Annotated in this window: 105 protein-coding genes and 1 tRNA gene (2 of these 106 cut by a window edge); 43 read left to right on the top strand and 63 right to left on the bottom strand. The window is 71.0% G+C overall.

Annotation, left to right across the window (positions count from 1 at the left end):
- On the bottom strand, positions 1–2769 hold the 5' portion of the coding sequence (gene eccCa / locus AB0I28_RS16630; RefSeq protein ID WP_357494014.1) for a type VII secretion protein EccCa. 1239 nt of this gene lie to the left of the window's left edge; 2769 of the gene's 4008 nt are visible here — the first part of the coding sequence; its start codon is at positions 2767–2769; its stop codon lies beyond the left edge, outside the window.
- A gap of 128 nt (positions 2770–2897) precedes the next feature.
- Here eccCa and eccD point away from each other — a divergent pair, with 128 nt between their 5' ends.
- Positions 2898–4238: a type VII secretion integral membrane protein EccD gene (gene eccD / locus AB0I28_RS16625; protein ID WP_357494012.1), complete on the top strand. Its 1341-nt coding sequence runs from the start codon at positions 2898–2900 to the stop codon at positions 4236–4238.
- A gap of 59 nt (positions 4239–4297) precedes the next feature.
- Here the strand turns inward: eccD and AB0I28_RS16620 are convergent, their stop codons facing one another.
- Positions 4298–6700, bottom strand: a complete 2403-nt coding sequence (locus AB0I28_RS16620) for a hypothetical protein (protein WP_357494010.1) — start codon at positions 6698–6700, stop codon at positions 4298–4300.
- A gap of 16 nt (positions 6701–6716) precedes the next feature.
- The gene (locus tag AB0I28_RS16615; protein WP_357494009.1) at positions 6717–7049 is read right to left on the bottom strand and encodes a hypothetical protein; all 333 of its coding nucleotides are present in this window, start codon (positions 7047–7049) and stop codon (positions 6717–6719) included.
- A 269-nt stretch (positions 7050–7318) separates the two neighbouring features.
- Between AB0I28_RS16615 and AB0I28_RS16610 the strand changes: the two genes are divergently transcribed.
- The 6 genes from AB0I28_RS16610 to AB0I28_RS16585 are packed head-to-tail and all read left to right on the top strand — an operon-like array spanning position 7319 to position 9913.
- On the top strand, positions 7319–7654 hold the full coding sequence (locus AB0I28_RS16610; RefSeq protein ID WP_357494007.1) for a hypothetical protein: 336 nt from the start codon (positions 7319–7321) through the stop codon (positions 7652–7654).
- Between the two features lie 14 nt (positions 7655–7668).
- Positions 7669–7968 (top strand): WXG100 family type VII secretion target, encoded by a 300-nt coding sequence (locus AB0I28_RS16605; RefSeq protein WP_357494005.1) that lies wholly within the window; start codon positions 7669–7671, stop codon positions 7966–7968.
- Complete coding sequence (locus AB0I28_RS16600; RefSeq protein ID WP_357494003.1) at positions 7965–8306, top strand: hypothetical protein; 342 nt, start codon at positions 7965–7967, stop codon at positions 8304–8306. Before AB0I28_RS16605 ends, AB0I28_RS16600 begins: the two co-directional genes overlap by 4 nt.
- Positions 8307–8346: 40 nt before the next feature.
- Positions 8347–9045, top strand: a complete 699-nt coding sequence (locus tag AB0I28_RS16595; protein WP_357494001.1) for a hypothetical protein — start codon at positions 8347–8349, stop codon at positions 9043–9045.
- Complete coding sequence (locus AB0I28_RS16590) at positions 9045–9176, top strand: hypothetical protein (RefSeq protein ID WP_357493999.1); 132 nt, start codon at positions 9045–9047, stop codon at positions 9174–9176. The genes AB0I28_RS16595 and AB0I28_RS16590 overlap by 1 nt, the downstream gene beginning before the upstream one ends.
- Before the next feature lie 26 nt (positions 9177–9202).
- On the top strand, positions 9203–9913 hold the full coding sequence (locus AB0I28_RS16585; protein WP_357493997.1) for a hypothetical protein: 711 nt from the start codon (positions 9203–9205) through the stop codon (positions 9911–9913).
- A 153-nt stretch (positions 9914–10066) separates the two neighbouring features.
- On the opposite strand, the gene AB0I28_RS16580 is transcribed toward AB0I28_RS16585, so the two are convergent.
- A complete protein-coding gene (locus tag AB0I28_RS16580) occupies positions 10067–10369 on the bottom strand; it encodes a hypothetical protein (protein WP_357493996.1) in 303 nt (100 codons plus the stop codon).
- A 4-nt stretch (positions 10370–10373) separates the two neighbouring features.
- Between AB0I28_RS16580 and AB0I28_RS16575 the strand changes: the two genes are divergently transcribed.
- From AB0I28_RS16575 to AB0I28_RS16560, 4 genes are all read left to right on the top strand, one after another.
- Positions 10374–10817 carry an RICIN domain-containing protein gene (locus AB0I28_RS16575; protein WP_357493994.1) on the top strand — a complete coding sequence of 148 codons (444 nt, stop codon included), beginning with the start codon at positions 10374–10376 and terminating at the stop codon, positions 10815–10817.
- Positions 10818–10869: 52 nt separating this feature from the next.
- On the top strand, positions 10870–11523 hold the full coding sequence (locus AB0I28_RS16570) for a hypothetical protein (RefSeq protein ID WP_357493992.1): 654 nt from the start codon (positions 10870–10872) through the stop codon (positions 11521–11523).
- Between the two features lie 34 nt (positions 11524–11557).
- Positions 11558–12262: a hypothetical protein gene (locus AB0I28_RS16565; protein WP_357493991.1), complete on the top strand. Its 705-nt coding sequence runs from the start codon at positions 11558–11560 to the stop codon at positions 12260–12262.
- Positions 12263–12368: 106 nt separating this feature from the next.
- Positions 12369–13586 (top strand): NADP-dependent isocitrate dehydrogenase, encoded by a 1218-nt coding sequence (locus AB0I28_RS16560; protein ID WP_357493989.1) that lies wholly within the window; start codon positions 12369–12371, stop codon positions 13584–13586.
- Positions 13587–13741: 155 nt separating this feature from the next.
- On the opposite strand, the gene AB0I28_RS16555 is transcribed toward AB0I28_RS16560, so the two are convergent.
- From AB0I28_RS16555 to AB0I28_RS16530, 6 genes are all read right to left on the bottom strand, one after another.
- Positions 13742–14731 (bottom strand): 1-acyl-sn-glycerol-3-phosphate acyltransferase, encoded by a 990-nt coding sequence (locus AB0I28_RS16555; RefSeq protein ID WP_357493987.1) that lies wholly within the window; start codon positions 14729–14731, stop codon positions 13742–13744.
- A gap of 11 nt (positions 14732–14742) precedes the next feature.
- The gene (locus tag AB0I28_RS16550; protein ID WP_357493986.1) at positions 14743–15582 is read right to left on the bottom strand and encodes a patatin-like phospholipase family protein; all 840 of its coding nucleotides are present in this window, start codon (positions 15580–15582) and stop codon (positions 14743–14745) included.
- 48 nt (positions 15583–15630) lie between these two features.
- Complete coding sequence (locus AB0I28_RS16545) at positions 15631–16245, bottom strand: hypothetical protein (RefSeq protein WP_357493984.1); 615 nt, start codon at positions 16243–16245, stop codon at positions 15631–15633.
- 492 nt (positions 16246–16737) lie between these two features.
- Entirely contained in the window at positions 16738–17922 is a 1185-nt protein-coding gene (locus tag AB0I28_RS16540; protein ID WP_357493982.1) for a thioester domain-containing protein, read from the bottom strand.
- 143 nt (positions 17923–18065) lie between these two features.
- Positions 18066–18710 carry a response regulator transcription factor gene (locus AB0I28_RS16535; protein ID WP_357493981.1) on the bottom strand — a complete coding sequence of 215 codons (645 nt, stop codon included), beginning with the start codon at positions 18708–18710 and terminating at the stop codon, positions 18066–18068.
- A 49-nt stretch (positions 18711–18759) separates the two neighbouring features.
- Positions 18760–20010 (bottom strand): PspC domain-containing protein, encoded by a 1251-nt coding sequence (locus AB0I28_RS16530; RefSeq protein ID WP_357494283.1) that lies wholly within the window; start codon positions 20008–20010, stop codon positions 18760–18762.
- A 207-nt stretch (positions 20011–20217) separates the two neighbouring features.
- Here AB0I28_RS16530 and AB0I28_RS16525 point away from each other — a divergent pair, with 207 nt between their 5' ends.
- The 3 genes from AB0I28_RS16525 to AB0I28_RS16515 are packed head-to-tail and all read left to right on the top strand — an operon-like array spanning position 20218 to position 23345.
- Complete coding sequence (locus AB0I28_RS16525) at positions 20218–21564, top strand: PspC domain-containing protein (protein ID WP_357493979.1); 1347 nt, start codon at positions 20218–20220, stop codon at positions 21562–21564.
- On the top strand, positions 21561–22064 hold the full coding sequence (locus AB0I28_RS16520) for a hypothetical protein (protein ID WP_357493977.1): 504 nt from the start codon (positions 21561–21563) through the stop codon (positions 22062–22064). Before AB0I28_RS16525 ends, AB0I28_RS16520 begins: the two co-directional genes overlap by 4 nt.
- A gap of 48 nt (positions 22065–22112) precedes the next feature.
- Positions 22113–23345 carry a phosphatidylserine decarboxylase gene (locus AB0I28_RS16515; RefSeq protein WP_357493975.1) on the top strand — a complete coding sequence of 411 codons (1233 nt, stop codon included), beginning with the start codon at positions 22113–22115 and terminating at the stop codon, positions 23343–23345.
- 57 nt (positions 23346–23402) lie between these two features.
- Here AB0I28_RS16515 and AB0I28_RS16510 read toward each other — a convergent pair whose 3' ends face one another.
- Positions 23403–25226: a BTAD domain-containing putative transcriptional regulator gene (locus AB0I28_RS16510; RefSeq protein WP_357493973.1), complete on the bottom strand. Its 1824-nt coding sequence runs from the start codon at positions 25224–25226 to the stop codon at positions 23403–23405.
- A gap of 474 nt (positions 25227–25700) precedes the next feature.
- Between AB0I28_RS16510 and AB0I28_RS16505 the strand changes: the two genes are divergently transcribed.
- Complete coding sequence (locus tag AB0I28_RS16505; RefSeq protein WP_357493971.1) at positions 25701–26231, top strand: transglutaminase domain-containing protein; 531 nt, start codon at positions 25701–25703, stop codon at positions 26229–26231.
- 8 nt (positions 26232–26239) lie between these two features.
- Positions 26240–26644 (top strand): hypothetical protein, encoded by a 405-nt coding sequence (locus AB0I28_RS16500; RefSeq protein WP_357493969.1) that lies wholly within the window; start codon positions 26240–26242, stop codon positions 26642–26644.
- Positions 26645–26710: 66 nt separating this feature from the next.
- Here AB0I28_RS16500 and AB0I28_RS16495 read toward each other — a convergent pair whose 3' ends face one another.
- Positions 26711–27958 carry a M64 family metallopeptidase gene (locus AB0I28_RS16495; RefSeq protein WP_357493967.1) on the bottom strand — a complete coding sequence of 416 codons (1248 nt, stop codon included), beginning with the start codon at positions 27956–27958 and terminating at the stop codon, positions 26711–26713.
- 62 nt (positions 27959–28020) lie between these two features.
- On the opposite strand from AB0I28_RS16495, the gene AB0I28_RS16490 reads away from it, so the two are divergent.
- Positions 28021–28971: a LysR family transcriptional regulator gene (locus tag AB0I28_RS16490; protein ID WP_357493965.1), complete on the top strand. Its 951-nt coding sequence runs from the start codon at positions 28021–28023 to the stop codon at positions 28969–28971.
- Here the strand turns inward: AB0I28_RS16490 and AB0I28_RS16485 are convergent.
- The 3 genes from AB0I28_RS16485 to guaA all read right to left on the bottom strand — a co-directional run bounded on the left by AB0I28_RS16485 (position 28925) and on the right by guaA (position 32685).
- A complete protein-coding gene (locus tag AB0I28_RS16485) occupies positions 28925–29902 on the bottom strand; it encodes a CDP-alcohol phosphatidyltransferase family protein (RefSeq protein ID WP_357493963.1) in 978 nt (325 codons plus the stop codon). The two genes, AB0I28_RS16490 and AB0I28_RS16485, sit on opposite strands and share 47 nt — an antisense overlap.
- A gap of 227 nt (positions 29903–30129) precedes the next feature.
- On the bottom strand, positions 30130–31035 hold the full coding sequence (locus AB0I28_RS16480) for an NUDIX domain-containing protein (RefSeq protein WP_357493961.1): 906 nt from the start codon (positions 31033–31035) through the stop codon (positions 30130–30132).
- A gap of 99 nt (positions 31036–31134) precedes the next feature.
- On the bottom strand, positions 31135–32685 hold the full coding sequence (gene guaA, locus AB0I28_RS16475) for a glutamine-hydrolyzing GMP synthase (protein WP_357493959.1): 1551 nt from the start codon (positions 32683–32685) through the stop codon (positions 31135–31137).
- Positions 32686–32985: 300 nt separating this feature from the next.
- Between guaA and AB0I28_RS16470 the strand changes: the two genes are divergently transcribed.
- Entirely contained in the window at positions 32986–35115 is a 2130-nt protein-coding gene (locus AB0I28_RS16470) for an FUSC family protein (RefSeq protein WP_357493957.1), read from the top strand.
- A 35-nt stretch (positions 35116–35150) separates the two neighbouring features.
- Positions 35151–36317, top strand: a complete 1167-nt coding sequence (locus AB0I28_RS16465) for a glycosyltransferase family A protein (RefSeq protein ID WP_357493956.1) — start codon at positions 35151–35153, stop codon at positions 36315–36317.
- 9 nt (positions 36318–36326) lie between these two features.
- On the opposite strand, the gene AB0I28_RS16460 is transcribed toward AB0I28_RS16465, so the two are convergent.
- The 3 genes from AB0I28_RS16460 to guaB all read right to left on the bottom strand — a co-directional run bounded on the left by AB0I28_RS16460 (position 36327) and on the right by guaB (position 41243).
- Complete coding sequence (locus AB0I28_RS16460) at positions 36327–38393, bottom strand: DUF6346 domain-containing protein (protein WP_357493954.1); 2067 nt, start codon at positions 38391–38393, stop codon at positions 36327–36329.
- Positions 38394–38583: 190 nt separating this feature from the next.
- Complete coding sequence (locus tag AB0I28_RS16455) at positions 38584–39708, bottom strand: GuaB3 family IMP dehydrogenase-related protein (protein WP_357493952.1); 1125 nt, start codon at positions 39706–39708, stop codon at positions 38584–38586.
- 14 nt (positions 39709–39722) lie between these two features.
- Complete coding sequence (gene guaB, locus AB0I28_RS16450; protein WP_357493951.1) at positions 39723–41243, bottom strand: IMP dehydrogenase; 1521 nt, start codon at positions 41241–41243, stop codon at positions 39723–39725.
- Positions 41244–41359: 116 nt separating this feature from the next.
- On the opposite strand from guaB, the gene AB0I28_RS16445 reads away from it, so the two are divergent.
- Positions 41360–41734: a DUF5319 domain-containing protein gene (locus AB0I28_RS16445; RefSeq protein WP_357493949.1), complete on the top strand. Its 375-nt coding sequence runs from the start codon at positions 41360–41362 to the stop codon at positions 41732–41734.
- Positions 41735–42273: 539 nt separating this feature from the next.
- On the opposite strand, the gene AB0I28_RS16440 is transcribed toward AB0I28_RS16445, so the two are convergent.
- Together AB0I28_RS16440 and AB0I28_RS16435 are read right to left on the bottom strand one after the other, a co-directional pair.
- The gene (locus AB0I28_RS16440) at positions 42274–42918 is read right to left on the bottom strand and encodes a response regulator transcription factor (RefSeq protein ID WP_357493947.1); all 645 of its coding nucleotides are present in this window, start codon (positions 42916–42918) and stop codon (positions 42274–42276) included.
- Between the two features lie 140 nt (positions 42919–43058).
- The gene (locus tag AB0I28_RS16435) at positions 43059–43667 is read right to left on the bottom strand and encodes a TetR family transcriptional regulator C-terminal domain-containing protein (protein ID WP_357493945.1); all 609 of its coding nucleotides are present in this window, start codon (positions 43665–43667) and stop codon (positions 43059–43061) included.
- 113 nt (positions 43668–43780) lie between these two features.
- Here AB0I28_RS16435 and AB0I28_RS16430 point away from each other — a divergent pair, with 113 nt between their 5' ends.
- Entirely contained in the window at positions 43781–44134 is a 354-nt protein-coding gene (locus tag AB0I28_RS16430) for a peptidase inhibitor family I36 protein (protein WP_357493943.1), read from the top strand.
- A gap of 147 nt (positions 44135–44281) precedes the next feature.
- A complete protein-coding gene (locus AB0I28_RS16425; protein ID WP_357493941.1) occupies positions 44282–44926 on the top strand; it encodes a maleylpyruvate isomerase N-terminal domain-containing protein in 645 nt (214 codons plus the stop codon).
- Positions 44927–44985: 59 nt separating this feature from the next.
- On the opposite strand, the gene groL is transcribed toward AB0I28_RS16425, so the two are convergent.
- Complete coding sequence (gene groL, locus AB0I28_RS16420; protein ID WP_357493939.1) at positions 44986–46611, bottom strand: chaperonin GroEL; 1626 nt, start codon at positions 46609–46611, stop codon at positions 44986–44988.
- Between the two features lie 99 nt (positions 46612–46710).
- Positions 46711–47040: a co-chaperone GroES gene (groES, locus tag AB0I28_RS16415; RefSeq protein WP_184789459.1), complete on the bottom strand. Its 330-nt coding sequence runs from the start codon at positions 47038–47040 to the stop codon at positions 46711–46713.
- Positions 47041–47303: 263 nt separating this feature from the next.
- Here groES and AB0I28_RS16410 point away from each other — a divergent pair, with 263 nt between their 5' ends.
- Entirely contained in the window at positions 47304–48503 is a 1200-nt protein-coding gene (locus AB0I28_RS16410; protein ID WP_357493937.1) for a methyltransferase domain-containing protein, read from the top strand.
- On the opposite strand, the gene AB0I28_RS16405 is transcribed toward AB0I28_RS16410, so the two are convergent.
- A complete protein-coding gene (locus AB0I28_RS16405) occupies positions 48484–49347 on the bottom strand; it encodes an NAD(P)-binding domain-containing protein (RefSeq protein WP_357493935.1) in 864 nt (287 codons plus the stop codon). The genes AB0I28_RS16410 and AB0I28_RS16405 overlap by 20 nt on opposite strands.
- A 128-nt stretch (positions 49348–49475) precedes the next feature.
- On the opposite strand from AB0I28_RS16405, the gene AB0I28_RS16400 reads away from it, so the two are divergent.
- On the top strand, positions 49476–49790 hold the full coding sequence (locus AB0I28_RS16400; RefSeq protein WP_357493933.1) for a helix-turn-helix domain-containing protein: 315 nt from the start codon (positions 49476–49478) through the stop codon (positions 49788–49790).
- Here the strand turns inward: AB0I28_RS16400 and AB0I28_RS16395 are convergent.
- The gene (locus AB0I28_RS16395) at positions 49748–50479 is read right to left on the bottom strand and encodes an SDR family oxidoreductase (protein ID WP_357493931.1); all 732 of its coding nucleotides are present in this window, start codon (positions 50477–50479) and stop codon (positions 49748–49750) included. The genes AB0I28_RS16400 and AB0I28_RS16395 overlap by 43 nt on opposite strands.
- Before the next feature lie 71 nt (positions 50480–50550).
- On the opposite strand from AB0I28_RS16395, the gene AB0I28_RS16390 reads away from it, so the two are divergent.
- Positions 50551–51132 (top strand): histidine phosphatase family protein, encoded by a 582-nt coding sequence (locus AB0I28_RS16390; protein ID WP_357493929.1) that lies wholly within the window; start codon positions 50551–50553, stop codon positions 51130–51132.
- 23 nt (positions 51133–51155) lie between these two features.
- Here AB0I28_RS16390 and AB0I28_RS16385 read toward each other — a convergent pair whose 3' ends face one another.
- The 4 genes from AB0I28_RS16385 to AB0I28_RS16370 all read right to left on the bottom strand — a co-directional run bounded on the left by AB0I28_RS16385 (position 51156) and on the right by AB0I28_RS16370 (position 53721).
- A complete protein-coding gene (locus AB0I28_RS16385) occupies positions 51156–52163 on the bottom strand; it encodes an NADP-dependent oxidoreductase (protein ID WP_357493927.1) in 1008 nt (335 codons plus the stop codon).
- A 2-nt stretch (positions 52164–52165) separates the two neighbouring features.
- Complete coding sequence (locus AB0I28_RS16380; protein ID WP_357493925.1) at positions 52166–52588, bottom strand: organic hydroperoxide resistance protein; 423 nt, start codon at positions 52586–52588, stop codon at positions 52166–52168.
- Complete coding sequence (locus tag AB0I28_RS16375) at positions 52585–53019, bottom strand: MarR family transcriptional regulator (RefSeq protein WP_357493923.1); 435 nt, start codon at positions 53017–53019, stop codon at positions 52585–52587. Before AB0I28_RS16375 ends, AB0I28_RS16380 begins: the two co-directional genes overlap by 4 nt.
- Positions 53020–53100: 81 nt before the next feature.
- Positions 53101–53721: a helix-turn-helix domain-containing protein gene (locus AB0I28_RS16370; protein ID WP_357493921.1), complete on the bottom strand. Its 621-nt coding sequence runs from the start codon at positions 53719–53721 to the stop codon at positions 53101–53103.
- A gap of 99 nt (positions 53722–53820) precedes the next feature.
- Between AB0I28_RS16370 and AB0I28_RS16365 the strand changes: the two genes are divergently transcribed.
- Entirely contained in the window at positions 53821–54192 is a 372-nt protein-coding gene (locus AB0I28_RS16365) for a DoxX family protein (protein WP_357493919.1), read from the top strand.
- A 9-nt stretch (positions 54193–54201) separates the two neighbouring features.
- Here the strand turns inward: AB0I28_RS16365 and AB0I28_RS16360 are convergent, their stop codons facing one another.
- The 8 genes from AB0I28_RS16360 to AB0I28_RS16325 all read right to left on the bottom strand — a co-directional run bounded on the left by AB0I28_RS16360 (position 54202) and on the right by AB0I28_RS16325 (position 67459).
- Positions 54202–55944 (bottom strand): ABC transporter ATP-binding protein, encoded by a 1743-nt coding sequence (locus AB0I28_RS16360; protein ID WP_357493917.1) that lies wholly within the window; start codon positions 55942–55944, stop codon positions 54202–54204.
- A gap of 1756 nt (positions 55945–57700) precedes the next feature.
- Positions 57701–58915, bottom strand: a complete 1215-nt coding sequence (locus AB0I28_RS16355) for an ABC transporter permease (protein WP_357493915.1) — start codon at positions 58913–58915, stop codon at positions 57701–57703.
- Positions 58893–59561, bottom strand: a complete 669-nt coding sequence (locus tag AB0I28_RS16350) for an ABC transporter ATP-binding protein (protein ID WP_357493913.1) — start codon at positions 59559–59561, stop codon at positions 58893–58895. Before AB0I28_RS16350 ends, AB0I28_RS16355 begins: the two co-directional genes overlap by 23 nt.
- Positions 59558–60781 carry a hypothetical protein gene (locus AB0I28_RS16345; RefSeq protein WP_357493911.1) on the bottom strand — a complete coding sequence of 408 codons (1224 nt, stop codon included), beginning with the start codon at positions 60779–60781 and terminating at the stop codon, positions 59558–59560. Before AB0I28_RS16345 ends, AB0I28_RS16350 begins: the two co-directional genes overlap by 4 nt.
- Before the next feature lie 3 nt (positions 60782–60784).
- Positions 60785–61915, bottom strand: coding sequence for a hypothetical protein (locus tag AB0I28_RS16340; protein ID WP_357493909.1), 1131 nt, complete (start codon positions 61913–61915; stop codon positions 60785–60787).
- A 59-nt stretch (positions 61916–61974) separates the two neighbouring features.
- Entirely contained in the window at positions 61975–63678 is a 1704-nt protein-coding gene (locus AB0I28_RS16335; RefSeq protein ID WP_357493907.1) for an ABC transporter ATP-binding protein, read from the bottom strand.
- An 80-nt stretch (positions 63679–63758) separates the two neighbouring features.
- Entirely contained in the window at positions 63759–65432 is a 1674-nt protein-coding gene (locus AB0I28_RS16330) for a phospho-sugar mutase (protein WP_357493905.1), read from the bottom strand.
- Between the two features lie 62 nt (positions 65433–65494).
- Positions 65495–67459 (bottom strand): protein kinase, encoded by a 1965-nt coding sequence (locus AB0I28_RS16325; RefSeq protein ID WP_357493903.1) that lies wholly within the window; start codon positions 67457–67459, stop codon positions 65495–65497.
- A gap of 98 nt (positions 67460–67557) precedes the next feature.
- Between AB0I28_RS16325 and AB0I28_RS16320 the strand changes: the two genes are divergently transcribed.
- Positions 67558–69141 (top strand): methylmalonyl-CoA mutase family protein, encoded by a 1584-nt coding sequence (locus AB0I28_RS16320; RefSeq protein WP_357493901.1) that lies wholly within the window; start codon positions 67558–67560, stop codon positions 69139–69141.
- Here the strand turns inward: AB0I28_RS16320 and AB0I28_RS16315 are convergent.
- Positions 69117–70364 carry an MFS transporter gene (locus AB0I28_RS16315; RefSeq protein ID WP_357493899.1) on the bottom strand — a complete coding sequence of 416 codons (1248 nt, stop codon included), beginning with the start codon at positions 70362–70364 and terminating at the stop codon, positions 69117–69119. The two genes, AB0I28_RS16320 and AB0I28_RS16315, sit on opposite strands and share 25 nt — an antisense overlap.
- A 141-nt stretch (positions 70365–70505) precedes the next feature.
- Here AB0I28_RS16315 and AB0I28_RS16310 point away from each other — a divergent pair, with 141 nt between their 5' ends.
- From AB0I28_RS16310 to AB0I28_RS16300, 3 genes are all read left to right on the top strand, one after another.
- Positions 70506–70814, top strand: coding sequence for a hypothetical protein (locus tag AB0I28_RS16310; protein ID WP_357493897.1), 309 nt, complete (start codon positions 70506–70508; stop codon positions 70812–70814).
- Positions 70815–71375: 561 nt separating this feature from the next.
- Entirely contained in the window at positions 71376–72593 is a 1218-nt protein-coding gene (locus AB0I28_RS16305; RefSeq protein ID WP_357493895.1) for an amidohydrolase, read from the top strand.
- 155 nt (positions 72594–72748) lie between these two features.
- Positions 72749–73129 (top strand): DoxX family protein, encoded by a 381-nt coding sequence (locus AB0I28_RS16300; RefSeq protein WP_357493893.1) that lies wholly within the window; start codon positions 72749–72751, stop codon positions 73127–73129.
- Here AB0I28_RS16300 and AB0I28_RS16295 read toward each other — a convergent pair.
- Both AB0I28_RS16295 and AB0I28_RS16290 read right to left on the bottom strand, forming a co-directional pair.
- Positions 73126–74055 (bottom strand): DUF4349 domain-containing protein, encoded by a 930-nt coding sequence (locus AB0I28_RS16295; RefSeq protein WP_357493891.1) that lies wholly within the window; start codon positions 74053–74055, stop codon positions 73126–73128. The genes AB0I28_RS16300 and AB0I28_RS16295 overlap by 4 nt on opposite strands.
- 104 nt (positions 74056–74159) lie before the next feature.
- Positions 74160–74600, bottom strand: a complete 441-nt coding sequence (locus AB0I28_RS16290; RefSeq protein WP_357493889.1) for a gamma-glutamylcyclotransferase family protein — start codon at positions 74598–74600, stop codon at positions 74160–74162.
- A gap of 74 nt (positions 74601–74674) precedes the next feature.
- Between AB0I28_RS16290 and AB0I28_RS16285 the strand changes: the two genes are divergently transcribed.
- From AB0I28_RS16285 to AB0I28_RS16275, 3 genes are all read left to right on the top strand, one after another.
- Positions 74675–76066, top strand: coding sequence for an NAD(P)H-quinone dehydrogenase (locus AB0I28_RS16285; RefSeq protein WP_357493887.1), 1392 nt, complete (start codon positions 74675–74677; stop codon positions 76064–76066).
- 242 nt (positions 76067–76308) lie between these two features.
- Complete coding sequence (locus AB0I28_RS16280; protein ID WP_357493885.1) at positions 76309–77466, top strand: glutamate--cysteine ligase; 1158 nt, start codon at positions 76309–76311, stop codon at positions 77464–77466.
- An 84-nt stretch (positions 77467–77550) separates the two neighbouring features.
- Positions 77551–79662 carry an NACHT domain-containing protein gene (locus AB0I28_RS16275; protein ID WP_357493883.1) on the top strand — a complete coding sequence of 704 codons (2112 nt, stop codon included), beginning with the start codon at positions 77551–77553 and terminating at the stop codon, positions 79660–79662.
- Positions 79663–79768: 106 nt separating this feature from the next.
- Here the strand turns inward: AB0I28_RS16275 and AB0I28_RS16270 are convergent, their stop codons facing one another.
- Genes AB0I28_RS16270 through deoC form a run of 3 tightly spaced genes read right to left on the bottom strand, consistent with a single transcriptional unit; the run spans position 79769 to position 82988 of the window.
- Positions 79769–80653: an aldehyde dehydrogenase family protein gene (locus tag AB0I28_RS16270; protein ID WP_357493881.1), complete on the bottom strand. Its 885-nt coding sequence runs from the start codon at positions 80651–80653 to the stop codon at positions 79769–79771.
- A complete protein-coding gene (locus AB0I28_RS16265; protein ID WP_357494281.1) occupies positions 80646–82073 on the bottom strand; it encodes an aldehyde dehydrogenase family protein in 1428 nt (475 codons plus the stop codon). The genes AB0I28_RS16270 and AB0I28_RS16265 overlap by 8 nt, the downstream gene beginning before the upstream one ends.
- Positions 82074–82082: 9 nt before the next feature.
- Complete coding sequence (deoC, locus tag AB0I28_RS16260; RefSeq protein ID WP_357493879.1) at positions 82083–82988, bottom strand: deoxyribose-phosphate aldolase; 906 nt, start codon at positions 82986–82988, stop codon at positions 82083–82085.
- Positions 82989–83050: 62 nt separating this feature from the next.
- Between deoC and upp the strand changes: the two genes are divergently transcribed.
- Entirely contained in the window at positions 83051–83683 is a 633-nt protein-coding gene (gene upp, locus AB0I28_RS16255; RefSeq protein WP_357493877.1) for a uracil phosphoribosyltransferase, read from the top strand.
- Between the two features lie 230 nt (positions 83684–83913).
- On the opposite strand, the gene AB0I28_RS16250 is transcribed toward upp, so the two are convergent.
- The 3 genes from AB0I28_RS16250 to rimI all read right to left on the bottom strand — a co-directional run bounded on the left by AB0I28_RS16250 (position 83914) and on the right by rimI (position 88042).
- The gene (locus AB0I28_RS16250; RefSeq protein ID WP_357493875.1) at positions 83914–86406 is read right to left on the bottom strand and encodes a hypothetical protein; all 2493 of its coding nucleotides are present in this window, start codon (positions 86404–86406) and stop codon (positions 83914–83916) included.
- Positions 86407–86495: 89 nt separating this feature from the next.
- A complete protein-coding gene (gene tsaD / locus AB0I28_RS16245) occupies positions 86496–87566 on the bottom strand; it encodes a tRNA (adenosine(37)-N6)-threonylcarbamoyltransferase complex transferase subunit TsaD (protein ID WP_357493873.1) in 1071 nt (356 codons plus the stop codon).
- Positions 87563–88042 carry a ribosomal protein S18-alanine N-acetyltransferase gene (gene rimI, locus AB0I28_RS16240; RefSeq protein ID WP_357493871.1) on the bottom strand — a complete coding sequence of 160 codons (480 nt, stop codon included), beginning with the start codon at positions 88040–88042 and terminating at the stop codon, positions 87563–87565. Before rimI ends, tsaD begins: the two co-directional genes overlap by 4 nt.
- Positions 88043–88338: 296 nt before the next feature.
- Here rimI and AB0I28_RS16235 point away from each other — a divergent pair, with 296 nt between their 5' ends.
- Complete coding sequence (locus AB0I28_RS16235; protein WP_357493869.1) at positions 88339–88914, top strand: hypothetical protein; 576 nt, start codon at positions 88339–88341, stop codon at positions 88912–88914.
- Here the strand turns inward: AB0I28_RS16235 and tsaB are convergent.
- From tsaB to AB0I28_RS16205, 6 genes are all read right to left on the bottom strand, one after another.
- Entirely contained in the window at positions 88901–89557 is a 657-nt protein-coding gene (gene tsaB, locus AB0I28_RS16230) for a tRNA (adenosine(37)-N6)-threonylcarbamoyltransferase complex dimerization subunit type 1 TsaB (protein ID WP_357493867.1), read from the bottom strand. The genes AB0I28_RS16235 and tsaB overlap by 14 nt on opposite strands.
- A gap of 71 nt (positions 89558–89628) precedes the next feature.
- Entirely contained in the window at positions 89629–90099 is a 471-nt protein-coding gene (tsaE, locus tag AB0I28_RS16225; protein WP_357493865.1) for a tRNA (adenosine(37)-N6)-threonylcarbamoyltransferase complex ATPase subunit type 1 TsaE, read from the bottom strand.
- The gene (locus AB0I28_RS16220) at positions 90096–91238 is read right to left on the bottom strand and encodes an alpha/beta hydrolase (protein ID WP_357493863.1); all 1143 of its coding nucleotides are present in this window, start codon (positions 91236–91238) and stop codon (positions 90096–90098) included. The genes tsaE and AB0I28_RS16220 overlap by 4 nt, the downstream gene beginning before the upstream one ends.
- On the bottom strand, positions 91235–92344 hold the full coding sequence (gene alr, locus AB0I28_RS16215) for an alanine racemase (RefSeq protein WP_357493861.1): 1110 nt from the start codon (positions 92342–92344) through the stop codon (positions 91235–91237). Before alr ends, AB0I28_RS16220 begins: the two co-directional genes overlap by 4 nt.
- A 51-nt stretch (positions 92345–92395) precedes the next feature.
- Positions 92396–93817: an NAD(P)H-hydrate dehydratase gene (locus AB0I28_RS16210; protein WP_357493860.1), complete on the bottom strand. Its 1422-nt coding sequence runs from the start codon at positions 93815–93817 to the stop codon at positions 92396–92398.
- Positions 93818–93942: 125 nt separating this feature from the next.
- A complete protein-coding gene (locus tag AB0I28_RS16205) occupies positions 93943–94311 on the bottom strand; it encodes a holo-ACP synthase (RefSeq protein WP_357493858.1) in 369 nt (122 codons plus the stop codon).
- A gap of 98 nt (positions 94312–94409) precedes the next feature.
- On the opposite strand from AB0I28_RS16205, the gene AB0I28_RS16200 reads away from it, so the two are divergent.
- From AB0I28_RS16200 to AB0I28_RS16185, 4 genes are read left to right on the top strand one after another with little or no spacing between them, the layout of a single operon-like run.
- Entirely contained in the window at positions 94410–94883 is a 474-nt protein-coding gene (locus tag AB0I28_RS16200) for a GNAT family N-acetyltransferase (protein ID WP_357493857.1), read from the top strand.
- Positions 94884–94903: 20 nt separating this feature from the next.
- Positions 94904–95464: a hypothetical protein gene (locus AB0I28_RS16195; RefSeq protein ID WP_357493855.1), complete on the top strand. Its 561-nt coding sequence runs from the start codon at positions 94904–94906 to the stop codon at positions 95462–95464.
- Complete coding sequence (locus AB0I28_RS16190) at positions 95461–96048, top strand: hypothetical protein (protein ID WP_357493853.1); 588 nt, start codon at positions 95461–95463, stop codon at positions 96046–96048. The genes AB0I28_RS16195 and AB0I28_RS16190 overlap by 4 nt, the downstream gene beginning before the upstream one ends.
- Positions 96049–96087: 39 nt before the next feature.
- Complete coding sequence (locus tag AB0I28_RS16185; protein ID WP_357493851.1) at positions 96088–97185, top strand: crosslink repair DNA glycosylase YcaQ family protein; 1098 nt, start codon at positions 96088–96090, stop codon at positions 97183–97185.
- A gap of 54 nt (positions 97186–97239) precedes the next feature.
- On the opposite strand, the gene cysN is transcribed toward AB0I28_RS16185, so the two are convergent.
- The 3 genes from cysN to AB0I28_RS16170 are packed head-to-tail and all read right to left on the bottom strand — an operon-like array spanning position 97240 to position 100234.
- Entirely contained in the window at positions 97240–98523 is a 1284-nt protein-coding gene (cysN, locus tag AB0I28_RS16180; protein WP_357493850.1) for a sulfate adenylyltransferase subunit CysN, read from the bottom strand.
- Positions 98523–99425: a sulfate adenylyltransferase subunit CysD gene (cysD, locus tag AB0I28_RS16175; RefSeq protein ID WP_357493848.1), complete on the bottom strand. Its 903-nt coding sequence runs from the start codon at positions 99423–99425 to the stop codon at positions 98523–98525. The genes cysN and cysD overlap by 1 nt, the downstream gene beginning before the upstream one ends.
- Before the next feature lie 32 nt (positions 99426–99457).
- A complete protein-coding gene (locus AB0I28_RS16170) occupies positions 99458–100234 on the bottom strand; it encodes a 3'(2'),5'-bisphosphate nucleotidase CysQ (protein WP_357493846.1) in 777 nt (258 codons plus the stop codon).
- A 101-nt stretch (positions 100235–100335) separates the two neighbouring features.
- On the opposite strand from AB0I28_RS16170, the gene AB0I28_RS16165 reads away from it, so the two are divergent.
- A complete protein-coding gene (locus AB0I28_RS16165) occupies positions 100336–103341 on the top strand; it encodes a BTAD domain-containing putative transcriptional regulator (protein WP_357493844.1) in 3006 nt (1001 codons plus the stop codon).
- 103 nt (positions 103342–103444) lie between these two features.
- Positions 103445–103858 (top strand): hypothetical protein, encoded by a 414-nt coding sequence (locus tag AB0I28_RS16160; protein ID WP_357493842.1) that lies wholly within the window; start codon positions 103445–103447, stop codon positions 103856–103858.
- Between the two features lie 37 nt (positions 103859–103895).
- Here the strand turns inward: AB0I28_RS16160 and AB0I28_RS16155 are convergent, their stop codons facing one another.
- The 7 genes from AB0I28_RS16155 to AB0I28_RS16125 all read right to left on the bottom strand — a co-directional run bounded on the left by AB0I28_RS16155 (position 103896) and on the right by AB0I28_RS16125 (position 110623).
- Positions 103896–105374 (bottom strand): sugar transferase, encoded by a 1479-nt coding sequence (locus AB0I28_RS16155; RefSeq protein WP_357493840.1) that lies wholly within the window; start codon positions 105372–105374, stop codon positions 103896–103898.
- A 73-nt stretch (positions 105375–105447) separates the two neighbouring features.
- A complete protein-coding gene (gene pth / locus AB0I28_RS16150) occupies positions 105448–106059 on the bottom strand; it encodes an aminoacyl-tRNA hydrolase (RefSeq protein WP_357493838.1) in 612 nt (203 codons plus the stop codon).
- 2 nt (positions 106060–106061) lie between these two features.
- Entirely contained in the window at positions 106062–106706 is a 645-nt protein-coding gene (locus AB0I28_RS16145; protein ID WP_357493836.1) for a 50S ribosomal protein L25/general stress protein Ctc, read from the bottom strand.
- 180 nt (positions 106707–106886) lie between these two features.
- On the bottom strand, positions 106887–107870 hold the full coding sequence (locus AB0I28_RS16140) for a ribose-phosphate diphosphokinase (RefSeq protein ID WP_357493835.1): 984 nt from the start codon (positions 107868–107870) through the stop codon (positions 106887–106889).
- Positions 107871–108013: 143 nt separating this feature from the next.
- Positions 108014–109447 carry a bifunctional UDP-N-acetylglucosamine diphosphorylase/glucosamine-1-phosphate N-acetyltransferase GlmU gene (gene glmU / locus AB0I28_RS16135; RefSeq protein ID WP_357493833.1) on the bottom strand — a complete coding sequence of 478 codons (1434 nt, stop codon included), beginning with the start codon at positions 109445–109447 and terminating at the stop codon, positions 108014–108016.
- A 215-nt stretch (positions 109448–109662) separates the two neighbouring features.
- A tRNA-Gln gene (locus AB0I28_RS16130) sits at positions 109663–109733 on the bottom strand.
- A 56-nt stretch (positions 109734–109789) separates the two neighbouring features.
- Entirely contained in the window at positions 109790–110623 is an 834-nt protein-coding gene (locus AB0I28_RS16125; protein WP_357493831.1) for a resolvase, read from the bottom strand.
- A 580-nt stretch (positions 110624–111203) separates the two neighbouring features.
- Between AB0I28_RS16125 and AB0I28_RS16120 the strand changes: the two genes are divergently transcribed.
- The gene (locus AB0I28_RS16120; RefSeq protein WP_357493829.1) at positions 111204–112211 is read left to right on the top strand and encodes an acyl-CoA desaturase; all 1008 of its coding nucleotides are present in this window, start codon (positions 111204–111206) and stop codon (positions 112209–112211) included.
- Between the two features lie 53 nt (positions 112212–112264).
- Positions 112265–112876 (top strand): TetR/AcrR family transcriptional regulator, encoded by a 612-nt coding sequence (locus AB0I28_RS16115; RefSeq protein WP_357493827.1) that lies wholly within the window; start codon positions 112265–112267, stop codon positions 112874–112876.
- Positions 112877–112911: 35 nt separating this feature from the next.
- On the opposite strand, the gene AB0I28_RS16110 is transcribed toward AB0I28_RS16115, so the two are convergent.
- Both AB0I28_RS16110 and AB0I28_RS16105 read right to left on the bottom strand, forming a co-directional pair.
- Positions 112912–113520 carry a DUF4383 domain-containing protein gene (locus tag AB0I28_RS16110; protein ID WP_357493825.1) on the bottom strand — a complete coding sequence of 203 codons (609 nt, stop codon included), beginning with the start codon at positions 113518–113520 and terminating at the stop codon, positions 112912–112914.
- Positions 113521–113557: 37 nt separating this feature from the next.
- Positions 113558–114043, bottom strand: the 3' end of a protein-coding gene (locus tag AB0I28_RS16105; RefSeq protein ID WP_357493824.1) for an ABC-F family ATP-binding cassette domain-containing protein. Its footprint extends 1311 nt past the window's final position; only the last 486 of its 1797 coding nucleotides appear in the window; its start codon lies off the right edge, out of view — the gene reads right to left on this strand; the stop codon is at positions 113558–113560.

The raw sequence follows: 114043 nt of genomic DNA, 5'->3' as shown, positions 1-114043 counted from the left end.
CTGCATCGCCGCCTCGCGGATGTCCAGCTGCGCCCTGACGTCGGCGATGACGCGGCGCATCAGCTCCGGCTCGGAACGCCCGGCGACGGCGGCGACGTGCGGCAGTGAGGCGAGCGGGGCGAGGGCACCGCCGCCGTAGTCGACGATGTAGCAGGCGATCTGGCCCGGCTCGTAACGCAGCGCGAGTCCGGCCACGAGGGTGCGGATCAGCGTCGACTTGCCCGAGACGGGCGCGCCGTAGACGGCGAGGTTGGCGTCGGAGCCGGTCAGGTCCCATTCGAGGGGTTTCTGCGTCTGCTCGCGGGGAGCGTCGTGCAGGCCGAGGATCGCGGTGACCTTCGCGGGGTCGGTCACCGGATCGAGCGCACCCTCCACAGTGTCCAGTGTCATCATCGCCGGCAGCGGCGGCAGCCACACCGGGCGGACCGGCTCGGCTCCCGCCGAGGCGAGCCGTTCGACGAGGACCTGGAGGACCGTGCGCTCCTCGGGGGCGGCGTGTCCGCCGTGAGCGGCGGCACCGTCGGGCGCGATCGCCGCGAGGGCCTGGGAAACGCCCATCAGCGGCACGGCCGGCGGCGGCCACGGCAGGATCGGCAGCTGCTCCTCGCTGTCCTCGCGCGGGGGCTGGTAGGCGCCGGAGACCATCGCGGCCTTGAAGCGGGTGAACACCGAGGTGTCGACCTTGAGGTAGCCCGACCCGGGCTCGGGCGGCAGACGGTAGGCGTCGGGAACGCCGATCGCGTCGCGGCTCTCGCCCTCGGAGAAGGTGCGCAGGCCGATCCGGTAGGACAGATGCGACTCCAGGCCGCGGATCGCGCCGCCTTCGAGCCGCTGCGTGGCCAGCAGCAGGTGCACGCCGATCGACCGGCCGATACGGCCGACGGCGACGAAAAGCTCGGCGAAGTCGGGCTTGGCGGTGAGCAGCTCGGAGAACTCGTCGATGATGACCAGCAGGTGCGGCAGGGGATCGAGCTCGGGACGGTTCTTGCGCACCCGTGTGTAGGCGTGCACGTTCGGCAGGTTCCCGACGTCCTTGAGAAGCTGCTGCCGACGCAGCATCTCGCCGTACAGGGCCTCCCGGAAGCGGTCGACGAGCGCGAGGTCGTCGGCGAGGTTGGTGATGCTACCGGCGTTGTGCGGCAGGGGATCGAGGTCGGCGAAGGTCGCGCCGCCCTTGAAGTCGACGGTCAGCAGCGCCAGCTGCTCGGGGTTGTGCCGCACCGCGAGGGCGGCGACCAGCGTCCGCAGCGCCTCCGACTTGCCCGAACCGGTCGCACCGACGATGAGCCCGTGCGGGCCCATCCCGCCCAGCGCCGACTCCTTGAGGTCCAGGTCGACGATCTCGCCGTCCGGGCCGACGCCGATCGGCACGCGCAGCGCGTCCTCGTCTCGCCGTGACCGCCACATGTACTCCACGTCAACGGTTCCCGGGTCGGTCAGCCCGAGGATCTCGGCGAGGCCGTGGACGCTGTGCAAGGCCTCGCCGCTCTCGGTCTCGGCCAGCCGGTAAGGGCTCAGCGCCCGCGCCATCCCGGCCGCCTCGGCGATGCCGACGCCGTCCATGGCGCCGACGAGCGGCACGCGCTCCACCGGCTCCTCCCCCGCCGGGGTCTCCACCGGGACACGCAGGTCCAGGTGGGCGGTGATCTCGCCGTCGGCGCCGACCTCAAGGCGGGCCTCGACGCGCTCAGGCTCCTGGCGCTGCTCGGCGACGATGCTCACGATGTGGATGCCCATGTCGGCCGGGGAGACGTCCTCGTCCCACAGCCCGGCCATGGAGACCTGCTGCTCGCCGTCGACGACGATCAGGAGGTGCTGCGTGCCCGGTCCGGGCGGGCCGCCCCGGCGGCGGCGCCAGTCCTGGGCACGCCGGTGGACGTCCTCGGCGAGCAGTTCGGCGAGTTCGCCGGTGCTGTCGCACAGGAGGGGACGCGGAAGCGGGCCGCTGCCGGAGCCTTCGGCGAGGACGTGCGGCAGGAAAAGGGTCCAGTGCCAGCGGTCGACGAGGGTGCGGTGGCGCACGATGGCGACGCGCACGTCGTCGGGTGAGACCAGGGCGGTCAGCTGGGTGAGCATCGAGCGGGCCACGGTCCGGCCGGTCTCGTAGTCGCCGACGACCGAGACGTTGCCGTAGCGGCCGAGCGGGACGGTCAGCGGCTGCCCGCCGATGGTCGCGTAGTGCTCGACGAGCTCTTCGGCGCTGCTCTGGCAGACCGGGTCGTATGTGTTGAGGGGGTTGGGATCGACGTTGAGGGTGAGCGTGCGGGCGAGCGGGACGCGCGCGAGTCCACAGCGGACGGTGAGCAGCTCATCGTCGCCGCTGCGCCGTTCCCAGCGGCGGGACGGGCCGCTGACGATGTCGGCGAGCAGTTCGGGGTGCGGGTGGCGCAGTGCCTGCGCCTTGCGCTGCCCGCGCGCGGCTTTGCGGACGGTGACGCGCATGTCCTCCAGGTAGTCGAGGTAGCGCTCGCGCTGCTCGCGCAGTTTCCGCTTGGGCCCGCTGCGCATCGAGATCCACATGACGATGCCGAGGGCGACGCTGGCGACCAGCATCAGCAGGCCGGCGGCGGCGTAGAGGGGCCGGTTGGCGTTGGTGAGCGCCATCATCAGCGCGCCCGAGCCCGACATCATCGGCATGATGACCATGGCCATGTTCATCGCGGCGCTGCCCGGTTCGGGGAGCTGCGGCGGCGCGGCCAGTTTGATCGGAGTGGTGGAGACCTCCGGAACCGGCTGCCTGGCGGGTCTGCGCACCAGCGTCGTGCTCACCGGTTTCCTCCCATGCAGATGCTCCTCAATGGACATCCCCGGTTAACGGGGGCCAAGCGTATCGTTGTGCAGCCGACGCGATCCTGGCAAGCTGCAATGGCCGAATCTTGAACAACAGGGAGATTTCCTTGCCAGGTCAGTACAGTGCGGTGACCGTGGTGGGGCCACAGTCCACAAGGGACATCGCCTTGCCCACCAACGTCCCGCTGGCCGAGCTGCTGCCGCAACTTCTGCGCCCCGGTCTGCTGCGCGCCGAAGGCGTCGACGCCGACCCGGCCGGGTGGACGCTGACCACCATGGAGGGCTACCGGATCGGCGCCGGGCGCACCCTCGCCGAGGCCGAGGTCGGCGACGGAGAGGTCCTGCACCTCCACGACGCCACCGACCAGATCATCCCCACGCCCGTCGAGGACATCCGCGACGCCATCGAGGACCACGTCGACGGCAACGGGCGGCCCTGGAAGGCCGGTACCGGAAGGGTCTACGCGACCGCGCTGGCCGCGCTCGTGGTCGGCGGGGCGGCGTTCCTCGGCGGCAGTTTCACCGCGGTGATGCTCACCGGCGTGCTGATCTGCCTGCTGTCGGTCGTGGTCACCTGGTGGTCGGCCGCCGAGAACCACGCCCTCGCCCGCCTGGCCATCATCGGCGGAGCGCTGTGGGCGTGGCGGGTGGCGCATCTGGCGACGGGAGGGCTCGTCGGCGACGGCGTCGCGGCCGAACCGACCCGGCACACCTACGGCGCCTCGGCCGCCCTCCTGGTGACCGTCCTGTGCCTCATCGGCACTCCCCTGGCGCTGCCCTTCGTCACCGCTCTCGGCGGCGTGACGCTGCTGGGCTCGGTCGGCGCGGCGGCCCTGGCGATGGGCGCGCCTGTCACGCCGACCGCCGCGTGCCTGCTCCTCGCCGCGCTGTTCACCCTCGGCATCATGCCGAGGGTCTCGATGACCACCGGCGGCCTGTTCGGCATGGACCGCCGCATCCAGTCGGGCCGTTCGGCGACCACCGAGGACCTGCGGCTGCGGCTCGAACGCATCGACGCGATGCTCTGCGGCGGACTGGTCGCGCTGTCCTTCTCGGTGGCGCTCACCTCGGTCGTGCTGACCCGCGACGGCGGTGTCTTCGAGGGCTGGCTCGGGTTCGGCGCGGCCGTCGCCGTGCTCACGCGATCGCGCGTCTTCGACCAGATCCGGCACGTCGCGCCACTGCGCATCGCCGGCACCGCCGCGGTCGGGTACGCCGTCTGGATCTGGATCAACGACGTCTCGGCGATGGACCCCTGGCTGCCGGCCGTGGCCGTCCTCGTCGCCCTCGGCTACGCCGGCACGACGACCGTCCCCCGGTCCACAGTGGGCAGCGCGCGTGCCCGCCGCATCGTCGGCGTCGCCGAGATCGTGCTGGTCAGCGCGCTCGTCGCGATCACCGGCAAGGTCATCGGCCTCTACGACATGGTCGCGAGCATGTCGAACTGACCCGCACGCGAGACGAGGGCCCGGCCGCCGAAGCGGCCGGGCCCTCGTGATCCCACCGGTCACTTCCAGAGACGTTCGCCGGTGATGTTGAAGACGTACTTGTTCAGCGCCTCGCGCTCGGCCTCGGTGAGCACGTCGGTGAACACCGCCGTGGCCGCCCGGCGCTGGTCGGGCGCGATGTCCTTCCACTCGCGCAGCTTGCCGTCGTCGCCGACCAGGCCACCGATCTCCAAGCCCCCGCGCACCTTGTCGTCGAGCGCGTCGAGGCTCTTGCCCAGTCCGGCCACGGTGACGCCGCCACCGTCGACGGCCGCCCTGGTGACCTGGCCGTTGAAGCTGGAGAAGCCCGGAGCCGAGGCCTCACCGGAGATCCCGGTGCCCGACTCGTGCTGCATCCACCAGCCCTCGGTGTTCGCCGCGCCCGGCGCGGTCTTGGCCAGCTCGAAGAGGATCTTCGTACCGAGCTTCAGCGCGTCGGAACCCCTGTCCACGCCCGGAACCGCCAGCACGGCCTCCTTGAGCACCGCCGCTCCCATGTTGCCCCAGCGGACGATGCGCTGATCGTCCTTGGCGCCCTTCGCGGCGTCGGCCGCCTCGTTGAGACCCTCGCCGGTGTCGGCCTTGAGCCGCGCCAGCCCCTCGTCCAGCAGCCGGGTCAGGGTCCCGTTCTTCTCGCCATAGCCGCCCGCCTCACCCGGCGACCACTTCTCGACGCCGCCCGCCTCGTTGATGACCTGGGCGTAGATGGTCTTGCCGAGGGTGTCGGCGGTGCTCTTGTCGGCCATCGCGATCTGGAACAGCCGCTCCCGGGTGTCCCAGTCGAGCGTGATCTCGCCGCCCTTCAGGCCGTTCTTCGCCCCTTCGGCAGAAGCGGCGAACACCTCGTCGAGGTCGTGCCCGATCATGTCGCCGAGAGCGCCCGCGACCGCCGGGTTCCGCGAGGCCATCGGCGCCGCCGGATCCGAGCCGACCTTGCCGAAGCCGTCGGTGGCCCACTCCAGCGCCGAGGTCTTCCAGATCGTCGGCTCGGGATTGGTGATGGTCGTGTAGACCGAGAAGGCCGAGCGCGTGGCCAGGTCGCGGAACTTGTCGTCCTTGCTGTCCATCCCGTCGGGGATCCAGTCGATCAGCCCCGCCGCGGTCTTGCCGTCGTCGCCCCAGTCCGCACCGAACAGGTTGCGCATCACCGCTTCGGGCGTGTGCTCACCGAAACGCGCGGCATCGTCGTACTCACCGGTGAGGAGGGCGCCCTTCGCCTCGTCGTTGCGGAACACCACCGACAGCGCCTGCCGCGCCAGTTCGAGATCCTCACCCCTGCCGAGACCGTCGACCGACTCGGTCAGGCGCAGCGTCATCAGGGCCGAGAAGTCCTTGCCGCCCTTGAGTCTCACCTTCGCATGCACGCCACCGGCCGCGGCGACCAGGCCCGCCAGCGGGACCAGCCCGAGCCACGGACCGTCCTTGTGCAGCGGATCGTGCTCGAACTCGCCGTTCTCCAGGGTCTGGCGCACCTCGCCGGGCAGGTACTCGATGCCCCCGCCGATCTTCTCGTCGGACAGCGCGAGCAGGCCGTTGCCCATCAGGGCGCGCAGCTCACCGCCCTCCTCGCCGTTCCAGAACTCGTGCCGGAAGAGCTGCGACGTGCGGTCCTCGCGCCCCTCACGGTTGAGGTACTCGTAGAACTCCGAGAGGAACTCCCGCTCCCCCGCGGTCAGCTTCCCGCCGTTCTTCTGCAGGAAGGCCGCGTGCGCCATCAGCGCGTTGAAGTCCGCCCACGTGCTCCCGGGCGGAAGCTCGCCGTCTTTGAGGTACCGGAGGAACTTCTTCGCCAGCGCCGTGCCGTCCCCGCCGTCGAGCGGCGTCGGCGACTGCGCGCCCCAGAGGTTGAAGCCGGCCCATCCGAGGGCACCGGTGTCCATGAGCGTGGCCAGCGTCGTCTTGTTCGGCCCCGACTTCAGCTCGGCGGTGCGCTCCCCGGCGTCGGTCTCCAGCTTCTGCCAGATCTTGCGGAACTCGCCCATGATGGCGGTGTGCTCGGCCTCGGCCGCCGCGTCGACTTCCTTGTGGAAGCGCTCGGCGGCCTTGACCTCGGCCATGCCGGGCTGCGCCTGGTCCATGGTCACGCCGAAGTCGCCGACCTGCCCGGCCGACCAGCGGGTGAGCAGTTCCTTGCGGCGCTCGCGGAACTCGGTGACGTTGCCGCTCCAGGCCGAGGTGACCGCGGCCCCCCAGGTCGCGCCCTGCACGGCGCTCTGCCAGGAGTTCCGGTTCTTCTCGGCGAGGTCGCGGATCGGCTCGGCGATGAGATCGGAGAACTCCTTGGCGCCCGAACGGATCTGGGTGTGCAGACTCCCGCCGGTCCCGGTGATGCGGCCGCCGAGGTCCTCGAAGTCGAGGGCGGCGGTGGACAGCCTGCCGGGCTCGGCGTCGGTGTCCTTCAGGTTCAGTGCCGGAACAACCATGTCGGCTCCCTCGCTCTCAGCGGTTGATGATGAGGGGACGCCAGGGCACATCGATGCCCCCGAAGTCCCGGCCGATGCCGGTGTCGGTGGTGCTCCCCTGGCCGGCGCCCGACTTCTCGTTGTTCCCGACGGCGACACCGTGCTTCTCGACCTCGGTGAGCGCGTCGACCCACTTGCTGCCGAAGTCGGACTGCCAGCCGGCGACCCCGGGATCCTTGCCCGCCGCCGCCTCGGCCCCGCCGACGGCGCCCCGGAAGCCCTCGGCCAATCCCTTGAAGCCCTCGGCCACGCCGGACGCCTGCCCCCCGGCAACCGCGGCCTGATTCGGATTCACTCCGACGATCGTCATGACCCCTCCATCCAGAGTGGACAGTCCCGGAAGGACACCGGGCTTTATCGCTCATGACCCCACGGCAGGAAGGTCGCGCAGCGTCCGGCGGGTTTCCTCACGGTTAACGGAATCCGAATCCGTGGGAGCGCGCCCATCACGATGATCGACTTCGTCCCGATGCGCGTCCGGAGGACAAAACTTGTTCACATTGGACACTCCCATGTGTCCTTGTCAGCCCCTACGATGGACCGACCACGGCCCTAGACATCTCGACCCAGGAGGACGCCATGCCAGGCGACCAGATGCTCGGTCTGACCAAGGCGACAGCCTTCAGCGAATCGAGCAACGCCCAGAGCATCGAGACCGAGAACATCCACACGCAGGTGCAGACCTTCCTCGCGGACATGGAGAAGGTCAAGGACTCCCTGTGGGGCAACGCGCAGGTCCAGTTCACCGGCGCGGTGAACCAGTTCATCCTCGGGTACTCCGAACTGCGCCGCAAGCTCGGTCTCAAGGCAGTCGCGCTCGGTGAGGGGAACAACTTCACCGTGCAGACCGACACCAACATCGAGACCGGCCTCGCCGCCGTCGGCAAGTCCATCCCCGTCAACATCAACGCCTGAGAGAGGTTGCGATCATGCCCGGAATGTTCGAGATCGGTGGCGACGCGACCAAGATCGCCTCGCTGGCGACCGACCAGGCGACCCACCACGGCAAGTTCACCGGCATCGTCGAGCAGATCAAGACGAACGTCGCGACCGTGATCGGGGCGTGGGACGGCGCCGGCCAGGTGGACCACAAGGCGCTGATGGACAAGTACGGCACCGAGTTCACCATGATGCAGGACGCCCTCAACCGCATGAAGGCCGCGACCGACGACGCCGGAAACGAGATCAGCACCCTCGGCGCCAACCTGGTACGCACCTTCTCGGCATGACCCTGCCGACCTCCTCGCCACCCGAGCCGCCCGTCCCTCAGGACGGGCGGCTCGAACACGGGGACGTGTCGCTCACCATGCGGCGCACCGGCAACTCGGAGCGCTACATCCTCCAGGCCGCGGCCCTGCGGCGCAGGCAACTGCGCGCGGCCGTGCTGTACGGATCCTCGCGGAGTTGGCGGCAGCGGCAGGCCCTGTGGCCCGCCGCCCTCGCCGGGATCATCCTCGTGGCGGTCATCGTGGCCGCCGTCGCGGTGACCGGTGCCTTCAAACGGCAACAGCAGATAACCCAAGAAGAACAGCAGAGACAGCAGCCAGCGGTGGTGGAAAGCACATGACAGCGCGACGGTTCCGGCTCCCTCGGCCGGGGGCCCGGCGATGAGCGGCGACTGGGACACCAGGCGCGGCGACGCGACCCGGCGAAGTGAACCAAAAGCCCACGTACGCAAGGGAAACGGCGCACGACGGCTCACCATCGTGATCGCCGCGGCGCTGACCGCGGTGCTCGCCGCCGGGGTCGTCGCCTACGCCACCGACATGTTCTCGGCGGAGAGCACCGACGCCGGGCCTCCGCCGTCGGCTCCCGCCTCGTCGGCGCCGTCCACCGACGACAAGGCCGTGAAGGAGCCCACCTATCCGGTCGACGGCGTCTACCAGATCCAGGTGGAGCACAGCGGCATGTGCCTCGGCACCGGCCCCGAGCGCGGCCACGAGCAGCGCTCCATCCTCGTGCAGCAGCCCTGCGAGGCGGCCTGGCCCGACCTCGAACTGGTCGAGATCGAGGACGGCCGCTTCACCATGACCTGGAAGTTCGCCGACGGCTGGGAGATGTGCCTCGGCGTCGAGACGCCCGGCACCGAGGCCGGCGCGAACTTCTCCGGCTACGACTGCGACACCGACGAGCGACTCGTCTTCCAGCTCAAGCCGCAGGCGGGCGGCCTCTACCAGATCCGCGTACCTGTCGGCGACCTGTGCATGGGCGTCAAGGAACGCAGCGCCGAGCGCGGCGCCGCCCTGGAGACGACCAAGTGCGCCAAAGGCCAGGGCTCCCAGCTCTTCGAGATCATCGCGGCCTGATGGGGACCACACGGCTGGTGCAGGGGGCCTGCGCCGGGAAGGCGAACCTGCTGCCGGAGAAGGTCGACAAGGGACGGTTCCGGCTCAGGCTCGCCGTGCCCTCCCAGCACTTCCAGTTCATTTCCGGATAGCGACGAGACCTCGTGGTGGTGGCCAGATGACAGGACAGTGGAAGCCGGGCGGCGAGGACGCCCCGGCCCACGTCAACCGCATGCTGACGAAGACGCGCTCCGGCGCGGGGAGCGCTCGCACGGTGGCGATCGCCGCGGCGGTCGTGGTGCTCGTCCTCATCGTCACCATAGTCATCGCGGTGGCCAACTCCGGTTCCGGCGACGAGGGCGCGCGGCCCGGCCCCCAGGACTCTTCCGGCGCGGCGAGCGGGCCGGCCCCGGACGGCTCGTCGGCCGAGCAGGAGCCGCCGCCCACGACCTTCCCCGCCGAGGGCTCCTACCGGGTCCAGGTCCTGCACTCCGGCTACTGCTGGGGCGTCGACGAGCAGGCCGGCCAGGACCGCCACGCGCTGATGCAGATGGCGTGCACCGGCACCAAACCGAAGATGACTCTTGAGCAACTGCCAGAGAAGGGCGTCTACCGGGTCAAGCTGCACTACCCCGAGGACGACTGGATCGCCTGCCTGACCCTCGACGGCGACGAGCCCGGCTTCCTCTACGGCCCCAAGCCCTGCGAGGAGAAGCTCCTCCACGACTTCGTCCTGGAACCGGTCGCCGACGACGTCTACCGGATCAAGTCGCCGAGCGGTCTGTGCATGGACGCCTGGGAGGGACTGGCCGCGGCCAAGACCCTCTTCGCGGCGGCCGAGTGCAGCCCTTCGGCGGCCTCCCAGCAGTTCCGCTTCGAGAAGCTCTGACCCGCCCGCACCGCGGGCGGGCGCGATCCCCCACCTCTGCGGCGGTCCGTGACACCGCCGCACGACGACTCGGGAGCACACAGTGGACGGACGGTGGCGCGGCGGCGAACCGCAGATGCCCGAACGGATCCGCGCGGCCCTTCGCGGTACACGTCAACGGACCGCAAGCGGCCGGACGGTCGGCGTGGGCGTCGGGGTCGTGGTCGCGGTGCTGATCGTGGCGGTGGCGAGCTCGACGTTACTTGCCTCAGGCGAGGATTCAGCCGTGCCTGCGGGCGGCGGGGCGGCACTGGACGTGCCGTTCCCGGTGCCGGAGACGGTATCGCCGTCACCGAGCGCGGAAAGTCCTTCGCCGTCGAAGTCTCCGTCGAAGAAGCCGGCCGAGAAGCCCTCACCGAAGCCGACGAAGTCGACCGGCGGGAGCGGGTCGGGAGACGACGGGAAACCGGGCGACACGACCGTGTCGAGCCCGAAGTTCCCCGCCGGCGGGACCTATGACATCAAGCCGGCCCACACCGGCCTGTGTCTGGGAATCGGGCCGGAGATCGGCAACGAGGGCCGCACCGTCCTCGTCCAGGACTCGTGCTCGCAGGCCAAGCCGTCGCTGACGGTGGTGAAGGCCGGCGAGGACCTGGTGCGCTTCACCCTCTACTTCGCCGCCGAGGACTGGTCCGCGTGCATCGGCGCCGACTCCCCCGGTGAGCTGTACGCCGCGCAGGACTGCAACGGCGGTTCCCTGCAGACCTTCAAGCTCGTGCCCGCCGGGAGCGGCCGGTACCTGATCAAGTCGGCCGCCAACGGCACGTGCATGGACTTTCCCTGGTATCGCGGCACCGAGGGCGCCCAGGTCGGCGGGGCGTCCTGCTCCTCGGGCTCCTCTTCGCAGCGGTTCGCCTTCAGCTGACGACCGCGGCGGCAGCCGGCCGTCGTCGACGCGAGAGATCGGAGATCGGGACATGGATGGAAGCTGGAACGGCAGGCGGCCGGACATGCCGCAGCGGCTCAACCGCCTGGCGGGCCTGGTCGGCGAGCGGGGCCGGAGCACGCGGGTGGTGGGCCTGACCGGCGGCGCGGTGGCGTTGATCCTGACGGTCGCGATCACGGTCTCGGCCGTCAGTTCCGGGGGCGGTGAGCAGCAGCCGGCGTCCGGCGCGGCGGGTGAGTCGTCGGAGACGGCCGTGCTGCCCTCACAGGCCCCTTCGACGGCCGCGCCGAGCAGCCCGGGTCCTTCGCCGAGCAAGTCGAAGGAGAAGAAGACCGAGGCGCCGCCGGCCGACGACGGGCAGGGCGGCGAGGAGGACGAGGCGGAGCCGGCGCCGACGGAGAAGAAGCCGAAGGGGACGGTCTCGACCGGCCCGACGAGTTTCGACGCGTGGCGGACCGGTGCGGGCAAGTACGCGGCGAACTGGGAGTGGCCCGTATCCGACGGGGGCCTGCGGATCAGCGGTTACATCCTGAAGAAGTGCGATGGCACGGTGCTGCTGGACCTCAACGACGCCACCTACGCCATCGAGTTCAACTACCCGTTCCTCGACTGTGTCACCGTCCAGGCGGTCAACGCCGCCGGCGAGGGCGAGAAGTCGACGACCTGGGTGCCCAACAACCCCTGACGCCCGGTCACGACCGGTGAGATCGGAGCTCTTCGTGGACGGACGCTGGAATCGCGACCGGCCGGACATGCCGCAGCGGGTGCGGCTCATGGCGGGCCGGGTGGCCTCGCGGACGCGCAGTCCGGGGGCGGTCTTGGCCGTGATCGGTCTCGTGGCGGTGGTCCTCGTGTCGGCGATCGTCATCTCGATGACGCGGGCGACGACGCCGGGGCAGGCCGCGGCGGCCGACTATCCGCCGCCGCCGGTGGTGGAGGCGCCGCTGCTTCCGTCGGAGACCTCCGCGTCGCCTCCGCCGGAGGTTTCGTCGACATCGCCGTCGGCGAAGCCGTCGAAGTCCTCGTCGCCGAAGCCCGGTCAGGCCGGGGAGGCGGCCGACGACGACTCCGGGAACGACTCGGGTGGGGATTCCGGCGGCGACTCCGGTGATCCGGCACCCGAGCCGAAGTCGACGACGAAGCCGCCCGCGGAGTCGACCTCGACGCCCAGCCGTCCCGAGGCCTTCGGCGCGTGGTGGGCCTCGCCGGGCAAGTACACCGCGAAGTGGGAGCGGCCGTCGAACAACGGCGGGCTGGCCATCACGGGGTATGTGCTGCGCAAGTGCGGTGGGGCGGAGCTGGCGCGGGTGGGGGCGGGGACCTTCCGGGTCGACGTCTACCACTCGTCGATCACCTGCATGACCGTCCAGGCGATCAACGCCAAGGGAGAGGGCCGGACGGCCTACTTCGACAACATAAAGTGAGGCCGGAGTCACGTCGGGTCGGTGCCCACCGTCATTGCAGCCACCCCCGTCGCGTGCCGTACGCTCGTACTGTTACACGGCAGATCCGAGAGGAGCACCAGGTCGCATGGCGAAAATCAAGGTAGCCAACCCCGTCGTCGAGATCGACGGCGACGAGATGACCCGGATCATCTGGAAGAAGATCAAAGACGAACTCATCCTGCCCTACCTGGATGTGGAGCTGGACTACTACGACCTGGGCATCGAGCACCGTGACGCCACCGACGACCAGGTGACGATCGACGCCGCGGAGGCCATCAAGCGCCACGGCGTCGGCGTCAAGTGCGCCACCATCACCCCCGACGAGGACCGCGTCGAGGAGTTCGGCCTCAAGAAGATGTGGCGCTCCCCGAACGGGACGATCCGCAACATCCTCGGCGGCGTCGTCTTCCGCGAGCCCATCATCATGGGCAACGTCCCGCGCCTGGTCCCCGGCTGGACCAAGCCGATCGTCATCGGCCGTCACGCGCACGGCGACCAGTACAAGGCCACCGACTTCAAGGTGGACCGTCCCGGCACGCTCACCGTGACGTTCAAGCCCGCCGACGGCTCCGAGCCGATCGAGTTCCAGGTCGCCGAGTACCCCGAGGGCGGCGGCGTGGCCATGGCGATGTACAACTACCGCAAGTCGATCGAGGACTTCGCGCGCGCTTCCTTCGCCTACGGCCTGCAGCGCAACTTCCCGGTGTACATGTCGACGAAGAACACCATCCTCAAGGCCTACGACGGCATGTTCAAGGATGTCTTCCAGGAGATCTTCGACGCCGAGTACGCAGACCAGTTCAAGGCCGCCGGGCTCACCTACGAGCACCGCCTCATCGACGACATGGTCGCCGCGGCCATGAAGTGGGAGGGCGGCTACGTCTGGGCCTGCAAGAACTACGACGGCGACGTCCAGTCCGACACCGTCGCGCAGGGCTTCGGCTCCCTGGGCCTGATGACCTCGGTGCTGATGACCCCCGACGGCAAGACCGTCGAGGCCGAGGCCGCCCACGGCACCGTCACCCGCCACTACCGCGCCTACCAGCGCGGAGAGAAGACCTCGACGAACCCGCTGGCCTCGATCTACGCCTGGACGCGGGGCCTCGCGCACCGCGGCAAGCTGGACAACACCCCCGAGGTCACGGCCTTCGCCAACACCCTGGAGCAGGTCTGCGTCGAGACCGTCGAAGGCGGCCAGATGACCAAGGACCTCGCGCTGCTGGTCGGCGGCGACGCCGCGTGGCTGTCCACCGACGAGTTCATGGCGGCCCTCGCCGACAACCTGGCCAAGAAGCTCGCCTGAACGAGTTGTCACAATTTGGGCGGAGAGGTCGTAACTTTTCCGGCCGACGGCAGTTAGTCAGGGTACGGGGTGAGGATCCACCCGAAAGGGTGTGAAGCCCCCCGTGACGGACCTGCCGTCCCTTCCCAAGGGGCCCCCGCTTCGGCGGGGGCCCCTCACCCTTTGCCCCGGTCTCCCGCCAGCTCCTCGCGACGGTCGCGTCCGGCTCCGGCAGACCAGTCGTCCATCCGCGACCACCATTCGAACAGCCACCGCGCCTGGGCGTCCCGGCCGCGCGGGACCTCGTCGGCGGGCACCACCCAGTAGCGCGCGCGGACCGCGCCGTCGCCTCCCGCGCGAGCCTCTGTCGACAGGACCGGCGCGATGCCGCTGTGGGCGAGGAAGACCACGTCGGGCGCGGCCTCGCGCAAGGCCACCTGGACGCCGCCGAGCTGCGGGACGAGGCTGTGCCGCAGCTCCTCGGCGAGCCCGGCGAACTCCTCGCGGCCCGCGTGGCGCAGCGCGGCGACGCCCCGGCACCGGCGGCCCTCGGTGAAGCTGGTCCCCTCGGGGAAGAGCAGGACGGCGGGCGCCCGCGCGCACAGGCGGGTGATGTCGTGCAGGGCACGGACGCGCCCGGCCCGGTCGGGGGCGATGAAGGGCGTGCCGATGCGGCGCAGCAGCACATCGAGGGCCGGGTCGTACGCCAGCGCGGACTTCACGATCGGGACGACGGCCAGGTCGAGCGCGTCGGACAGCAGCCCGGCGACGAAGGGGCCGTTGAAGGCGCCGACGTGCTGACTCAAGACGAGGACCGGGCGCTCGCCGGCCGGCCGGCCCTCGCCGGTGACGTGCGGGCGCTCCCGGGACAGGCGGAACACCAGGGCGAACCACGACGTGAACAGCCGCCGGTGCAGTCGATGGAAGGCCGGCGGAGCGGCCCGCCGCGCCCACAGCGCGAAGGCGCCGACCAGGCCGCCGCACTCGTAGGTCGCCAGCCACGCGAAGGCCGCGACCGGCAGCCGCAGGAACGCGCGGCAGCGGCCGGGGACGAACGGGAAGGCCAGCGAGCAGGCCGCCGCGACCGGGAGCAGCACGAGGCAGCCGGTCGCCGCCAGCGCGAGCGCCAGCGGATCCCGCCAGACCCTGCGGGCAGGCACGCCCATCGGCGCCGCCTTCAGCCGAGGCCCTGCAGGTAGGCGAGGGAGGCCTCGTGGGAGTTGCGGATGCGGGTGCGGACCTCCTCGATCTGGTCGGCGGTGGTGTCGAAGAGGTCGAAGTCCTCGTCGGGGGCGGTGTCGCCGGTGGGCATCAGGTGCACGGTGACGCCGTCGGGGATGTTGGCCATCCCGCTGGAGAAGCGGTGGCGTCGGGCGATCTCGAAGGAGACGCTGGCGATCTCCCACGGCCGCCGTGGCGGGCGCAGGCCCTTGTTGACGCGGCCGGCGTGCAGGACGTAGACGGTCGTGGCGCCGAGCTCGAAGGCGCGGTGGATCGGGATGCTCTCGACCAGGCCGCCGTCGAGGTAGTGCTCACCGTCGATGCGGACCGGCGGCCACATGCCGGGGACCGCGCAGGAGGCCAGCACCGCCGGGATGAGCGGTCCACTGTGGAACCAGTGAGCCGAGGCGCGTTCGATGGTCGCCGCGACGCACTCGAAGTGCACCTTGAGGTCCTCGAAGCGGATGCGGCCGAGGTGCTCGGCGAGCAGGTCGCCGACGGCCACGTTGGAGTTCATGTGCGAGCCGGTGGCCGCGAGGGTGAACAGGCGGCCGATGAGCGGCTGGCGGAAGATCTTGCGGGTCATGATGTCGATCCACAGGTTCGTCATCGTCTTCACGCAGGCCACGTCGGGGCGGGCTGCCAGCAGAGCGCCGTGGACCGAGCCGATCGAGGTGCCCACGACGAGGTCGGGCACGATGCCGGCCTCCAGGAGCGCCTGGATCATGCCGACTTCGTAGCCGCCGCGCAGGCCGCCGCCACCCAGGACGAACGCCGTACTGCCTTGAGAGTTCACTCGCGGATTTTATTGCGTTTCGGACGTTTTGCGACGACGACAGGCGGATCAGCCTTCGAGCCGCCAGTACGCGTGCTCGGCCAGCCACCAGCTCGTCGCGCTCTGCCGCACCGCCGAGGGCGCCGGGGCCACCAGCTCCGCCCCGTCGACGACCAGGCCCACCCCGCGGTCGGCCGCCTCCATGGGCGCGAAAGGGTCGTCCAGGTCGACGTTGATCTCCACCACGGGGGCGCAGAACGACGCGTAGGTCGCCGCCGCGTCGAGCCCGCGCGACCAGCGGGTCGCGGCGACGACGGCGAGGACCGGGCGCAGCGGAGGGCGGACGATCCGGCGGATGTGGCCGGCGTGCAGTTCGTGGGTCCAGTACGGCAGGCGCGGGAGCATGCCGCGCTCGCGGGTGGAGAGGGTCGCGAGCGGGACCGGCTCCTCGTAGGGCAGGGCCATGAGCAGGTTCAGCGGGCCCCAGTCGGCCAGCGCGAGGCGGCGGCCCGCCGTGCGGAAGCGGCGGCCGTGCTCGTGGGCGTCGAGGCGGCACACGAGGCGGGCCTCGTGGCCGTGGACGCGCACGCGGGCGGTCGGTAGGCGCTCACCGGCGTGGGCGAGGCCCAGGCGGCGGGCGAGCGCTTCGGCGGGTGTAGCGGTGGCCGGTCCGTTGTCGAGCACGGTTCCCCCTCACGTTGCGTCGAGGACGGGGTCACTGTGCCAGCTTGCCCCGCTCGGGACGGTCAACGATCCGACTCGGGGGAAGTTGTGACGCGTGGGGTGTCGGGTATTGGACGGGGGTGGAGCAGGACCGTGAGGTTGCGGGCGAGTTCGGTTGCGGAAACGCCACGAAAGCGGATGAGCCAGTGGCCGACGACGGGGAGGAATACCTCGGCCCGCCGGCCGGCTCGACGCATGTCACGGCGGGACATATCTGATGCAGCGGTTCGGCGCGGGGCAGCTCGACGAAAGGACTGAACCACTTCTCGGCGGCGAATTCGCCGACCGGCCGAGACGGATCGTCCGCGATCGGTCGCGGACCGCCGATGCGAATCGGAACTCCGCGCCGAATGGTAATCCTGTCGGCACACGAAAAGGCGGGGCACAGTCCTCAAAGGACCATGCCCCGCCTTCAACTCACGGTTTTGCTTCGAGTCTGACCTCGGGCGTCGGTTACGCCAGGCCGTCCTCGTCGCTGCCCCACGTCGAAGCCGCGGCGCGGCGACGGCGCATGAACAGGACCAGCGCAGCGCCACCCGCCAGGAGCGCGGCACCGGTGACACCGATGATCGTCAGGCTGCTACCGGTCACCGGGAGACCGCCACCGGGGGTGGTGGTCGTGGTCGGCGGAACGGTCGGGCTGGACGTCGGGGTGTCGCTGGGCGACGGGGTCGGCGAGTTGGTCGGAACCAGCTCGGCGGTGACCTTGAGCTGCGCCTCGCCGGGCTTGTTCATGGCGCCGGCCAGGATCAGCTTCTGGGACTTGCCCTGGGTCGACAGGAAGATGCGACCGAGAGGCACGTTGACCTCGCCGACGCCCTTCACGGTGATCTCACCGGGCTTGTCGGTGATGAGGTAGAACTCGTCACCGCCCTTGACCTCGGTGATCTCCTTGCCGTCCTTGTCGACGGCCTTGCCGCCCTCGACGGTCAGCGTGATGTTGCCGAGGTTGGTGTCGACCGTGTACGGGCCGATTTTCTCGCCGACCTTGCCAGTCGTGGGACCATCGAAGGCCACGTTCGGCTCGCCCGGGTCGGGCATGTCGACGGCCTTGCTGGTGAGGTGGGTGTACAGCTTCGAGACGGCCAGGTCCACGGCGGCGTCCTCGGCAGCGTCGCCGCTGTCCCAGTCGGTCGTGTCAGTGCCGTGCAGCGCGAAACCGTCGCTGAAGTTCCACACGCTCGCCTGGGTACCGGCGTAGGCAACGGCGACCTTCTCGTTCTTGCTGAGACCGGCCGGGAGCGTCACGCCCGCGGTGGCGAGGAGCGCGTCAACGGTGTCAACGTTGTTGAAGCCGTTGTGCAGAACCCATTTAATCTTGCCGAGGTTGGCTACACCCGAGTTGTCCCAGTCACCCTCGCCGTATTCGTGGCCGAAGTTGAGCTCGGTGTGGAGGTCGATGCAGTATACGAACTGCTTCTCGCCGTTCGAAGTGAGCCTCAGCACGTGGGCACTGTGCTTCTGGTCCGAAGCGCTCTGCACCTTGACGTTCGGGTAGGCCTTGGGCGCCGTGACCCTGCCCTTGGCGTCCTTGGTGTCGAGAGTCGACGGATCAGCATTGACTGCCGTGGCAGTGCCAATGAGGGTGATCCCCGCGACGGCTGCGACCAGAGCCGTCTTGATCAAGCGGGTTTTCATGAAGAGTGTCCCTCCCCGGGAACGTTGAGTGGGGTGGTGTTTACGTGTCTTCACACGACACGCGACGGGACACGGTTGCACACTTCACAGCCCCTTCTCAACTTGGGTGCAAAGTGGATCTCAGATTGGCACATCCCTTGGGGCTAAACAATATGACGATCTGCCGCCCATCGGGACAACTCGTACCTATTCGACATCTGCAACTTACGGAGCACATTGGACACATGGGTCTCCACGGTCTTAATGGAGATGTAGAGCTCCTTGGCGATCTCCTTGTACGCATACCCACGGGCGAGCAACCGCAAAACCTCGCGCTCGCGGTTCGTCAGCTGATCCAGCTCGGGGTCGGTGCCCGTCCCGACCGTCTTCGAGGCGAAGGCGTCCAGCACGAAACCGGCCAGCCGCGGCGAGAACACCGCGTCCCCGTCGGCGACGCGGCGGATGGCGTCGACGAGGTCGTCCGACGAGATGGTCTTCGTGACGTAACCGCGGGCGCCGGCCCGGATGAGGCCGATGACGTCCTCGGCGGCGTCGGACACCGACAGCGCCAGGAACTTCACCTCGGGGTGGGCCGCCCGAACGCGCTCCAGAACGGCGCGGCCACCGCCGTCGGGCATGTGCACGTCGAGGAGTACGACCTCGGGGAGCACCGAGGTGATGTCGCGGACGGCGTCGGCGACGTTGCTGGCCTCACCGACGACGTCGACGCGGTCCCCCAGTTCCGCGCGCACGCCGGCGCGGAACATGGCATGGTCGTCGACCAGGAACACCCGCAGTCGCTCGGTCATCTCAAGTCCTCCTCTTCCCGGGCACCGCGACACGGCCCCCGCCAGAACCCTAGGCGTCCGAGCGCGGCATAAACAGCCGCACTTCGGTGCCCGCCCCGGGCTCGCTGATGATGCGGGCGTCCCCGCCGTGCCTCTTCATCCTGCCCAGGATCGACCCGCGCACACCGTGCCGATCGCTCTCCTCGTTGTCCAGCACGGCATCCAGGCTGAACCCCACCCCCCGGTCGCGCACGAACACCGACACCTGCTCGTCCTCGACCTCGGCGTACACCGACACGTTGTCGACGCCCGCGTGCCTGGCGACGTTGACGAGCGCCTCGCGGGTGGCGGCGACCAGCGCGACCGTGGGCCCGTCGACATCGCAGTCGCCGACGCACACGACGTCGACGGTCAGGCCGTAGGCCTCGTCGACCTCGGCGGCGACCTGGTCGATGGCCGCCGACAGCTTCTCGGTCGGCTCGGCGGTCGGCTTGTACAGCCAGTTGCGCAGCGTCCGCTCCTGCCCGCGCGCCAGCCGCGCGACCTCGCGCGGGTCCTCGGCGCGCCGCTGGATCAGCGCGAGGGTGTGCAGCACCTGGTCGTGGATCATCCCGGCGACCTCGGCGCGCTCCTGCTCGCGAACACGGGCCTCGCGCTCGGCGCCCAGCTCGGTCAGCGCGCGCCACACCATCGGGCCCAGCACGATGCCGACCCCGACGATGCCGACGGCGGTGAACAGCAGCGAGTTCAGCAGCGCGCCGCCGCTGTTCTCACCCGGGTCGACGAGCGCGACGACGCCCACCACGCCGACGAGGATGAGCGTGGCTCCCCCTGCGATGCGCAGCAGCAGCATCCGCCCGCCGGAACGGCCGAACAGTGCCCCCAGCCAGGGAGCGCCGTTCGACTCCTCGGCCCAGCGCCTGCGCTGCGCCGGGTCGGCCTGCTGCCAGATCAGCCCGGCGCCGCCCACGACGAGGACGATCAGCCAGCCGAGGAGCATGTTCGTGCCGCCCCAGCCGGTGCTGATCTGCACGATGAGCACTCCGGCGCCCAAGGCGACGAAGGCGGGGAGCTGGCGGACGTCGGCGCGACCCCGGCGGGTGCCGGCCGGGTCGGCGTCACGGGGAAGGACCGCCCAGTAGGCGACGTAGAGCATGGCGCCCAGCCCGAAGAGCAGGGAGGCGACCATGAAACCGATGCGCAGGGCGACGACGCTCACGCCCAGGTGGTTCGACAGCCCGCGGCAGACGCCGGTGAACATGCGCCCGCTCACCGCGCGACGCAGCCGCCTCGGCTCGGCGGCCGTCGGCGCGACCGGCATGGCGGTGGTCACAGCCGTCCCCGTGGACGTCGCGGTGCCTGCGTGACGCTGATGGCGGAACTCCTTCGTGGGTGCGGGGCGGTGCTCCTCGATCGTCACACGCGTGCGTGGCCGTGACCATGTCTTACGACCCCGAAATGCAGATCTCAGGGTCAGTTCAGGGGCGTCCCCGAGGATTTCGGCGGCGCTTTTCGGCACGATCGAGGAATGACCGACTACGCCCCCACCAGCGGCCCGCAAGGACCCGCCCCGCGAGGCCTTCCCCGGCCGCCGCTGGGCCTGGTCCGGCCCAAGGAGGACGCCAAGGTCGCCGGCGTCTGCTCCGCCATCGGCCGCGCGACGCGCAGCGACCCGCTGTTGTGGCGGGTGCTGTTCGCCGTGCTCATCCTCTTCGCGGGGACGGGCCTCATCGTCTACGCGCTCCTGTGGCTCTTCACGCCCGCCGAGGGCGACACGGCCTCGCCGCTCGAAGCGCTGTTCGGGCGCGGCCGGTCGAGCACCAGTGCCCCGCTGACCCTCGCGCTCGGCGTCGGCGTCGCCCTGGCCGCCTTCGTGGTGTTCTGGGACAACTTCCCCATCGCCGTGGGCATGGGCGCCGCGCTGATCCTGGCGGTCGTCTACCTGGTCCGCACCGAACCGCAGCGCCAGGCGCGGATGACGTACCCGCAGGGGTACACGCCGCCGATCCCGCCCGAGTTCACGACCCCGCCGTCCTCACCCCACACTCCACCCGCCGGCTACCGCGCCCCATTCGCCCCCTACGGGCCCTACGCGGCTTACACGACCCAAAGCACCGTCCACGGCGCCAAGCCCGCAGAGGGCACTGAGGCGGGCCCCAAGCCCTTCCTGCCGCCACTGGCGACCCCGCCCCGCTACGGCACGCCTCCCCCGCCCCCGCAGCGGCCCGTGTACCCGCCGCCCCAGCAGCCCCGGCCACCGAAACCGCGCCGCCCGCGCTCGAAGCTGCCCCTGGCGATCCTGTCGGCCATGGCCGTGATCCTCGGCGTCCTCGGCATCGTCGACCTCGCCGGCGCGTCCATCCCCTTCGGCTGGTACCTGGCGACCGCCCTGACCGTCAGCGCCGTCGGCCTGCTCATCGGCACCTGGATCGGGCGGGCCCGCAGCATGATCGCCATCGGCATCGTCCTGTCGCTGACGCTCATGGCCTACACGGCCGTGACCTGGGTCGTCGACAACGTCGACTCCGGCCCCCGCAAGCTCTGGGCGCCCGAGACGGTCGCGGCGATCCAGTCCAGCTACGTCTACGACCAGGTCGACGGCACCCTCGACCTGCGCAAGGTCGAGTTCACCGACACCGACGTCCTCACCATCGACATCCGGGTCGACAGCGGCTCCTTCCACGTGATCCTCCCGCCGGACGTCGACGTCACCGCCAACGGCCACGTCGACCTCGGCTACATGAACCTCTTCGGCTGGGAGCACGGCGGCTCCGCCGACAGCGTCAACACCGACGAGGGCGCCGACGGCCCCGGCGGTGGCGAGATCACCGTCAACGCCTACGTCGACCTCGGCAGCCTGGAGATCACCCGATGAAAAAGCACCAGACCGACACCGTCTCCCTGGTCTTCGCCGTCATCTTCCTCGGCGTCGTCTGCTGGTGGCTGACCTCGCGCTTCACCGAGATCTCGGCACCGGGCTTCGGCCTCATGGTCGCCGGGACGCTCATCGCGGCCGGCCTGATCGGCCTGGTCAGCGCCCTGCGCCCGCGCAAGAAGACCCCCGTGGCGCCGGTGGCGACGCCCGGCCTGTTCGAGTCGGCGCCGACCGCGACGACCGCCGAGCACATCGCGTCCGAACCGACCGTCGAGGACGCCGAGCCCCTCACCGGCCTCAGCGGCCTCGACCTGCACCGCAGGCTCAGCCGCGAGGAGCGGGACCGCGCCGACGAGCTCATCCGCAAGATCGAGGAGAGCCGACTGGAGACGCGGCCCACCGTCGAGATGCCTCTCCCGGAGAGTCCCGTCACACCCACCAAGCGCCTGACCGAGGGCGACACGCCTGAGGAGACCGGCGACCCGAAGAGCGGCGGCTGAGACGCCGCCTATGCTGGATGGGGTCTTCTGCCACCTGTGGAGCTTTTGATGAGTCTGTCCCCATCCTCGCGTGTCGGTGATCGTGCCGCCCGCGCCATCGCCGACGAGTTCGCCCGCCACGGTGCGCCCCAGACCGGTCTTCTGGTGGGCGCCGAACCCGGTTCGCCCGTACTGGCGGCCGCGCTCGACGCCCTCGCACCCGGTGACGAACTCACCATCGTGTCCGACCCCGAGTCGGCCACGGCCATGTCCGAGCACCTCGACGCCCAGGGCACCTGGGTCGCCGGACGCACCAAGGTCGTCACGGCACTCGCCGACGCCCGCCCCGCCGACGTCGTCATGGTCGCCGCACCGGTGTCCACCCTCGACGGCGAGACCGCCAAGTACCTCGAATCGCTGCGCGCGGTCGTCAAGGAGAGCGGCATGCTCGTCCTGGCCGTCCCGGCGCGCGGCCCGGTCGCCTTCGAGCTGACCGACCTGATCGCCGAGCACGGCGTCGCCGAGGACCTCGTCCTGCGCAACCGCCCGCCGCTGCGCGTGCACCGCCTGCGCTTCGGGCTGGCCAAGCCCGCCGACGCCGAGAAGCTCGCCCCGGCCTACCGGCCGTCGAGCGTCCCGGTCACCGGACGCATGCACATCGACTCCAACGGCGTCGCGGCCGGTGCCATCGCCCTCGGCGCGGCAGTGCTGCTCAAGCGGGTCCGGCCCAAGTCGAAGCTGTGGCTCGTCCCGGCGCTGGCCGCCGCTCCCGTCGCGGCCTTCTTCCGCGACCCCGAGCGCTCGGTCCCCGACGAGAACGAGGCCGTCGTCGCCGCCAGCGACGGCAAGGTCCTGTCCGTCGAGCACATCACCGACGACCGCTTCGGTGCGCTCACCGGCGAGGCCGGCACGGAGTGGCTGCGGGTCGCGGTGTTCCTCTCGGTCCTCGACGTGCACGTCAACCGCTCGCCGGTGGCCGGACGCGTCGTCGACGTCTTCCGCGAGTCGGGCGGCTACGCCCCGGCCATGAAGGCCGCCGCCGAGCACAACGTCGCCTGCTACACCGTCGTGGACACCCCGCGCGGTCGCGCGGTCGTCGCGCAGCGGACCGGTCTGCTGGCCCGCCGCATCATCAACCGCGCCAAGGTCGGCGCGCTGGTCGCCAAGGGCGAGCGCTACGGCCTGATCCGTTTCGGTTCGCGTACCGACATCTACCTGCCCGCCGACCGCGCCGAGGCGCTGGTCGCGCCCGGTGAGCGGGTCGTCGGCGGGGAGACCGTCGTCGCCCGCTGGACCGACTAGGGTCCGGGTTCTCGAAAGCGCCGTCGCGGTCTTTTCCGCGGCGGCGCTTTTCGCTTCTCAGGCGAGGGTGACGGTCTCGGCGGGTCGGGTTGCGGTGAGCTGACCGCGACGGGCGCGGAAGGCGGCGAGTGCGGCGGCCGCCTCGTGCTCCGACGGGGATTCGTCGAAGCTTGCGCGTTGCTCGGCGTAGTCGCGGACGAGGTCGTGGAGCCGGTAGCAGCCGGCGGTGGGCTGTTCGACGAGGTTCTGGCCGACCAGGCGGCGCAGGGCGGGGCCGGCGTCGGCGCCCAGGAGCGCGTCGGCGAGGGCGGTGCCGAAGGCGGGGCCGGCGACGTTGCCCAGGCGGCGCAGGAGGGTTCGTTCGGTATCGCCGAGCGCGTCGTAGGACATGCGCAGCGCCTCGGAGACGGCGGTGGCCGGTTCGCCGGCGACGGTCAGGGCGGACAGGCGGTCGGTGTCGAGGCGTTCGACGTAGGCGGCGACCGACGGGTGGTCGTCGGCCAGGACGTTGGCGGCGGCGATGCGCAGGGCCAGGGGGAGGTGGCCGCAGAGGGCGGCGAGGCGGTCGAGGGCGGCGGGTTCGCCGGTGGCGAGGCCGGTGCCGAGCGCCGAGGTGAGCAGGGCGCGGGAGTCGTGCTCGTCGAGCTGTCGCAGGCGGACGGGGCGGGCGCCGTCGCGGGCGATGAGGCCGCAGAGGTTGTCGCGGCTGGTGACCAGCGCGAAGCCGCGCTGGCCGCCGGGCAGCAGCGGGCGCACCTGGTGGGCGGTGGCGACGTTGTCGAGGACGACGAGGAGGGCGCGGTCGGCGACTTGGGAGCGGTAGGCCGCGGCGGCCTCCTCGGGGTCCTCGGGCAGGTTCCCGGTGACGCCGAGGGTGCGCAGGAAGCGCCGGAGGACCTCGATGGGGGTGGCCGGGGTTCGGGGGCCGTGGCCGCGGAGGTCGACGTAGAGCTGGCCGTCGGGGAAGCGGTGGCGGTTGGCGTTGCCCCAGTGCACGGCGAGGGCGGTCTTGCCGACGCCGGGTTGGCCGGAGATCGTCGCGAGGCGGCCGTCGAGGGCGGTGAGGGCGGCGAGTTCCCTTGTGCGGCCGACGAAGCCGCTGACGGTGGCGGGGAGTTCGGCGGGGGTTCTCGAGGTGGCGGGCGGGTGAGGCGCCGATGAGCGGGCCGCCGACGGGGAGGCGGCGGCCGGTGCCGGGTCGGGCCGCAGGATCGCGAGGTGGACGGCCTTGAGGTCGGCGCCCGGCTCGATGCCGAGCTCGGCGGAGAGTCGCGCACGGAAGCCGGCGTAGACCTCCAGTGCCTCGGCGGTGCGGCCGGCGTGGTCGAGGGCGCGCATGAGCGAGGCGAGCGTCCGCTGCCGGAAAGGCTGCTCGACCAGCAGCGACCTGGTCGTGGCGATGACCTCGTCGTGATGGCCGACCGCCAGCCGCGACTCCTCGCACTCCTCCATCAGCGACAGCCGCGACTCCTCCAGACGCAGCGCCGCCGCCTCGATCACCCGCCCCCGAAGCCCCGCCAACACCGGACCCCGCCACGCTGAGAGCGCCCGCTCGAAACCCGCGACAGCCTGCGAATGACGCCCGGCGACGGCGTCCGCGCGAGCCCGCGCGGCGCAGGAGTCAGCGGAGTCGGCGTCCAGGCGGCCGGGCTCGGCGACGATGCGGTACCCCCCGGCGACCCCATCGAGCAGATCCGGCTCGCCGAAGGTGGCGAAATCCCGGCGAAGCCCCGACGCGAGATTCTGCGCCTGCTGCCACGCCGTCGCCGGCGGCTCCTCATCCCACAACGCGGAGATGAGCCGCTCCGTCGGGACCACACGCCGGTTGTCGAGGAGGAGAGCGGCGAGCAGGGTCGCACGTTTGCGACCCGGAAAGTGCAACTCACGCCCACCCACCACCGCAGACACCGGCCCCAAGATGCGGAAGACCATCACTCCCCCAAGCTCGCATGGACAACGCGGGAACCACGGCGAAAGGCGAAGCCGGGCCCTAAAGGAAGCACGAGGGGCAGGGCAAGATTGGTCACGGGCCAAGGCGAACCGGGCCGCGCACAAGGACCAGCCGAACGGCCCGCAGCCGAGGCGAGAGGTCCGGGTCCAGGGACGGAGTTCCTGGTGGGGGTCTGGGGGCGAAGCCCTCAGCCGGGGCTTGACCTTGAGGGCTGAGGTTGAGACCGGCGCCGGGGTCGAGACCAGCGCGGGGCCGTGCGGCGGCCGTACCGCCCGGAGCTCCGAAAGTGCCCCACCCCCGCCCCCGCACTCCACATGAGACGGTGCATGGAGCACCCGACGACAGCCGCGGCGTGACCATGACACGGGGAAACCCTGCCCGACTGGCCCCAGCTGTGCGACCGCATGCGCGCCGACATCCCGCCGCCACCGCTCCGCCTCCTGGACTGGCCGACGGCGGCGCCTTCCCTACCGCTGCGAACCGACCGGCTCCCGCCCGACCGTGAGGCCCTGCTCCTCGAACGGCTCCCCGAGCGCCTGCCGACGGCATGGGACACCGCCCTGCTGCTCATGGAATGGACCACCACCCGGTGGAAGCACGCCAACGACCAGACCGGCATCGGCATGGACGCGGTGAAACTCCTCGAAGCCGTCGACGACGGACGGCGCTTCCGCTGCGTCGAATACTCCACCGTCCTCACGCAAGCCCTCAACGCCGTCGGCATCCCCGCACTCGGAGCCAACGGCTACACCCGAGACCACCACTTCGGCATCGGCCGCGGACACCGCTTCACCGAGGCGTGGATCGACGACATCGCCGCCGGGGTCGTCCTCGACGGGCAGAACGGCCTGTACTGGCACGACGGCGGCCGGCCGCTCGGCCTCGCGGAACTGCTCACCATGCACCGCGCGGGTTCCGCACCGCCGAGCACGTGACACTGCGCGTGCCTTTGGAGCACAGCGATGTGGCCCTGTGGTGGTCGTACTTCGCCAACGGGGCGACCGGCAGGACGCTGCTGTTCGAAGGGCCGGTCGCGCCGGCCTTCGAGGACACCCTGACGTTGCACGCCGACTGGGTCCTCGGCACCGACATGACCTCGGCCCACCCCGACCTTTCGCGGGTCTCGGCCGGACCGGGCGATGTGGACGGACGGGCCGCACTCCGCTTCCGTGCCGAGCATCCCGACACGCACGGCTTCGTCGTCGACGGAACCGAGACCGGCGACCTGTGGGTCCCGGCCGGGCCCGCAGGGGAGCACACGTTCGACGTCCACGTCCGGACCCGATACGGCGTGGTGCCGGGGCGCAACCGGGTGCGGATCGTCCGGTCGGCGCTGGGAATCGCCTGACGGCCAAGGGACCGCCCCCACTGACGCGTGCGCGCCCCCGCCGGGTCGGCGGGGGCGCGCGGCGGGTCACACGGTCCAGGCGAAAGTCGCCGACAGCCCTTTACGAAGAGCCGGATCGCGGACCCAGTCGGTCCCGTCGGTGACCGTCACCGTCACCCGGTGGCTCCCGGCGCCACGTGCGCCGAGGAGTCCCCGGTCGAAGTCGCTCCTGCCGGTCATCGACGCGACCACCTCGCCGTCCACCCGCCAGGTGACGACGAGAGTCCCCACACCTTCCGGCACGACCACCGACAAGGGCTTCTCGCTCACGGCGATCGTCGCCTTCGCGTAGAACGAGGCGATCATCTGCTCGCGGCCCGGCAGGTTGAACTGCCTGCCGAGGGTTCGCATGATCGAGTTCGAACTCGGCCGGTAGATGCCGTTGGTGTAGTAGCGGCAGCCGTTGAAGGTGTCGATCACGCCACCGTCCGGTGTGGACTGTCCCATCCACCGCCACCACTTCGTCTGCCGGCTCACCATCGTCGACCGCTGGTGGATCGAGGCGTTGGCCTCCCGCAGCTCCGCGCCGGTGTAGTTGGTGCCCCCGCCATAGTCGTACTCGTCGGCGAGTCCGCCGATGGAGTGGCCGAGTTCGTGCACGACGATCTGCCCCGCCGAGGCGTTGCCGCCCGAGGCGGTCGCCACGCCGCCGCCGGCGCCACCGTAGGTGGTGGTGTTGGCCAGCGCGACGACCTGGTCGACGTCGGGGGCCTGCCGGGCGTACTGGTTGGCCTTGGTCTCGTTGACGCACAACAGCCGCGCGGTCCCGCCGCAGTGGAAGTACATGTCGAGCGCGGTGGTCCGGTACGTGCCGTAGGGGTCATGGTCGACCCCCGACTGCTGCGAGACGACGTCGACCTTCCAGACGTTGAAAAGGCTCTTGTAGCTCGCGAAGGGCTCGACGGCGAACAGCTCGTCGACCTTCGAGCGCACGTGGCTGTCGTAGGTCCCCAGCTGCGTGCTGGTGTAGCCGTCGCCGACGATCACCAGGTCGAGATGCGTCGCCGGGTCGCCGTTGTTGATGATGGGCGTGACGGCCGCGGCCGCCACTTCCGAGGCCGGGGCCTGCGACTCGGTCGCCGGAACCGAGATCGGGGCCCGGGTGATGGTCCCGTCGGGAGAGAAGACCTCGCGCAGCTCGGTCTTCACGGCGTGGGAGCCGGCGGGGACCGGCTCGGCCGCCGAGGCGGCGGGTGCGGGTAGGAGGGTGAGGCCGAGGGCGGCCATCGTCGCCAGCGCCAGGCCGGGACGTAATGATCTGCCGGTGGTCGTCATGGGTCGACTATGGACGATTCCGGCATTGCCAGCACATCCCATGCCGCCATAACATCCAGCGGATGGAGCTGGAGCCGCGTCACCTGCGCATCGTCTGCGCGATCGCCGACGAGGGCAGCATCACGCGGGCGGCCAGCGCCCTCGGCGTCTCGCAGCCCGCGCTGACGGCGAAGCTGCGCCGCATCGAGGACGCCGCCGGGGCCCCGTTATTCGCCCGGCACCAGCGGGGTGTGGAGCCGACCGCTCTCGGCGAGTACCTGATCGCCCGGTCCCGCGCCATTCTCGCCGACCTGGAGGACCTGGCGGGCGGTCTGCGACGGCGCGCGGGCGGCGGTTACGCGCACGAACTGCGGCTGGGCGGGATATCCGGGCCCATCATCGTGGGACTCGCCGACCGCCTGGCCGAGGCCTTCCCGCAGTGGCGGGTCGACATGCGCGCCGAGTACTCGCCCCGGCTGCTGCTGGACCTGGTCGCCACCGGACGGCTCGACGCGGCCGTGGTCGTCGACTACCCGGGCCGCGAGCTGGCGACACCGTCCCATGTGGATGGTTGCCGGGTGGTGGCCGACCCGGTTTTCGTCGCGCTGGGTGCCGGGCACCGGCTCGCCGCGCGGGAGGAGATCGAGCTGGCGGAACTCGCCGACGAGGCGTGGGTGCTGCCGCGCTCGGACGGCGCGGGCTGGCCGGAGTACTTCACCAACACCTGCCGAGCCCTGGGCTTCACGCCGGTCGTCGGCCACCACGTCGCCGAGACGCGGCTGCTCCACGAGCTGCTCAGCGCGGGAAAGGGGCTCGTGCCCTGCCAGGCGACCTTCCCGGCACCCGAGGGCGTCGTGGTCCGTCCCCTGGCGGGGTCACCGATGTGGTTGCGGCACCGCCTGCTGTGGCACCGGGCCTCGCCGATCGCCGCGTACGGCGACCGGCTCGGCGAGTTGGCTGTCGAGGCCTACGAGGCCTGCGCCGGCCTCAGGCCGCAGTACCTGCGCTGGCGGCGTCGGCACGACGGTTCTTGACCCACAGGAGCGGGCCGGAGACGAGGTACAGGGCGACCACGATCACGAAGGTCGTCTGGAGGTCGAGGAGCGCGCCGCACGCGGGCAGGACCCACAGCACCGGCGGGAGCTTGCGCAGCTGGCCGAGCTTGACGTACGGGAAGCTCGACACCATCAGCAGCGCCAGGGCGCCCACGACCAGCGCGAGGGCCAGCGTCGGGACGACCGCGTCGGTCGGCTGCGGGATCAAGACGGTGGCGATGACCAGGACGGCCGCGGCCATCGTGGTCGGCACGCCGGAGAAGAAGCGCCCGTCCTTCGGCGACACGTTGAAGCGCGCCAGGCGGATGGCCGCGCACACCGCGACCAGGCCGCACGCGGCCGCCACGACCGCGACCGGCGCGTCGCCGTGCAGCCACTGGTAGACCACGATCGGCGTGGCGATGCCGAAGGAGCACATGTCGGCCAGCGAGTCCATCTGGAGGCCGAAGGGGCTGGCCACGCCGAAGCGGCGGGCGAGCGGTCCGTCGAGGGCGTCCATGAGGACGCTGCCGAGCAGGCAGAGCGCGGCCCACTTGACCATGTCCGGGCCCTTGGAGGCCAGGATCATCGCGGTCATGCCGAAGGCGATGGAGGTGACGGTGCAGCCGTTGACGATGGCGAACTTGACCCGGCGGCCCATGGTCGCCTCGCCCGGCAGCAGCCGGATCGGGGCGGGGGGCGCGAGTTCGTCGCCGGCGGGCTCGACGATCGCGGCGGCTTCGGCGACCTCGGTGAGCTCGGCCATGGTCTCGGCGCTCAGGGTGTTGCGCCTGCGCAGCCGGATCGGCGGAAGCGGCTGGAGGACCAGCCGACGTGCGATGGTGCCGCTCTGGCGCAGCCCACGGGCGATGCCACGCCCAGCGGGCCGCGGGCTGTCGTTGGTACGACGTCGCCACAAGGTCCTTCGCACGTGATCTCCTTTTCGCACGACCACCGCGGTCGTTCCCCTTCCGATGGTCTCCCAGCATTGCGCTGTACACCATGGCACATCCGTGCCACGTTTGGCGATCCCTCCCGAAGGTAAAGGATCTACCAAAACGGGTGAAATCCCGCGAAAATCACCGAAGTGGGAGCTACCTTCGGTAGCCTGCACCGTCAACCGTAGCGTGCAAAACGGCCAAGCCCTAATAGACGAATTCAGATCAGCCGAAGTCCGTCCATCACCGCGGGCGTGATCGGCAGGTCGTCGAGGGCCTTGCGCGGCCACCATTTCGACTCCGCCGTGGACCCGCCGGCGACCTCCACGACACGCGCGGCGGTCGGCTTGGCCACGAAGACGCGGAAGATCGCGCGAACGCCGTGCCAGTCGAGGGGATAGCCCTCCGGGCCGATCGCGCGGCGCGTGCGAAACGACGTCACGTCGAGCAGGTCGCCGATCTCGCCGTGCTGGCCGGTCTCCTCGTAGAGCTCACGGGACACCGCCTCGCGGGGCTGCTCGCCGAAGTCGACGCCCCCGCCGGGCAGGTGCCAGTTCCCGGCCCCGGGGTACCCCTCGGAGATGCGCGCCAGCAGGACGCGGTCGTCGGCGTCGGTGGTGACGCCGTAGGCGCCGAAGCGCTGGCCCCGCCGGGGCGGGGTCTTCTGGTCGGTCTCGGGCGCGGTGAAGTCGGGGCGCAGGGCCACCGGACCTCCCGGGACTTCGAGGACACGGGAGACGAAAGGCGTCATCGACTGCCCGGCGACCTCCTCGGGCCGCTTCCACGTCGCCAGCTCCGAGGTGCCGTCGACCTCCGGGCGCAGCGTGCCGCCGGTGACGCGCACGTCGTAGAGGACCGCGTTGGTGTGGACCTGGCCGTTGGGGCCGTCCAGCACCGTCGACACGACGTCGCGCAGGCCGCCGACGGCCACGCTCAGTCCGGTCTCCTCGGAGAACTCCCGAACCACCGCGTCACGCGGGTGCTCGCCGTGCTCGACGCCTCCGCCGGGAAGGAACCACGCGCCGGGATATATGGCGCGCGGGGATCCCTTCGCGAGAAGGATGCGTCCGTCTTCGTCGTACACCACCCCGTAGGCCGCTAGCCGAAAGCTGTTCTTTTGCCGCATCACACAACCGTACAGGCTCGGCGACCTGGGCAAACGCAACGAGTGACAGAGCGTACTACCGATCGTAGGAGTCGACTGGGAACCGCGGCTCCCGCCCCACTACTCCCATTCGATGGTGCCCGGGGGCTTACTGGTGATGTCGAGGGTCACGCGGTTGACCTCGGCAACCTCGTTGGTGATCCGCGTCGAGATCTTGGCCAGCAGGTCGTAGGGCAGGCGCGACCAGTCGGCGGTCATGGCGTCCTCGCTGGACACCGGGCGCAGCACGATCGGGTGCCCGTAGGTCCGGCCGTCGCCCTGTACGCCCACCGAGCGCACGTCGGCGAGCAGGACGACGGGGAACTGCCACACGGAGCGGTCGAGGCCGGCGGCGGTGAGTTCGGCGCGGGCGATGGCGTCGGCGGCGCGCAGGATCTCCAGGCGCTCCTCGGTGACCTCGCCGATGATGCGGATGCCCAGACCGGGGCCGGGGAAGGGCTGGCGCCACACGAGCGACTCGGGCAGGCCCAGTTCGAGGCCGATGCGGCGGACCTCGTCCTTGAAGAGGGTGCGCAGGGGCTCGATGAGGGTGAACTGGAGGTCGTCGGGGAGGCCGCCGACATTGTGGTGCGACTTGATGTTGGCGGTGCCGGTGCCGCCGCCGGACTCGACGACGTCGGGGTAGAGGGTGCCCTGCACGAGGAAGTCGATGTGGTTCTCGGCTTCGAGTTCGCGCGCGGACCGCTCGAAGACGCGAATGAACTCGCGGCCGATGATCTTGCGCTTGGTCTCGGGGTCGGTGACGCCGGCGAGTTCGGCGAGGAAGCGCTCGGAGGCGTCGACGACCTTGACGTTGATGCCGGTGACGGCGACGTAGTCCTTCTCGACCTGCTCGGCCTCGCCGGCGCGCAGGAGGCCGTGGTCGACGAAGACGCAGGTGAGCTGGTCGCCGACGGCGCGGTGGACCAGCGCGGCGGCGACAGAGGAGTCGACGCCGCCGGACAGGGCGCACAGGACCTGCTTGTCGCCGACGGTCTCGCGGATCGCGGCGACCTGCTCGTCGATGACGTTGCTCATGGTCCAGGTGGGCTCGATGCCGGCGATCTCGTAGAGGAAGTGGCGCAGGACCGCCTGCCCGTGGGGAGTGTGGGCGACCTCGGGGTGGAACTGGACGCCGGCCAGGCGCCGGTCGAGGTCCTCGAAGGCGGCGACGGCCGCGCCGGCGGAGCTCGCGGTGGCGGTGAAGCCGGCGGGGGCCTCGGTGACCGAGTCGTTGTGGCTCATCCACACCGACTGCGCGGCGGGGAGGCCGGCGAACAGGGCACCGGCGGTGGAGACCTCCAGCGGGGTGCCGCCGAACTCGCGGCGGTTGGTCGCCTCGACGGTGCCGCCGAGGGCGACGGTCATCGCCTGGAAGCCGTAGCAGATGCCGAAGACCGGGACGCCCGCCTCGAACAGGGCGGGGTCGGTCTTCGGGGCGCCGTCGGCGTAGACGCTGGAGGGGCCGCCCGACAGGATGATCGCGGCGGGGTTCTTGGCCAGCATCTCGGCCACCGGCATCGAGTGCGGAACGATCTCGGAGTACACGCGGGCGTCGCGCACGCGGCGCGCGATGAGCTGTGCGTACTGGGCTCCGTAGTCGACGACGAGGACCGGTGCAGGCAGGGTCATGTGTGCAGCTTAATTGGGGGACCGCGCCGCGCCGACGGGTGGTGTGACGGGTGTGACGGGCGTCGATGGGTCCCGCGGAGTACCAGCCACGACCCCTGCGCACCCGGCAGAAATCCGCCGGGCGACGCGTACGGCGTGGTGGTGGCCAAAGCCGCCCACCGCGACCCACCACCCACACCGACCCCGGACGGCGGCGGCCACCGCCGCGCAGAGCGGCGGACCGCACCGAAGGCGCCATAAGCACAGCGCTGTCCGCGCCGAAGGCGCCATATGCACCCTCCGACCAACTATTCTCCCGGCATGGTGGTGCGGGCTCCTGTTCAGGAGGTGCGGCGTTCGCTGCTGGGCTGGACGCCCGACCGCATCGATCCGCACTCGGCGTTCCGCTGTGCCCTGGGGATCGCGATTCCGCTGCTGGGCGGGATGTTCCTGGGCTACCCGACGCTGGGCGGCGCGGCGGCGATCGGCGCGTGGTCGGCGGGCCTGACGACCTTCCACCGCGACGCGCGCCCGCGTCCGATGCTCGCCGTCCTGGCGGGCGCGGTGATGGGCCTCGGCGTCCTGATCGGCGGGTACACCGACGACATCCCGGTGGTGTCGATCGCGGTGGTGATGACCTGGTGCCTGGTGTGCGGGCTCATCGGTTCGCTGAGCGACATGGCGAGTTCGGTGGCCACGACCTGCGGTACGGCGATCTTTCTCGCGCACGGTCTGACGCTGCACAACAGGCCGGAGATGGCGGCGCTGGCGGCGTGCGTCGGCGGGCTGACGCAGGCGGCGATCGTGGTCCTGCTCCCCCGTCACCGGCACCGCAGTGAGCGCATGGCGCTGGCGGGGGTCTACCACTGGCTGGCGGCCGAGGCGCGGGAGACGGCCGACGAGACGCACGGCCCGCCGTCGACGGCGCCGCTGGAGCTGGCCGAGTCGGTCCTGGAGACCCATCGTGAGACGCCGGAGGTGTTCCTCACCGCGTTGACGCACGCGCGCAGGCTGCGGGCGGTGATCGCGGCGGTGGGGTCGGCGCGCAGTCGCCTGACCGACGCCGAGCCGACGGCCGCGCGGCACCTGGCGGCGGTGCTGCGGGAGGCGGCCGAGGCGCTGGACACGATCGGCGACGCGCTCGCCGAGCGGGAGGTGCCCAAGCCGGCCTGGCACAAGCGGCTGAGCGCGGCGGTCGAGCAGGTCGCCGAGGACAACAAGTCGACGTACCTGCCGATCCCGGAGTACGAGGCGACGCGGTTGCTGAGCCTGGTGCGGGCGGCGGCGACCACGGCGGCCACCCCGACGGTCGACGACGACGGCGGGGACCGGATGGATCCCTCGCGCTGGCGGCTGGTGCCCGAAATCCCGCCGCTGCGGGAGATGCTCAAGAGCTCGCTGGTGACCTTGCGGGCGAACCTGTCGCCGCGGTCGACGGCGCTGCGGGAGGCGCTGCGCACGACCTTCGCGGTCGGGATCGCCTCGGTGGGCGCGCTGTTCTGGCCCGGCGGGCACGGCTACTGGCTGCCGCTGACGGCGTGGCTGGTCTTGAAGGCGGACTTCGCGGGGACGATCGGCAAGGGCGTGGGCCGCACGATCGGGACGACGGCGGGGGCGCTGGTCGCAGGGCTGCTGTCGTCGCTGCTGCCGGTCGATCCGCTCTACATCGCGCCGGTGGTGATCGTCTTCGCCTTCGTCTCCTACCTGCTCTTCCAGGCCTCCTACGTCGCCTACAGCGCCAGCGTCGCGGCCTTCGTGGTGTTCAACATGGAGCTGGGCGGGGACTCGCCGCTGTACGCGGCCACGCAGCGGGTCCTGGCCACGATCGTCGGGGGCGCCTTCGCGCTGGTGTTCTTCCTGGCGTGGCCGAAGTGGGAGACGCCGCTGCTGGGTGAGCGCCTCGCGGACCTGACGGGGCGGTACGCCGCCTACGCCGACCTGGTCTTGGCGCGGCACGCGAAGCCGTCGCGGCGCAAGGAGGGCAGTCTGCGCAAGACGCTCGACGAGCTGCGCCTGGCGCGGGCGGAGATGGACGCGGCGATCGTGAAGGCGGCGGCCGAGCCGGTGACGGCGCCGGGGCCGATGAGCGCCGACGCGCGGCGCATCTCCTACGACCTGGGGTGGGCGGCGCGGCCGATGATGGTGCTGGAGGCGCACCTTCCGCCGGCGGATGCGCCGGATGTTCCGGCCGTTGACGACTTCCGGGCGGCGGTGGCGGCGGTGTACCGGGAGATCGCGGCGCGTTTGCGCGGGTCGGAGCCCGATCCGGCGCCGGTGGAGGCGTTGCGGGCGGCTTACGAACTTCTCGTGACGGACACCTCAGAACGAGTGACCCCGGTCACAATTGCTCAACCGACCGCGCGTCGCCGCGCTCTATACAAGTGGGAAGGGGATGTTCTCGTCGGTGCCCTCGAATCCACCTGCGAGCACATCGAAAGTTCCACAGACTAGAGCCATGTACGGCTAACGGACAGCAACGGGGATTCATGTCAACGCCTCTCGTGAGCATCGTCGTGCCTGCGTACGACGCTATGCCCTATTTGACCCGATCTATCGAGTCCGCCCTCGGGCAGACGATCGGCCTGGATGAGCTCGAGATCATCGTGGTGGACGACGGGTCGAACGACGGGACCGGCGAGGAGGCCGAGCGTTTCGCCGCCGCGCACCCGAAGGTCGTGCGCGCCCTGCGCCAGCCCAACAGCGGCGGACCGGGGGCGCCGCGCAACGCCGCCCTCGACGTGGCCACCGGCAGGTACGTGCTGTTCCTCGACGCCGACGACTACCTCGGCCCCGAGGCCGTCGAGCGGATGGTGCGCATGGCCGAGGAGAACTCCTCCGACGTCGTGCTGGGCAGGATGGTCGGCGTCGACGGCCGCCGCGTCCCGAAGATCATGTTCAAGAAGACCCGCGCGAAGGTGAACCTCTATACCTCCAGGGTCTACTGGACCCTCTCCCCGCTGAAGCTCTTCCGCCGCGAACTGATCGAGAACCTCGGCCTGCGCTTCCCCGTCGGCGCCGCCTTCGGCGAGGACCAGCCCTTCGTGGCCAAGGCCTACATCAACGCGCGCGTCATCTCCGTCGTCGGCGACTACGACTGCTACTACGCCACCCGCCGCCCCGACCTCAACGGCGTCACGCACAGGACAGCCCGCGAGTCCGGCGTGTCCAGCCGCCTCGAATCGCTGCTGCGGATGTTCACGCTGCTCAAGGCCGAACTCCCGCCCGGCAACAAGCGCGACCTGCTCCTGCGCCGCCACATGGAGAAGGGCCTCCAGGGCCTGCTGTGGCACATGACCAAGGAGCCCGACCCGAAGGTCCGCCAAGAAGCCTTCGACGCCGTCGCCCCGACCGTCGTCGCCTGGTCGAAGTCCCGCATCGCCCTCGGCATGCCCGCCGAAATGCGACGCCAGTTCGCCCTCATCGAGGCCGGCGAGGTCGAGGCCGTCCTCAGCCACGTCACCGCCCGCGTCCGCCGCATCGACACCTGGGGCACGCTCGGCTTCGACCCCTCGACACTGCGCTCGCCCTCGCTGGCGCTGCGGGTGCGCCTGCGCTCGATCGGCCCGCGCGTGGCCCTGCGGGCGACGCTCAAGGAGCTGCGCAAGAACCCCCGCAAGGCCGTCAAGCGGGTCGGCAAGGCGCTGACCAGGTAGTCGCGCGCCTCACCCCGCCCCGACCGTACGACGAAACGCCAGGCGGCAGGCCTGCACGAACAGCAGCGCCGCCCCGCAGAGCGCGAAGACCATCATCGGCACCGCCGACCAGTCGCGCGGCCGGTCGGCGCGCACGAGGGTCGGCCCCGGCGTGGTCAGCAGCTTCTCGTACCACCACTCCTGCCGTTCGCCGTCGGCGTAGGCGGCGGTGACGTGGCGGCCGAGGTCGTCGGGGCCGAACTCGCCGCCGGGGATCCAGACGGCCGAACCGTCGGGCCGCTGGACCTGGCACTCGGGGAGGCGGCCGAAACCGTGCGGACCGACGGGGGCACCCTCGCGGCACGCGGTGACCAGCACCGGCATCTCGCCGTCCGCCCGGTCGAGGGGCCGTCCCCCGGCCTGCGAGGCCGCGGTGAGGCCGACCAGCACGACGAAGGCGGCCGTGGCGATCAGGGCCGTGGCGCGCACACCGCGCCCGGCGACGGTCGCGGGCATGGCCGGAACCGCCGGCGCGATCCGCCGGCCCGAGGGCTGCGGAAGCTTCGGCAGCCGCTGCCCGGGTTCGAGCGGCGCGATCGACAGGATCTGGGTGGCGCACACGCGTCCCGACTGGTGCGGCGAGGTTCGCAGGGCCGCGACGAGGCGGTGCAGGTCGACGGCGGGCCGCCAGCTGTCGGTCTTGCCCTGGGTGAGCAGGATGGGGTAGCGGTGCCACCAGCCGTCGACGGGGACGTAGAGCACGGCGTTGCCGTAGACGGTCTTGATGCGCACGCGCGGGCTGTGCAGGTCGCCGCGATGCACACCCCGGGGCCCGTCGCAGATGAGCCGGTACCCGTCGAGCCACAGGGTCGTGCGGTTGACCGCCTGGAAGTGCCGCACGACGCTGCCGTGCGCCCAGTACAGCGTGCCCGGCAGGCCGAAGGCCAGCACGCTCACCGCCGCCCAGAACCAGGACGGAACCGAGATCGCCTGCGCTCCCCTGAGCATCGCCAGGCCCGCCAGGAGCGGCCCGGCGAGCGCGGCGAGGCCGAGGACGGGACCGGCGACGGCCGCGGCGATCCGGCGCGGAGCACGGCCGAACTCACGGTCGGGGTACTCGGCGAAGCGGAGGCTGCGGGGCCCGGCCTCGGGCGGCCGGGGCGGGGAGGGGTTGTGGTTCTCGACGGAGCGGACGATCAGGGAGCCGCCGGGCCCGGACAGTCGCGGGAGGGTGTAGGAGCTCGCGGAGCGCCGGAAGGGTTTGACGAGCAGCCGGTAGCCGCCGACGGCCAGGAGGCAGACCGAGGCGAACATGAGGATGTCGACGACGTTGGAGGCGGTGGCCGAGGTGGGGCGGCCCTCGGCGATGAGCGCGTTCTGGAAGCGGTAGCCGTCGAGGGCGACGTCGAGGAGAAGGGCTCCGGCGGCAAGGAAGATCAGGGCCCAGATCGCGGCGGCGACGCGGTCCCACGTGGTGCGCGGGGCGAGGTGGGGGACGCAGTCGTCGAGGGCCTGGGCGTCGCCGGGGCGGGGGTCGGCGCGCGGGACCAGGGCGCGGATCTCGCGGGCGGCGCCCTTGCCCTCGGGTTCGGGCGAGGCGGCCAGCACGTCGGCGAGCGCGTCGAGGTCTTCGGCGCAGCGGACCTGTCCGACGCGGGGGTCGTTGAGGGGGACGACGGCTCGGCGTCGGCCGCCTTCGGCGCGGATGCGCAGGAGCCAGCGGGTTCCGGCGCGGGTGTTCTTCTTGATGACGGTGACGTCTGGGGTGTGCAGGTCGACGACGGTGGGGTGGCGTTCGCCGTCGTTGGCGGCGACGAGGAGGGAGCCGTCGACGGCGAGGTCGGCGTCGAGTTTCATCCGGGCGGCGCCGGTGAAGAGGTAGAAGGCGGCCGCGCCCAGGGCGCAGGCGCCGAGGCCGAGGATGACGGCGGGTCCGCCCCAGGCGGGGTCGGTGCGGACGACGAGGTCGAGGGCGTGGACGGTCGGTGCGACCAGGAGCACGAGGTAGGCGATGAGATAGGCGGTGCGGTGGCGGCTGACGCGGCGGTGAGCGCGGCGGCGTGCGAGGCCGGATGGGAAGCGCCGGAGATGCCGCACCCCCGGCGGACTCTCCTTTATGGACAGTCTTTGCGCGCGGTCCCGTTTGGCCGAAGTCGATGGGGGCACGAGGCGAAAGCATGCCAGGGGTCATGATCGTCGTCAATCCCCTGTGGAGGCATATTCAGTGAAAAGGCCGGAAACCTCAAGGGTTTCCGGCCTTCTCCTTTTTGTGCGTTACGTTCGAGTCCTATAAGGACACGGTGAGTTCGACCTTCTGGAACTCCTTGACGTCGGAGTAACCGCACTTGGCCATGGCCCGGCGCAGTCCGCCGAAGAGGTTCATCGTTCCCGACGGATCGACCGACGGGCCGTGCAGCAGCTGCTCCATGTCGCCGTGGCGGTCCTCGTCCGGCGAGGCGTAGCGGCCGCGCGGGAGCTTCGGGTGGCTGGCCACCGACTGCCACCAGGCACCGCCGGCCGGGGCCTCCTCGCACATGGAGAGGGGCTGGCCGAGCATCACCGAGTCGGCACCGCAGGCGATCGCCTTGGCGATGTCGGCGGAGGTCTCGATGTCGCCGTCGGCGATCAGGTGCACGTAGCGGCCACCGGTCTCGTCGAGGTAGTCACGGCGGGCCGCGGCGGCGTCGGCGACGGCCGAGGCCATCGGCACCTTGATGCCCAGCTGCTCGGAACTCGTCGACCAGACGTCCTGCCCGACACCGATGATGACGCCGGCGGCGCCGGTGCGCATCAGGTGCAGGGCCGTCTGGTAGTTCGTGCAGCCGCCGACGATGACCGGCAGGTCGAGGTCGGCGATGAACTCCTTGAGGTTGAGCGGCTCGTCGTGGGCCGAGACGTGCTCGGCCGACACGACGGTGCCCTGGATGATCAGGATGTCGATGCCCGCGTCGAGGATCACCGGCGCCAGGGCGAGGGTGTGCTGCGGCGACACGCGCACCGCGACGGTCACCTCCGCCTCGCGGAGCTGCTTGACGCGCTCGGCGATCAGCTCGGGCTTGATCGGCTCGGCGTAGACCTCCTGCAGCCGCCGGGTGGCGGCCACCGAGTCGTCCTCCAGGTCGGCCAGCTCGGCCAGGATCGGCTCGGGGTCGTCATAGCGGCACCACAGGCCCTCGGCGTTGAGCGTGCCGAGGCCCCCGAGCTGACCGAGGCGGATCGCCGTGGCGGGGCTCATCGTCGCGTCGGACGGGTGCGCCACGCACGGGATCCCGAAGCGGTAGGCGTCGAGCTGCCAGGCCGTGGACACGTCGTCGACGTCCCGGGTGCGGCGGCTGGGCACGATCGACACGTCGTAGAAGTGGTAGCCGCGGCGCGCGACCTTGCCCACTCCGATCTCCACGACATCCGGCACAGGACTGTCCTTCCCTAACGCGAGTGATAGTTGGGAGCCTCGACGGTCATCTGGATGTCGTGCGGGTGGCTCTCCTTGAGACCCGCCGCGGTGATCCGGACCAGGCGTCCCCGCTCGTGCAGCGCTGCGATCGTACCGGCACCGCTGTACCCCATCGCCTGGCGCAGGCCGCCCACCAGCTGGTGCGCGACCTGGGCGAGGGTGCCCCGGTACGGTACCTGGCCCTCGACGCCTTCGGGGACGAGTTTGTCCGCGGAGGACACGTCGGCCTGGAAGTAGCGGTCCTTGGAGTACGACTGGCCCTGGCCGCGCGCCTGCATGGCGCCCAGCGAGCCCATGCCCCGGTAGGACTTGAACTGCTTGCCGTTGACGAAGACCAGTTCGCCCGGGCTCTCCTCGCAGCCGGCGAAGAGCTGGCCGAGCATGATGGTGTCGGCGCCGGCCACGATCGCCTTGGCGATGTCGCCGGAGTACTGGATGCCGCCGTCGCCGATGACCGGGACGCCGTGCGGGCGCGCGGCCCGGGCGGCGTCCATGATCGCGCTGATCTGGGGCGCGCCGACACCGGCGACGACCCGCGTCGTGCAGATCGCGCCCGGCCCGATGCCGACCTTGACGCCGTCGGCGCCGGCGTCGACGAGGGCCTTGGCGCCGTCGTAGGTGGCGATGTTGCCGCCGATGACGTCGACGCGGTCGCCGAAGTCCTTGGCGATGCGCGCCACCATCTCCAGCACGCCGCGGTGGTGGCCGTGCGAGGAGTCGACGACGAGAACGTCCACGCCGGCGTCGACGAGCAGGCCCGCGCGCTCATAGGCCTCGTCGCCGACGCCGATGGCGCCGGCCGCGCGCAGGCGGCCGCTGTCGTCCTTGGTGGCGTTGGGGTACTTCTCGCTCTTGGCGAAGTCCTTGACCGTGATCAGGCCGCGCAGCTTGCCGGCGCCGTCGACGATCGGGAGCTTCTCGATCTTGTGCTGGCGCAGGATGCCGATCGCGTCCTCCGCCGACACGCCGACCGGCGCGGTGACCAGGGGAGCCGGGGTCATGATCTCGCGCACGGGGCGGCTCTGGTCGGTCTCGAAGCGCATGTCGCGGTTGGTGACGATGCCGACGAGGGTGCCCGCGGAGTCGACGACCGGCAGGCCCGAGATGCGGTAACGGCCGCACATGCGGTCGACCTCTTCGAGGGTGTTGTCCGGACCGCAGGTGACCGGATGGGTGACCATGCCGGCCTCGGAGCGCTTCACGAGGTCGACGTGCATGGCCTGGTCCTGCGGCGACAGGTTGCGGTGCAGGACGCCGATGCCGCCGAGGCGGGCCATGGCGATCGCCATCCGCGCCTCGGTGACGGTGTCCATGGCCGCCGAGGCCAGAGGCATGCGCAAGGTCACATTGCGGGTCAGCCTCGTCTGGGTGTCCGCCTCCTGCGGGAGGACGTCGGACTCCCCCGGCAGCAGGAGGACGTCGTCGAAAGTCAGCCCCAGCGGGAGCGCGAATTCGGCCCCCAAGGGTGTGTTGGGTACGAAACCGGCACTCATATTTCCCGCGGCGGGGGTCCCGCCCGGTTCCCCAAGGTGTTCCATCCGGTAATCCTACGGTCGACGCAAATCGTACGAGCACACACACTGTCCCGCCCCCGGGATACGGTGGACGAGTGCAGGATGAGCCACGCGATCCGTTCTCCGACGAGCCGGACCACGAACTCGGCGACGACGAGCTGTCGGCCGAGCCGCTCAGCGAGACCGAGCGCGCCGAGATCATCGAGGACCTGACCAGCCTGGAGGTGTACCAGTCCCTGCTGGAACCGACCGGTGTGCGGGGGCTGGTCATCGAGTGCCCGGACTGCCGCGAGCCGCACTACTTCGAGTGGGGGCTGTTGCGCAGTAACCTGCGGCACCTGCTGGAGTCGAACCGGCCGCGACTGCACGAACCGGCGTACGACCCCGACCCGAGTCAGTACGTCTCGTGGGATTACGCGCGGGGGTACACGGACGGGGTACAGGACGCGCACAGCAGTTTGGACGAGTAGGGGCCGACGCGGGCTGCCTGCGACGGTGGCTTTCTCGCCGCACCGCCAAGCGCGCCCGCCGCACGTGTACGCACGACCCCAGGACTCTCCCCGCCCCGCCCACGACATGCCCGCCGTGGGCGAGGCGGGCTCCGCACCCGAGTCGTCCGCGAGTCATCCTCCCCAGTGACCCGTGGCGCGCACTCGCCACCACTCTCCGGGCCGGCCACGGCACTCCGCCTGCGACCTTCCCGTCCCACCGGCTCCGCCACCACGCGGTCCGGCGCCGTCACCACCACTCAGCGACGTCCACCGCCGCCGACGTGCCCGCATGCCCAAGGGCCGTTCCCCGCACTCCGCCGCCCGCCCGCTTCCGCGGCCGGACCTTCACCACCGGGCCTGCCGACGCTGTCGGATCCACCGGAACCGAGGCCGTCGGCCCACCGAACTGCCGGACCGGTCGAGACTGCCGAACCCACCGGACCGAACCCGCGACCGGACCGAACACCACCACCCGGCAGCCGCCACCGCCGAGCACAGGCACCGCGCGCCGCGAGCCGCTAACTCACCAGACCCGACCGGAACGCCTCCGCCACCGCGTGCGCGCGGTCGCGCGCGCCCAGCTTCCGGAACAACCGCCGCGCGTGCGTCTTGACGGTGTCCTCCGAGACGAAGAGGTCCCGGCCGATCTCGCCGTTGCTCTTGCCCTCGCTCATCCCGCGCAGCACCTGCATCTCGCGTTCGGTCAGCGCGCTCCCGCGCCTCGGTCCGCTGCCCGCCGGGAGGGACGTGCCCTCGCCCATCGCCGGCTGCCTCGGCACCATCCCGTTCACACGGGGACACACCATCATGATCGCCTGGGTGAGCGCGACGACCAGGTCCTCCTCTTCCTTCCCCGCGCGGATGACCCCTCGCGCTCCGGCGGCGACGGCGAGGGCGGCGATGCGCGGATCGGCGTTGCCGACCAGCACGACGCCGGTGCCCGGGGCGAGCGCGAGCACCTGTCGGGTGAAGGAGACGGGGTCGGGGCGGGTGAGCGCCACGTCGGCGAGGACCACGTCGGCCCGCCGTTCCCGCAATCTCATGTGGACATCAGCGGATGACAAAGCGGTGCGGACCGCCTGTGCCACCCCGGTGCGGCTGGCGCAGGCGGAGATTTTCTGCGCCGCTGCCGGAGTTCTTACACAAACCAGGACCGATCTCATCTGTCCCACCTCTCTCGTCTTACTCGTGAGACACGGGAGCCACGCGATCCTGACGCGGTTTTGCAGGTGCATTTTGCCTAGGTTAGCGGGTTTTCGTCCTGCAAAGTCCCCTGCTTTGTGACCCGCGTGACAGAAGTTTCCTACTGGGGCGTAGCGCGAATCGGCGTCATGGAGTGCCAGAGGCGGTCGGCGAGCTCGTCGACGGCGACGCGAGCGGAGGCCTCGTCGAGGGTGGGGACGCCGGTGAGGAGTCCGAAGATCACGCCGTAGAGGCCGGCCGTCGCCCGGGACAGGTCCTCGGCCTCCAGGTGGTGTCCGGCGGCGGCGAAGGCGGCGGTGATGGCGGCGAGTTCGGCGCGGTTGAGTTCGGCGAGGACTTCGCGCAGGCGCGGGCGGCGCACGCCTTCGAGGAGGAGTTCGAAGGTGACGCGGTACATGGGGCCACGGGCGGGGCCGACGGCGTCGTCGACGATGGCGCGCAGCAGTGTGCGCATGTCCTCGACGCAGGCCGCGGTGGGCTCGGCGGGTGCGTGGGCGTGGGCGTAGTCGATGACGTCGGGGCCGATGAGGCGGCCGGCGGCGGCGATGAGGAGGTCCTCGCGGGTGCGGTGGTAGTTGACGGCGGTGCCGATGGGCACGCCGGCCTCGCGGTCGACGGCCCTGTGAGTGAGGCCGCGGCAGCCTTCACGGGCGATGACCCGGACGGCGGCGTCGCCGAGTTTCGCGCGTCTCTCCGGATTTTCCGGCATATCACTTCCTAACGACTCAAATGCCGTCTATCTTAGTTGTACACCACCTGTAGTACTACAGGTGACGTGCAGCGAGTGGGGACTCGCGCTTCAAAGGGGAGGAGAACTCACCGATGTCTCTCGGATGGAAGACACGGGTCGGGGCCGTCGCGGCCATGGGACTGCTCGGGCTGGCCGCCGTGGCCACGCCCGCCGGAGCCGACACCGTCGACCAGCTCGATCATCCCGGCTGCCCGGACGGCTACTTCTGCGTCTGGACCGGCCAGAACTTCACCGGCGACCAGTACGGCGGCAACCAGGGCGGCACCTGCTACTGGGGCATCCCGGGCGGTTGGTCGATGGCCAACCAGATGGGCCACGCCGTGCACGCCTACGAGTTCAGCGACTGCACCGGCCAGAGCTTCACGCTCGAACCGGGCTACGACACGGCCAACGCACCGTTCCCGATCTACTCGGTGGCCACGTGAGCGACCGCCGGGTCGGCACCGGCCGAACGCCGAGCCGTTCGTCCACTGTGGCCTGACCTGGCGGAGCGTCGCGGCGGGCGGCATCGACAGCATGCCGCCCGCCGTCGGGACTCCCACCGAAGGCACATGTTCGGCATACTCACCGTCATGACCCCCATGTGGCAGTTGTTCTGCAAAACCGGGGCCGTCGCCCGGGACCTGCTGGCCTCCCCGGAGGTCGCCGAGCGCTGGAACCGGCCGAGCGCCCTCGCCGAGTTCCAGGTCCGCGGACTGTCGGGCCACCTGGCGCGCCAGATCCTCAACGCCGATCGCTTCCTCGACGTCCCGCTGTCGTCCGACGTGCCCCGCATGGACCTGGGCGAGTGGTTCGCCAAGGGCTCCAAGGGCAAGAGCGACGAGCCTCTCGACTCCCCCTCGCACCGCGCGATCCGCGAGCGCGCCGAGCAGGACGCCGAGGGCGGGCCGGCGCGGCTGGCGGCCAAAGTGGACGCGGCGCTGGCGCGGCTGGCGACGCGGTTGCCGGGCGAGGACCCGAACCGCTGGGTGAACGTGTTCGGCCATCACGCGCTGACGCTCGACACCTTCCTGCTCACCCGCCTCACCGAGCTGGTCGTGCACACCGACGACCTCGCGTTCAGCGTGTTCGCCGAGCCGCCGGTGCTGCCCGAGGAGGCCGTCGACGTGGTGATCGGCGCGCTGACCGGCCACGCGGTCCGCAAGCACGGCCGGGTCGCCGTCCTGCGCGCGTTGTCGCGCAGCGAGCGGGCCCCCGGAACGATCTCGGCCTACTGACGCAGAAAGCGAACGGGACGCCTCCGTGCGGAGGCGTCCCGTTTCGTCCTTGCGTGGTTCTAGTGCGAGTGCGAGTGCCCGCCGTGCGAGTGCGAGTGGCCGGCCGGCTCGCTGACCTCGGGCTTCTCGACGATCAGCGACTCGGTCGTCAGGAGAAGACCGGCGATGCTCGCGGCGTTGATGACGGCGTTGCGCGTCACCTTCACCGGGTCGAGAATGCCCGCGGCGATCAGGTCGCCGTACTCACCGGTGGCGGCGTTGAGGCCGTGGCCCCAGTCCATCGCCGCGACCTTCTCGGCCACGACGCTGCCGTCGAGGCCGGCGTTGATCGCGATCCAGCGCAGCGGCTCGCGCAGCGCCTTGCGGACGATGCGAACACCGGTGGCCTCGTCGCCTTCGAAGTCGAGCTTGTCGAGAGCGTCGGCGATCGAGACGAGGGCGGTGCCGCCCCCGGGGACGATGCCCTCCTCGACGGCCGCACGGGTCGCCGAGATGGCGTCCTCGATGCGGTGCTTCTTCTCCTTCATCTCCACCTCGGTGGCGGCGCCGACCTTGATCACCGCGACGCCGCCGGAGAGCTTCGCGAGGCGCTCGGAGAGCTTCTCGCGGTCCCAGTCGGAGTCGGTGTCGGCGATCTCGTTGCGGATCTGCCCGACGCGGGCCTGGACGGCGGCCTTGTCACCGGCGCCATCGATGATGGTGGTGGTGTCCTTGGTGATGACGACGCGACGGGCGCTGCCGAGCTGCTCAAGGGTGAGCGAGTCGACCTTCCCACCGATCTCGGGAGAGACGAACTCGGCACCGGTGAGGGCCGCGATGTCCTCCAGCATGGCCTTGCGGCGGTCGCCGAAGCCGGGCGCCTTGACCGCGCACGCCTTGAAGGTCTTGCGGATCGCGTTGACGACCAGCGTCGACTGCGCCTGGCCCTCGACGTCCTCGGCGATGATCAGCAGCGGCTTGCCGGACTGGGCGATCTTCTCCAGCAGCGGCAGCAGCTCCTCGATCGCCGAGATCTTCTGGTTGGCGACCAGGATGTAGGGCTCGTCGAGGACGGCCTCGCCGGCCTCGGCGTCGGTGGCGAAGTACGGGGAGATGTAGCCCTTGTCGAACTGCATGCCCTCGGTGACCTCGAGCTCGGTCTCGAGCGTCGAGCCCTCTTCGACGGTGATGACGCCGTCGTTGCCGACGGTGTCCATCGCCTGCGCGATGAGCGCGCCGATGGTGGCGTCCTGGGCCGAGATGGCCCCGACCTTGGCGATGTCGGCGTTGTCGGCGACCTCGGCGGCCTTGGCCAGCAGCGCCTCGCTGACAGCCTGGGCCGCGGCGTCGATGCCCCGCTTGAGGGCGATCGGGCCGGCACCGGCGGCGACGTTGCGCAGGCCTTCGGTGACCATGGCCTGGGCCAGGACGGTGGCGGTGGTGGTGCCGTCACCGGCGACGTCGTTGGTCTTGGTGGCGACTTCCTTGGCCAGCTGAGCGCCGAGGTTCTCGTACGGGTCGTCGAGTTCGATCTCCTTGGCGATGGTCACGCCGTCGTTGGTGATCGTGGGGGGACCGAACGACTTGTCCAGGACGACGTTGCGGCCGCGCGGGCCGAGCGTCACCTTCACCGCGTTGGCCAGGCGGTTGACGCCGGCCTCCAGGCTCTTACGGGCGTCGTCGGAGAAGCTGATGATCTTCGACATGGTGTTTCCGGTTTCCCTTCGTACGGCACCGCCCCGGAGCCTCGTCGAGACTCCGGGGCGATCAACCGTCTAGATCGTCACGGTCGTGACTCGGCCTTACTACTTCTCGACGACGGCGAGAACGTCACGAGCCGAGAGGATCAGGTAGTCCTCACCGGCGTACTTGACCTCGGTGCCGCCGTACTTGGAGTAGATCACCGTGTCGCCGACATTGACGTCGAGCGGGACGCGGTTGCCCTTGTCGTCGATCCGGCCGGGGCCGGTGGCGAGGACGGTGCCCTCCTGGGGCTTCTCCTTGGCGGTGTCGGGGATGACGATGCCGGAGGCGGTCGTGGTCTCGGCCTCGTTGGCCTGGACCACGATGCGGTCCTCCAACGGCTTGATCGCAACCTTGGTCGCGGTGGTCACTGATACCCTCCGTGGGTACATGGGAACGAACTTGACATGTACCGGAGTCCCGTCGTCGCGGGTGGCGAGACCCCCGGTCCGCTCAGATGAGCTGGCACACTCCTAGGGAGAGTGCTAACGCAGAGACTATGCCGAAGGCTGGCACTCCGTCAAGGAGAGTGCCAACATCACAGCAAGCGGGGCTGCTAGAGGGCGGTTTACGGCGTGGCGTAAGACACCCCCGGCGCCCCACGACGAGCCTCCCCGCCAACGTCGCGCGCCACGCCGTCGCGCAGGATTGGCCCATGTCCCCAAGCGCCGACACCAAGCTCGACGCCCTCCGCTCCCCCGAAGGCGCCGAACTGCTCGCCGTCGCCGGCGAGCTGGCCGCCACCGACCCCGCCCGCGCGGCCCTGGCCCTGCGCGCCCACACGTCCGACCCTGAGCTGGCCTCGGCGGCCCTGACACAGGCGACGCTGCGACTGTCGGCGGCGGCGAAGTTCGGCGAGGACGCGCACGCCATGTTCTTCACCCGCGACGGCCTCGAACAGGCCACCCGCCCCGAGGTCGCCGCGCGCCGCGCCGCGCGACTGAAGGCGGCCGGCGCGACCCGGGTCGCCGACCTGTGCTGCGGCATCGGCACCGAGGCCGTCGCCCTCGCCCGCGCGGGCCTTCGCGTGGTGGCCGTCGACGCCGACGCCGCCACCGCCGCCCTGGCCACCGCCAACGCCGAGGCGCTCGGCCTCGCCGACCTCATCGAGGTCCGCAACGCCGACGCCCTCGACACCGACCTCACCGGCTGCGACGCCGTCTTCGCCGACCCCGCCCGCCGCGACGCCGCGGGCCGCCGCGTCTTCGACCCCGCCGCCTACGCCCCGCCCCTCAACGCGCTCCTCGCCCGCGCCGAGGGCGTGCCCTACGGCGTGATCAAGGTCGGCCCCGGCATCCCCCACGAAGCCGTCCCCGCCGGCGCCGAGGCCGAATGGGTCTCCGTCGACGGCGACGTCGTCGAGGCCGCGCTCTGGCTCGGCCGGACCGTCGAGGTCCCCCGCCGCGCCACCGTCATCCGGCGCGGCGAGGTCCATGAGCTCACCGGAGCCGGCGACCGCCCCGCGCCCCTCGGCGAGACCGGCCGCTACCTCTACGAACCCGACGGCGCCGTGCTGCGCACCTACCTCGTCAGCGAACTCGCCGACCTGCTCGGCGCCCGCCTCGCCGACCCCACGATCGCCTACCTGCACGCCGACGACCTGGTCGCCACGCCTTTCGCGCGGACCTTCGAGGTCGAGGAGACCATGCCCTTCTCGGTGAAACGGCTGCGCTCGGCGCTGCGGGAGCGCGGGGTCGGGCGGCTGACGGTCAAGAAGCGCGGTGTCGACATCGACCCCGACGCGCTGCGCCGGGAGCTGCTGGGCAAGGGCAAGGCGAAGGGCGCGGCGGAGGCGACCGTCGTCGTCACCCGCATCGAAGGTCAGCGCACGGCCTTCATCTGCTCGCCGGTGTGAGGCCGCCGACCAGCCCGCTGCTCTCCTCGGCCCCGTGCCCTTCGGCGACCCGGCGGGCCATCAGCGCCAGGTAGGGCTCGATCAACTCGGTGCTGACACCCCGCTCGGCGGCCGTGCGCAACAGCGTCCCGCTCGCCACGTCCTGCATGGCGAGGGAGGACTCGACGTTCGTCGTGTGGTCCCCGGTGGCCAGACGCTCGGCGATGCCGTGCGTGGTGGCCTGCGCCAGTGCCGCCATGAGCCCGGCGAGCATCGGCGCGAACTCGCGGGGCGGCACCTCGCCCTCGGTCAGGGCGAAGGCGTGCACCAAGCCGCCGAACAGTCCGGACATGGCGCTGAGCAGGGCGACGTCGAGAAGGGCCGCGTGGCCGGGGTCGGTACCGGCGAACTGCGGATCGGCGACGGCGGCGAGCGCGTCACGGTGTTCGTCGAAGACCTCGGCGACGCCGCTGTAGAGGATGAACGCGGCGGGCGTGGCGATCATGGCGGGCGTGGCCATCACGCCGCCGTCGAGGAAGCGGGCGCCCCTCCCGGCGGCCCACTCGGCCCGCTTGCGGCCTTCGGCAGGGGTGTTGGTGGTGAGGTTGATCAGGTCCCGGCCGCTCAGGTCGGTGCGGTCGAGGACCGCCTCGACGCTGGCGTCGTCGAGGAGGCAGGCGACGACCAGCCGATTCGCCGCGACGGCCTCGGCGGCGCTCGCGGCGAGCGTCGCGCCTTCGGGGGCCTTGCCCGCAGAGCGGTTCCAGACGGTGACGGGGTGCCCGGCGGCGAGCCAGGCGCCGGCGAGCGCGCGTCCCATGGAGCCGAGGCCGAGGAGGGTGATCGGGGTCTTGTGGGTGGTCATGAGGACTAGCCTTGTCGCGGGTTCCGGGTCGATCAAGTACGCACTTTGGAGTGGGTGGTGTCCCGGAGGTAAGCGTGGAGGTGGACGTGGTGCGGCCGAGTGCGCAAGAGTGCCCGATCGAGGCGGCGATGACCGTGATCGAGGGCAAGTGGAAGGTGTCGATCCTGTGGACGCTCGCGTTGCGCCCGTTTCGTTTCGGTGAGCTGCGGCGGACGATGCCGGGGCTGACAGAGAAGGTCCTCGCGTCGCATCTGCGGGCGCTGGAGGACGACGGGATCGTGCACCGGCAGGACTTCGACGAGGTGCCGCCGCGGGTGGAGTACTCGCTGACCGAGCGTGGACTGGCGCTCAATCAGGCGTTGAAGCCGCTGGGCGCCTGGGGCCGGGAGAACGTCCTGGGTCAGCGTCCGCCGGCGACCCTGAGCACGGCCCCGGTCGTGTAGGAGGACTCCTCCGACAGCAGCCAGGCGATGGCGGCGGCGATCTCGGCGGCCGTGCCGGCGCGGCCGAGGGGGATCTGGGGGCCGACGCGGGCGGCGCGGCCGGGGTCGCCGCCGGTGGCGTGCATCTCGGTGTCGATGATGCCGGGGGCGACGGCGTTGACGCGGATGCCGTCGGGGCCGAGTTCCTTGGACAGGCCGATCGTGGCGGTGTCGACGGCGGCCTTGGAGGCGGCGTAGTGGACGTAGTCGCCGGGGCTGCCGAGGGTGGCCGCGCCGGAGGAGACGTTGACGATGGCGCCGCCCCGGCCCAGGTCGCGGGCGGCGCGCCGGCAGCACAGCAGGACGCCGACGACGTTGACGTCGATGACGCGCTGGATCGTGGCGGGTTCGGCGTCGGCGAGGCGGCCGAAGCCTCCGGTGATGCCGGCGTTGTTGACCAGGCCGGTGAGGGTGCCCAGTTCGGCGGCGGTGTCGAAGAGGCGGTCGACGTCGGCGGGGACGGACACGTCGCAGTGCACGACCGCGCAGCGCGCGCCGGACGCCTCGGCCGAGGCGGCGGTCGCGGCGGCCGCCTCGGCGTCGCTGGAGTAGCCGATGACCAGGTCGTGGCCGTCGGCGGCGAGTCGGGCGACGGTGGCCGCACCGATGCCGCGGCTGCCTCCGGTGACGACGGTCAGGGGACGTGCCACGGTGTACCTCCACGGTTTTCGGCGGGCTCGATCCTAAGCGGAGGATCGGGCGGGCCCATACGATGGCGGGTATGGCGGAGATCCTTCTCATACGGCACGGCCAGACCGAGTGGAGCCTCTCGGGGCAGCACACGTCGGTGACCGACCTGGACCTGACGACCGTGGGGGTCGAGCAGGCGGAACGTTTGCGGCCCCTGCTGGCCCCGCTGGAGTTCACGAAGGTGCTGTCCTCGCCGCGCAGGCGCGCGCTGCGCACGGCCGAACTCGCCGGGCTGCCGCCGGTGACCATCGACGAGGACCTCGCCGAGTGGGCCTACGGCGACTACGAGGGGATCACCAGCGACGAGATCCACCAGACCGATCCGGACTGGACGATCTGGCGCGACGGCGCACCGGGCGGCGAGTCGCCCGAACAGGTCGGCGAGCGCCTCGACCGGGTGCTCGCGCGGGCCGAGACGGCGCTGGCGATGGGCAACGTGGGGCTGGTCGGGCACGGGCACGCGCTGCGCGCGGCGGCGGCACGGTGGATCGGGCTGGGCACCGAGGGCGGCGCGCTGCTGTGGCTGGACACCGCGACGGTGTCGGCGCTGGGCTTCGAGCACGGCCGGAAGGTGATCCGGCGCTGGAACCTCGTGCCGACCACGATCGGCTGAGGCCCCAGCGCCGGGAGGCGTCGCTAGACGCGCACGACCATCTTGCCGAGGTTCTCGCCGCGCAGCATGCCGAGGAACGCCTCGACGGCGTGGTCGACACCGTCGACGACGGTCTCGTCGGCGATGATGTCGCCGTTGGCGAGCCAGGGCACGGCCTCGGACAGGAACTGCGGCATGAGCTTGCCGTGGTCGCCGACGAGGAAGCCGCGCAGTGTCGCGCGCCTGCCGATGAGCAGGCCGAGGTTGCGCGGGGCGGTGGGCGGTTCGGTCTCGTTGTACATCGAGATCGCGCCGCAGATCGCGGCCCGGCCGTAGAGCTTCATCGAGCCGATCGCGGCTTCGAGGTGCTCGCCGCCGACGTTGTCGAAGTAGACGTCGATGCCGTCGGGGGCGGCCTTCTTGAGCTGGTCGCGGATGCGGCCGTCGTGGTAGTCGAAGGCGGCGTCGAAGCCGAGGCGGCCGGTGAGGTGCTCGATCTTGGCGGCCGAGCCGGCGCTGCCGACCACGCGGGCGGCGCCTTTGAGGCGGGCGATCTGGCCGACCATCTGGCCGACGGCACCGGCGGCGCCGGAGACGAACACGGTCTCGCCGGGCTTCATCGCGGCGATCTCCAGCAGGCCGGCGTAGGCGGTCAGTCCGGTCATGCCGAGCGGGCCGAGGTAGGCCGACTCGCTCGGGACGGCGGCGGGGTCGATCGCGCGGACCTTGGCGGCCTCGATGAGGGCGTGGTCGCGCCAGCCGTTGCCGTGCACGACGTGCGTGCCGACGGCGACCGAGTCGTCCCCGGAGGCGACGACCTCGCCGACGGCCCCGCCTTCCATGGGCTCACCCAGCCGGTAGGGCGGCACGTAGGACGGGACGTCGTTCATGCGGCCGCGCATGTAGGGGTCGACGGAGATGAAGGTGTTGCGGACGACGACCTGGCCGGCGCCGGGCTCGGGCAGGTCGACGGTCTCCAGGGAGAAGTCCTCGGGTACCGGCCAGCCGTGCGGCCGGCGGGCGAGATGCCACTCACGGGACTCGTAGGACATGGTCACTCCCCCTTGTTGACGGTCAGCGTGACCTCGACATTGCCACGGGTGGCGTTCGAGTAGGGGCAGACCTGGTGAGCCTTGGCGACCAGTTCCTCGGCGGTGGCGTGGTCGAGGCCGGGGATGGCGACGTCCAGTTCGACGGTCAGGCCGTAGCCGCCGCCGCTGGCGCCGATGCCGACCTTCGCGGTGACCGTCGAGGCGCCCAGCCGGGTCTTCTCGCGGCGGGCGACGGTCTGGAGGGCGCTGTGGAAGCAGGCGGAGAAGCCGGCCGCGAAGAGCTGCTCGGGGTTGCTGCCGCCGCCGGGGCCGCCGAGGTCGGCGGGGACGCGCAGGTCGAGGTCGAGGAGGGAGTCGCTGGAGGTGACGTGGCCGTTGCGGCCTTCGCCCGTCGCGGTGGCCTCGGCGGTGTAGAGGACCTTCATGATTCGCCCTTCAGGTTGTCGGTGAGGGTGGTGAGCACGTCGCGCAGTTCGACCAGTTCCTCGCGGGTGAGGCCGGAGGCGGCGGCGACCTGCCCGGGGACGGCCCGCGCGCGTTCGCGCAGGGCCTCCCCGTCGTCGGTGAGGTGGACGGTGACCTGGCGTTCGTCGGCGGTGTCGCGGCGGCGGTCGACCATTCCGGCCGACTCCAGGCGCTTGAGCAGCGGCGAGAGCGTGCCCGAGTCGAGACGCAGGGCCGCGCCGAGTTCGGAGACGGTCCGGCCGTCGCGCTCCCAGAGTGCGAGGAGGACCAGGAACTGCGGGTAGGTCAGGCCAAGCTCGTCGAGGATCGGGCGGTACACGCCGGTGACGGCGCGGGAGGCCGAGTGCAGTGCGAAGCAGACCTGGTTGCGCAGTCGGAGGGTCTCGTCCATGCACCTAACGGTAGTGCACGATTAAGTTGTGCACAACTTAATGAGGTGGAGGTGAGGCGGAACACCGGCACCTCGGGCGCGTCAGTGCCCGTAGACGGACACCGGATCCACCGGCGGCGGGAGCACCGCGCCGCCGGAGCCGCCGTAGCCGGCCAGGGCCGCGGCCATGAACCGGCGCGACATCGCCTCGCGCCCTTCGCTGCGACCGACGGCGGCCACGACTCCGGCGTGGGCGAGCACGATCGTCAGGAAGTCCTCGGCGGTGAAGTCGGCGCACAGCAGGCCCGCGTCCTTCGCACGCTCGATGACCACCGCCATGTCGGCACGCATGCAGCGCTTCTGCTCCTCGAAACCGCCCGTGGGGCACATGGCCTCGGAGAAGCCGCGATGCTCCAGCTGGAGGACGCGGGCGCGTTCGAGCACCTCGGCGAAGGCGAGCGCGGGATCGGGGACCTTTTTGGCCCGCGCGACCAGGGCGGCGAAGGTGTCGACGGTGTGCTCGACGCCGGCCTGGATCAGGGCCTCGCGGGTGGGGAAGCGGCGGTAGAGGGTGGCGATGCCGACGCCGGCGCGGCGGGCGATCTCGTCCATGGGGACGTCGCCGCCGCGTTCGGCGAACAGTTCGCGGGCGACGGTGAGGATGCGTTCGCGGTTCTGGGCGGCGTCGGCGCGCAGGCCCGCCGGGGTTTCACGGGTCGCCATGGCCCCAGCCTAACAAGCGGAGATCATGCTCCACTTGTGTTAGGCTCGCCGAAGTTTTGTGGAGACCTCCCTCCACTTCCCCCTCCCGGAGAGCACACCATGGAAACCGCACTGTGGATCGGCCAGATCCTCCTCGCCGCCCTCGGCCTGTCGGGCCTGTTCAAGGCCACCGCGCCCATCCCCACCCTGCGCGAGAAGCTCGGCGCCTGGGTCGACGACTTCCCGCCCATCGGCGTCCGGCTCATCGGCTGGTCGGAGGTCGCGGCGATGTTCGCGCTGATCCTGCCGCCGCTGCTCGACGTGGCCACGATCCTCACCCCGCTGGCCGCCACCGGCCTGGCGCTGATGATGGTCGGCGCGGCGATCGTGCACCTGCGCCACAAGGAGGCCAAGTCGGTCCCCGTCAACGTGGTGCTCTTCGCCGTCGCCGTGTTCGTGGCGTGGGGACGCTTCGGTCCCTACGCGTTCTAGGACCCGGACCTAAGAACGCCAGGACTTCCACAGCGCCGCGTAGTCCCCGTCGGCGGCGATCAGCTCGTCGTGACTGCCCAGCTCGGCGATCCGGCCGCCGCTGACGACGGCGACCCGGTCGGCGTCGTGGGCGGTGTGCAGCCGGTGGGCGATGGCGATCACCGTCCGCCCGGACAGGACCGCCGCGAGCGAGCGCTCCAGGTGGCGGGCCGCGCGCGGGTCGAGCAGCGAGGTCGCCTCGTCGAGGACGAGCGTGTGCGGGTCGGCGAGCACCAGCCGAGCCAGGGCGATCTGCTGCGCCTGCGCCGGCGAGGGCTCGTAGCCGCCGGAGCCCAACTCGGCCTGGAGCCCGCCGGGCAGATCGGCGACCCAGTCGGCGTCCACCGAGGACAGCGCCTGGTGGATCTCCTCGTCGGTGGCGTCGGGGCGGGCGAGCGCGAGGTTGTCGCGAAGGGTCCCGAGGAACACGTGGTGCTCCTGGGTGACCAGCGCGATCCGGCGGCGCAGCTCACCGAGCGGGAGGCCGGTCACGTCGACGCCGCCGACGGTGATCCCGCCCGTGCGCGGCCCGTCGACGCCGGCGAGCAGCCGCCCCAGCGTCGACTTCCCGGCGCCCGAGGGGCCCACCATCGCCAGGCGCTCCCCCGGCCGGATGGTGAGGTCGACGCCGTGGAGCACGTCGTGGCCCTCGGCGTAGGCGTAGCGGACGTCGGTGGCGGCGAGCTTGTCGTCGGCGGGTTCGAGGCCGTGCTCGGTGCGGTCGGCGGGGACCTTGCCGACGCCGAGGACGCGAGCGAAGGACGTCGAGCCGATCTGGAGCTGCTCGGTCCAGGCGAGCAGGCGGTCGAGGGGCTCGATGGTCTGGTTGACGTAGAGGGCCGTGGCGGTGACCGCGCCGATCGTCGCCAAGTCGTTGGCGAACAGGACGCCGCCGACAAGGAGGATCGCCGCGAGCGGGACCATGTAGGTGAACTCGGTGATGGGGAACCACACCGTCCGCAGGCGCAGGGCCGACATCCGCACGTCGTGGAAGCCGCGGAGGGTCTCGTAGCCGCGTTCGACGCGGCGGTCCTGGAGGCCGAGGGCCTCGATCGTGCGCGCACCCTCGACCGTGGTCGCCAGGCCCTCGCTGATCGCCGACCGCGCCCGCCCGTCGCGCAGGTAGACCAGCCGGGCCCGCCGCAGGTACCAGCGGGTCACGACGAACAGGACCGGTCCCCCGACAAGGGAGGTCAGTGCGAGCAGCGGGTTGATCGTGACCATCGCGACGAGGGTGAGGGCGAGTGTCACCACCCCGACGAGCATCTCCGGGACCGCGAAACGGATCGAGGAGCCGAGCGCGTCGACGTCCTGGGAGCTGCGCGTCATGAGGTCGCCGGTGCCGGCCTTCTCGACGGTGGACAGGGGAAGGGACAGGGAACGGGCGATGAAGTTCTCGCGCAGTTCGGCCAGCAGCGTCTCACCGAAGCGGAAGGACACGTAGCGGGCGAAGCGCGTGACGACGGCGTTGACGACCACGAAGCCGGCGATCAGCAGCGCGATCCGGTCGATGCCCGCCTCCGTCGTGCCGACTCGCACGTCGTCGATCAGCCGGCCCAGCAGCCACGGTCCCGCCAACCCCGTCACCGCCGCGAGGACGTGGAGGACGACCACCGCGGTGAGGACGGCGGGGCGGGACTTGAGCAGCCGCCAGGCCGCCCGCCGGACCTCGGGCGGGTCGGCGATGGGGAGGTCGGTGGCGGCGGTGCTCATGGGGGAGGGCTCCTCGGGGTAGGCGCGAGCGACAGTACGCGCGGCGGGGGTGGGCGGCCAGGGGTTTTCCGGGGGGCGGGAGGGGGTGGGGGCGGCAGGGGGTGAGGACCGAAGCGGGTGCGGGTGCCGGGCGGGTGGGAGCGGGGCGTGGGTGGGAGGGCCGAGGCGGTGTGGCCGGGGGAGGTACTGGGCCGAGCCGGCGTGCGGACGGCGGCCCTGTGCGGGAAGGCGGGGTGAGGCATCGGGCAGGACGGTGGACTGGACGGGGCGGGAAGCGAGCGCAGTACGGATGGGGTGCCGCAGCGTGGGCACCGGCGGACGGGCGCGGGGAGGGCAAGGCGGCGAACCGGCGGGGATGGTGGCGGCCGGGCGGCCGCACGGCAACGCTGCCCCACCAACCTCGGGGCTCGCCCGCAAGGCGATACACGGGGTAAGGCGGTGCAGGGCTGCGTGGCGAGGGGTGGAGCAATGCCAGAGAAGGGAGGGGTGGAGTGGCGGCCAGCGGTGGCCCAGAACGACGCGGCCATGCCTGGCGGCCGCCTATCCGCCGGAGCAACTCCCCCGACAGCTTCGGAACCGGCGAGAAGCGGCGGCACTGAAGAAGCCCGGACGCCGACTGCCGCAGGCCGCGAACAAACCCAGCGGTGAGGTGGTGATCGCGGTGGCGGTGGCAGCGGCAGCGGAGACCATGCTTGGCGGCCGCCTATCCGCCGGACCACCTCCCCCGACAGCTTCGGAACCGGCGAGAAGCGGCGGCACTGAAGAAGCCCGGACGCCGACTGCCGCAGGCCGCGAACAAGCCGAGCGGTGGCGGTGGCGGTGGCGGTGGCGGTGGCGGTGGCGGTGGCGGTGGCGGTGGCGAAGCAAACCACAGCAACGCCTCAAAATGCCGCGAGGAGCGGCCGTTGGAGTGAAGCGGACTCGACGAGCGACCATAGGAGAAGCGCGGTCACGGTACGCGGGAGCTTGCCGAAAACGCGGCGAAGTCCGGTGAGAGCCGATGGACCACGGCCGACGGCCGACGGGTCAGCGGTCAGCGGTCAGCGGTCAGCGGTGACTTGACTCACGAGCGGCGGCAGCAGCAGCAGCAACGGCAACGGCTGGAGTGACGCGGGTGGCTGGGAATGAACGCGCTGGCGGCGTGCGGCAACTCGGCCCTTGCGCGCGGACAACGGCTCGCAGCTCGGAACTGGTGGCTCGTGGCTGGCAGACGCCCGTTGGCAGCTCGCAACTCGGCGCCGGTGGCACGCGGCTGGCAGACGCCCGTTGGCAGCTCGCAACTCGGCGCCGGTGGCTCGTGGCTGGCAGACGCCCGTTGGCAGCTGGCCGGCGGCTGGCGGCTGGCCGGCGGCTCGGAGCCGGGGCTGGCGCCTCCAGCTCACGCCCGGACTGGATCAGGCCCAGCGAGGGCCAGACATCCCCACACCGCGGGCAGGGCTGGTCGCGCACTACTGAGGCAGGCGGCCACGAATCCCCGAAGCCGCCCACCCGACGCCCCCCACCCCACCGCCCACCTCCCCCGACGGCGAGTCCGCCGCCGCGCCCAGCGGCGGACCGCGCCCAGCGGCGCAACGAGCAGAGACCCGGGAACCGATCACCACCCCGGTTCCCGGGTCGTGCCGCGGGCGGTCGTCTCCACTGGACCGCGTCGCGGCTGGGCGGGGTCGCGCCGGTTCCCTGTCGGCGTTCCGCCCGGTATGGGGCCGCCGCCGGGCCGTGTGGTGGTGGGTGGCGGTGGCGGCGGCCGTGTGTTCGGTCAGGTTGTTCGTAGGGCTTCGACGGGGTGGAGTCGGGCGGCGGCCAGTGCGGGGTAGATGCCGGCGAGGGTGCCGACGACGAGTCCGAGGAGGGGCCCGCCGGCCAGCAGGACGGGGTCGAGGATCACCAGCCAGTCCTTGCCGAGTGCGGCGGCGGCGGTGGCGTCGACGCCGAGGACGGTGCCGATGGTCCCTCCGACCAGCCCCAGGATCCCCGACTCGAAGAGGAACTGAACGGTGATGGCCGACCTGGTGGCACCGGTGGCTCGGCGCAGCCCGATCTCGGGTTTGCGCTCCAGCACGGCCACGTAGGTCGTGTTGGAGATCCCGATGGCCGCGATGAGCAGCGAGATCGCCGCGAGCCCCAGGAACAGCGCCTGCGTCTCCGACTGCACGCCCTGCTGGAAGGTCTCCAGGTCGGGCGGGGTGGTCACGGTGAGCCGGTCGGGGGCTTGCGGATGCAGGGCCAGCGCGACTTCGGTGGCGACCTGCTGCGCGGCGCCGGGCTGGGTGCGCACGACGGCCTCGGCCGCGCTGAACCCGCCGCCGAGGCAGCGTTCGTAGGGGAACACCAGGGCGCGGGTGAAGCGCGTCTCGGCTTCGGGCGCGTTGAAGATCCCGACGACGAGGTAGGGCTGCCCGCCGATGAAGACCATGGGCCCGTCGGCGAGGGTCTTGATGCCGAGCTGGTCGGCGGCGGCGGTGTCGAGCATGACGACGGGGTCGCCGCGTTCGCCGTGCCCGGCGTCGAACCAGCGGCCCATCTCCAGGCCGGCCTGGTAGGCGAGCATCGCCTCGGGCTGGGCGGCCATCGCCGACAGGTTGACGGTCTTGCCGTAGGCGTTGCGGCCGACGTCGATGTCGTCGGCCTTGCAGGACAGCCCGGCCTGGTCGACGCCGTTGAGGGTGCGGACGTTGTCCGACGCGGTGCCCGGCGGCGCGGCGATCCCTTCGGGGTAGCGGGCGGTGACCTGGGTGGACTTGACGGCGTCGAAGCGGTCCGAGACGGCCCCGGCGGCCGAGGCGGTGATGCCGAGGGTGCCGATGGCGGTGGCGATGCCCAGCGCCACGCCGGCGATGGTGAGGCTCGACCGCAGCCGCCGTCCTTTGACAGCGAGGGCGGCCTGCACGAGCGCGTCGCGGGGCGAGGTGGCGAGCTTGCGCCCGAACTCGGGTTCGGCGCTCCTTGCCTTACGCCGCCAGGGGAGCCGCATGGCCGTCCACCACCCTCACGGTGCGGTCGGCGCGGTCGGCGACCTCGGTCTCGTGGGTCACGATCACGACGGCGCGGTCGCCGGTCACCAGTTCCTCCAGCAGGTCGAGCACAGCCTGGGTGTTCTCGCTGTCGAGGTTCCCGGTGGGTTCGTCGCACAGCAGGACGCGGGGTTCGTGGACGATCGCGCGGGCGATCGCGACGCGCTGCCGCTCGCCTCCGGAGAGGGTCGCGGGCTGGGCGTGCAGGCGGTGGCCGAGCCCGACGGACCGCAGCGCGGCCTCGGCGAGCCCGGAGCGTTCCTTGCGCGGCACGCCGAGGTGCGCCAGCGGCATGGCGACGTTGGCGAGGCAGTCGAGGTGGGCGATGACGTAGGCGGACTGGAACACGAAGCCGAGGGTCGTGGCGCGCAGCGCGGTGCGCTGCCTCTCCTTGAGGGTCCCGGTGTCGACGCCGGCGAGCCGGTAGGTGCCCGAGGTCGGCTCGTCGAGCAGGCCGAGGACGTTGAGGAGGGTCGACTTCCCCGACCCCGAGGGCCCGACGATGGCGACGATCTCACCGGTCTCGACGGTGAAGGTCGCGTCGCGCAGCGCGGCGACCTCGGGCGGGCCGGGGAAGGTGCGGCCCACCTCGGTCAGCTCGATCATTTCTTGGTGCTCCGTTCGGCGACGACGACCTTCGCGCCGACCGCCAGTTCGCCCTCCTTCGGGGTGACCGCGACGAGTCCCTCGTGGTTGAGGTGAACGGTGACCGGCACGTCGACGCGGTTGCCGGCGGCGTCCACAGTGGTCACGACGTCGGTGCTCGCCTTACGCCACAAGGCGGAGACGGGTACCACGACGGCTTCGAGCGGTGAGTGCTCGAACTCCACGACGACGCTCTGCGCGGATCCGGCCTTGGGCTTCTTGGGCAGGTCGCCGGGGGCGACCTTGAAGGTCGCGACCTCCGTCGGGCCGCCGCCGTCGCCGCCCCAGGCGTCCTCCTCCTCGTTCTTCTCCTCCTCTTCCTGACCGGCGGGCACGCCGATGCCGAGGAGGCTGGTCCCCTTCTCCTCAAGGGGGCCCTCGCCGAAGGTCAAACGTGCGTCGTCGCCGATGTCGTCGAGGCCCTTGTGGCCGTCGGGAAGCGGGACGGTCACCTGCCAGGCACCGCCGACCAGGGTCAGCAGGGTGTCCTTGGCGGGGAGCCCGACCTGGGCGCTGATCTTGCCGACCGTCGCGGGCAGCGAGGCGGCGATCAGCAGCTCGGCGGCGGGCACGGCGACCAGTTTCGGCGCCGGCTTCGACTCGCCGTCCTCGCCGACCGTCGACTCACCGTCCACAGTGGGCACCTGGTAGCCGAGCGCGCCGTAGAGGCGCCGGACGTCGGCGGTCGTGCGGGCGTCGAAGGTGCCGGTGACGGGCGTGCCGTACATGGGCGCCAGGGCCGACTGGAGCTGCGAGACGTCGCGGCCCTTGTCGCCTTCCTTGATGTCGCGAAAGGCCGGGAACTTGCCCTTGAGCGCGATCATCGGGCGCCCGGAGATCTCGATGAGGCACTGGCCGTTGGCGACCTCGTCGCCCGACTTGCGCGGCAGGTAGGTCACGATCTGCTCGGCGCCGCCGCCCTCGGCACCGCCGGTCGCCGGCGCCTTGACCGCGAGGGCGACCTCGCGGCTGAGTTCGCCGTCGTAGGTGCGCTTCGAGGCGAGCGGGCCCTCCTGGACGGTCGCGGTGACCGTTGAAGGTTCGGGCGAGTCGGCCTCGGCCGACACCTGCGCGGGCGTGCGCGCCTGGGATCCGGCCCACACCGCGACGCCGGAGGAGACCACCAGGCCGAGGCTGAGCAGCGAGATGACGACCCGCGAGCGGGTGATGGTGATGGCCACCGGTTACTCCTTCAGCTGACCTTGAGCGGTGACCAGCGCGGCCTTCACGTACTCGTACCAGCCGAACAGTTCGGTCTCGTAGTCGACGAGGTAGGTGTCCAGGGCGCCCTTCATCAGTTCCGTCGCGCCGGTCGAGTGGCCGCTCTCCTGGTCGCACTCGACGTGGGCGACGGCCAGCTTGATCTCCTTCTCCCTGGCGACGTCCATCTCCTCGTCGGTCGGCATCTCGAACTCGTCCTCGCCGACCGCGATGGCGGTGCTGTTGCCCTCGCCGTCCTCCTCGACCGTCATCGGCCCGTAGTAGAGCTCGTTGGCCTTCTCCCAGGCCTCGTCGGGGCTTTCGAGCCCCTCGTAGCCCCGGCCGGACATGCACGTCGACCAGGACACGTCGAGGGCCTGCATGTCGGCGCCCTCGCGCAGTTCCTCCCAGATGAGGCTGGAGAACTTGTCGAGCGCGTAGTACTCCTTCTCCAGGTAGACGGCGATGCCGTCGGGGAAGATCTGGGCGTTGACCTCGGCCGTGCAGCCCTGCGTGGGGAACTGGCGGGTCGTGCCGTCGGGGAGCGTGATCTTCTCGTGGTTGGGGAAGTCGGGCTCCTCGTGCGACTTCACCGGGTCGCCGTCGCTCTTCTCCTCCAGGTTCTCGTAGAACTCCTGGTAGATCTTCTCCTTGTCGACGCCTTCGAGGGCGATGTAGTACGCCTCGCGCTCGTCGTCGGACAGCTCCGTGTAGAAGCTGTCGTCCCACTCCTCCTCGCCCGGCATGGCGTCGCCGCTGGAGTCGTCGCTGGGCGCGTCGTCGGGCGAGGAGCCACGGGGGTCCATGCCGTAGCCGTTCTTCTGGGCCCCTTCCAGGGTGAGCGCCTGCTCGTTCTGGATGATCTCGTCGGGGTTGAAGACCCAGACCTCGCCGCCCATCCCGTTGTCGGGGTGCACGCTGAAGCCCTTGGCCTCCATGCACTGCCGGGTCAGCCGCTGGATCACCTGGTCCAGTTCGGCGTCGGCCTTGTTGCCCTCAAGCCACGCTTCCTTGGCGCCGCTGGGTTTTCCGTCATCACCGTCGCCTCCGCAGGCGCTGAGCGCCAGCGCTGCGATCAGAACGGCCGGCAGCAGCCGGTACACACGTGACCTCATGGTCCCTCCATCTGTCTTCACCCCGAAAGATGCCGATGGCGGGCCGGAGGTTGCCGTCCTCAGTCCTCGGATTCCCCGCGCGTCACGGTCGCCCGGTAACGCGGCTCGGTTCGCAGCAGCTCGTGGTGCGGTCCGGTGGCCAGCACCTTCCCTCTGTCCACATAGGCCACTTCGTCGACCTTCGACAGCAGCAGCGGGCTCGTGGTCGCCACGATCGTGGTGCGCCCGGCGCGCGCTTCCCCGATGCGCTCGGCGATCGCGGCCTCGGTGTGCGCGTCGACGGCCGAGGTCGGCTCGACGAGGATCAGCACCTCGGGATCGACGACCAGCGCGCGGGCCAGCCGCAACCGCTGCCGCTGACCGCCCGACAGGGACCGCCCGGCCTCGGCGACCTCGCCGTCGAGCCCGCCGGGCAGCGCCTCGACGATGTCCTCGGCGGCCGCGACCCGCAGGGCGCGTTCCAGGACGTCGTCGCCGTTGCCGCCGCGCACGTCGAGCTCCTCGCGCAGCGTCCCCGCGAACAGCCGCGACTCGTTGTCGGCGACCAGGATCCGGCGCCGCACCTCGGCGACCGGCATCGCCGACAGCGGCACGTCACCGAAGGTCGCGCCGGAGTCCTCGTAGCGCCCGAGGCGGTCGGCGATGGCCGTGGCGTCGGCCGGTTCGGCGGCCGCGATCGCGTACAGGCGACCGGCCGGCACCGCCAGACCCGACGCGGGGTCGACCAGCTCACCGCCCTTGCTGTCCACAGTGGACGACTCGTCGGCCACGTCCGGCTGGAGATTGAGGATGTTCACCACCCGGCGCGCCGCGACAAGGCCGCGCGTGACCTTGTAGGCGGCCTCGGCGAAGGTGCGCAGCGGGATCGTCAGCAGGGCCGCGTAACCGTAGATCGCCACCACGTCGCCGACGCTGATCGCGCCCGAGTTCGCCATCCGCGCCGACAGCCACGTCACCAGCGCCAGGAACAGTCCCGGCAGCAGGATCTGCAGGGCCTCCACCCACGTCTGCACCGCGCCGATCCGGTAGCCCGCCCGCCGCAACTCCTGCGAGCGCTCGGCATACCGGCGGGAGAACAGCTCCTCGCCCCCGATGCCGCGCAGCACCCGCAGACCCGACACGATGTCGTTGGCCTGCGCCGACAACCCGCCCTGTTGCTCGCGGTAGTGCGCCTCGCGCCGCTGGAGCGGCTTGATCAGCGGACCGACGAGGAACATCAGGATCGGCACCCCGATGAGCACCACCGCTCCGAGCGGCGGCGAGATCGCCAGCAGGATGGTGACGATGACCACAAGCGTGACGACCGCTCCGCTGAGCCGCGCGCTGATGTCGAGGGCCATGCCGATGTTGCTGATGTCGGCCGCGCCGACCGACACGACCTCACCGGTGGAGACCTGCTTGGGCAGGGCCGCACCGAGCAGCACGGCCCGCTTGGTGGTCACCTGCACGGTCCGGAACGCACCGAACATCGACACCATGACGACCGTCCGGTGCCGCATGATCCCCGCCGCCGCACCCACCGCGGCCAGCACCAGGATGCCTCCCGACCAGGCCAGCAGTGACGGCCAGTGCTTCGTCGCCACGCCCTCGTCGATCGCCCGGCCGAGCAGCGCGGGCGAGACGGCCATGCAGACCATCCAGACGATGCCGTAGAACATTCCGGCCAGGACACGGGAAGCCTGCCCGCGCAGCAGCCACCAGAGGTAGCGGGCGGGCGACTTCGCGTCAGGGGTGCCGGGGTCGGCGGAGGGGAGGGTGCGCACAGCCGGTGGACGTTACGCCCGCAGGCAGCCCGGGGCGAGGGGTTTTCGGCCAGGCGGGAAGCCCTCGCCCCCCGCCCGCCTCACGCCCGTTCTAACAAGCCCAGCGCGTGCGCGACCTCGGTCCGCAGCGCCTGGAGGCACGCCGTGGCCCGCTCGCGGGCCTCGCCGACCTCACCGTCGCGGACCGGCTCGATGACCTCCAGGTACGCCTTCAGCTTCGGCTCCGTGCCCGACGGCCGCACCACCACGCGCGCCTGCGGTGTCCGCAGCCGCATCGCGTCGGTCTCCGGCAGCAGGTCCTCGATCGAGGCGACCGGCTCGTCCAGCAGCGTCGCCGGCGGGCGCTCGCGCAACCGGGCCATGGCGTCGGCGATCTCGCGAAGGTCCTCCACGCGCACCGACAGCTGGTCGGTGGCGTGCACGCCGAACTCCTCGGCCAGCTCGTCGAGACGCTCGCCGAGGTTGCTCAGGCGGGCCTTGAGCCCGGCGGCCAGTTCGCAGGCGAGGACGGCCGCGCTGACACCGTCCTTGTCGCGGACGTGGTCGGGGGCGACGCAGTAGCCGATGGCCTCCTCGTAACCGAAGGCGAGATCCCGGGAGGCGCGCACGATCCACTTGAAGCCGGTGAGGGTCTCCTCGTAGTGGACGTCGCGGGCCAGGCACAGGGCGCGCAGCATCGACGAGGAGACGATGGTGGTCGCGTAGGTGCCCTCGCGGCCGCGCCGCATGAGGTGGTCGGCGAGCAGGATGCCGAGCTCGTCGCCGCGCAGGAGGCGCCAGTCCTCGCCGTCGGGGATCGCCACGGCGCAGCGGTCGGCGTCGGGGTCGAGGGCGATGGCGATGTCGGCCTTGCGCTGGCGCGCGAGGTTGAGCAGCCGGTCGGTGGCGCCGGGCTCCTCGGGGTTGGGAAAGGCGACGGTCGGGAAGGCCGGGTCGGGGCGGTTCTGCTCGGCGACGATGGTGGGCGCCGAGAAGCCCGCGAGGGTGAGGGCCTCGGTGAGGGTCTTGCCGCCGACGCCGTGCATGGGCGTGGCGACGATGTCGAGGTCGCGCGGGTCGTCGCGGTCGGTAATGGCGGCGACGCCGGCCAGGTAGCCCTGCACGATGGGACCGTCGAGGAGCTCGGCGGCGTCGCCCAGGGGCACGTCGGCGAGGCGTCCGACGGCCGCGATGGCCGCCTCGATCTCACTGTCCACAGGGGACACGATCTGCGCGCCCGCGCCGAGCACGCCGCCGAGTTCGGCGCCCAGGTACACCTTGTACCCGTTGTCGCGCGGCGGGTTGTGGCTGGCGGTGACCATGACCCCGGCGACGGCGTTCAGCGCGCGGACGGCATAGGCCAGCACCGGCGTAGGCAGCGCCTCGGGCAAGATCAGCGCCCGCCGGCCGGTGCCGGTCACGACCCGCGCGGTCTCCTCGGCGAAGTCCAGCGACCCGTAGCGGGCGTCGTAGCCGATCACCACCGGACCCTGCGCGCCCGACTTGTCCAGCCAGGCGCACAGTCCGGCCGCCGCGGCGCGAACGACCGCGCGGTTCATGCCGTTGGGCCCGGCGCGCACCGGCCCGCGCAGACCCGCGGTGCCGAAGGCGAGCCGCCCGGCGAAGCGGTCGGCGAGGTCGGCGGCACTGTCGGGCAGCTCGTCGAGGACGCGGCGCAGCTCCTTGGCGGTCGCGGGGTCCGGATCGTCGGCGATCCAGGACTGCGCGGCCGCGCTCAACCGCGCGAGCCTGCGGTCAGGTGGTGACTGGTTCATGCGTGCATGTTCGCATAACGGACACACGAGTGGTGCCTGGGTGGCACCACGCGTAAAGGCCGTTACTCGACGAGCTCGTAGGAGGCCACCGCCTGGTCGAACACGGCCTGACTGTCGGCGAAGGTGTCGTCGGGAACCGAGAGGTAGATGTGGTAGTTCACGCCGTCGACCTTGATGATCGCCCACAGCGCGTGCCGGACCACGTCGTCCTTGTCGCGGATGCCGGTGTACTCGATGACCGTGCCCTCGTGCCCGCCGAAGGTGATGGGCTCCAGCTTGAGCTGCTTGAGGCTGTCCTTCTTGAACTCGCCGCCGTCGAGCCCCGCGGCGGCGCTGGTGAGCAGCTTGTCCGGAGCGGACTTCTCCTTGGTGACGTTGAAGCGGATCCAGCGGTCCGCGTTGGCGGGATCCTTGCAATCGATGACGTTGCCGCCGTTCGGCACGATCGTCCAGCCCTTGGGCACGTTGACCGTGTAGTCGCCGTCCGGGCTGGTGTAGAGATCGGCCTCGGCGGCGGTGTTCGAACCGTCGTTGCCCGTCGGGGTCGCGCCGCCGGGGTTGTCCTCGTCCCCGCCGCCGAGCATGCTCGTCACGCCGATGATCAGCGCGACGACCACGACGCCGGCCGCGACGGCCAGCATCCACGGCTTCGTGTGCTTCTTCGCGGTCTCCAGAAGGCCGCCGACGCCGCCCGGCTTCTCTCCGCCGCCGCCCTGACCGGGCATCGGCGGGTAGTTCGGGGTCTGCGGCGGGAACTGGCCCTGCGGAGGTCCGTACGGGGACGACTGGTGCTGCGACGGGGCATAGGCCGGCTGCGGAGGCATGAACGGCCGCGTCTCCTCGCCGTAGCCGCCGTGCGAGGGCTGCGGCGGGGTGAAGGGACGGGTCTGCTCCCCGTAGCCGCCCTGCGGCGGCGCGGGCGGGCTGAACGGGTGGGCCTGCTCGTAAGCGCCGCTGTTCGGCGAGGGGGCCGGATGGGCGGCCGTCGACTCGAAGGCGGCCTCGGGGCGCGGCTGCTGGAACATAGGCGGCGCGGAGGTCGGCATGCCCGACACCGGGACGGCCGAGACGGGCGCGCCCGACACCGGCGGCGAGGACACCGGCCGGGAAGGCTGCTGCGGGATGACGCGGTGCAGGTCGGTGAGACCGTCGACGGCCTGCGACGCCAGCGGCCCGGCGCCGCCGAGAAGCTGCTGGATCGCCGCGCGGGTCTGCTCGACGGTCCAGCGGCGGTGCGGGTCCTTGTCGAGCAGCCCGCCGAGGATCGCCATCAGCGGCCCCGCGCGGCGCGGGGACTCCGGCGGGTCGTGCACGACGGCCTGCATCGTCGCCAGCGCGTTGGCGCGGTCGAAGGGCGGCCGGCCCTCCACGGCGGCGTAGAGGGTCACACCGAGGGAGAAGAGGTCGCTGGCGGGGCCGATCTGGCCGCCGGTGGCGCGTTCGGGGGCGATGTAGTGGGCCGAGCCGAGGACCATGCCGGGCGTGGTCAGGTTCGAGGGCTGGTTGGTGCGGGCGACGCCGAAGTCCGACAGGACACAGCGGCCGTCGGAGCTGATGAGCACGTTGCCGGGCTTGACGTCGCGGTGCAGAATCCCTGCGGCGTGCGCTGCTTCCAGAGCGCCGAGCATGGAAAGGCCGATCTTGGCCACCACGCGGGGCGGCATCGGGCCGTCCTCCTTGAGGATGTCGGCGAGGCTGCGGGCCTGGAGCAGCTCCATGATGATCCAGGGGCGCCCGCCTTCGGTGATGACGTCGAAGACGCGGATCACCGACGCGTGCGAGAGAGCCGCGGCCGCGCGCGCTTCGCGCAGCGTGCGCTCGACGAGCGTGTCGCGCTCGGCGGCCGGCAGCTCGGGCGGGAGCAGGACCTCCTTGACGGCGACGTCACGCTGGAGCAGGCCGTCGTGGGCCCGCCAGACGGCTCCCATGCCGCCGTCGCCGATGGGGGCGCGCAGCTCGTAACGTCCGGCGATCGTCGCGCCGACGACAGCCCGTCCGTCTTCGGGCACGGGGGTGTGCTGAGTCACGATGCTTCCTCCGAGGGGCGAGGGTCCCATTGTGGCGGAACCGCGCCATTGTGCCCACCGGCCGCCAGCCGCCCGAGGCCGCCCCTACTATCAGCGCCATGACGGACGTACGACGTGGTGAGTCTGGCTTCCCCATCAAACCGGTATATAAGGCCGCTGATGTGGCACCCGGGCTAGACGAGCGCCTCGGGGAACCCGGTGGTTTCCCGTACACAAGGGGCGTTTACCCCACCATGTACACCACGCGGCCGTGGACCATGCGACAGTACGCCGGTTTCGGCACCGCCGCCGAATCCAACCGCCGCTACCACCAACTCCTGGACGCCGGGACGATGGGACTTTCGGTGGCGTTCGACCTGCCCACGCAGATGGGCTTCGACTCCGACGACCCGATCGCGCGCGGCGAGGTCGGCAAGGTCGGTGTGGCGATCGACTCGATCGAGGACATGCGGGTGCTGTTCGAGGGCATCCCGCAGGACAAGGTCTCGGTCTCGATGACGATCAACGCCCCGGCGGCGGTCCTGCTGGTGCTCTACCAGCTCGTCGCCGAGGAGAAGGGCATCCCCGGTTCGGCGCTCCTGGGGACGATCCAGAACGACATCCTCAAGGAGTACATCGCGCGGGGAACCTACATCTACCCCCCGAAACCGTCACTGCGTCTGGTATCCGACACCTTCGCCTACTGCCGCTCCGAGATTCCACAGTGGAACACCATCTCGATCTCCGGCTACCACATGGCCGAGGCCGGGGCGACTCCCACGCAGGAGATCGCGTTCACGATCGCCAACGGGATCGAGTACGTGCGGGCGGCGATCGCGGCCGGGATGGACGTCGACGAGTTCGCGCCCCGGCTGTCCTTCTTCTTCGTGGCGCGCACGACGCTGCTGGAGGAGGTCGCGAAGTTCCGGGCCGCGCGGCGGATCTGGTCGCGGGTGATGCGCGAGGAGTTCGGCGCGAAGAACCCGAAGTCGCTGATGCTGCGCTTCCACACGCAGACCGCGGGCGTGCAGCTGACCGCCCAGCAGCCGGAGGTCAACCTCGTCCGGGTCGCCGTGCAGGGCCTGGGCGCCGTCCTCGGCGGGACCCAGTCGCTGCACACGAACTCCTTCGACGAGGCGATCGCGCTGCCGACGGAGAAAGCCGCGCGCCTGGCGCTGCGCACGCAGCAGGTCCTCGCCTACGAGACCGACGTGACGGCGACCGTCGACCCCTTCGCCGGGTCCTATGTGGTCGAGGCGATGACCGACGAGATCGAGGCCGAGGCGGTCGGGCTGATCGAGCGCGTCTTCGCGCACGGCTCGTCGGTCGAGGCGATCGAGGCCGGTTTCCAGAAGCAGGAGATCGAGCAGAGCGCCTACGCCACGGCACTGTCGATCGACTCCGGCGAGCGGGTCGTGGTGGGCGTCAACCGCTTCACCCTCGACACCGAGGAGCCCTACGAACCGCTGCGCGTCGACCCCGCCATCGAGGCCGCCCAGACGGGCCGGCTGGCGAGGCTGCGCGCCGAACGCGACAACACCGAGGTCGAGGCGAGGCTCGCCGCGCTGCGGGAGGCCGCCGACGGCGAGGACAACGTCCTCTACCCGCTGCGGGAGGCTCTGCGGGCGAAGGCGACCGTCGGGGAGGTCTGCAACACCCTGCGCGAGGCCTGGGGGCGCTACGTGCCGCCGGACTCGTTCTGACGCGACTCCAGGTCCGTCATGGCGCTGCGCATGCGCAGCCCCAGCGGCACCGCCAGGGCGAGCAGGACCACGCCCTGGAAGGCCGGGACCGTCCACAGTGGCGCGAACTCCAGCACGCCGCCGACGGCGAGGTTGGCCAGCGGCGACAGTCCGGTGGCGGCGGCGAAGAACAGCCCGAGCACGCGCCCGTGCATGGTCGCCGGCGTGAAGCGCCGGATCAGCGACATGACGAGCGGGACGACCGGGCCGCTGCCGAGCCCGGCGAGGGCGAGGAAGGCCAGTCGCGCGCCGAAGACGGGGACGGCCACGAAGGCGAGCATCGCGACGCCTTCGGCGGCGAGGCAGGCCAGCAGCGCCTTCCAGCGCGCGACGCGGTCGACCATGAGCGTGTAGAGGCCGAGCCCGAGCAGTGAGCCGAGCGTGCTGGCGCCGAGCAGCCAGCCGAGACCGCCTTCGGGCGCGCCGGTCCGGACGCCGTACAGCGGCAGCACGACCGTCCCCATGGCCGCGGCGATGCCCGAGATGGCGCAGCCGGCCAGCAGGGCCAGGCGCACCGGTGGTTCCCGCCAGGCGGTGCGCAGGCCGTCGAGCCAGTCGCGCAGGAGGCTGCCGCCGGCGGCGGCCACGCCGGGCTTGGGCGCGTAGCGGACGCATGCCACGACGAGCGCGGTCAGCGCGAAGCTGCCGGCGTCGATCCAGATGAGCGTCGCCAGGTCCACCGCCGCGGCGAGCAGGCCGGCCAGGGCGAGGCCGCCGACGTAGCCGGCGTTGAGCAGGAACTGGTAGGCGCTCTCGGCGCGGTCGACGTTGACGCCGGCGTCCTCGGCGACCTGGTTGACCAGGCCCCGGCGGGCCATGCCGCCGGTGCTCCCGCAGGCGTTGGCGACCATCCCGATCGCGCAGAGCACGCCGACGTTGAGCGGGCCGAGCCGGTCGAGCAGCGGGATGAGCGTGAGCACCAGCGCTGCCGACAGGCTTCCGGCGACGGCGGTCCGGCGGGCGCCGAAGCGGTCGGCGAGGGCGCCGCCGAAGGTGTTCCCGGCGACGAGGCCGACGGCCTCGAAGGCGCCGACGAGGCCGAGGTGGAACGCCGAGCCGGTCAGGTGCAAGACCAGCAGCGGGACCGCGACGACCGTCACCGCGCTGCCGAAGACGTTCACCGCCGTGGAGGCCAGCACGATGTTCAGCGGGGCGCGTGAGCGCTCGGCGAGGGCGTCGGTCACCGGGGCGGTCCTTTCGGGGCACGGGTGGCAAACGCTAGATCGGCTCACATGCGGACGGAAGAGGCCTGGCGCGAAGTCGCCGAACGGCGTACGCGGAGTAACGAACGGGACACCTGGGTATGAGCGTGTTAGACAGACAGGATGACGAGGGAGGACGAAGCGTTCTACCGGGAGCTGTCCGAGCGCGCGAGCGTCCTGCTGGGCGTGCGGGTTTCTCCCCGGCACGTGAAGGTGGCGTACCTGCTGTGGTCGGGCCACGACGACGAGCGGGTCGCCCGGGAGGTGGGGTGCGGGCGACGGACGGTTCAACGGGATGTGGCGGGTCTGGCGGTGATGTTGGGAGCCAGGTCGAGGTTCGCGGTAGCGTTCGAACTGGGCCGCCTCTGGGAGAGGCTCCAACGGGAGCGGCCACAGGAGAGCCCCTACTGGCGCCGCCGTATCAGCGAATAGCAAAGATCAATTGCCACTCGGTGCGAAGATAATTGCACTCAGTGCCTTAATGCACGGACCCGTTGTGCGACGGCTCTACGTTGTGATGAGTAAGAATTCATAAGTGGAGATTACTCAACGTAGTTTGATTGCGAAGCACCGTCACGATCCGCCGACACCGTCGTCCCACCAACGGTTGACCGTTCAAGCCGTAACTTGATCGGCTTGTGAACCGTTATTGGAGGTGTGGGACAGGTGGCAAGCTCAGTGCAACCGCACCACAAGCGAAAACAGGCCCGCGACGTATCCGACCGCGGGCCGCGGGCGGCCAAGCGTCCCGAGAGACCCTCGGACAGCGCGGACGCCAATCGACTGCCCAATGCGGACAGTAATCAGCGGCGGTCTAGGCTGGTCGAGTCTTTTGTAGACGCACACATGACCGAAGACCCGCACGGCACTCAACATTGCGACAACGTTTCGAGCCATGCCGCAAAGAGCCATGGAGTCCGACCTCAAGTCCATTCAATCCAGTACGAAGGTACCCACACCGTGACTATCACGTCGACACTCTCCGCAGAGCCGATGCCCGCCCCATTCGGGCCGGTCGCCGACGGTGACCCGTTGCCGGGTCGCCTCGACGCCTGGCTGGCCGCTCACGCCGAGGAACTCGTCCGGATCCGCCGCCACTTCCACATGCACCCCGAACTCTCGGGCGAGGAACACGGCACCGCGGCCTATGTGGCCGAGCGGCTTTCGGCCGCCGGACTCACGCCACGGCTCATTCCCGGCGGCAACGGCGTGCTCTGCGACATCGGTGAGGGCGACCGCGCGATCGCCCTGCGGGGCGACATGGACGCGCTGCCGATCGTCGACCCGAAGGACGTGCCCTACCGCTCGACCGTCGACGGGGCCTGTCACGCGTGTGGACACGACGTGCACACCACGGTCATCCTGGGGACCGGCCTGATGCTGGCCGACCTCGCCGCGCGCGGTGAGCTCCCCGGCCGGGTGCGGCTGGTGTTCCAGCCCAGCGAGGAGAAGTTCCCCTCGGGCGCGCCGGTGATGATGCGCGCGGGAGCACTCGACGACGTCGCGGCCATCTACGCGCTGCACTGCGACCCGCGGCTGCCCGCGGGGATGATCGGCATGCGCTCGGGGCCGCTGACGGCGGCCTCCGACATGCTGGAGGTGCGGCTGTCGGGTCGCGGCGGGCACACGTCCCGGCCCCACCTGACCACCGACCTGGTGCACGCCCTGTCGCGTGTGGTCGTCGACGTGCCGGCGCTGCTCAACCGCCGCCTCGACCCGCGGATCGGCGTGGCGCTGGTGTTCGGCGCGATCCAGGCCGGACAGGCCGCCAACGCCATCCCGCAGGAAGGCGTCGTGCGCGGAACCGTGCGGATGCTCGACCGCAACGCGTGGAAGACCGTGCCGGGCATGGTCGAGCAGCTCATCCGCGACGTGGTCGCCGCCACCGGCGCGACCGCCGAGATCGAGTACACGCAAGGCGTCCCGCCGGTCGTCAACGACCGGGTGGCCACCGCGATCTTCGCCGGTGCCGCCGCGGCCGCGCTAGGCGAGGACCGGGTCACCGAGTCGCCGATCAGCATGGGCGGCGAGGACTTCGCCTGGTACCTGGAGCAGGTGCCCGGCGCGATGGCGCGGCTGGGCGTGGGACGCGCCGGACAGGCGCTCGACCTGCACCAGGGCGACTTCGACGTCGACGAGTCGGCCATCGCGACGGGCGTGCGGGTCATGACGCACACCGCGATGGCGGCGGTGAGTTCGGCGGCGTTCTAGGGCTCGCGCTCGAACGCCGCAAGGATCGGTGGCCGGTGGTGCCGGAGTGGCCCACCGGCCACTGTCATGTGCGCGGCCGGGCCGTGTCACGAATGTCGCGCGGGCCCCGTCTCATCTCCGAACAGCCGTGAACGACACGCTCTAGGAGAACCGCCATGAACATCGCCCTGTGGATCGTCGCCGGAGTGCTCGCCGCCGCCTACCTGGCCGGGGGCGCGGGCAAGGTGATCGTCTCGAAGCGGAGGCTGGCCGCCGCGGGCGCCAGCGCCGCCTGGACCGAGCAGTTCAGTTCGGCCGGCGTGAAGGCCATCGGCGCGCTGGAGGTGCTCGGCGCGATCGGCCTGATCCTGCCCGCGCTGCTCGACATCGCCCCGATCCTGGTCCCGCTGGCCGCCTCCGGGCTGGCCGTGATCATGATCGGCGCGACGATCGTGCGCGTCCGGCGCGGCGAGTACAAGCTGATGGTCGTCGACCTGATCTACCTCGCCCTGAACCTCTTCGTGGCGTGGGGTCGCTTCGGGCCCTACGCATTCTAGAAGCGCCCGGTCCCCCACGGCGGCTTCGCCTCGCCGGCCTTGCCCGCCGGCGCCTCCGCCGGCGCGTCCGGCGGGGGCGGCTGGACCGGGCGCCCGACCTTGCGCCTGAGCACGGGCAGCCCTCGACGGCGGCGGGACCACGTCCACACCGCCGCGAGCGGCACGCCCACGACGGCCAGGAACGGCAGCATGAAGCCGAGGATCGTCAGCGCCACCGCGCCGAACAGCACCAGGCCGTCCCAGCCCGACTCCAGGCCCGAGCCGAAGCCCGGCGGAGCGGTCGGGGACTCCGCGCTCGTCTCGGCCGGCGCGTCCAGTCGCAGGGTCAGCGAGCCGAAGGCGACGGCGTCGGTGAGGTCGCGCTTGTCGGCCTGGAGTTCGGCCAGTTCGGTCTCGCGCGTGGTCAGCTCGGCCTCGAGTTCGACCACTTCGGACAGCGAGGAGGCGTCCTCCATGAGTTCGCGGACCCGCTCGACGCTCGCGCGCTTGGTCGCGATGCGGGTGTCGAGGTCGGCGGAGGTCTCGGTCACGTCGGTCGTGGACAGGGTCCGCGACTCCTCGGTGCCCAGCGCGGCCAGGAGTTCGACCGTGGCGGTGAAGGACTCGGCCGGGATGCGCAGGGTCAGCGTCGTGCGGGCGCCGTCGCCCAGTTCGCGGCGGTCGCCGGCGACGAAGCCGCCGGCGGCGGTGACCAGCTCGATCGCCTGGCGCGCGGCGGAGGTCACGTCGGGAGCGCTCAGCGACAGCTCGCCGGTGTAGACGACCTGCCGTTCGGCGCCGTCCTCCCCGGCCGCGGGGTCCTCTGTGGAGGCGGGGGCGGGATCACCCCCGGAATCCGCGTCGGCGTCGTCGGGCCCCGCCGAGCAACCGGCGAGGAGAAGGACGGCGAGGGCGGCGGGAACGAGACCGCGGGCGAGACGACGCATGTGGCACCTCCGGGCTAAGGGCTCGGATGTGACGTTCCTCGCGTCGGGTCTCGGCCGGGTCGCGGTGCGGACGCGGCCGGTCGCGGAAAGGTATCAGTTGGGGGCTAGCCGGTCGGGCGCTTCCGGATGGCGTCGACGTAGTCCTCCGGCGCGCCGGCCTTCTCGGCGGCGGCGGCCAGCTCGGCCAGGTACCAGCTCGACGGGAGCCCGCCCTCGTAGCCGTCGAAGACGTACATCCACGTGGCCACATCGCCGTTGAGCGTCGCGACGTGGGCGTGCAGCCTGCGGTAGACGCCGCCGGTGGCGCCCTCCAGCTCGTCGAGGGTGGCCGCGTCGACGGTGTCGACGTCGTAGAGGGCGCAGAAGACGCGGTCACCGGCCGATTCGACGACCGTCGCCAGGGAGCCCTCCCAGCCCAGTTCGGAGCCGGCGAAGGTCAATCGCCAGCCCTCAAGCCATCCAGTGCCGACCAGCGGCGAGTGCGGGCACGTGGCCCTCATCCGTCCGGGGTCGAGGTTTGATCCGTACGCGGCATACAGCGGCACTGTACGACGATAGCTTGAGAGACAATGCCGTGGAAGCATTTGTACGCGCACAACACCGGCGGGAAGGTAGCGAAGTGACCCGGATAGCGATCATCGGCGGAGGTCCGGCCGGGTACGAGGCGGCCCTCGTCGCCGCACAACTCGGCGCGGACGTGACCGTGGTCGAGGAGGCGGGCGCCGGCGGCGAGTGCGTCCTGTCGGACTGTATTCCCAGCAAGACCTTCATCGCGTCGTCCGGCGTGGTGACCGCGGCGCGCAATTCGGCGCGGCTCGGCGTGTCGACAGGGGACATCACCGTCGACGCCTCGTCGGTGCATTCGCGGGTCAAGCAGCTCGCGGTGGCGCAGTCGGAGGACGTGCACGCCAAGCTCGTCAAGGCCGGTGTCACGTTCATCGCGGGACGCGCGGCGCTGACCGGATCGGCCGAGGCGCACCAGCACAAGGTGCTGGTCACGCCCGCGGAAGGTGATCCGCACGACATCGAGGCCGACGTCGTGCTCCTCGCCACAGGGGCGACCCCCCGGGTGCTGCGCGACGCGCAGCCCGACGGCGAGCGGATCCTCACCTGGCGGCAGGTCTACGACCTCGACGAGCTGCCGACGAAGCTCGTGGTCGTGGGTTCGGGTGTCACGGGGGCGGAGTTCGCCGGGGCGTACCAGGCGATGGGCGTCGAGGTGACGCTGCTGTCGAGCCGCGAGCGGGTCATGCCGCACGAGGACGCCGACGCGGCGATGGCGATCGAGAACGTGTTCCGCGAGCGCGGCATGGAGATCCTGCCGAAGGCGCGCGCGGCGAGTGTGAAACGCGACGGCGAGGGAGTTCGGGTCGAGTTGACCGACGGGCGTGTCGTGGAGGGTTCGCACGCGCTGATGACGGTCGGGTCGGTGCCCAACACCGCCGACCTCGGGCTCACCGAGGCCGGTGTGGTGCGCGGGCCGGGCGGGTTCATCACCGTCGACCGTGTCTCGCGCACGAACGTGCCGGGGATCTACGCGGCCGGGGACGTGACGGGCGTGCTGATGCTGGCGTCGGTGGCGGCGATGCAGGGGCGGATCGCGATGTGGCACGCGCTGGGCGAGGCCGTCCAGCCGCTGCGGTTGAAGAAGGTCGCGGCGAACGTGTTCACCGACCCCGAGCTGGCCACCGTCGGGGCGACGCAGGCCGACGTGGACTCCGGGCGGGTGCCCGCCCGCGCGGTGATGCTGCCGCTGGAGGGCAACGCGCGGGCGAAGATGAACGGCGACACCGACGGTTTCGTGAAGCTGTTCTGCCGGCCCGCCTCGGGTCTGGTCGTCGGCGGCGTTGTCGTGGCACCGCGTGCCAGCGAGCTGATCCTGCCGATCGCGATGGCCGTGGAGAACCACCTGACCGTCGCCGAGCTGGCGCAGACGATCACGATCTACCCGTCACTGTCGGGGTCGATCGCGGAGGCCGCGCGGCAGTTGATGCAGCACGAGTTCGAGTAGGCGGACGGGCTCGGGGGCCCGCCGGGGCCCCCGGAAGCTTGTCCGGTATTCGGCCGATGCGCCGGACCCGCCACGGGCGGTAGTCTCGTGGTATCGGATCGCCCCCTCCGGGGGCCGTGCGCTTCATACGCACGCCGATCTTTGGCTGCGGTGGAAGCCAGGGACTCGCGTTCAGCAATCCCGATTGGCGGCCCATGGGCGGCATCCCCGGTAATGCATTTTCTTTCCCTCCCGCGCCGACCATGGGCGTCGAGGAGGAGTACTTCATTGTCGACCCGATCACCCGCGAGGCGGTACCCGACGCGGCGGCCGTGGTCGCCCGCGCTGAAACCTGGCCCGGCGGGTCGGTGAGCACCGAGTTCACCCAACAGCAGATAGAGGCACGCACCGCCCCCTACACGGCGCTCGGCGAACTCGCCGGGCAGATCCGCCGCATGCGGCGGATCGCGGTGGCCGCCGCGCGCGAGGAAGGCCTGCGGGTCACCGCGACGGGCACGCCGATCCTCGGGGACGTCACGCCCCCGCCGATCGCCGACCTGCCGCGCTACCGCGAGACGACCGCGATGTTCCGCGCGCTCCAGGACGGGCAGAACATCTGCGCCTGCCACGTCCACGTGCACGTTCCGGACAAGACGACGGCGATCCTGGCCGGCAACCACGTTCGGCCGTGGCTGTCGGTCCTGCTCTCCATGAACGCCAACTCGCCGTACCTGGCCGGCCGCGACACCGGCTACTCCAGCTGGCGGACCCTGTCGTGGAGCGGGTGGCCGGTGGCCGGTCCCCCGCCGTTCTTCGGCTCCCTCGGACACTACGAGGACGTCGTCGGCACGCTGCTGGAAGGCGGCGCGCTCAAGGACCGGCGCTCGATCTTCTGGGACGTGCGCCCCTCGGCGCACCTGCCGACCCTGGAGATCCGCGTCGCCGACGTGGCGGCCGGCTACAAGGAGACGGTGCTCTTCGCCGCCCTCGTGCGGGCGCTGGTGGTACTGGGCGTCCAGGCGGTCGCCGACGGCGACAAGGGCCCGCGCGTACCGGCCGAGATCCTTCGGGCGGCGCACTGGCGCGCGGCTCGCGACGGCATCGAAGGCCACGGCATCGACGTGCGCAGCGGCCGGCTGCGGCCGGCGACGATGCTCGTCGACGCGCTCCTGGCGCACGTCCGCCCGATCCTCGAGTCGTGGGGCGAGTTCGACACCGTGACACGGTTGTGGGACATGCTCCGCACACGCGGGAGCGGTGCGGCCCGTCAGCGCGCCGACTACGCCAGGCACGGTCAGCTCACGGACGTGGTCGACGGGCTGATCATCGCCACCGACCCCGACCAGCACCCCGAGGACTCGCTCGTCGAGGTCGAGGCCTCGGAACGCAGCGGCGACGGAATGGTGTCGCTGGGCGGCTGAACAACAGATGCAAAGGGGGTTCGCGAACCCCCTTTGCACACATCGGGCGAGCACTCTGCGGCGCGCATCGGCTACAAAGGACTCATGCGTCGAACGCCCGTCGGCGGCACCATCGCCCTGGTCCTGCTGAGCACCGTCGCGCTGAGCCTGGTCGTCAACGTGGCCAGCGCCGAGCTGCCCGGGGCGCTCCTGCCCTACCGGTGGCTGGCCTGGCCGCTGTTGCTCGTGCTGGCCGGGGCGGTGATCGTGGTGACGGTCCGAACCGAGCGGCGCGACGGCCCGGTGTCGGCGAGGGGCAATCCGGCGCGGACGCGCGAGGTGCTGCTGGCCGCGCAACACGACTCCTGGATCGCGGGCGTGCTCGAACAGTCCCTCTACGCCAAGGCGCGGCTGCGGCTGGAGTTCGCCACCACCGTCGACGAGCCCCACCCGTGGGGCGTGCGGGTCATCGCGCCCGGCACCGAGCCCCGCCGACTGCGCGGGGGCCAGTCGATCACCGAGATCTTCGACGGTGAGATGCGCGGCTGGATGCTCGTCCTGGGCGAGCCGGGGGCGGGCAAGACGACCACGATGCTCGAACTGCTCCGCGACCTCCTCGACCGCGCCGAGCACCCGGGCCGCGCGGTCCCGCTGCTGGTCAACCTCGCGTCGTGGGACGGGATCACCGACTTCGAGTCGTGGCTGGTCAAGGAGGCCGCCCGCCGCTACCGCGTCCCCGCCGAGCACCTGGCGGCCTGGCTGCGCGACGCCGAGCTCGTCCTGCTCCTCGACGGCCTCGACGAGGTCGCCGAGATCTTCCGCACCGAATGCCTGCGGGCGATCAACCGTCTGCGCGAGAAGCACCCGACCGTCCCGATCGTCGTGTGCTGTCGCAGCCGCGAGTATCGCGCCCTCGGCGAGACCCTCACCCTGCGCGGGCGCGTCGAGATCCAGCCGCTGGCGACCGCCGATGTCGACCGCTTCCTGCGCAAACACCGCCTGGCCATCGCCCGCAGGGTACTCGACGAGGCGCCCGACCTGCGCGCGCTCGTCACCACGCCCCTGCTGCTCAGCGTGCTCATGCTCGCCTACCGCGAAGCGCCCGCGTCCGCCGACGACGGTGGCGGTGACCCGGTCCGCCGCCTCCTCACCGCCTACGTGCGGCGGATGCTCGTCCAGCGCTCCGACCCCGCGCACCCGCCGCGCCGGGTCGTCGAGCAACTGGCCTTCATCGCCGTCCAGCTGAAACTGAGCAGCCGGACCATCTTCACCTTCGACGGCGTCGCGGGCCTGCCGCCCTACTCCCGGCTGCCGAAGTGGCTGACGCTGGCCTACATCCCCGTGCTGGCCGCCGCCGGCTGGTGGTGGGCCGGTCCCGGCGGCGCGGCGATCGGCGCGCTCGCCGGGCTCTACTTCCTGCCCGAGACCTACCACGTGTCGCTGACCTCCCTCGGGATCGGCCTCGACGAGGACGGCCGCCGCCAGGTGATCCCGGAGCGCAACGGGCCGGGAATCTCTTTGGCGAGCGGCATCGAGGACGTCATGACCGAGAAGCCGCAGCTGGCCTCGGTCGTCCTGCTCGGCATGACCGTCGGCACCTTCGCCAGCTGGTACCACTCGCACGCCTGGACCGGGATACTGCACGGCCTGGCGGCGGTCTTCGCGTGCCTGCTCGCCCGGGGCACGGTGGCCGGGGAGTGGTACGACGAACCCGCGCCCGGCCGCACCCGCTCGGAGGTCCCCTCACCCGTGCTCGGCGCGTTCCTGCGCCTGGCGGCGCTGCGGGCCGCCTTCTGCTCGGTGACCGTGTTCGGCGTGGCGCTGCTGACGACCGTGTGGTGGACCGGGCCGGCCGGGAGCGTGCCCTTCGCGACCTTCGCCGGGGTCGCGACCGGCTGCTACATCGTCTCCGGGCTCGGTGCGGCCGCGGTGGTCGAGCAGTGGTTCATGCGGCGCGATCTCGCCCGGCGCGGACTGCTCGACTCCCCCGCCCGCGGCGTCCTCGACCACGCCGCCGACTCCCTGCTCCTCCAGCGGCTGGGCGACGACTACCTGTTCCCGCACCTGCTGCTGCGCGACTACTTCGCGGGCCTGTGGACGACCCTCGAAACCCGGGTGCCCTCCCCGAGGGCGGGCGCCTCGACCGTCGCCACTGTCTCGGCGGGGCCGTCGGCCGACGCCTGTCGCATCGCCGACATAACCCGCGACCTGCGCTAAAGGCGCACAAACAGTCCGTCGACGTGTACACGTCTACCCGCACACTCAAGGGGTATCCCCGGATGCGTGCCGAGCATCGACCTCCACGCATCCGGGTGAATATCCTCTAGCCCGCTGCGGGATGCCAGACGGTCTTGATCTCGGTCCAGGCCCGCAGGCGCTTGATCCCCGGCTCGGCCAGCCAGTCCTCGTTGCCCGCGCGGAACACGCGCTTGAGGTTCCCTGCGGCCGAGACCTCCAGCGAACGCGCCAGCTCGGCGTCGTCGACGCCCGTCAGGTCGACGCCGTTGACGTCGGCGTGCGAGGCGAGGTGCGGGGCCATCTCGGCGACGTGCCCGGTGAGGATGTTGACCACACCGCCGGGCAGGTCGGAGGTGGCCAGGACCTCCCCGAGCGTGATCGCCGGCAGCGGCTTGTCCTCGCTGGCCAGCACGACCACGGTGTTGCCGGTGACGATGGCCGGGGCGATGACGCTGATCAGGCCGAGCAGCGGCCCTTTCTGCGGCGCGACGACACCGACCACACCGGTCGGCTCGGGGCTCGACAGGTTGAAGTAGGGACCGGCTACGGGGTTGGCGCCCCCGAGGACCTGCGGGACCTTGTCGGCCCAGCCGGCGTACCAGACCCAGCGGTCGACGGCGGCGTCGAGGAAGGCCTCGGCGACCTTCTTCGTGGCACCGTCGGCGGCGCGGACCTCCTCGACGAACTGGGCCCGGCGGCCTTCGAGCATCTCGGCGACCCGGTAGAGGATCTGGCCGCGCAGGTAGGCCGTCGACCCGGCCCAGCCGGGCTGGGCCTTGCGGGCGGCGACGACCGCGTCGCGGACGTCCTTGCGGGACGCGCGGGCGGCATTGGCGAGCGTCGACCCGTCGGTGCCGGTCACCTGGTACGACCTCCCGGACTCGCTGCGCGGGAACTTCCCGCCGACGTAGAGCTTGTAGGTCTTACGGACGGACAGGCGCGTCTCGCTCGCGTTGGACCGTTCAGACATCGAGGTACGCCTCCAGCCCGTGACGGCCGCCCTCGCGGCCGTACCCGGATTCCTTGTAGCCGCCGAAGGGCGAGGTCGGGTCGAACTTGTTGAAGGTGTTGGCCCACACCACGCCCGCGCGCAGGCGCTCGGCCATCCACAGGATCCGCGAGCCCTTCTCCGTCCACACCCCGGCCGACAGGCCGTACGGGGTGTTGTTGGCCTTCGCGACGGCCTCGTCGGGCGTGCGGAAGGTCAGCACGGACAGCACCGGCCCGAAGATCTCCTCGCGGGCGATGCGGTGCGACTGCGAGACGCCGGTGAAGATCGTCGGCGCGAACCAGAAGCCGCGATCGGGCAGCTCGCAGGGCGCGGTGAAGCGCTCGGCGCCCTCGGCCTCGCCGATCTCGGACAGCTCGCGGATGCGCGCCAGCTGCTCGGCGGAGTTGATCGCGCCGACGTCGGTGTTCTTGTCGAGCGGGTCGCCGACGCGCAGCGTGGCCATCCGGCGGCGCAGACGGGACAGGAAGTCCTCGGCGACCGACTCCTGGAGCAGCAGCCGCGAACCGGCGCAGCACACGTGCCCCTGGTTGAAGAAGATCCCGTTGACCACGCCCTCGACGGCCTGGTCGACGGCCGCGTCGTCGAAGACGATGTTGGCGGCCTTGCCGCCCAGTTCGAGGGTGAGCTTCTTGGACGTCCCGGCGACCGACTCGGCGATGCGGCGGCCGACCTCGGTCGAACCGGTGAAGGCGACCTTGTTCACGCCCCCGTGGTTCACCAGGGCAGCGCCGGTCTCGCCCGCGCCGGTGACGATGTTGACCACGCCCGGCGGCAGGTCGGCCTCACGGCAGATCTCGGCGAACAGCAGCGCGGTCAGCGGCGTCGTCTCGGCCGGCTTGAGCACCACGGTGTTGCCGCAGGCCAGCGCCGGCGCGATCTTCCAGGCCAGCATCAGCAGCGGGAAGTTCCACGGGATGACCTGACCGGCGACGCCCAGCGGGCGCGGGTCGGGGCCCAGCCCGGCGTGACCGAGCTTGTCGGCCCACCCGGCGTAGTAGAAGAAGTGCGCGGCGACCAGCGGGATGTCGACGTCGCGGGACTCACGGATCGGCTTGCCGTTGTCCAGCGACTCCAGGACCGCCAGCTCCCGGCCGCGCTCCTGGATGATGCGGGCGATGCGGAAGAGGTACTTCGCGCGCTCGCGGCCCGGCATCGGACCCCACACCTTGTCGAAGGCCGCGCGGGCGGCGGCCACGGCGGCGTCGACGTCGGAGTCGGAGGCGCAGGACACCTCGGCGAGCGTCTCCTCCGTCGCCGGGTTGACCGTCTTGAAGGCCTCGCCCTTGCCGTCGACCCACTCGCCGTTGACGAACAGGCCGTAGGACGGCTTGATGTCGACGATGTCGCGCGACTCGGGCGCGGGTGCGTACTCGAAGATCGACATGGTCTAGTCCACCGTGACGTAGTCGGGGCCGGAGTAGTGGCCGGTGGTGAGCTTCTGGCGCTGCATCAGCAGGTCGTTGAGGAGACTGGAGGCGCCGAAGCGGAACCAGTCGGGGTCGAGCCAGTCCGGCCCGGCGGTCTCGTTGACGACGACGAGGTACTTCATCGCGTCCTTCGTGGTGCGGATGCCGCCGGCGGGCTTCACGCCGACCTTGCGGCCGGTGGCCTCGCGGTAGTCGCGCACGGCCTCCAGCATCAGCATCGTCACCGGCAGGGTCGCCGCCGGGGAGATCTTGCCGGTCGAGGTCTTGATGAAGTCGGCGCCGGCCTTCATCGCCAGCCACGACGCGCGGCGGACGTTGTCGTAGGTCACCAGCTCGCCGGTCTCCAGGATGACCTTGAGGTGGGCCTTGCCGCAGGCCTCCTTGACCGCGACGATCTCGTCGAAGACGCGGTCGACGTCACCCGACAGGAACGCGCCCCGGTTGATCACCATGTCGATCTCGTCGGCACCGGCGGCGACGGCCGCGCGCGTGTCGTCGAGTCGGATGTCGAGGGGCGCCTGGCCCGACGGAAACGCCGTCGCGACGCTCGCCAGGTGCACGCCCGAGCCCTTGAGGGCCTCGGCCGCCACCGGCACCATCGACGGGTACACGCAGATCGCGGCGACGCTCGGGCACGTCGGGTCGGACGGCTCGGGTCTGCGGGCCTTGGCGCACAGGGTGCGGACCTTGCCGGGGGTATCGGCGCCTTCGAGAGTGGTCAGGTCGACCATCCGGATGGCCAGGTCGATCGCCCACGCTTTCGCGGTGGTCTTGATCGACCGGGTGGCCAGGGTCGCGGCGCGCTGGTCGGCGCCGACCCGGTCCACGCCGGGCAGTCCCGACAGAAGGGTGGACAGCTCGGTCATGCAGGTGAGTGTACGGGCCGGGCGTGCGGGCTACCGGGGAGTAGCCGCTAGGGTCTGAGCCTGTGGACGTACACGTTGTCGATCATCCCCTCGCCGCCCTGCGGCTCACCACGATGCGCGCTGCCGAGACCGACTCGGGCACCTTCCGGGCGTCTCTGCACGAGCTGACGACCCTCCTCGTGTACGAGGCGAGCCGCGGCATCGCCGCCGAGCGGTACCCGATCACCACCCCGGTGGCCCCCACGACCGGCACCCGCCTGGCCAACCCGCCGCTGCTGGTGCCCGTCCTGCGCGCCGGGCTCGGCATGGCCGACGCCGCCCACGCGATCCTGCCCGAGGCGTCGATGGGATTCGTCGGCCTCGCGCGCGACGAGAAGACCCACGAGCCCCGCGCGTACATGGAGTCCCTCCCCGACGACCTCAGCGGCCGGCACGTCATCGTGCTCGACCCGATGCTGGCCACCGGCGGCTCGCTCGTCGCGTGCTGCGAGATGATCGTCAGCCGCGGCTGCACCGACATCGACGTGATCTGCGTGCTGGCGGCACCGGAGGGCGTCGAACGGCTGCGCGAGTCGGGGCTGGTGCCGAGGCTGACGACGGCCTCGATCGACGAGGGGCTCAACGACGAGGCGTTCATCGTGCCAGGGCTGGGAGACGCCGGGGACCGGCAGTTCGGCGCGTACCGGAGGTTCTGAGCACTCTGCTCGCCAGGTCGGAGGGAAGACCGCGCGGGGCGGGCCGTTGAAGTGCTCGCGCAGCGCTTCGCGGCTCGTCAAGGCGGGCGCGTCGGCGGGGTGGAAGGGGTGCGTCACGTGTGTGCGCTCGGTGTACGGGCCGGCCAGGTCCGGATCGCCGTCGCAGACGCCGTTGACGAGCCGGAGGAACACCTCGCGTGGGGCGGACATGCGGATGAGTTCGGGCCCGATCAAGCCGTGGGTCTTCCCTCATCCTCGGCCTTGCTGATCATCAGCATCAGCGCGGCGAACGATGCGATGCCGACGACCGCGCTGACGGCCTTGCCGATCGGTTCGGGCCACAGGAGGAGGGCGGCGATGGCGGCGCACAGGACGATGATCGCGAGCTGGATGGCCTTGGCGTAGGCGGGGTCGGGCAGGGGCCCGTCGGGGACGTCGTCCTTGCCCTTCTCCTTCTCTTTCTCCTTGTCCTTCTCGGTGTCCTTGTCCTTCGCCTTGTCCTTTTCCTTCACGTCGACGGGGACCGGCGGCGGGTCGGGCGGCTCTTCCTTCTTGCACTTGCACTTGCCCGAGGCGATGAGTTCCTTGAACTCCGGGATGCAGAAGTAGCCGTAGATGCCGCCGACCGGCGGGAACACGAACAACTTCTGCGTCGGGCAGGTGGGCCCGCCTTCGGGGTTGGGGTAGAACGCCGGCGGGATCGGCTTGGTGAGGGGCACGATCTGTCGGCCGGGGAACCGCGCCATCAGCGCCGGCAGGTACTTGGCGATCGATCCGACCCCGTCCCCGAAGCCCTTGGCGTGGCCGGGCTTGATCTCGCCCAGTTCCAGGGGCCCGCCGGGGTTGTCGATCGCGAGGTCGGCGGCCAGGCTTCCGGCCTGGCCGGGCGCTCCACGCACGGGGTACGGCGCGAAGGAGTTCGGGTACAGCCCGGTGAAGACGCCCGAGATGATCCCGTGCGCCGCCGTGCCCGCCACGCCGGGCGAGCCCTTGCAGACGCCGCAGCCGCCGGCGTCGCCCGCGCCGAGGGGGTCGCCGCCGCCGCCGGACGGCGCGCTCGGTGTGGGCGGCTTGGCGGCCAGCTGCGCGGTCGTCGCGCCGGCGGGCAGATCGTCGGCGAGCTTTCCCCAGCGCTCCGCCCAGGCGTACATGCCCTGCGGGAACGGCCCGTAGGCCTCGACCTTCGCCATGAGCTGCCCGACGACCGCCAGCGCCTTGCGGATGGCCTCGGCGGCCTTGCCCAGCGCGTCGACGGCCGCGCGGGTGGCGCGGCCGATGGCGGCGAGCCCGGCGCGGATCGCCGCGCCGACCCCGTCGAGGATCCTGCGGCCGAAGGCGGCCAGGTCCGTCGCGGCCTTGGTGACCGCGTCCACGGCGGCGCGGATCTTCGCGGCGATCGCGGCCTTCGCCTGCGCGGCGATCGCGCGGATCTTCCCGGCGACGGCGGCCGCGCCGGCGCGCACGGCGTCGGCGAAGGCGCCGACCAGCCCCGCGACCTTCGCCCTCGCCGCGTCGTAGAGGCCCTTGGCGGCCTGCTTGGCGCGGTCGAAGAGGCCGCCGACGGCCTGCTTGAGGCTGTTGAGCGCCCCGGCGGCGCGGTCGAGGAGCGAGGGGTCCTTCGCCTGCTGTGCCTTGGCGGCCTGCTCGGCGGAGGCGTACTCGCGCTTGGCGCCCCGGTCGGCCTCGCCGACGACTCCGCCGACTCCCGCGTCGAGCGCCGACAGCTTCGCCTTGGTCGAGGCGGCGTGCTCGGTGTGCATCGACGTCGCCGCCGTGGTCCAGCGGCTCCGCTCACCCGCGACGTCCTGCTGAACACCGCCGCCGAGGGCCTGCTGGCGGGCCGTGGTGTCGGCGGTGGCCTTGGCGACCTGGACCTCTCCCTCGCCGACGGCCTTGTCGACGCGGTCGCGCCCGGCCGACTCCTCCGCGCGCAGGCTCGCCGCCACGGCTCCCGTCCGCTCGGTGAGCCATCCGCCGACGCTGGACTCGGCCTGCGCCATCGCCGGCGAGTCGCCGCCCGAAGCGGCGATCGCGGGCACGTTCAGCGACACCGGCGGCACCTGCACTCCCTGCGGGGGCGCCACGCGCACCGGGGGCGCGGCCTCACCGACGGCGTTCTCCCCGTGGTCGGCGGCGGCCTCCTGCCCGGACTCGGTGGCGACCGCGCCCAGCTCGCCGAGGGCCGCGTCGCCCGCCCGGTGGGCGAGGGCCGGGTCGGCCTCGCCGGTGAGTTCCAGGACGGGCCGCGGTCCGCTGTCGAGGGCGGTGACCGGCGGGCTGACCGGCGCGGGTGTGCGCGGTGGGCCCAGCTTGGGATCGCTGACGGGTTTGGAGGCGGCGGGCGCCCTCGCGGCGGGTTTGCCGGGGCGCTGGTCGACGACGGGGATCTTCCCGGCGCTGTCGGGTCCGTCGCCGGCGCGCAGCTCGGCGAGGGATCCGCTCAGTTCGGGCAGGCCGGCACCGAAGGACCCGGGCGGCGCGGCGAAACCGGCGACCAGGCCCGCGCCGTCGGCGAGGCGCTGGACCTTGGTGTCCTCATCGGTGTTGCAGGGGCACTGGTCGTGCGGGATGGGGCCACAGCGCTGGACCGCGACGAGTCCGGCGACGGCGCGGTTGCCCGCTTTCGCCTGCAATGCCAGCAAGGGATGCGGCGGGCGCTGCGCGGCTCTGCGGTCGTCGCGGTCGGGCCGCGACGCCGTGGCGGTTCCGGCGTGCTCGCGCATGGGACTCTCCGGACGGGAGAAAGGTGTCCGTCACATCCGAGCGTGGCACGTTTTCACTGGTAGGGACAGGTGCGCGAGGCAAGTCTGCCTCAACGGGCAGCGACTTCGCGCCGGACGATGCTCACCAGCTCTACCGGCAGCGCCGAGTCGGTGGGGATACCGAGATCCGAGGGCTCCACGTTCGCGGCGACCAGATGCGACCCCAGGGCCGCGACCATCGCGCCGTTGTCGGTGCACAGACCCGGCCGGGGCACGCGCACCCGGATCCCCGCCTTCTCGCAGCGCTCGACGGCCATCGACCGCAGGCGCGAGTTCGCCGCGACGCCACCGCCGAGCAGGAGCGTGTCGATGCCGTGGTCCTTCGCGGCGGCGACGGCCTTCCTGGTCAGCACGTCGCACACGGCCTCCTGGAAGGACGCCGCGACGTCGTTGACCGCAACGGCCTCGCCCGCGCGCTTCTTCGCCTCGATCCAGCGCGCCACGGCCGTCTTGAGGCCCGAGAAGGAGAAGTCGTAGCGGTGCTTCTCCATGTCGCGGTGGGCGGTAAGGCCGCGCGGGAAAGCGATCGCCCCCGGGTCGCCCTCACGAGCGGCGCGGTCGATCGGCGGGCCGCCGGGGAAGGGCATCCCGAGCAGCCGCGCGACCTTGTCGTAGGCCTCACCGGCCGCGTCGTCGATCGTCGAGCCCAGCGGCTCCACCCGCCCGGCGAGATCCTCCACGAGCAGCAGCGACGAGTGACCGCCCGACACCAGCAGTCCCAACGCCGGCGCCGGAATGGGGCCGTTCTCCAGCGTGTCGACCGCGATGTGCGCCGACAGGTGATTCACGCCGTACAAGGGCTTGCCCGCCGCCAACGCGTACGCCTTCGCCGCCGCCACACCCACCAGCAGCGCACCCGCCAGACCCGGACCGGCCGTCACCGCGATCGCGTCGACGTCCGACAGCGCCACACCCGCGTCATCGAGAGCCCGCTGCACCGTCGGCACCATCGCCTCCAAATGCGCCCGGCTCGCCACCTCCGGCACCACCCCGCCGAAACGGACGTGCTGGTCGACACTGGTCGCCACCGCGTCGGCGAGCAGCGTGTGCCCCCGCACGATGCCCACACCCGTCTCGTCGCACGAGGTCTCGATACCGAGGACCAGCGGCTCGTTGCTCACGAAAGCTCCTTGATCATCACCAGCGCGTCGGTGCCCGTCGACTGGTAGTAGCCGCGCCGCAACCCGATCTGCTTGAACCCGTAGGCATCGTAAAGGCGCTGCGCGGGACCGTTGTCGACGGCCACCTCAAGTGCCACCCTCCGGGCCTCCCGACGAGCCGCCTCGGCCAACAACGCCTCGACCAGAAGACGCCCCAGACCACGCCTGCGGTACCCCGGGACGACCGCGATGTTGTTGATCCACGCGTCCTCACCGCTGGAGGACAGGCCCCCGTACGCGGCGACCGACTCACCGGAGGCACCCTCATCACCGGAGGAGCCGACAGCGGCGCCGCCGTCGAGGACGACCAGATAGTGATGCCCCGCCGCCAACTCCGACCAGAACATCGCCGGACTCCACGCCTCGGCACCGAAGACCTCCCGCTCGATCGGCAGAAGATCCTCGATATGCCACCAACGCAACCGCTCAAGTCTCACGGGGTTATCTTGCGCCTTCGGCGCGGATCCGGTCCTGGCCGGGCCGGTCGCTTCCGCCGTCTGGGGCTGCGCGTGGTGGGGCTCGGCCGAAGACGGCTCCTGCGAGCGGCCCGGCGTACGCACCGGCTCGACGTGGTCGGGGTCAGAGCCGGGTGGGTTGCGCTCGGTGCCGGGTGGGTTGGGGGTGGAGTTGGGCCCGGTGGGCGGGGTGGCGGGGTGGTCGTCAGGCCGTACGCTGGAGCGACCGGTCCGACCCAGACCGCAGACAGCCCCCGACACGACCCCGGAGGTGCGCCTTGCCGCGCTGGAACCGCCTGATCGCCGCGCTCACGCTGGCGGCCGTCGCGCTGACCGCGTGCACACCCGAGGACAACGCCGACCCGGGCCCCGAACCCTCCAGCACACAGGAAGTCGACGCCGAAGGCCGACTCGCCGTGAGCTTCCGCATGCCCGCCGACTTCGGCGAAACCTCCGCGGTCCCCCTCCCCATGCTCGTCTCCGAGAGCTACCGCACACCCCGCATCATCGCCCTCAAAGACGTCACCAGCGTCGAGGCGATCATGGTCGTCTCCTACGCGCTCCCCCAGGACTTCACCGGCGCCACCGACGAAGAACTCATCGCCAAGATCGCCGAGTACAACACCGCCGCCGGCGTCACCGCCAAGGGCGACCCCATCCTGGCCATCGCCAACCGCCACCGGGGCTTCGTCCAATCCCTGGAGAAGAACACCGACGGCAAGGTCATCACCTTCGAGTCGACCTACCTGTTCTTCGGCCCCAACCTCGTCCAGGTCGTCTGCCAGTGGGACGAGATGCCCGCCGAACTCGGCGACGCCTGCGAGACGGTCCTGCGCTCCCTCAAGGTGAAGTGACCGGCACACCCGGCGGCGGCGTCGCGTCGGGACGGCGCAGGTAGAGCGGCGTCAGCACCTCGCTGGGCGCCGACCCGCGGATCCGCTCGACGGCGGCCTCCGTCAACGCGCGCAACGGCGGATAGCGCGGCTCGTCGCGGATCTCGACGCCCAGCACCTCCGCATACAGACGCGCACCGTCGCCGACGGCGGCGTCCACGCCTTCGAGGGACAACTCGGCCGGCTTGTCCACCGACGGCCCCTCGACACGCTGCCCGTCCTTGTAGACCGCCCAGTAGACCTCGCGACGGCGGGCGTCGGTGGCGACCAGCACACAACCGGTCGTACCGGCGCCCAAAGCGTCGAGGGAGCAGACCCCATAGGTCGGGACGACCAGCGCGTGCCCCATGGCCGCGGCGGTCACCAGGCCGACGCGCAGGCCCGTGAACGGGCCCGGCCCGACCCCGGCCACGATCGCGGTGAGGTCACCGGCGGCGATCCCGGCCTCGGCGAGCACCTCGGCGATCAGCGGCGACAGGGTCTCGCCATGCGCGCGGGCGTCGACGACGCGATGCTCCGACAGGGCCGTGACGGCGGTGTCCGACACGTCGAGGACCGCCGCGGTGGTCGCGGGAGTCGAGGTGTCGACGGCGAGTACATGCACGCTGGGCATCCTATGCGGGCCGCGACCGGCCGCGCCGCCCGCATGCGCCGACGGCACGCCGGGAGACGCGTTCAGCCCGCCCGGAAGCCTTCGAGCCGCCGCGACCAGTCGGCGCCCACACCGGTGAAGGTCAGCTCCCGCACATCGTCGGGGCGACGCTCGATGCGCACCTCCAGATGCCCGTCGGTCAGCTGCTCGACCAGGCCCTCACCCCACTCGACGACCGTCACCGAGTCGGCGACGTCGGCGTCGAGGTCGAGATCGTCGACCTCCAGCGTCCCGCCGAGCCGGTAGGCGTCGACGTGCACCAGCGGCAGCGGCCCCCGGTGGACGCGCGAGATCACGAAGGTCGGGCTCGTCACGTTCCCCCGCACGCCCAGGCCCGCGCCCAGGCCCTGCGTGAACGCCGTCTTGCCCGCGCCGAGCGGACCGATCAGCACGATCAGGTCTCCGGGGCGCAGGATCTTCGCCAGGCGCTCGCCGATGGCCTTGGTGTCGTCGACACGCGCGGCTTCCACGCGCACCGAACTCCCGGTGGTCACTTGCCGGTCTCCTTCTTGCGACGGCGGCTGAACAGCTTCTTGAGGGGTGTGGCCGTGACAGCTTCGCAGATGCGGTGCAACTGGGCGATGATCGGGCCGGAGACCTCGTCGGGGAATTCGAGGGGCGCCACGTGCCCGGCCTCGGGCAGCACGACCAGACGCGCGGCGGGCATGGCCTCGGCGAGCAGGCGGGTGTGCGCCACCGGGGTGAACAGGTCCTTGGAGCCGCCGATGATGAGGACGTCGCCGCCGGTGAAGGCCATGAGGCTGTCGGCGCGGGAGTGCTCCATGAGGGTCTTGAGGTATCCGGCGACGGTCCCCATGGGCGTCGCGGTGTTCATCAGCTCGACGTAGGAGACCACGCTGGGGCTGGGCCGGGCGGTGCCGAAGCCGTAGCGGCGGGTCAGGAGCCAGGCGACGTCGCCGGCGGCGCGGCGGGCGCGGTCGATCATGGTCGGCGTCATCGTCGCCGCGCGGGTGACCAGCGGCAGGAGGGGCCGGCGCAGCTGGGAGATCATCTTCGGAAGACCGAAGGAGACCTCGGACAGGCCGCCGGAGCTGGTCGACAGCAGGGAGACGCCCTTGACGCGCTCGGCGAACAGTTCGGGGCGCTTCTCGGCCAGGGCCATGATCGTCATCGCGCCCATGGAGTGGCCGATGAGGACGAGGGGTCCTTCGGGGGCGATGGCGTCGATGATGTCGCCGAGCCCGTCGCCGAGGTTCTCGATGCCGTACTCGGTGACCGGCAGCCCGCCGGATCGGCCGTGGCCGGGCTGGTCGTAGTAGACGGCCCGGACGGGGAGTCTCGCCTCCGTCAGCGCGCGCCGCTGGAAGTGGAAGGTGCCCATGTCGAGGCAGAATCCGTGCACGAACACGGCCGTGACGGGAGCGTCGTCGGCGCCTTCGACCTCGGCGTACAGCTCGACACCGTCGGTGCTGGTCACGGTCTCGGAGCGGTCGTAGGGCAGCAGGCCGAAGGGCTCGTCGGTGTAGGGATCGTCGTCGGTGTTGCGTGCTTTGCGCACCAGGTACCTCTGCGTGCCGACGCCGGCGGCGATCCCGGCGGCCGCGAGGCCGACGATCGCGCCGATGATGCCGGCCTTCTTAGCCTTGCTGGCGGGCGGTTTGGGTTCGGTCACGTCGTGCCCCCTATGTGGCGGCGCGGGACGCGCGGGGCTATGCGGCTGACGATCTCGTAGTTGATGGTTCCGGTGACCTCGGCCCAGTCGTCGGCCGAGGGGCCTTCGGGGCCGAAGAGGGTGGCGACGTCTCCTTCGGCGACGGGGTGGTCGCCGACGTCGACGACGAACTGGTCCATGCAGATGCGCCCGGCGACGGTGAAGCGTCGGCCGTTGATGTCGACGGGACCCAGGCCCGAGGCCGCGCGGGGCACGCCGTCGCCGTAGCCGAGGGGCACCAGCGCGAGGGTCGTCGTCTCGCTCGTGGTGTACGTGTGGCCGTAGGAGACGCTGGTCCCGGCGGGGACGCGTTTGACGAGGGCGACCTTCGCGCGCAGCGTCATCGCCGGGCGCAGGCCGTGGTCGCGGCCGGCGAAGGGCGACAGTCCGAACAGGCCGAGGCCGGGGCGGACCAGGTCGAAGTGCGTCTCGGGCGCGGCGAGCAGGCCGGGCGTGTTGGCCAGGTGCCGCAGCGGCGGGTGGACTCCGGCTGCGTCGGCGGCGTCGAGGGCTTCGAGGAAGGCCAGCAGCTGGGCGGCGTTGGAGTCGGCGTCGGGCTCGTCGGCGCGGGCGAGGTGGCTCCACACGCCGATGATCTCGGCGTGGCCGTTGGCCTGGACCTTCGCGGCGGCGTCGAGCAGGCGCGGCCAGTCCTCTGGCAGGGCTCCCGCGCGCGACAGGCCGGTGTCGACCTTGAGGTGCAGGCGCGCGAGGTGGCCGGTGCCGCGTGCGGCCTCGGTGACCTCTTCGAGCTGCGCGAGGGAGGAGACCGACAGGTCGACCTCGGCGGTGACGGCCTCGGCGAAGTCCTGGCCGGTGGTGTGCAGCCAGGCCAGCGTCGGGGCGGTGATCCCGGCCCGGCGGATCGCGCGGGCCTCGTCGAGGGTGGCCACGCCGATCCAGGTCGCGCCGCCTTCGAGGGCGGCGCGGGCGGAGGGGACGAGGCCGTGGCCGTAGGCGTCGGCCTTGACCACGGCCATGACCTCGGCGCGCGTCATCGCCGCCATCAGCGCGGTGTTCGCGCCGACGGCGGCCAGGTCGACGAGCGCCTCGGTCTGAAAAAGCATGGTCACAGCGTACGTCCGGTCACTGTTCGTCCGTGGCCGTCCACCCGGGCGTCACGCCGGGCCGGTGAGGTCGCGGACGACCGGACGCAGCGCGGCGGCCACACGGGTGGCCGACACGGGCCCGTCCTCGGCGGCGCGGGCACCCGCCAGGCCGTGCAGGTAGGCCGCCGACACCGCCGCCATTCCCGGTTCGACTCCGGCGGCGAGCATGGAGCCCAGGAGCCCGGCGAGGACGTCGCCGGAACCGGCCGTCGACAGCGCGGCGTGCCCGGTGGGGTTGGCGTAGGTGCGGCCGTCGGGGGTCGCCACGATCGTGCGGGGGCCTTTGAGCAGGACGACGGCGCCGTAGCGTCGCGCGAGTTCCTCGGCGGCGGCGATGCGGTCGGCGCCGGGCGGCTCGTCGTCGTTGAGGCGCGCGAACTCCCGGTCATGCGGGGTGAGGACCGTCGGCGCGCCGCGGGAGGCCAGCAGCGCCGGTTCCCTGGCGAGGATGGTCAGCGCGTCGGCGTCGAGGCAGGCGGGGACCGGGTCGTCGAGCATGGAGCGCAACTCGGAGGTGGCCGTGGAGTCCGTGCCGAGCCCCGGCCCGATCGTCCACGCCTGGACGCGGCCGGTGTCGGCGGCGCGGTCGTAGGTGACGACCTCGGGGAAGCGGCCGCGGATGTCGGCGGCCGCCGGTCCGGCGTAGCGGATGTAGCCCGCGGGCCCGGCGAGCGCGCCCGACACCGACAGCTGCGCCGCGCCCGGGTAGCGCTTGGAGCCGGCGGCCAGGCCGAGGACGCCGCGGGTGTACTTGTCGTCGCCGGGGCGCGGGTGGCGCCAGGCGGCGGCGATGTCGGCGGCGTCGGGGATCAGGACGCGCGGGTCGTCGGGGAGGTAGGGGCCCAGTCCGATGTCGACGAGTTCGACGAGCCCGGCGCGCGCGGCGGCGGGCCCGGCGACGAGCGCGGGTTTGAGGCACCCGAAGGTGACGGTGACGTCGGCGGCCACCGAAGGGCCGGGGAGGGCACCGGTGTCGACGTCGACGCCGCTGGGCAGGTCGACGGCGAGAACGGGCGCGGGCGGCAGCGCCGACAGCACGGCGACCGCGTCGAGGCGCAGCCCGCCACGGGCGCCGATGCCGAGCATCCCGTCGACGACGAGGTCGACGGCCGCAGGGGGCGCGTCGACGACACGGCCACCGGCCGCGCGCAACGCGGCCAGCCCATCGGCGTGGACCCGCTCGGAAAGCCGCAGCGCCAACACCCGCGCACCCCGCCGGGCCAAGATCGCCCCCGCGTACAGCGCGTCACCGCCGTTGTCGCCCGACCCGACGAGCAGCAGCACCGACGAGCCGTACACCTTGGGCAGCATCAACACCGCACGACGGGCCAGACCCGCCGCGGCGCGCTGCATGAGAGTGCCCTCGGGAAGCTTCGCCATCAGCGCCGCCTCGGCGGCACGGACCTGCTCGGCACGAAACGCCGCGCGCATCAGACCCCGACCTCGACTCGAACCATCATGCGATCCACCTTCGCGCGATCGGACCGCGCACGGCCCGCCTTTGCGCGATTCGGCGAACCGCACCCGCAACGCCGCATACCCCGGCGCGCACCGGCTCAAGCCTCCGCGACGACTATCGCCGAAGCGATCCCGCCGTCGTGCGACAAGGACAGATGCCAGCGCGCCACACCACGATCGGCCGCGACCGCCGCGACCGTCCCGGCCACCGTCAGCCACGGCCGGCCATCGGGATCCGACACCACTTCGCAGTCGTGCCAATGCAGTCCACCGGGCGCGCCGAGAGCCTTGGCCACCGCCTCCTTGGCGGCGAAACGAGCCGCCAGGGACTCCGCCGAACGCGGATTCCCGCTTGCGGTGGTCTGCTCACCCTCGGTGAACAAACGGTCGGCCAACAGAGGGGTGCGGGCGATGGCCCGCGCGAACCTCTCGACGAGAACCACGTCGATTCCTACCGCGACGATCACTCCGCAACCCTTACACAGGATTCGCCAAACGCACAGCAACGCCTCACCTTCGGCGGTGAAGCCGACGGTACTTTCGGAGGAGGGGTAGATTTCGCGCGGTGACGAAGGCCGAACTGCGACCCCTCGACGCCGACACCGTGCCCGCCCTTCGCGACCTCGCCATCGCCCAGGCCGTGCCCAACGAGGTCATGCCGCCCGTCGACGGCCCCGGCGAGGACTGGACCGCCGAACGGATCGCGGCGTTCACCGACTTCCAGCACGCCCGCCTCGCCGAACCCGACCACCTCTCCTACGTGATCACAGTGGACGGTGCCCCCGCCGGCGTCGTCCGCCTCGACCGCGACGGCGAGACCGGCCGCCAGATCGGCTACTGGGTGGCCCGCTCCCACCGCCGCAAAGGCCTCGCCACCGAAGCCGTGCGACTGGTGCTGATCGAGGCGAAAGCCCTGGGAGCGACCACGGTCACCGCCGAGACCACCACCGGCAACCACGGATCGCGCGCCGCCCTCGCCCGCAACGGCGCCGAACTGAGCGTCGACGGGGACGACATTCGCGCCGTCTTCCCGCTCTGAACGCGGCTACGCTGTCGCCTATGCCCGAACGCGTCAACGTGCGGTGGCTCCTGGCCGTGCTGATCGTCCTGGGACTCGTCGCGCTCGTCATGCCCTTCCTCGACCCCCCGCCCGCCGACGTCCCTCCGACCCTCGTGGGTGTCGCCGACACCGAGGGACCGCTGGTCGAGAGCGTCTATCCCAACGCCGACGAGAACGTCCCCGACGTGGCGACCCTACGGCCGCAGGACTGGCCGACCCCGGAGAACGCCCTCGCCGAGCTGTCGCCGCTGCGAATCCGGCAGTTCACGCCCGCCGCCGGGGTGTCCAGCGGCGACGTCGCCTCCCGCGAGAAGGCCGCCGCGCTGCTCACCCGCGACGACGCCGCCCGCGTCGGCGCCTTTGTCCACCGCACCATCGGCGGCCTGCCCGCCATCGAACTGGCCTACGGCGACGGCGAGAAGTGGAAGGGCGTGGCCACCTACCTCTTCGGCACCGGCCTGATCATCGCCGTCGACTGCTTCCTGCCCGACTCGGCCGACCGCGCCGAGGTCCTCAGCGGTTGCGCGACGGCCCTCAACCACCTGACGGTGCTGTCGTGAAGCGCCGGCCGATCCGCACCGCCATCCTCATCGTCATCACCCTCGCGGTATGGGCGGCGGCGTTCAAGCTGTCCTTCCCCGCCGAACAGGCGCGAGTCGACCCGAACGCCGGGCGGCATCTGCCCCCGATCGCCACCGGCCCGGGCACGCATCTGGTCCACGACACCGGTCTCGACTACACCTTCACCGTCCCGGCCGGGTTCGCCGTGCACCCCGAAAGCGGCGACCTGCTGCCGGAGTCGTGGCTGCCCGCCTTCGCGCGCATCACCCGGGAGAACACCGAGTCCCCTGTGGACACCGACGGCCTCGGCGACGAGGAGCTGGCGGCCTCGGCGGAGGCCAATCCGCCCGGTGACAGCCTTCCGGCCGACCGCGGTGTGCTGGAGACCTTCGAACTCAACGGTTTCCGCGTCGTGGTCGCCGAATGGCCGCTCATGAGGCCCGGCATGCTGACCTACACCGCCTACCACGAACGGTCGGTGATCACCTTCACGATGATCCCGCCCGATCCGTCCTATGTGTACGACCCCGGCGTCTTCCCGGCGGCGATGGACGCACTGCTCGGCAGCCTGGAGTTCGACTAGCCCCCGGGCACCGCCGGCCGAAACGCCTAAGGTGACCGCATGCGAATCAGCCGTGCGCAGGCCCTGTCGTGGCGGATGGGGCGCCATTTCCTCACCGGCGGCGCCGACACCGCCGAGGACGTCGTCGCCCGCCTCGGGGCGGTGCCGGCCGTCTCCGGAGACGCCGACCTCGCCGTCCGCCGACGGATGACGGACTCCGCGCCGGGCGAGGTCGCCCGGGCGCTGGAGTCGGGGCGCCTGATGAAGACCTACGCCTTCGGCGGCGCCACCTACCTCATGGATCCGGCCCGTGCCGGTCGCTACCTGGCCCTGCGCGCGGCCGGGCGGATGTGGGAGCGGTCGAGCTGGATCGGCCACTACCGCCTCGAACCCGAGGACTGGCCACCACTGCGCGAGATCGTCCGCGGCCTTGTCGCCGACGGCCCCATCACCCGCGAACAGCTCATCGCCGGAGTGACCGCGCACGCCCGCTTCGCCCACCTCGGACCCGGACTCGCCCACACCGGCGAAACGCTGCTCAAGCCCTTCGCCTGGCAGGGCGACCTGTGCTTCGGACCCGGCCGCGAGGGGGTGCGGACCTTCCAGTCCCCCGCCGCGAGCCCGACGTGGAGCGCAATCCCCGGCCTGGAGGACGCCGGGCCGGCGGCCGTCGCCGCCTACTTCGACGCCTACGGCCCCGCGACGCTCGACCACGCGGCCCACTGGCTCGGCAGCGGACTGGGCGCCGGGCGCCGCCGGATCACCGCCTGGGTGGGCGATCTGGCAGGCAAGCTCGCCGAGGTCACCGTCGCCGGTGAGCCGATGCTGGTCTCCCGGGAACATCTCGACGGCCTCGACGCGCAGGCCGAGACGACCGCCGTCACGCTGCTTCCCGGTCACGACCAGTGGGTGCTGGGTCCCGGCACGGCCGACGAGCGGATCGTGCCCGCGCAGCGCCGCAAGGCGGTGACCCGTGGCGCCAACCTCGTCCTGGCGACCGGTGTGGTCAGCGGCACCTGGAAGGCCGGCGCCGAGACACTGGCCGTCTCCTGGTTCGCCGAGGCCGGCGGTCCGCCCCGCGGCGCGATCGAGTCGGAGGCGGCCCGCCTGGCCGCGCTCCTCGGCCGGGACCTCACCGTCGCGATCGACGTGACGTGAAGGGCACGAGAAAGGCGCCCCACCTATCTGACGGTGAGGCGCCTTCGCGAAACCTCAGGCGGCGCCGACGATGATGCCGGCGCCGACGGTCCGGTTGGTGCCCTCGTCGATGACGATGAACCCGCCGGTCTCGCGGTTGCGCCGGTACTCGTCGCACAGCAGCGGCACGGTCGTGCGCAGCCGGACGCGGCCGATCTCGTTGAGGGCCAGCCCGTCGGCGGCCTCATCGCGGTGCAGGGTGTTGATGTCGAGCCGGTAGTGCAGGTCCTTCACGATCGTGCGCGCGGTGCGCGTGGTGTGCTTGATGGCGTACTTGCGGCCCCGCTGAAGCGGCGCCTTCTCGTCCATCCAGCAGATCATCGCCTCGATGTCCTGCGCGGTCTCCGGCCGGTTGTTCGGGCGGCAGATCAGGTCCCCGCGCGACACGTCGAGCTCGTCGGCCAGCCGGACCGTCACCGACATCGGCGGGTACGCCTCGGCGACCTCCCCGTCGGCGGTGGAGATCGAGGCGATCCTCGTGGTGAACCCGCTGGGCAGGACCATCACCTCGTCGCCGGGCTTGAGCACGCCCGAGGCGACCTGCCCGGCGTAGCCGCGGTAGTCGCGGTGCTGGTTCGACTGCGGCCGGATCACGTACTGCACCGGGAAACGCACGTCGACGAGGTTGCGGTCGGAGGCGATGTGCACGCGCTCCAGGTGGTGCAGCAGCGACGACCCGGCGTACCAGGGCATGTTCTCCGAGCGGTCCACCACGTTGTCGCCGCGCAGCGCCGACACCGGGATGATCGTCAGGTCGGGCACGTCGAGTTTCGTCGCGAAGGCGGTGAACTCCGCGGCGATCCGCTCGAACACCTCCTGCGAGTAGTCGACCAGGTCCATCTTGTTGACGCACAACACCATGTGCGGCACCCGCAGCAGCGAGCACAGGAACGCGTGCCGCCGCGACTGCTCCACCAGGCCCTTGCGCGCGTCGACCAGGATCAGCGCCAGGTCGGCCGTCGAAGCGCCGGTGACCATGTTGCGCGTGTACTGGATGTGCCCGGGCGTGTCGGCGATGATGAACTTGCGCCGGGGCGTGGCGAAGTACCGGTAGGCGACATCGATGGTGATGCCCTGCTCCCGCTCGGCGCGCAGACCGTCGGTCAGCAGCGCCAGGTCGGTGTAGTCGTCACCCCGCGCCGACGAGACCGCCTCCACCGCCGCGAGCTGGTCGTCGAACAGCGTCTTCGTGTCGTACAGCAGCCGCCCGATGAGCGTGCTCTTACCGTCGTCGACACTGCCGGCGGTCGCGAACCGCAACAGCTCCATCGGCTCGGCCGAAACCGCGACATCTCCCATTAGAAGTACCCTTCCCGCTTGCGGTCTTCCATCGCGGCCTCGCCGACCCGGTCGTCTCCACGCGTCGCGCCGCGCTCGGTGATCCTCGTCGACGACACGTCGGCGATGACGGCCTCGACCGTCACCGCGTCCGACGGCACCGCCGCCGTGCACGTCGCGTCCCCCACCGTCCGGTAGCGCACCCGCTCGGTGCGGACCGTCTCACCCTCACGGGCGAAGATGTGCTCACCGACGCCGTAGAGCATCCCGTCGCGCTCGACGACCTCACGGTCGTGGGCGAAGTAGATCGACGGCAGGTCGATGTTCTCCCGCGCGATGTAGTGCCACACGTCCAGCTCGGTCCAGTTCGACAGCGGGAACACCCGGATCGACTCGCCCGGATGCACCCGCGCGTTGTACAGCGACCACAGCTCCGGCCGCTGGTTCTTCGGATCCCACTGCCCGAACTCGTCACGGAAGGAGAACATCCGCTCCTTCGCGCGCGCCTTCTCCTCATCGCGCCGCGCCCCGCCGAACAGGGCGTCGAAACGGTGCTTCTCGACGGCGTCGAGCAGCACCGGCGTCTGGATCCGGTTGCGCACACCATCGGGCTGCTCGGTCACCAGCCCCGAGGTCAGGCCCTCCTCCACACTGGCGACCACCAGCGAAAGACCCAGCTCCTTGACCCGGCGGTCGCGGTACTCGATGACCTCGGCGAAGTTGTGCCCGGTGTCGACGTGCATCACCGGGAACGGCACCGGCGCCGGCGCGAACGCCTTGATCGCCAGGTGCAGCATCAGAATCGAGTCCTTGCCGCCGGAGAACAGCAGCACCGGCCGCTCGAACTCCGCCATCACCTCACGGAACACGAACACGCTCTCGGCCTCAAGGGCGTCGAGGTGACTGACCCGGTAATCGCCCACGTCGGGCCCCTTCCGCGAAACACCGCCGCCCACTAGAGCAGCCTCGCCAACTCCGCCAGCAGCACCGGCGCCAACTCAGGGCGGCACACCATCAGATCCGGCAACTTCGGATCCGCCGCGTTGTACTCCAGCGCAACACCATTGATGCGCGAGGCGTGCAGACCGGCCGACAGGGCGACCGCGACCGGCGCCGCCGAATCCCATTCATGCTGGCCACCGGCATGCACGTAAGCGTCAACTGTACCGGTGACCACGGCGGCGACCTTCGCACCCGCCGACCCCATCGGCACCAGACGCGACCCCGTCGAAGCCGCCAGCTCCGTCATGAACGCCGGCGGCCGCGAACGGCTCACCGCGACCCGCGGGCCCAGCTCCGCCACGTCGCCGCCCTGCTCAGGATGCGGCGGCGGCTCGTCGGTAGCGAGCGTGTAACCCTTCGCGGGCAACGCAACCGCACCCTCGCTCAAGCCCGCGCCACGCTCCCACAGGGCGATGTGCACCGCCCAATCACTGTTCCCCTCCTCGCCGAACTCACGCGTCCCGTCGAGCGGATCGACGATCCACACCCGCTCGGCCGACCGCCGTGACGTGCCCGTACGCCCCTGCTCGCCGCTGCCCTCCTCGGACAGCACCGCGTCACCGGGATGAGCGCGCGCCAACTCCGCCATGATCAGCTCGTGCGCGCGGCGGTCCCCCTCGGCGCGCAACTTCGCCGGATCGTCGAAACCCATCGACTCGCGAAGAGAGAGCAACTCGGCACCGGCGAGCTCGGCCAGACGCCGCGCGAAAACACCATCGGTCGCAGACATGGAACACAGAGTATCCGCCACGTGGCCAAGCTCACCTCCGCCGTCCCACCCCTTGATCCGGCGAGCCGGGCGCGCACCCCCGCTCTGCCATCATCGACGCCATGCCGCCCGACCCGACCCCGGCCTTCCGGCTCCTCGGCCCACCCACCGTCGACGGCGCGGCCCCCCTCAGCCCCCAGCAGACCCACCTGCTCGCCGGACTCCTCCTCGGCGGCGAAACCGTCACCCCACAAGCACTCGCCAGCTACATCTGGGGCCACGACCAGCCCGCCAGCACCGGCGCCCGCGTACGCACCCTCGTCACCGAACTCCGCCGCGCCCTCGCACCCCTCGGCGACCACCTCGTCATCACCCGCGCCCCCGGCTACGCCATCGACCTCGCACACCACACCCTCGACGTCGACCTCTTCCACCACCACACCACCCGCGCCGCCGACGACCACGACCCCCAACGCACCCTCCACCACCTCGACCGCGCCCTCGCCCTCTGGCGCGGCCCCGCCCTCACCGGACTCGACACCCCACCCGCCCGAACCCAGGCCGCCCGCCTCGACGAACTACGACTGTCCACCATGGAAGCCCGCGCCGACGCCATGCTCGACCTCGGCCGCCACCGCGAACTCGTCGCCGACCTCACCGCCCACACCAACGCCCACCCCGGCCGCGAACGCACCCACGCCCAACTCATGCTCGCCCTCTTCCGCAGCGGCCGCACCGAGGACGCGCTCACCGTCTACCGCGCCCTGCGCGCCCACCTCGCCGGCGAACTCGGCCTCGAACCCTCGGCCGAACTGCGCTCACTCCACCAGCGCATCCTCGGCGCCGACCCCGGCCTCACCACACCCCCACCCCGGCCCGTCCCCCACCAACTCCCCGCCGGCGCCACCGTCTTCGCCGGCCGCACCACCGAACTCGACGCCCTCACCACCGCCGCCGACGCCGAAAGCCGCCTCATCGTCATCACCGGCCCCGCCGGCACCGGAAAATCCACCCTCGCCGTCCACTGGGCCCACCACACCGCCCACCGCTACCCCGACGGCCAGATCCACCTCGACATGCGCGGCTTCGACCCCGGCCCCACCCGCAGCGCCGACGACCACATCCCCGCCATCCTCACCGACCTCGGCGTCCCCGCCACCCGCGTCCCCACCGACCCCGACGAACGCCGCACACTCCTGCGCTCCACCCTCACCGGCCGCCGCGTCCTCATCATCTGCGACAACGCCGCCACCCCCGACCAGGTCCGCCCCCTCATCCCCGGCGCACCCGGCTGCCTCCTCATCGCCACCAGCCGCGACCGCCTCGCCGGACTCGTCGCCATCGACAACGCCCACCGCATCACCCTCGAACCCCTCGACCCCACCGCCGCCCTCGACGTCCTCGCCCACGTCATCGGACCCGCCCGACTGGCCACCGAACCCACCGCCGCGGCCACCCTCACCGAACTGTGCGGACGACTCCCCCTCGCCCTGCGCATCGCCGCCGCCCGCCTCGCCGACAACCCCCACCAAACCCTCGCCCGCTTCACCGCCAACACCGCCGCCGCACCCCTCGACACCCTCCGCATCCCCGGCGACACCCGCGCCGACATCCGCCGCGCCCTCACCCTCTCCTACGACACCCTCTCCCCCGCCGCCCAACGCCTCTTCCGCCTCGCCGCGATCATCCCCACCCCCGCCGGACTCACCACCCCCCACGCCCAAGCCATCACCGGCGAAAACCCCCGCCCCCTACTCGACGAACTCACCGCCCGCCACCTCCTCACCCCCATCGCCGACGACCGCCACACCTACCACGACCTCCTCCGCGAACTCGGCGCCGAACTCGCCGCCGCCGACCCCGAACACACCGAAGCCCTCACCCGCCTCCTCGACCACCACCTCACCACCACACCCACCACCGAAGAACTCCCCAACCTCACCGCCGCCGTCCACCACGCCGCCAGGCACGGCCCCCACGACCGCGCCTGGAAACTCGCACACGCACTCGCGCCCACCCTCGAAAAAGAAGCACCCACCGAGCACTGGACCGCCCTGGCCACCGCAGGCCTGACCGCCGCCGAACACGACAACAGCACCCTTGGCCAAGCCGCCATGCACCACACCCTCGGACGACTCCAATGGCGCGCCGGCGACCTCGACAACGCCGAGAAATCCCACACCCACGCGCTCACCCACTCCCGCGCCACCGGCGACCGCCCCGGCGAGACCACCGCCCTCCACGCCCTCGGCTCCGTCGCATTCCACAAAGGACACGACACCCGCGCCCTCGGCCTCTGGCGCACCGCCCTGCGACACGCCCGCGACATCGGCGACACCGCAACCGAACTGCGCGTCCTGAACAACATCGCCGCCATCAACGGACGCGACGGCCACACCACCGCCGCCCTCACCGCACTCCACGAAGTCCTCACCATCGCCCAACGCGAACACGACACCGACATCCAGGCCACCGTCCACGCCAACATCGGCTACTTCCACCGCGACCGCGGCGAACTGACCGCCGCCGTCACCGCACTCACCGAAGCCGCCCGCCTCCACCACGACACCGGCCACATCCACGGCGAGATCAACGCCTGGTGCGGCCTCGGATACACCCACACCGACGCCGGCGACCACCGCAAAGCACGCGCCTACCTCAACGCCGCCCACGACGAAGCCCGCCGCACCCGCGACCACCGCATCACCCTCTACGCCCTCTGCGGCCTCGCCGACCTCGCCCGCACCACCGGCGACACGACCACCGCCACCGCCCACCTCGACGACGCCGACCACCTCATCACCGAACACCCCTACGAACGCGGCCGCCACCTCATCGCCCTCGCCCGCGCCCGCACCGCCCTCCCCCACGACCCCACCACAGCAACCACCCACGCCACCCGAGCCCTACACCTGGCCGGCGACCGCCCCACCGACCACGCCGCCGCACTCGCCGTCCGCGCCACCGCCCGCCTGCACCTCGGCGACCCCGAAGGCGCACTCACCGACGCCCGAACCGCACTCGACACCCAAATCCGCGCAGGACAACGCACCGCCGAAGCCGACACCCGACGCACCATCACCCACGCGCTCAACACCCTCAACGCCCACGACACGACCACACCCTGAACACCGAAAACCCGCCCCCACGCATGCACCGTCCATGCGCGGACCATGCGAGCGGACTGCCAAGATCTACCAGTCCCCACATCCCTCCACATGGGAGCAACACATGAACTGGGCCCGCCGCATCACCCTCGCCGCCGCCGTCACCACCGCAGCCGTGGTCGGTATCGCCCCGACCGCGCAGGCCAGCCAGAACATCGGCTGGATCTACAGCGAGGGAGGCAACGGCCGCGGCAACTTCGACGCCGACGTCTCCGGCCGCGCGGGCGTCGAGGCCATCTCCGCCTGCGACGTCAAGACCGACGGCAACTCCATCTGGGTCGCCCTCTACAAGGGCACCCCCAGCGCGCCCAGGGGCATCGTCGCCGAGGTCATCGACACCCAGAACAACGGCGACTGCATCACCACCTCGGGCAACTTCGCCACCGACGAGACCAACGTCTTCCTCCAGGTCTGCGACCGCGAAGGCGGAACCGGACGACTCTTCGACTGCGTCCTGTCCCCCGTCGTCAAGGCGTGACACACCGGTGGCCGGCCACCCGGCCGGCCACCACCCCTCAATACGCGCCCGAAGACCTCAGCACCGCACTCGCCGTGCGAATCAGGATCACCAGATCCAGCGACAGCGACCAGTGCTCCACATACCGCAGATCGAGGCGCACCGCCTCCTCCCACGGCAGATCCGAACGACCCGAGATCTGCCACAGACCCGTCAACCCCGGCTTCACCGCCAGCCGCCGCCGCACATCATCGGGATACAACGCGACCTCACTCGCCAACGGCGGACGCGGACCCACCAGCGACATGTCACCCCGCACCACGTTCCACAACTGCGGCAACTCGTCCAGCGAGAACCGCCGCAACACACGCCCGGCGGGCGTCACCCGCGGATCATCGCGCATCTTGAACAACACCGAGTCGTAGTCGTTGCTCGCCCGCAACGCCGCCAGCCGCCGCTCCGCGTCGGGATACATCGTCCGGAACTTCAAAATCGTGAACGGCTTCCCGTCCCGCCCGATCCGCTCCTGCTCGAACATCGCCGGCCCCTCCGAGGACCGGCGCACCGCGACCATCACCCCCAGCAACACCGGCGACAACAACACCAGCAACACCAGCGCCCCGACCCGGTCGAAGACCTCCTTGATCAAACGCTTCGTCCCCGACAGCCGCGCGTGCTCCAAATGCAGCATCGGCAAACCGTCCACCGGACGCACCGACGTACGCGAACCCCCCACATCGACCATCGCCGACGCCACGATCAAATCGATGTCCCCGCGCTCCAACTGCCACGCCAGCCGCCGCAACGCCACACCGTCGATCTCCGGACACGACAACACGATCACCGTGTCCGCCATCGCGATCGCCACCGCGTCGGCCACCTCGTCGAAAGACCCCAGCACCTGGATGTCGAGATCCAGCAGCCCACCGCTCTCCCGGCCGTCGGGCGAACACACGCCCACGACCTCCAGCCCATGAAACCGCTCACGCTGCAACTGCCGCGCCAGATCCGACACACCCGTGTGATGCCCCACCAACACCACCCGCCGCAGACAACGCCCCTTCGACCGCGCCGCGTGCAACCACTGCCGCACCAAGAACCGCGACAACAACGTCAACACCGCCGTACACGGCACCGCGATCAACACGAACGCCCGCGACGTCGGCACGTTCAACGCGTACGACACCAGCGCGACAGTCGCCATCAACGCGATACCCGAACGCAGAACCCGCTGATACTCACTGGTACCCACATACAGATACCGCGACTCATAGGCATGATTCAGCGACAGGAACACCAACCACGCCACCGGCAGAATCACGAACAGCGGGACATAGCCCTCACTGACCGCGTTCACCACCCGAAAACGCATCACGAACGCCGAAACGGTCGCCACCAAGGCCACCAGGAAATCGAACAGCACAAGCCGCCGCAGATAAGCCGCCTGCCATTGCGGACGCCCGAAACGCGGGATATGCCGAGGCACCGCCAAAGCGCCGCCAGAACGATGATCATCAACGATCACGTCAGAAACCAACACCGGCATCCTCTCGAAACGGACAGTGGTGTGGCTTTTTCTAACACATCAAACCCCGGAACTATGACCCGACTCACGCCGAAGACACATGCCAACGATTCTGCGCCGCCTCAAGACCCTCCACCAGCGTGTCCACCAACGCGTCAGCCGCACGCTCAAGAAGAACCGGCAATTCCTCACGTTCCGTGGAGGAAAAATCACGCAACACGTAATCGGCCGCGTCCATCCGACCCGGAGGACGCCCGACACCGAAACGAACCCGCAGATAATCCTTCGAACCCAACGACTGCGACATCGACCGCAAACCGTTATGCCCACCCTCACCGCCACCCTGCTTCAACCGCAGAGTGCCGAAAGGCAGGTCCAACTCGTCATGCACGACGATGACCTGCCCCACCTCGAGCTTGAAGAAACCCGCCAAGCCGGAAACCGGCCCACCAGACAGATTCATGTACGTCAACGGCTTCGCCAGCACCACCCCGGGACCCCCCGGAGCACCCGACACAAGAGGCAACCGCCCCTGAGCCACCGCCGCCTTGACCCGCGCCGCTGACTTCCACTGGGCGCCGACCCGCTCAGCGAGCAGGTCGGCGACCATGAAACCGACGTTATGCCGGTTACGCGCATACTTCGGCCCGGGATTCCCCAGGCCGACGACCAGAAAAGGACCGCCGGCCGACGACATCGCTACTCGGCGGCCGACTCCGCAGCCTCCGGCGACTCCTCGTCACCCTCGGCGGCCTCGGTGGCCTCAGCAGACGAGTCCTCACCCTCCATCTGCTCCGCCGACGGAGCCTGCGTCACAGTCGCAAGAACCGTCGACGGGTCGGAGATCAGCTCGGTACCCTCGGGGAACGTCACATCCGCAGCCGTAACGCTCTCACCGATCGCCAGACCCTCGATCGAGTACTCGATCGCCTCGGGCAGCGCCGTCGCGTCCGCCTGAACGGTCAGCGTGTCATTGTCGTGCACCAGAAGGCCGCCCTTCTCGTGCTCGCCCACCAGGTTGATGCGCAGCTCGACGGTGACCAGCTCGCCCTTGCGGACCAGCAGCAGGTCGACGTGGTCGATGGTGTCCTTGATCGGATCACGCTGGAGGGCCTTGGGAAGCGCGAGCTCCTTGGTGCCGTCGGTGACCTCGATGCTGAAAAGCTGGTTCATTCCACCGCGGCGAAGCGCGGCGGCGAACTCGAGCGCGGGAAGCGCGACGTGCTTCGGCTTCTCGCCGTGGCCGTAGAGAACGGCGGGAATCTTGCCGGCGCGCCGGGTGCGACGGGCGCCGCCCTTGCCGAACTCGGTGCGGGGCTCGGCGCTGATACGGACCTCGGACACGGAAAGTACTCCATCCTGATTACACAGATTAAGTCGGCGCTCAACGCACGGCGCGGCGCCAGAAGAGGAGCCCTCACCGCGTCGATGACGGCGCTTTCAGCTCGCGTCCTGTGGATGGTGAATCCTGCGGACACGCCAGATAGCGCCCTCGCCGTGGCAACCGGAATAGTTTACAGGTCCCTAGGACAGGCCACCGAAGAGGGTGGTCACCGAGCCGTCGTCGAAGACCTCTCGGATCGCCCTCGCGACCAGCGGCGCTATCGACAGAACCGTCATCTTGTCGATTCGCTTGTACTCGTCGAGCGGAAGCGTGTTGGTCACCACGACCTCGCTGATCGGGGACTTCGCCAGCCGCTCGGTCGCCGGGTCCGACATGATCGGGTGCGTGGCCGCGACGATCACGTCGGCGGCACCGCCGTCGGCGAGCAGGTCGGCCGCCGAGCAGATCGTCCCGCCGGTGTCGATCATGTCGTCGACGATCAGGCAGACGCGGTCCTTGATGTCGCCGACGACCTTGTTGGCCACGACCTCGTTGGGCTTCATCGGATCGCGCGTCTTGTGGATGAACGCCAGCGGCGGGTAGCCGCCCAACCGATCGGTCCACCGCTCGGCCACCCGCACCCGGCCGGAGTCGGGGGCGACGACGGCCATCTTGCGGCCGGCGTACTTCTCCTCGATGTACTTCGCCAGCACGTCCATCGCGAACAGATGGTCGACCGGGCCGTCGAAGAAGCCCTGGATCTGCGCGGTGTGCAGGTCGACGGTCAGGATCCGGTTGGCCCCGGCCGTCTTGAGCAGGTCGGCGACCAGACGCGCCGAGATCGGCTCGCGCCCGCGGTGCTTCTTGTCCTGACGCGCGTACGGATAGAACGGCAGGACCACCGTGATCCGCTTGGCCGAGCCGCGCTTGAGCGCGTCGACCATGATCAAGGTCTCCATCATCCACCGGTTGATCGGCGCCGACATCGACTGCACCACGAAGGCGTCGCTGCCCCGGACGGACTCCCGGTAGCGCACGAACAACTCACCGTTGGCGAAGCCATAAGCGTCGGTCGGGGTCGGCGCCACCCCGAGATGACGGCCGATCTCATCGGCCAACTCCGGAAACGCCCGCCCGGAGAAGAGCATCATGCTCTTCCGGTTCTCCGCCACGATGCTGCCCACGGTCCACCCGCTCCCTGGTAGCGCTGCTGAATTCACGCTAAGTTTCGCCCCTAGCCCGTTGATCGAGCAGGGGTTCCCCCGAACGATGTGGCATTGGTCGCTGTGGGCCGGGCGACACCCGCTCACAACCAGACCCAACCGGACTATTCCTCGTGCTCACCGGCCGCCCGCTCGGCGGCCTTCGCCGTCTTCGTGCCGGGACGACTGCGCGCCACCCAGCCCTCGATGTTGCGCTGCCGGCCCCTCGCCACCCCCAGCGAACCCGACGGCACGTCCTTGTCCACCGCGCTGCCGGCCGCCACGTACGAACCGTCGGCGATCGACACCGGCGCGATCAGCACGGAGTCGCTGCCGACGAAGACCGCGTCACCGATCCGCGTGCGGTGCTTGGCCATACCGTCGTAGTTGGCCACGATCGTGCCCGCGCCGATGTTGGCCTCGACGCCGATCGTCGCGTCCCCCACGTACGACAGGTGCGGCACCTTGCTGCCTTCGCCCACGCGCGAGTTCTTCACCTCGACGAAGGTCCCCACCTTCGCCCGCTCGGCCAGCTCCGCGTCGGGCCGCAGGTACGCGAACGGCCCCACCGATGCCTTCGCCCCCACCGACGCTCCCAGCGTGTGCGCGCGAACGACGGACGCTCCCTCGCCCACGATCGTGTCGGTCAGCGTCGAGTCCGGGCCGATCTCCGAGCCCGCCGCGATCACCGTGCGGCCCTTGAGCTGCACGTTCGGCCGGATCGTCACATCGGCGGCCACCTCGGCGGTCACGTCGACCCACGTCGTCGCGGGGTCGTCCATCGTCACGCCCGAACGCATCAGCGCGGAGTTCACCCGCTTCTGCATGAGCCCCCGCAGCCACGCCAGCTGCTCGCGGTCGTTGCAGCCGAGCGTGTCGGCGAAGTCGGCGGCGGTGTGCGTGCCCACGGAGTGCCCGGCGTCGAGCATGAGCGTGAGCGCCTGCGTCAGGTACTCCTCGCCCTGCGAGTTGTCGGTCGTCAGGCCCTTCAGGGCCACGCGCAGGCGGGAGGCGTCGAAGGCGTACATGCCCGAGTTGATCTCGGTGATCGCCAGCTGCCCGGCCGTGGCGTCCTTCTGCTCGACGATCGCGGCGAACCCGCCGTCGCCGTCGCGCAGGATCCGGCCGAGGCCCGTCGGGTCGTCGACCGAGGCGGTCAGGACGGTGGCGGCGTGGCCGCCGGCCTCGTGCGCCGCGCAGAGCTCGGCGAGCGTCGAGGCCTGAAGGAGAGGCGTGTCGCCGTAGAGGACGACCACCGTGCCGTCGACATCGGGAAGCGCGTCGAGGGCGACCCGCGTGGCATGGCCCGTCCCGAGCTGCTTCTCCTGCACGACCGTGCGCGCCGTCGGGGCGATGTCCGCCAGGTGCGCGGACACCTGCTCGGCGCCGTGACCGACGACGACCATCGTCTCGGCCGGATCGAGAGCCTCGGCGGCGGCGAGGACATGGCCCATCAGCGACCTGCCGAGCACCTCGTGGAGCATCTTCGGCACCGCGGACCTCATCCGCTTGCCCTCGCCCGCGGCGAGGAGGATCACGGTGCGCTGGGGCTGGGTCACTGGGACTCCCGTCCGGTGGTTCGGCTGGCGACGCGGCCCGCACTGCGGCACGACGGCCGTGGCTGGGGACGCGCTTGCAGTCATCGTATGACGGGGGCGCGGGCGCGGGGGGTGGGGCGGGGATCAGGCCCGGATCGAGATAGCGCGGGCAGGATCCGAACGGCAGGAGCGCGGGAACGAAAAACGCCCCCGGAGGGGCGTTTTCGCAGGTAGAGCTCCCGGGGGAGGAATCGAACCCCCATCAGACGGACCAAAACCGCCGGTATTGCCGTTATACGACCCGGGAAAATGGGGTTCGAATCTAGCCGCCTCGAACCCCAGCGGACAGATTACCGTCCTGACCTATTCGGGCGCACTCAGGATGTTCCCGCAGACCGACCAGTGCTTCCGCGGCCCCGCGGCCAAGGCGCCGAGCGAAGTCGCCACCACGCGATCGAGATATCGGTACAGCCCTCCCGACTCAAGCACCGCCACGCTCAGGCAACCGTGATAGGTCTCCCCGACGTTCTTGCGGACGGTCTTCGGGTTGTGCCGCTTCCAGGTCGTCTTGCTGAAGTCGCCCATGCCGATGCCCAGTTCACGCGCCCAGTACGCGTGCGCCTCGGCTTCCGAGGCCGTCTCGTGAATGTGCAGGCGGTACCGGATTTTGCCGAACTCCACCGGCGCGGCACGCAGGAAGCGCAGGAAGAGGCGAACGAGCCCCGGATCGCTGTTGATAAAGGTGACGCCCGGGGCTGTGGGCATCCAGTCCTTCCACTTGCGGCCCTCGCACCAGTACGCGATCGCGCCCGCGATCAGTGTGTCCCGCACGCCGAAGGGGAACAGGCCCGACACCAAGTCGGCCCGATCGGCGATGCGGGCGTCGAGCTTCTTGCGCCGGCGCTCCTGCCTTCGAAGTTCGCGCTTCGCCCGTGCTTGCGGCGTCCAGCTGGGATGAATCGGTCGCACCACCTCGATGTCGCGCACCCACAGCGACACCGAACTCTTCGAGCAGCCCAGCTCCCCGACGATCTCGTCGTAGGTCTTGCCTTGCCGCCGCAGCTCGCGCGCGGCCTCCCGCTGGTCGTCCTTGGCGTTGGGACGTTTCGTCCACTCCGGCGGGGTGGTGCCCTTGAGCCATTGGGTGAGCCGTTCGTTGCCCACACCGAGCAGGGCCCGGATCTGGGTCGTGGACAACCCCTCTTCCTCCCGCATCCGTCGTGCCTCCGCCTTTCGCGGGTCGGCGGACTCCCGCGCGCCCCCGGATCCCCGCCGGGCGCGGGGGATCTTGGGGCCGCGGTCTTCGTCTGTGTTTCGCCTCTCGCCGGCTCCTTGGCGACGGGTGCCTTCCGAACCTTCGGCGCCTTCCGCGCGACCGCCCTCTTCGGCGTCTTCCGTTCCCTCTGTGTCCGCCGTTCGCACGCCCTTGTCCCTTCGTTCGAGAAAGGTCTCTCACGAGGTCAAACGAACTGCCGTTCGATAGGACACGCGTTCGGGGAGGAATTGTTTCCGCAGGTCAGGGGCATCACACAAAGCGACTCGGCCCCTCCGGGAGTAGTCCCTCGCATACATGCGAGCGTTACTGGGTACCTTCTCTGGGCAAGCTCGGAGTCGTCCGCCGGATCCCCCGCCGAGACGCCTTCCGCGACCTCTCCGGCGACCTCTCCCCAGGGATCTCCCAGCAAATAGGGGACCTAGACCCCCTAGAAACCTACGCACCCGTAGGCTACGGTTTCGTAGGTAAGTCCGCCTTCCCGCTCTCCACCTGCGAGGATCCATGACCACACCCGCGATCGACGCGTCTGGCGCGTCCCAGGTAACCCCGAAGGAAACCGCCGCAAACGCGCCCAAGCCGCTCACCAGCGGCAAGCAGAGCCGAACCACGCTCGCCGGACTGTGGGCCTTCGTCGTCCTGCCGTTCCTGGCGCTGATCGTCGCCGTGCCGTTCGCATGGGGCTGGGGCCTGTCCTGGGTGGACGTCGCCATCGCGGTGGTCATGTACTGCATCTCCGGGTTCGGCGTGACGGTCGGCTTCCACCGTTACTTCACCCACGGTTCGTTCAAGGCCAAGCGGTGGCTGCGCGTAACGCTCGCCGTCGCCGGTTCGATGGCCGTGGAGGGTTCGGTGATCCAGTGGGTCGCCGACCACCGTCGTCACCACATGTTCAGCGACGTCGAGGGCGACCCGCACTCGCCGTGGCGTTTCGGTGAGACCAAGCGCGGCCTGGTCAAGGGCCTGTGGCACGCGCACGTCGGCTGGATGTTCAGCCGCGACCTGTCCAACAAGGACCGCTTCACCCCCGACCTGATGGCCGACAAGGACATCCGTCGTGTCGACGACATGTTCCTGTGGCTGACGATCACGACCGCTTTCGCGCCGGCCGTCGCCGGTGGTCTGATCACGTGGTCGTGGCAGGGCGCGGTGACCGCGTTCTTCTGGGGCACCCTGATCCGCATCGGCCTGCTGCACCACATCACCTGGTCGATCAACTCCGTCTGTCACGTCTACGGTGAGCGCCCGTTCGCCACCCGCGACGGCGACAAGGCCTCGAACTTCTGGCCGCTGGCGATCATCTCGATGGGCGAGTCCTGGCACAACCTGCACCACGCGGACCCGACCTGCGCCCGGCACGGTGTGCTGAAGGGGCAGATCGATCCCTCGGCGCGGGTGATCTGGGCCTTCGAGAAGTTCGGCTGGGTCTCGAATGTGCGCTGGCCCAAGCAGGACCGGCTTGAGGCTAAGATGGCCGAACAGCGTGAAAAACGTTCGAAAGCCTCGGTGTGAGCGAAGAAAAAGCTTCTCGTGCGAACCCGGCCCGTTCATCGGGCCGGGTTCGCATGTCTGCGCCCAAGCGTCGTGAGCAGCTGATCGCGGTGGCGCGCAAGACCTTCGCGGAGCGCGGTTACGACGGTACGAGCGTCGAGGAGATCGCGGCTCGGGCGAAGGTGTCGAAGCCGGTCGTGTACGAGCACTTCGGGGGCAAGGAAGGGCTGTACGCGGTCGTCGTGGACCGTGAGGTGACCTCGCTGCTGGACCGGATCGCGCGTGCGCTGACCGGTGAGCATCCTCGGGTCCTGGTGGAGCAGGCGGCGCTGGCGCTGCTGGACTACATCGAGGGCGACACCGACGGGTTCCGGGTGCTGGTGCGCGATTCACCGGTGGGCGCGGGCGGGAGTTTCTCCAGCGTCCTCAACGAGGTGGCCCACCAGGCCGAGCACATCCTGGACCGCGAGTTCAAGTCGCGCGGCTATGACACCAAGCTGGCGGAGTTGTACTCGCAGGCGCTGGTGGGGATGGTCGCGCTGACGGGTCGCTGGTGGCTGGACGCACGCAAGCCTCGCAAGGAGGTCGTCGCGGCGCACCTGGTGAACCTGGCGTGGAACGGTTTGAGTCATCTTGACGCGAAGCCGTCGCTGAGCCCGGCGTCCTCGGACGACCGGGACGATTAAGGGGCTCGCGACGGCTTCGCTGGAAGTCGTGCGGGTCAGTGTTTCTCTTTCTCTCCCGCGCTGAGTTTCTCGGCACCGTCGCTGTCGCCGGGAGTGCTGTCCTCCTTGTCGGCGACGACCTCGGTGATGTCGACGGGCTCGTTGCCGTCCTCGCTGCCGACGACTCCGGTCTCGCGGCCGACGGTGCGGTGGCGCCGGGCTTCCTCGGCGGTCTCCATCTGGACGCTCCCGACGCGGCCGTAGAGGCCGGCGGTGAACATGATGAGACCGAGGATCGCCGACACCACGCAGGTGCTGACGCCGAAGCCGAGGTAGTTGAGGTCGGTGCGCAGCAGCAGGAGCATCAGCATGCTGGCCAGCATGAACACCGCGCCGGCGATGAGGTTGATCCAGCGGTCGATGTTGCGGCCGATCAGCGCGCCGATGATCACGACGGCGCCGACGGCGATGGACAGGGTGCTGAAGGCCGGGTTGGCGCGCAGGCCGAGGACCCAGGGCAGGCCCTCCTGAGCGGTCCAGGCGAGGTCCAGGTCGCGGGTCTTGATGAAGCCGAGGATCCCGAAGACGAGGATGTAGACGCCGGTCAGGAAGGCGAGTCCGCGCCACAAGGGGCGTAGCCGGTGGTTGATAGGTAGGTGATCCACACCGGTGATTGTCCCGTACGGCCGTCGGGGTGTGGCGTTAACCCTCTGCATCGGCCAGTTCGAGCCAGCGGGTCTCGATGTCCTCCTTCTCGGCGACCAGTGCGTTGAGTTCGCCGTTGAGTTCGGTGAGGCGCTGGTGGTCGGTGGCCGCGTCGGCGAGTTTCTGGTGCAGCACGGCCTCCTTCTTGGTGAGTTTGTCGAGCTGGCGTTCGAGCCGCTTGAGTTCCTTCTGGGCTTCGCGGTTGACGGTGTGCTTGCTGGGGACGCCGGTGCCGGTGCGGGTGGCAAGGGGTGAGCCGCCGTCGGCGGCGAGTTTGGCCTCGGCGAGTTCGAGGTATTGGTCGACGCCGCCGGGGAGTTCTTTGATGGTGCCGTCGCCGAGGAGGGCGATGGTCTTGTCGGTGACGCGTTCCAGGAGGTAGCGGTCGTGGCTGGCGACGATGAGGATGCCGGTCCAGCTGTCGAGGAGGTCTTCGAGGGCTTGGAGGGTGTCGATGTCGAGGTCGTTGGTGGGTTCGTCGAG

The sequence above is a fragment of the Phytomonospora sp. NPDC050363 genome, from assembly GCF_040655735.1.
In the GTDB taxonomy this organism is placed as follows: Bacteria; Actinomycetota; Actinomycetes; order Mycobacteriales; family Micromonosporaceae; genus Phytomonospora.
Note: the sequence above shows the minus strand (reverse complement) of the source record. Positions and strands in the feature narration are given on the sequence as shown.

Excerpts from the sequence above, each read along its gene's own strand:
- AB0I28_RS16465 (WP_357493956.1), top strand. The coding sequence starts at position 35,151 with ATGTCAACGCCTCTCGTGAGCATCGTCGTGCCTGCGTACGACGCTATG.
- AB0I28_RS16210 (WP_357493860.1), bottom strand. The coding sequence starts at position 93,817 with ATGCGCGCGGCGTTTCGTGCCGAGCAGGTCCGTGCCGCCGAGGCGGCG.
- groES (WP_184789459.1), bottom strand. The coding sequence starts at position 47,040 with ATGTACCCACGGAGGGTATCAGTGACCACCGCGACCAAGGTTGCGATC.
- AB0I28_RS16385 (WP_357493927.1), bottom strand. The coding sequence starts at position 52,163 with ATGTCCTACGAGTCCCGTGAGTGGCATCTCGCCCGCCGGCCGCACGGC.
- guaA (WP_357493959.1), bottom strand. The coding sequence starts at position 32,685 with ATGACCCTGCCTGCACCGGTCCTCGTCGTCGACTACGGAGCCCAGTAC.
- AB0I28_RS16585 (WP_357493997.1), top strand. The coding sequence starts at position 9,203 with ATGACAGGACAGTGGAAGCCGGGCGGCGAGGACGCCCCGGCCCACGTC.
- AB0I28_RS16115 (WP_357493827.1), top strand. The coding sequence starts at position 112,265 with ATGTCTGCGCCCAAGCGTCGTGAGCAGCTGATCGCGGTGGCGCGCAAG.
- AB0I28_RS16160 (WP_357493842.1), top strand. The coding sequence starts at position 103,445 with ATGAACTGGGCCCGCCGCATCACCCTCGCCGCCGCCGTCACCACCGCA.
- AB0I28_RS16185 (WP_357493851.1), top strand. The coding sequence starts at position 96,088 with ATGCGAATCAGCCGTGCGCAGGCCCTGTCGTGGCGGATGGGGCGCCAT.
- AB0I28_RS16365 (WP_357493919.1), top strand. The coding sequence starts at position 53,821 with ATGGAAACCGCACTGTGGATCGGCCAGATCCTCCTCGCCGCCCTCGGC.
- AB0I28_RS16515 (WP_357493975.1), top strand. The coding sequence starts at position 22,113 with ATGAGTCTGTCCCCATCCTCGCGTGTCGGTGATCGTGCCGCCCGCGCC.
- AB0I28_RS16400 (WP_357493933.1), top strand. The coding sequence starts at position 49,476 with ATGACCGTGATCGAGGGCAAGTGGAAGGTGTCGATCCTGTGGACGCTC.
- AB0I28_RS16530 (WP_357494283.1), bottom strand. The coding sequence starts at position 20,010 with ATGCCGGTCGCGCCGACGGCCGCCGAGCCGAGGCGGCTGCGTCGCGCG.
- AB0I28_RS16505 (WP_357493971.1), top strand. The coding sequence starts at position 25,701 with ATGCGCGCCGACATCCCGCCGCCACCGCTCCGCCTCCTGGACTGGCCG.
- AB0I28_RS16425 (WP_357493941.1), top strand. The coding sequence starts at position 44,282 with ATGACCCCCATGTGGCAGTTGTTCTGCAAAACCGGGGCCGTCGCCCGG.
- AB0I28_RS16480 (WP_357493961.1), bottom strand. The coding sequence starts at position 31,035 with ATGCGGCAAAAGAACAGCTTTCGGCTAGCGGCCTACGGGGTGGTGTAC.
- AB0I28_RS16560 (WP_357493989.1), top strand. The coding sequence starts at position 12,369 with ATGGCGAAAATCAAGGTAGCCAACCCCGTCGTCGAGATCGACGGCGAC.
- AB0I28_RS16320 (WP_357493901.1), top strand. The coding sequence starts at position 67,558 with ATGACGGACGTACGACGTGGTGAGTCTGGCTTCCCCATCAAACCGGTA.
- AB0I28_RS16340 (WP_357493909.1), bottom strand. The coding sequence starts at position 61,915 with ATGAGGTCACGTGTGTACCGGCTGCTGCCGGCCGTTCTGATCGCAGCG.
- AB0I28_RS16540 (WP_357493982.1), bottom strand. The coding sequence starts at position 17,922 with ATGAAAACCCGCTTGATCAAGACGGCTCTGGTCGCAGCCGTCGCGGGG.
- AB0I28_RS16390 (WP_357493929.1), top strand. The coding sequence starts at position 50,551 with ATGGCGGAGATCCTTCTCATACGGCACGGCCAGACCGAGTGGAGCCTC.
- AB0I28_RS16555 (WP_357493987.1), bottom strand. The coding sequence starts at position 14,731 with ATGGGCGTGCCTGCCCGCAGGGTCTGGCGGGATCCGCTGGCGCTCGCG.
- AB0I28_RS16600 (WP_357494003.1), top strand. The coding sequence starts at position 7,965 with ATGACCCTGCCGACCTCCTCGCCACCCGAGCCGCCCGTCCCTCAGGAC.
- AB0I28_RS16410 (WP_357493937.1), top strand. The coding sequence starts at position 47,304 with ATGTCCCCAAGCGCCGACACCAAGCTCGACGCCCTCCGCTCCCCCGAA.
- AB0I28_RS16295 (WP_357493891.1), bottom strand. The coding sequence starts at position 74,055 with ATGCGTCGTCTCGCCCGCGGTCTCGTTCCCGCCGCCCTCGCCGTCCTT.
- AB0I28_RS16595 (WP_357494001.1), top strand. The coding sequence starts at position 8,347 with ATGAGCGGCGACTGGGACACCAGGCGCGGCGACGCGACCCGGCGAAGT.
- AB0I28_RS16610 (WP_357494007.1), top strand. The coding sequence starts at position 7,319 with ATGCCAGGCGACCAGATGCTCGGTCTGACCAAGGCGACAGCCTTCAGC.
- AB0I28_RS16250 (WP_357493875.1), bottom strand. The coding sequence starts at position 86,406 with ATGCGCGAGCACGCCGGAACCGCCACGGCGTCGCGGCCCGACCGCGAC.
- AB0I28_RS16590 (WP_357493999.1), top strand. The coding sequence starts at position 9,045 with ATGGGGACCACACGGCTGGTGCAGGGGGCCTGCGCCGGGAAGGCGAAC.
- guaB (WP_357493951.1), bottom strand. The coding sequence starts at position 41,243 with ATGAGTGCCGGTTTCGTACCCAACACACCCTTGGGGGCCGAATTCGCG.
- AB0I28_RS16360 (WP_357493917.1), bottom strand. The coding sequence starts at position 55,944 with ATGAGCACCGCCGCCACCGACCTCCCCATCGCCGACCCGCCCGAGGTC.
- AB0I28_RS16375 (WP_357493923.1), bottom strand. The coding sequence starts at position 53,019 with ATGGACGAGACCCTCCGACTGCGCAACCAGGTCTGCTTCGCACTGCAC.
- AB0I28_RS16300 (WP_357493893.1), top strand. The coding sequence starts at position 72,749 with ATGAACATCGCCCTGTGGATCGTCGCCGGAGTGCTCGCCGCCGCCTAC.
- AB0I28_RS16280 (WP_357493885.1), top strand. The coding sequence starts at position 76,309 with ATGGGCGTCGAGGAGGAGTACTTCATTGTCGACCCGATCACCCGCGAG.
- AB0I28_RS16525 (WP_357493979.1), top strand. The coding sequence starts at position 20,218 with ATGACCGACTACGCCCCCACCAGCGGCCCGCAAGGACCCGCCCCGCGA.
- AB0I28_RS16405 (WP_357493935.1), bottom strand. The coding sequence starts at position 49,347 with ATGACCACCCACAAGACCCCGATCACCCTCCTCGGCCTCGGCTCCATG.
- AB0I28_RS16275 (WP_357493883.1), top strand. The coding sequence starts at position 77,551 with ATGCGTCGAACGCCCGTCGGCGGCACCATCGCCCTGGTCCTGCTGAGC.
- AB0I28_RS16435 (WP_357493945.1), bottom strand. The coding sequence starts at position 43,667 with ATGCCGGAAAATCCGGAGAGACGCGCGAAACTCGGCGACGCCGCCGTC.
- AB0I28_RS16615 (WP_357494009.1), bottom strand. The coding sequence starts at position 7,049 with ATGACGATCGTCGGAGTGAATCCGAATCAGGCCGCGGTTGCCGGGGGG.
- AB0I28_RS16440 (WP_357493947.1), bottom strand. The coding sequence starts at position 42,918 with ATGAGATCGGTCCTGGTTTGTGTAAGAACTCCGGCAGCGGCGCAGAAA.
- AB0I28_RS16310 (WP_357493897.1), top strand. The coding sequence starts at position 70,506 with ATGACGAGGGAGGACGAAGCGTTCTACCGGGAGCTGTCCGAGCGCGCG.
- cysN (WP_357493850.1), bottom strand. The coding sequence starts at position 98,523 with ATGGGAGATGTCGCGGTTTCGGCCGAGCCGATGGAGCTGTTGCGGTTC.
- AB0I28_RS16120 (WP_357493829.1), top strand. The coding sequence starts at position 111,204 with ATGACCACACCCGCGATCGACGCGTCTGGCGCGTCCCAGGTAACCCCG.
- AB0I28_RS16520 (WP_357493977.1), top strand. The coding sequence starts at position 21,561 with ATGAAAAAGCACCAGACCGACACCGTCTCCCTGGTCTTCGCCGTCATC.
- AB0I28_RS16170 (WP_357493846.1), bottom strand. The coding sequence starts at position 100,234 with ATGTCTGCGACCGATGGTGTTTTCGCGCGGCGTCTGGCCGAGCTCGCC.
- AB0I28_RS16430 (WP_357493943.1), top strand. The coding sequence starts at position 43,781 with ATGTCTCTCGGATGGAAGACACGGGTCGGGGCCGTCGCGGCCATGGGA.
- AB0I28_RS16620 (WP_357494010.1), bottom strand. The coding sequence starts at position 6,700 with ATGGTTGTTCCGGCACTGAACCTGAAGGACACCGACGCCGAGCCCGGC.
- pth (WP_357493838.1), bottom strand. The coding sequence starts at position 106,059 with ATGTCGTCGGCCGGCGGTCCTTTTCTGGTCGTCGGCCTGGGGAATCCC.
- AB0I28_RS16605 (WP_357494005.1), top strand. The coding sequence starts at position 7,669 with ATGCCCGGAATGTTCGAGATCGGTGGCGACGCGACCAAGATCGCCTCG.
- AB0I28_RS16195 (WP_357493855.1), top strand. The coding sequence starts at position 94,904 with ATGCCCGAACGCGTCAACGTGCGGTGGCTCCTGGCCGTGCTGATCGTC.
- AB0I28_RS16535 (WP_357493981.1), bottom strand. The coding sequence starts at position 18,710 with ATGACCGAGCGACTGCGGGTGTTCCTGGTCGACGACCATGCCATGTTC.
- deoC (WP_357493879.1), bottom strand. The coding sequence starts at position 82,988 with ATGACCGAGCTGTCCACCCTTCTGTCGGGACTGCCCGGCGTGGACCGG.
- AB0I28_RS16330 (WP_357493905.1), bottom strand. The coding sequence starts at position 65,432 with ATGAACCAGTCACCACCTGACCGCAGGCTCGCGCGGTTGAGCGCGGCC.
- AB0I28_RS16305 (WP_357493895.1), top strand. The coding sequence starts at position 71,376 with ATGCCCGCCCCATTCGGGCCGGTCGCCGACGGTGACCCGTTGCCGGGT.
- AB0I28_RS16490 (WP_357493965.1), top strand. The coding sequence starts at position 28,021 with ATGGAGCTGGAGCCGCGTCACCTGCGCATCGTCTGCGCGATCGCCGAC.
- AB0I28_RS16355 (WP_357493915.1), bottom strand. The coding sequence starts at position 58,915 with ATGCGGCTCCCCTGGCGGCGTAAGGCAAGGAGCGCCGAACCCGAGTTC.
- groL (WP_357493939.1), bottom strand. The coding sequence starts at position 46,611 with ATGTCGAAGATCATCAGCTTCTCCGACGACGCCCGTAAGAGCCTGGAG.
- AB0I28_RS16495 (WP_357493967.1), bottom strand. The coding sequence starts at position 27,958 with ATGACGACCACCGGCAGATCATTACGTCCCGGCCTGGCGCTGGCGACG.
- AB0I28_RS16380 (WP_357493925.1), bottom strand. The coding sequence starts at position 52,588 with ATGAAGGTCCTCTACACCGCCGAGGCCACCGCGACGGGCGAAGGCCGC.
- AB0I28_RS16570 (WP_357493992.1), top strand. The coding sequence starts at position 10,870 with ATGGATGGAAGCTGGAACGGCAGGCGGCCGGACATGCCGCAGCGGCTC.
- AB0I28_RS16370 (WP_357493921.1), bottom strand. The coding sequence starts at position 53,721 with ATGGCGACCCGTGAAACCCCGGCGGGCCTGCGCGCCGACGCCGCCCAG.
- AB0I28_RS16350 (WP_357493913.1), bottom strand. The coding sequence starts at position 59,561 with ATGATCGAGCTGACCGAGGTGGGCCGCACCTTCCCCGGCCCGCCCGAG.
- alr (WP_357493861.1), bottom strand. The coding sequence starts at position 92,344 with ATGCTTTTTCAGACCGAGGCGCTCGTCGACCTGGCCGCCGTCGGCGCG.
- AB0I28_RS16270 (WP_357493881.1), bottom strand. The coding sequence starts at position 80,653 with ATGTCTGAACGGTCCAACGCGAGCGAGACGCGCCTGTCCGTCCGTAAG.
- AB0I28_RS16470 (WP_357493957.1), top strand. The coding sequence starts at position 32,986 with ATGGTGGTGCGGGCTCCTGTTCAGGAGGTGCGGCGTTCGCTGCTGGGC.
- AB0I28_RS16165 (WP_357493844.1), top strand. The coding sequence starts at position 100,336 with ATGCCGCCCGACCCGACCCCGGCCTTCCGGCTCCTCGGCCCACCCACC.